Source organism: Acidisarcina polymorpha, from assembly GCF_003330725.1.
GTDB lineage: Bacteria > Acidobacteriota > Terriglobia > Terriglobales > Acidobacteriaceae > Acidisarcina > Acidisarcina polymorpha.
The window spans coordinates 4,835,927-4,950,230 of record NZ_CP030840.1; the positions used below are offsets into that span (position 1 = coordinate 4,835,927).

Annotated in this window: 105 protein-coding genes and 3 pseudogenes (2 of these 108 cut by a window edge); 50 read left to right on the forward strand and 58 right to left on the reverse strand. The window is 56.5% G+C overall.

Features of this window, described 5'->3' with window-relative positions; translation table 11 throughout:
- Positions 1-484: the 5' portion of an SDR family NAD(P)-dependent oxidoreductase gene (locus ACPOL_RS20435; RefSeq protein ID WP_114208691.1), read on the reverse strand. Its footprint begins 296 nt before the window's first position; 484 of the gene's 780 nt are visible here — the first part of the coding sequence; it begins with the start codon at positions 482-484; the stop codon falls past the left edge of the window.
- Between the two features lie 142 nt (positions 485-626).
- On the opposite strand from ACPOL_RS20435, the gene ACPOL_RS20440 reads away from it, so the two are divergent.
- Positions 627-1,517, forward strand: a complete 891-nt coding sequence (locus tag ACPOL_RS20440) for an AraC family transcriptional regulator (protein WP_114208692.1) — start codon at positions 627-629, stop codon at positions 1,515-1,517.
- 17 nt (positions 1,518-1,534) lie between these two features.
- On the opposite strand, the gene ACPOL_RS20445 is transcribed toward ACPOL_RS20440, so the two are convergent.
- Together ACPOL_RS20445 and ACPOL_RS20450 are read right to left on the reverse strand one after the other, a co-directional pair.
- Positions 1,535-1,834 (reverse strand): putative quinol monooxygenase, encoded by a 300-nt coding sequence (locus ACPOL_RS20445; protein ID WP_114208693.1) that lies wholly within the window; start codon positions 1,832-1,834, stop codon positions 1,535-1,537.
- Positions 1,835-1,915: 81 nt separating this feature from the next.
- On the reverse strand, positions 1,916-2,926 hold the full coding sequence (locus ACPOL_RS20450) for an NADP-dependent oxidoreductase (RefSeq protein WP_114208694.1): 1,011 nt from the start codon (positions 2,924-2,926) through the stop codon (positions 1,916-1,918).
- 107 nt (positions 2,927-3,033) lie between these two features.
- Here ACPOL_RS20450 and ACPOL_RS20455 point away from each other — a divergent pair, with 107 nt between their 5' ends.
- On the forward strand, positions 3,034-3,579 hold the full coding sequence (locus tag ACPOL_RS20455; RefSeq protein ID WP_114208695.1) for a TetR/AcrR family transcriptional regulator: 546 nt from the start codon (positions 3,034-3,036) through the stop codon (positions 3,577-3,579).
- Between the two features lie 193 nt (positions 3,580-3,772).
- Here ACPOL_RS20455 and ACPOL_RS20460 read toward each other — a convergent pair whose 3' ends face one another.
- From ACPOL_RS20460 to ACPOL_RS20500, 9 genes and pseudogenes are all read right to left on the reverse strand, one after another.
- Positions 3,773-4,714, reverse strand: coding sequence for an amidohydrolase family protein (locus ACPOL_RS20460; protein ID WP_114208696.1), 942 nt, complete (start codon positions 4,712-4,714; stop codon positions 3,773-3,775).
- A gap of 707 nt (positions 4,715-5,421) precedes the next feature.
- Positions 5,422-6,105 (reverse strand): substrate binding domain-containing protein, encoded by a 684-nt coding sequence (locus tag ACPOL_RS20470; RefSeq protein WP_236656917.1) that lies wholly within the window; start codon positions 6,103-6,105, stop codon positions 5,422-5,424.
- Positions 6,106-6,225: 120 nt separating this feature from the next.
- A pseudogene (locus ACPOL_RS36435) lies at positions 6,226-6,315 on the reverse strand (hypothetical protein); the annotation flags it as partial.
- A 22-nt stretch (positions 6,316-6,337) separates the two neighbouring features.
- A pseudogene (locus ACPOL_RS20475) lies at positions 6,338-7,402 on the reverse strand (SDR family oxidoreductase); the annotation flags it as partial.
- Positions 7,403-7,444: 42 nt separating this feature from the next.
- Entirely contained in the window at positions 7,445-8,578 is a 1,134-nt protein-coding gene (locus tag ACPOL_RS20480) for an alkene reductase (protein WP_114208699.1), read from the reverse strand.
- 65 nt (positions 8,579-8,643) lie between these two features.
- Positions 8,644-9,390: an SDR family NAD(P)-dependent oxidoreductase gene (locus tag ACPOL_RS20485; RefSeq protein WP_114208700.1), complete on the reverse strand. Its 747-nt coding sequence runs from the start codon at positions 9,388-9,390 to the stop codon at positions 8,644-8,646.
- Between the two features lie 11 nt (positions 9,391-9,401).
- Positions 9,402-10,550, reverse strand: coding sequence for an alkene reductase (locus ACPOL_RS20490; protein ID WP_114208701.1), 1,149 nt, complete (start codon positions 10,548-10,550; stop codon positions 9,402-9,404).
- Between the two features lie 35 nt (positions 10,551-10,585).
- Complete coding sequence (locus ACPOL_RS20495) at positions 10,586-10,987, reverse strand: nuclear transport factor 2 family protein (protein WP_114208702.1); 402 nt, start codon at positions 10,985-10,987, stop codon at positions 10,586-10,588.
- 61 nt (positions 10,988-11,048) lie between these two features.
- Positions 11,049-11,801 carry an SDR family oxidoreductase gene (locus ACPOL_RS20500; RefSeq protein WP_114208703.1) on the reverse strand — a complete coding sequence of 251 codons (753 nt, stop codon included), beginning with the start codon at positions 11,799-11,801 and terminating at the stop codon, positions 11,049-11,051.
- Positions 11,802-12,389: 588 nt separating this feature from the next.
- Here ACPOL_RS20500 and ACPOL_RS20505 point away from each other — a divergent pair.
- From ACPOL_RS20505 to ACPOL_RS20515, 3 genes are read left to right on the forward strand one after another with little or no spacing between them, the layout of a single operon-like run.
- A complete protein-coding gene (locus ACPOL_RS20505; protein ID WP_236656919.1) occupies positions 12,390-13,010 on the forward strand; it encodes a recombinase family protein in 621 nt (206 codons plus the stop codon).
- Positions 13,007-13,357 (forward strand): hypothetical protein, encoded by a 351-nt coding sequence (locus ACPOL_RS20510; RefSeq protein ID WP_114208705.1) that lies wholly within the window; start codon positions 13,007-13,009, stop codon positions 13,355-13,357. Before ACPOL_RS20505 ends, ACPOL_RS20510 begins: the two co-directional genes overlap by 4 nt.
- Positions 13,354-13,806, forward strand: a complete 453-nt coding sequence (locus ACPOL_RS20515) for an HNH endonuclease (protein WP_114208706.1) — start codon at positions 13,354-13,356, stop codon at positions 13,804-13,806. The genes ACPOL_RS20510 and ACPOL_RS20515 overlap by 4 nt, the downstream gene beginning before the upstream one ends.
- A gap of 122 nt (positions 13,807-13,928) precedes the next feature.
- Here the strand turns inward: ACPOL_RS20515 and ACPOL_RS20520 are convergent, their stop codons facing one another.
- Both ACPOL_RS20520 and ACPOL_RS20525 read right to left on the reverse strand, forming a co-directional pair.
- On the reverse strand, positions 13,929-14,837 hold the full coding sequence (locus ACPOL_RS20520; protein ID WP_236656920.1) for a response regulator: 909 nt from the start codon (positions 14,835-14,837) through the stop codon (positions 13,929-13,931).
- 59 nt (positions 14,838-14,896) lie between these two features.
- The gene (locus ACPOL_RS20525; protein ID WP_114208707.1) at positions 14,897-15,415 is read right to left on the reverse strand and encodes a general stress protein; all 519 of its coding nucleotides are present in this window, start codon (positions 15,413-15,415) and stop codon (positions 14,897-14,899) included.
- A 207-nt stretch (positions 15,416-15,622) separates the two neighbouring features.
- Between ACPOL_RS20525 and ACPOL_RS20530 the strand changes: the two genes are divergently transcribed.
- From ACPOL_RS20530 to ACPOL_RS20550, 5 genes are all read left to right on the forward strand, one after another.
- Positions 15,623-16,213 carry a hypothetical protein gene (locus ACPOL_RS20530; protein ID WP_114208708.1) on the forward strand — a complete coding sequence of 197 codons (591 nt, stop codon included), beginning with the start codon at positions 15,623-15,625 and terminating at the stop codon, positions 16,211-16,213.
- A 134-nt stretch (positions 16,214-16,347) separates the two neighbouring features.
- Positions 16,348-17,109, forward strand: a complete 762-nt coding sequence (locus ACPOL_RS20535; protein ID WP_114208709.1) for a Crp/Fnr family transcriptional regulator — start codon at positions 16,348-16,350, stop codon at positions 17,107-17,109.
- A gap of 408 nt (positions 17,110-17,517) precedes the next feature.
- Positions 17,518-18,282 carry an MlaE family ABC transporter permease gene (locus ACPOL_RS20540; RefSeq protein ID WP_236656921.1) on the forward strand — a complete coding sequence of 255 codons (765 nt, stop codon included), beginning with the start codon at positions 17,518-17,520 and terminating at the stop codon, positions 18,280-18,282.
- The gene (locus ACPOL_RS20545) at positions 18,279-19,058 is read left to right on the forward strand and encodes an ABC transporter ATP-binding protein (RefSeq protein ID WP_236656922.1); all 780 of its coding nucleotides are present in this window, start codon (positions 18,279-18,281) and stop codon (positions 19,056-19,058) included. Before ACPOL_RS20540 ends, ACPOL_RS20545 begins: the two co-directional genes overlap by 4 nt.
- Complete coding sequence (locus ACPOL_RS20550) at positions 19,055-20,440, forward strand: MlaD family protein (protein WP_161557470.1); 1,386 nt, start codon at positions 19,055-19,057, stop codon at positions 20,438-20,440. Before ACPOL_RS20545 ends, ACPOL_RS20550 begins: the two co-directional genes overlap by 4 nt.
- 329 nt (positions 20,441-20,769) lie before the next feature.
- Here ACPOL_RS20550 and ACPOL_RS34945 read toward each other — a convergent pair whose 3' ends face one another.
- Entirely contained in the window at positions 20,770-21,417 is a 648-nt protein-coding gene (locus ACPOL_RS34945; protein ID WP_114208711.1) for a VOC family protein, read from the reverse strand.
- 471 nt (positions 21,418-21,888) lie between these two features.
- Between ACPOL_RS34945 and ltrA (ACPOL_RS20560) the strand changes: the two genes are divergently transcribed.
- Positions 21,889-23,448 carry a group II intron reverse transcriptase/maturase gene (gene ltrA / locus ACPOL_RS20560; protein WP_236656923.1) on the forward strand — a complete coding sequence of 520 codons (1,560 nt, stop codon included), beginning with the start codon at positions 21,889-21,891 and terminating at the stop codon, positions 23,446-23,448.
- Between the two features lie 198 nt (positions 23,449-23,646).
- Here the strand turns inward: ltrA (ACPOL_RS20560) and ACPOL_RS20565 are convergent, their stop codons facing one another.
- The 3 genes from ACPOL_RS20565 to ACPOL_RS20575 all read right to left on the reverse strand — a co-directional run bounded on the left by ACPOL_RS20565 (position 23,647) and on the right by ACPOL_RS20575 (position 26,966).
- Positions 23,647-24,885, reverse strand: coding sequence for an ankyrin repeat domain-containing protein (locus tag ACPOL_RS20565; RefSeq protein ID WP_114208712.1), 1,239 nt, complete (start codon positions 24,883-24,885; stop codon positions 23,647-23,649).
- Positions 24,886-25,503: 618 nt separating this feature from the next.
- Entirely contained in the window at positions 25,504-26,421 is a 918-nt protein-coding gene (locus tag ACPOL_RS20570) for a hypothetical protein (protein WP_161557471.1), read from the reverse strand.
- Entirely contained in the window at positions 26,397-26,966 is a 570-nt protein-coding gene (locus ACPOL_RS20575) for a PadR family transcriptional regulator (RefSeq protein ID WP_161557472.1), read from the reverse strand. Before ACPOL_RS20575 ends, ACPOL_RS20570 begins: the two co-directional genes overlap by 25 nt.
- Positions 26,967-27,583: 617 nt before the next feature.
- Between ACPOL_RS20575 and ACPOL_RS20585 the strand changes: the two genes are divergently transcribed.
- The gene (locus ACPOL_RS20585) at positions 27,584-28,645 is read left to right on the forward strand and encodes an IS110 family RNA-guided transposase (protein WP_114205765.1); all 1,062 of its coding nucleotides are present in this window, start codon (positions 27,584-27,586) and stop codon (positions 28,643-28,645) included.
- 546 nt (positions 28,646-29,191) lie between these two features.
- On the opposite strand, the gene ACPOL_RS20590 is transcribed toward ACPOL_RS20585, so the two are convergent.
- Positions 29,192-29,410, reverse strand: a complete 219-nt coding sequence (locus tag ACPOL_RS20590) for a hypothetical protein (RefSeq protein WP_114208716.1) — start codon at positions 29,408-29,410, stop codon at positions 29,192-29,194.
- A 163-nt stretch (positions 29,411-29,573) separates the two neighbouring features.
- Between ACPOL_RS20590 and ACPOL_RS20595 the strand changes: the two genes are divergently transcribed.
- Positions 29,574-29,795 (forward strand): helix-turn-helix domain-containing protein, encoded by a 222-nt coding sequence (locus ACPOL_RS20595; protein ID WP_114208717.1) that lies wholly within the window; start codon positions 29,574-29,576, stop codon positions 29,793-29,795.
- 30 nt (positions 29,796-29,825) lie between these two features.
- Here ACPOL_RS20595 and ACPOL_RS20600 read toward each other — a convergent pair whose 3' ends face one another.
- Positions 29,826-30,071: a hypothetical protein gene (locus ACPOL_RS20600; RefSeq protein WP_236656924.1), complete on the reverse strand. Its 246-nt coding sequence runs from the start codon at positions 30,069-30,071 to the stop codon at positions 29,826-29,828.
- 121 nt (positions 30,072-30,192) lie between these two features.
- Here ACPOL_RS20600 and ACPOL_RS20605 point away from each other — a divergent pair, with 121 nt between their 5' ends.
- The 11 genes and pseudogenes from ACPOL_RS20605 to ACPOL_RS20650 all read left to right on the forward strand — a co-directional run bounded on the left by ACPOL_RS20605 (position 30,193) and on the right by ACPOL_RS20650 (position 42,830).
- Positions 30,193-30,420, forward strand: coding sequence for a hypothetical protein (locus tag ACPOL_RS20605; RefSeq protein WP_114208719.1), 228 nt, complete (start codon positions 30,193-30,195; stop codon positions 30,418-30,420).
- Positions 30,421-30,422: 2 nt separating this feature from the next.
- Positions 30,423-31,142 carry an SOS response-associated peptidase gene (locus tag ACPOL_RS20610; RefSeq protein ID WP_114208720.1) on the forward strand — a complete coding sequence of 240 codons (720 nt, stop codon included), beginning with the start codon at positions 30,423-30,425 and terminating at the stop codon, positions 31,140-31,142.
- A gap of 260 nt (positions 31,143-31,402) precedes the next feature.
- A complete protein-coding gene (locus ACPOL_RS20615) occupies positions 31,403-31,942 on the forward strand; it encodes a metallophosphoesterase family protein (RefSeq protein ID WP_114208721.1) in 540 nt (179 codons plus the stop codon).
- A 509-nt stretch (positions 31,943-32,451) separates the two neighbouring features.
- Positions 32,452-32,664, forward strand: coding sequence for a hypothetical protein (locus ACPOL_RS33215; RefSeq protein ID WP_150133078.1), 213 nt, complete (start codon positions 32,452-32,454; stop codon positions 32,662-32,664).
- A gap of 198 nt (positions 32,665-32,862) precedes the next feature.
- Complete coding sequence (locus tag ACPOL_RS20625) at positions 32,863-33,729, forward strand: GTPase-associated system all-helical protein GASH (protein ID WP_161557473.1); 867 nt, start codon at positions 32,863-32,865, stop codon at positions 33,727-33,729.
- 5 nt (positions 33,730-33,734) lie between these two features.
- Positions 33,735-34,610, forward strand: coding sequence for a TRAFAC clade GTPase domain-containing protein (locus ACPOL_RS20630; protein ID WP_114208724.1), 876 nt, complete (start codon positions 33,735-33,737; stop codon positions 34,608-34,610).
- Positions 34,603-35,487: a TRAFAC clade GTPase domain-containing protein gene (locus ACPOL_RS20635; RefSeq protein WP_114208725.1), complete on the forward strand. Its 885-nt coding sequence runs from the start codon at positions 34,603-34,605 to the stop codon at positions 35,485-35,487. The genes ACPOL_RS20630 and ACPOL_RS20635 overlap by 8 nt, the downstream gene beginning before the upstream one ends.
- Positions 35,484-35,747 (forward strand): annotated as a pseudogene (locus tag ACPOL_RS36440) (GAP1-N1 domain-containing protein); the annotation flags it as partial. The gene ACPOL_RS20635 and the pseudogene ACPOL_RS36440, both read left to right, overlap by 4 nt.
- Positions 35,748-35,885: 138 nt before the next feature.
- The gene (locus ACPOL_RS20640) at positions 35,886-37,469 is read left to right on the forward strand and encodes a hypothetical protein (RefSeq protein ID WP_150133079.1); all 1,584 of its coding nucleotides are present in this window, start codon (positions 35,886-35,888) and stop codon (positions 37,467-37,469) included.
- A gap of 382 nt (positions 37,470-37,851) precedes the next feature.
- Positions 37,852-42,348: an AAA domain-containing protein gene (locus ACPOL_RS20645; RefSeq protein ID WP_161557474.1), complete on the forward strand. Its 4,497-nt coding sequence runs from the start codon at positions 37,852-37,854 to the stop codon at positions 42,346-42,348.
- On the forward strand, positions 42,345-42,830 hold the full coding sequence (locus ACPOL_RS20650) for a hypothetical protein (RefSeq protein ID WP_114208728.1): 486 nt from the start codon (positions 42,345-42,347) through the stop codon (positions 42,828-42,830). The genes ACPOL_RS20645 and ACPOL_RS20650 overlap by 4 nt, the downstream gene beginning before the upstream one ends.
- Before the next feature lie 73 nt (positions 42,831-42,903).
- Here the strand turns inward: ACPOL_RS20650 and mobF are convergent, their stop codons facing one another.
- From mobF to ACPOL_RS20735, 17 genes are all read right to left on the reverse strand, one after another.
- On the reverse strand, positions 42,904-45,603 hold the full coding sequence (gene mobF / locus ACPOL_RS20655; protein WP_114208729.1) for a MobF family relaxase: 2,700 nt from the start codon (positions 45,601-45,603) through the stop codon (positions 42,904-42,906).
- Between the two features lie 3 nt (positions 45,604-45,606).
- On the reverse strand, positions 45,607-47,523 hold the full coding sequence (locus tag ACPOL_RS20660; protein WP_114208730.1) for a type IV secretion system DNA-binding domain-containing protein: 1,917 nt from the start codon (positions 47,521-47,523) through the stop codon (positions 45,607-45,609).
- A complete protein-coding gene (locus ACPOL_RS20665; RefSeq protein ID WP_114208731.1) occupies positions 47,520-47,912 on the reverse strand; it encodes a hypothetical protein in 393 nt (130 codons plus the stop codon). The genes ACPOL_RS20660 and ACPOL_RS20665 overlap by 4 nt, the downstream gene beginning before the upstream one ends.
- A gap of 201 nt (positions 47,913-48,113) precedes the next feature.
- Complete coding sequence (locus tag ACPOL_RS20670) at positions 48,114-48,428, reverse strand: hypothetical protein (RefSeq protein ID WP_114208732.1); 315 nt, start codon at positions 48,426-48,428, stop codon at positions 48,114-48,116.
- Complete coding sequence (locus ACPOL_RS20675; protein WP_114208733.1) at positions 48,415-49,404, reverse strand: DNA-primase RepB domain-containing protein; 990 nt, start codon at positions 49,402-49,404, stop codon at positions 48,415-48,417. The genes ACPOL_RS20670 and ACPOL_RS20675 overlap by 14 nt, the downstream gene beginning before the upstream one ends.
- Before the next feature lie 69 nt (positions 49,405-49,473).
- Positions 49,474-49,869, reverse strand: coding sequence for a single-stranded DNA-binding protein (locus tag ACPOL_RS20680; RefSeq protein WP_114208734.1), 396 nt, complete (start codon positions 49,867-49,869; stop codon positions 49,474-49,476).
- Positions 49,870-49,913: 44 nt separating this feature from the next.
- A complete protein-coding gene (locus ACPOL_RS33665; protein ID WP_114208735.1) occupies positions 49,914-50,339 on the reverse strand; it encodes a hypothetical protein in 426 nt (141 codons plus the stop codon).
- Positions 50,340-50,388: 49 nt separating this feature from the next.
- Positions 50,389-51,357: a TadA family conjugal transfer-associated ATPase gene (locus ACPOL_RS20690; protein ID WP_114208736.1), complete on the reverse strand. Its 969-nt coding sequence runs from the start codon at positions 51,355-51,357 to the stop codon at positions 50,389-50,391.
- Positions 51,354-52,160: a VirB8/TrbF family protein gene (locus ACPOL_RS20695; RefSeq protein WP_114208737.1), complete on the reverse strand. Its 807-nt coding sequence runs from the start codon at positions 52,158-52,160 to the stop codon at positions 51,354-51,356. The genes ACPOL_RS20690 and ACPOL_RS20695 overlap by 4 nt, the downstream gene beginning before the upstream one ends.
- A gap of 162 nt (positions 52,161-52,322) precedes the next feature.
- Entirely contained in the window at positions 52,323-53,246 is a 924-nt protein-coding gene (locus ACPOL_RS20700) for a hypothetical protein (RefSeq protein ID WP_114208738.1), read from the reverse strand.
- Positions 53,247-53,282: 36 nt separating this feature from the next.
- The gene (locus ACPOL_RS20705) at positions 53,283-54,059 is read right to left on the reverse strand and encodes a hypothetical protein (protein WP_236656926.1); all 777 of its coding nucleotides are present in this window, start codon (positions 54,057-54,059) and stop codon (positions 53,283-53,285) included.
- A 34-nt stretch (positions 54,060-54,093) separates the two neighbouring features.
- Positions 54,094-54,306, reverse strand: a complete 213-nt coding sequence (locus ACPOL_RS20710) for a hypothetical protein (RefSeq protein WP_114208740.1) — start codon at positions 54,304-54,306, stop codon at positions 54,094-54,096.
- A gap of 23 nt (positions 54,307-54,329) precedes the next feature.
- The gene (locus ACPOL_RS20715; protein ID WP_114208741.1) at positions 54,330-55,655 is read right to left on the reverse strand and encodes a TrbI/VirB10 family protein; all 1,326 of its coding nucleotides are present in this window, start codon (positions 55,653-55,655) and stop codon (positions 54,330-54,332) included.
- A 2-nt stretch (positions 55,656-55,657) separates the two neighbouring features.
- Positions 55,658-56,497, reverse strand: a complete 840-nt coding sequence (locus tag ACPOL_RS20720) for a TrbG/VirB9 family P-type conjugative transfer protein (RefSeq protein ID WP_114208742.1) — start codon at positions 56,495-56,497, stop codon at positions 55,658-55,660.
- A gap of 35 nt (positions 56,498-56,532) precedes the next feature.
- Entirely contained in the window at positions 56,533-58,902 is a 2,370-nt protein-coding gene (locus ACPOL_RS20725; protein WP_114208743.1) for a VirB4 family type IV secretion system protein, read from the reverse strand.
- Entirely contained in the window at positions 58,883-59,146 is a 264-nt protein-coding gene (locus ACPOL_RS20730; protein WP_114210949.1) for a VirB3 family type IV secretion system protein, read from the reverse strand. The genes ACPOL_RS20725 and ACPOL_RS20730 overlap by 20 nt, the downstream gene beginning before the upstream one ends.
- 14 nt (positions 59,147-59,160) lie before the next feature.
- Complete coding sequence (locus ACPOL_RS20735) at positions 59,161-59,442, reverse strand: hypothetical protein (RefSeq protein WP_414633385.1); 282 nt, start codon at positions 59,440-59,442, stop codon at positions 59,161-59,163.
- 394 nt (positions 59,443-59,836) lie between these two features.
- Between ACPOL_RS20735 and ACPOL_RS20740 the strand changes: the two genes are divergently transcribed.
- Positions 59,837-61,042 carry an AAA family ATPase gene (locus tag ACPOL_RS20740; protein ID WP_161557475.1) on the forward strand — a complete coding sequence of 402 codons (1,206 nt, stop codon included), beginning with the start codon at positions 59,837-59,839 and terminating at the stop codon, positions 61,040-61,042.
- 341 nt (positions 61,043-61,383) lie between these two features.
- Here the strand turns inward: ACPOL_RS20740 and ACPOL_RS20745 are convergent, their stop codons facing one another.
- Both ACPOL_RS20745 and ACPOL_RS20750 read right to left on the reverse strand, forming a co-directional pair.
- The gene (locus ACPOL_RS20745; RefSeq protein ID WP_114208746.1) at positions 61,384-62,307 is read right to left on the reverse strand and encodes an alpha/beta hydrolase family protein; all 924 of its coding nucleotides are present in this window, start codon (positions 62,305-62,307) and stop codon (positions 61,384-61,386) included.
- Positions 62,308-62,447: 140 nt separating this feature from the next.
- Positions 62,448-63,194, reverse strand: coding sequence for a TetR/AcrR family transcriptional regulator (locus ACPOL_RS20750; RefSeq protein ID WP_114208747.1), 747 nt, complete (start codon positions 63,192-63,194; stop codon positions 62,448-62,450).
- 56 nt (positions 63,195-63,250) lie between these two features.
- On the opposite strand from ACPOL_RS20750, the gene ACPOL_RS20755 reads away from it, so the two are divergent.
- Complete coding sequence (locus ACPOL_RS20755) at positions 63,251-64,060, forward strand: SDR family NAD(P)-dependent oxidoreductase (RefSeq protein ID WP_114208748.1); 810 nt, start codon at positions 63,251-63,253, stop codon at positions 64,058-64,060.
- Positions 64,061-64,339: 279 nt separating this feature from the next.
- On the opposite strand, the gene ACPOL_RS20760 is transcribed toward ACPOL_RS20755, so the two are convergent.
- Positions 64,340-65,311 carry an NADP-dependent oxidoreductase gene (locus tag ACPOL_RS20760; protein ID WP_201758915.1) on the reverse strand — a complete coding sequence of 324 codons (972 nt, stop codon included), beginning with the start codon at positions 65,309-65,311 and terminating at the stop codon, positions 64,340-64,342.
- A gap of 160 nt (positions 65,312-65,471) precedes the next feature.
- Here ACPOL_RS20760 and ACPOL_RS20765 point away from each other — a divergent pair, with 160 nt between their 5' ends.
- Positions 65,472-66,098, forward strand: a complete 627-nt coding sequence (locus ACPOL_RS20765) for a TetR/AcrR family transcriptional regulator (protein ID WP_114208749.1) — start codon at positions 65,472-65,474, stop codon at positions 66,096-66,098.
- A 181-nt stretch (positions 66,099-66,279) separates the two neighbouring features.
- Here ACPOL_RS20765 and ACPOL_RS20770 read toward each other — a convergent pair whose 3' ends face one another.
- The 3 genes from ACPOL_RS20770 to ACPOL_RS20780 form a co-directional block, all read right to left on the reverse strand.
- Positions 66,280-66,840: a DinB family protein gene (locus ACPOL_RS20770; protein WP_114208750.1), complete on the reverse strand. Its 561-nt coding sequence runs from the start codon at positions 66,838-66,840 to the stop codon at positions 66,280-66,282.
- 486 nt (positions 66,841-67,326) lie between these two features.
- Entirely contained in the window at positions 67,327-68,466 is a 1,140-nt protein-coding gene (locus tag ACPOL_RS20775) for a tyrosine-type recombinase/integrase (protein WP_114208751.1), read from the reverse strand.
- Between the two features lie 103 nt (positions 68,467-68,569).
- Positions 68,570-68,800, reverse strand: coding sequence for a helix-turn-helix domain-containing protein (locus ACPOL_RS20780; protein WP_114208752.1), 231 nt, complete (start codon positions 68,798-68,800; stop codon positions 68,570-68,572).
- A 231-nt stretch (positions 68,801-69,031) separates the two neighbouring features.
- On the opposite strand from ACPOL_RS20780, the gene ACPOL_RS20785 reads away from it, so the two are divergent.
- On the forward strand, positions 69,032-69,967 hold the full coding sequence (locus ACPOL_RS20785; RefSeq protein WP_161557476.1) for a LysR family transcriptional regulator: 936 nt from the start codon (positions 69,032-69,034) through the stop codon (positions 69,965-69,967).
- A 406-nt stretch (positions 69,968-70,373) separates the two neighbouring features.
- Here the strand turns inward: ACPOL_RS20785 and ACPOL_RS20790 are convergent, their stop codons facing one another.
- Entirely contained in the window at positions 70,374-71,009 is a 636-nt protein-coding gene (locus ACPOL_RS20790) for a response regulator (RefSeq protein ID WP_114208754.1), read from the reverse strand.
- Positions 71,002-73,146, reverse strand: a complete 2,145-nt coding sequence (locus ACPOL_RS20795; protein ID WP_114208755.1) for a GAF domain-containing sensor histidine kinase — start codon at positions 73,144-73,146, stop codon at positions 71,002-71,004. Before ACPOL_RS20795 ends, ACPOL_RS20790 begins: the two co-directional genes overlap by 8 nt.
- 933 nt (positions 73,147-74,079) lie before the next feature.
- Between ACPOL_RS20795 and ACPOL_RS20805 the strand changes: the two genes are divergently transcribed.
- The 9 genes from ACPOL_RS20805 (at position 74,080) to ACPOL_RS20845 (ending at position 82,215) form a co-directional block, all read left to right on the forward strand.
- Positions 74,080-76,260 carry an aldehyde dehydrogenase family protein gene (locus ACPOL_RS20805; RefSeq protein WP_161557477.1) on the forward strand — a complete coding sequence of 727 codons (2,181 nt, stop codon included), beginning with the start codon at positions 74,080-74,082 and terminating at the stop codon, positions 76,258-76,260.
- Between the two features lie 38 nt (positions 76,261-76,298).
- Positions 76,299-77,342: an alcohol dehydrogenase catalytic domain-containing protein gene (locus ACPOL_RS20810; RefSeq protein WP_114208757.1), complete on the forward strand. Its 1,044-nt coding sequence runs from the start codon at positions 76,299-76,301 to the stop codon at positions 77,340-77,342.
- Positions 77,343-77,353: 11 nt separating this feature from the next.
- Positions 77,354-78,172 carry an SDR family NAD(P)-dependent oxidoreductase gene (locus tag ACPOL_RS20815; RefSeq protein WP_114208758.1) on the forward strand — a complete coding sequence of 273 codons (819 nt, stop codon included), beginning with the start codon at positions 77,354-77,356 and terminating at the stop codon, positions 78,170-78,172.
- 43 nt (positions 78,173-78,215) lie between these two features.
- Positions 78,216-78,926 (forward strand): SDR family oxidoreductase, encoded by a 711-nt coding sequence (locus ACPOL_RS20820; protein WP_114210951.1) that lies wholly within the window; start codon positions 78,216-78,218, stop codon positions 78,924-78,926.
- Between the two features lie 17 nt (positions 78,927-78,943).
- Positions 78,944-79,630 carry an NADPH-dependent F420 reductase gene (locus ACPOL_RS20825; protein ID WP_114208759.1) on the forward strand — a complete coding sequence of 229 codons (687 nt, stop codon included), beginning with the start codon at positions 78,944-78,946 and terminating at the stop codon, positions 79,628-79,630.
- 108 nt (positions 79,631-79,738) lie between these two features.
- On the forward strand, positions 79,739-80,323 hold the full coding sequence (locus tag ACPOL_RS20830; RefSeq protein ID WP_114208760.1) for a TMEM175 family protein: 585 nt from the start codon (positions 79,739-79,741) through the stop codon (positions 80,321-80,323).
- Between the two features lie 283 nt (positions 80,324-80,606).
- Positions 80,607-81,185, forward strand: a complete 579-nt coding sequence (locus ACPOL_RS20835; protein WP_114208761.1) for a TetR/AcrR family transcriptional regulator — start codon at positions 80,607-80,609, stop codon at positions 81,183-81,185.
- A gap of 38 nt (positions 81,186-81,223) precedes the next feature.
- Entirely contained in the window at positions 81,224-81,649 is a 426-nt protein-coding gene (locus ACPOL_RS20840) for a hypothetical protein (RefSeq protein ID WP_114208762.1), read from the forward strand.
- Positions 81,646-82,215, forward strand: a complete 570-nt coding sequence (locus tag ACPOL_RS20845; RefSeq protein ID WP_114208763.1) for a DinB family protein — start codon at positions 81,646-81,648, stop codon at positions 82,213-82,215. The genes ACPOL_RS20840 and ACPOL_RS20845 overlap by 4 nt, the downstream gene beginning before the upstream one ends.
- A gap of 8 nt (positions 82,216-82,223) precedes the next feature.
- On the opposite strand, the gene ACPOL_RS20850 is transcribed toward ACPOL_RS20845, so the two are convergent.
- Positions 82,224-83,858: a DHA2 family efflux MFS transporter permease subunit gene (locus tag ACPOL_RS20850; RefSeq protein WP_338026688.1), complete on the reverse strand. Its 1,635-nt coding sequence runs from the start codon at positions 83,856-83,858 to the stop codon at positions 82,224-82,226.
- A gap of 102 nt (positions 83,859-83,960) precedes the next feature.
- Here ACPOL_RS20850 and ACPOL_RS20855 point away from each other — a divergent pair, with 102 nt between their 5' ends.
- The 6 genes from ACPOL_RS20855 to ltrA (ACPOL_RS20880) all read left to right on the forward strand — a co-directional run bounded on the left by ACPOL_RS20855 (position 83,961) and on the right by ltrA (ACPOL_RS20880) (position 91,038).
- A complete protein-coding gene (locus ACPOL_RS20855; protein WP_161557478.1) occupies positions 83,961-85,049 on the forward strand; it encodes an NmrA family NAD(P)-binding protein in 1,089 nt (362 codons plus the stop codon).
- A 24-nt stretch (positions 85,050-85,073) separates the two neighbouring features.
- Positions 85,074-86,207: an NmrA family NAD(P)-binding protein gene (locus tag ACPOL_RS20860; RefSeq protein ID WP_114208764.1), complete on the forward strand. Its 1,134-nt coding sequence runs from the start codon at positions 85,074-85,076 to the stop codon at positions 86,205-86,207.
- Between the two features lie 23 nt (positions 86,208-86,230).
- Positions 86,231-87,079 (forward strand): class I SAM-dependent methyltransferase, encoded by an 849-nt coding sequence (locus ACPOL_RS20865; RefSeq protein WP_114208765.1) that lies wholly within the window; start codon positions 86,231-86,233, stop codon positions 87,077-87,079.
- 264 nt (positions 87,080-87,343) lie between these two features.
- Complete coding sequence (locus ACPOL_RS20870; RefSeq protein ID WP_114208766.1) at positions 87,344-87,745, forward strand: hypothetical protein; 402 nt, start codon at positions 87,344-87,346, stop codon at positions 87,743-87,745.
- A 339-nt stretch (positions 87,746-88,084) separates the two neighbouring features.
- Positions 88,085-88,885 (forward strand): SDR family NAD(P)-dependent oxidoreductase, encoded by an 801-nt coding sequence (locus ACPOL_RS36445; RefSeq protein ID WP_114208767.1) that lies wholly within the window; start codon positions 88,085-88,087, stop codon positions 88,883-88,885.
- A 542-nt stretch (positions 88,886-89,427) separates the two neighbouring features.
- Positions 89,428-91,038 carry a group II intron reverse transcriptase/maturase gene (gene ltrA, locus ACPOL_RS20880; RefSeq protein ID WP_236656927.1) on the forward strand — a complete coding sequence of 537 codons (1,611 nt, stop codon included), beginning with the start codon at positions 89,428-89,430 and terminating at the stop codon, positions 91,036-91,038.
- Between the two features lie 102 nt (positions 91,039-91,140).
- Here ltrA (ACPOL_RS20880) and ACPOL_RS36800 read toward each other — a convergent pair whose 3' ends face one another.
- On the reverse strand, positions 91,141-91,566 hold the full coding sequence (locus ACPOL_RS36800; RefSeq protein WP_236656928.1) for a hypothetical protein: 426 nt from the start codon (positions 91,564-91,566) through the stop codon (positions 91,141-91,143).
- Positions 91,567-92,410: 844 nt separating this feature from the next.
- On the opposite strand from ACPOL_RS36800, the gene ACPOL_RS20890 reads away from it, so the two are divergent.
- From ACPOL_RS20890 to ACPOL_RS20915, 5 genes are all read left to right on the forward strand, one after another.
- Complete coding sequence (locus ACPOL_RS20890; RefSeq protein WP_414633386.1) at positions 92,411-92,698, forward strand: S41 family peptidase; 288 nt, start codon at positions 92,411-92,413, stop codon at positions 92,696-92,698.
- A 1,291-nt stretch (positions 92,699-93,989) separates the two neighbouring features.
- A complete protein-coding gene (locus ACPOL_RS20900) occupies positions 93,990-94,595 on the forward strand; it encodes a TetR/AcrR family transcriptional regulator (RefSeq protein ID WP_114208770.1) in 606 nt (201 codons plus the stop codon).
- Positions 94,592-95,404 carry an SDR family NAD(P)-dependent oxidoreductase gene (locus ACPOL_RS20905; RefSeq protein ID WP_114208771.1) on the forward strand — a complete coding sequence of 271 codons (813 nt, stop codon included), beginning with the start codon at positions 94,592-94,594 and terminating at the stop codon, positions 95,402-95,404. Before ACPOL_RS20900 ends, ACPOL_RS20905 begins: the two co-directional genes overlap by 4 nt.
- Positions 95,401-95,976, forward strand: a complete 576-nt coding sequence (locus ACPOL_RS20910; protein ID WP_114208772.1) for a DinB family protein — start codon at positions 95,401-95,403, stop codon at positions 95,974-95,976. Before ACPOL_RS20905 ends, ACPOL_RS20910 begins: the two co-directional genes overlap by 4 nt.
- A 2-nt stretch (positions 95,977-95,978) precedes the next feature.
- The gene (locus ACPOL_RS20915; protein ID WP_236656929.1) at positions 95,979-96,839 is read left to right on the forward strand and encodes a DHA2 family efflux MFS transporter permease subunit; all 861 of its coding nucleotides are present in this window, start codon (positions 95,979-95,981) and stop codon (positions 96,837-96,839) included.
- A 389-nt stretch (positions 96,840-97,228) separates the two neighbouring features.
- Here the strand turns inward: ACPOL_RS20915 and ACPOL_RS20920 are convergent, their stop codons facing one another.
- The 4 genes from ACPOL_RS20920 to ACPOL_RS20935 all read right to left on the reverse strand — a co-directional run bounded on the left by ACPOL_RS20920 (position 97,229) and on the right by ACPOL_RS20935 (position 104,659).
- Positions 97,229-98,635 carry a glycosyl hydrolase family 28-related protein gene (locus tag ACPOL_RS20920; RefSeq protein WP_114208773.1) on the reverse strand — a complete coding sequence of 469 codons (1,407 nt, stop codon included), beginning with the start codon at positions 98,633-98,635 and terminating at the stop codon, positions 97,229-97,231.
- A 250-nt stretch (positions 98,636-98,885) separates the two neighbouring features.
- Complete coding sequence (locus ACPOL_RS20925; protein ID WP_114208774.1) at positions 98,886-100,898, reverse strand: glycoside hydrolase family 125 protein; 2,013 nt, start codon at positions 100,896-100,898, stop codon at positions 98,886-98,888.
- A gap of 12 nt (positions 100,899-100,910) precedes the next feature.
- Entirely contained in the window at positions 100,911-102,125 is a 1,215-nt protein-coding gene (locus ACPOL_RS20930) for an alpha-galactosidase (RefSeq protein WP_201758917.1), read from the reverse strand.
- A 2-nt stretch (positions 102,126-102,127) separates the two neighbouring features.
- Positions 102,128-104,659, reverse strand: a complete 2,532-nt coding sequence (locus tag ACPOL_RS20935; protein WP_114208775.1) for a beta-glucosidase — start codon at positions 104,657-104,659, stop codon at positions 102,128-102,130.
- 285 nt (positions 104,660-104,944) lie between these two features.
- On the opposite strand from ACPOL_RS20935, the gene ACPOL_RS20940 reads away from it, so the two are divergent.
- On the forward strand, positions 104,945-105,889 hold the full coding sequence (locus ACPOL_RS20940; protein WP_150133082.1) for an AraC family transcriptional regulator: 945 nt from the start codon (positions 104,945-104,947) through the stop codon (positions 105,887-105,889).
- 283 nt (positions 105,890-106,172) lie between these two features.
- Here ACPOL_RS20940 and ACPOL_RS20945 read toward each other — a convergent pair whose 3' ends face one another.
- From ACPOL_RS20945 to ACPOL_RS20975, 7 genes are read right to left on the reverse strand one after another with little or no spacing between them, the layout of a single operon-like run.
- Positions 106,173-107,018 carry a sugar phosphate isomerase/epimerase family protein gene (locus tag ACPOL_RS20945; RefSeq protein ID WP_114208777.1) on the reverse strand — a complete coding sequence of 282 codons (846 nt, stop codon included), beginning with the start codon at positions 107,016-107,018 and terminating at the stop codon, positions 106,173-106,175.
- A complete protein-coding gene (locus tag ACPOL_RS20950) occupies positions 107,015-107,959 on the reverse strand; it encodes a PD40 domain-containing protein (protein WP_114208778.1) in 945 nt (314 codons plus the stop codon). Before ACPOL_RS20950 ends, ACPOL_RS20945 begins: the two co-directional genes overlap by 4 nt.
- The gene (locus ACPOL_RS20955) at positions 107,956-109,071 is read right to left on the reverse strand and encodes a Gfo/Idh/MocA family protein (RefSeq protein WP_114208779.1); all 1,116 of its coding nucleotides are present in this window, start codon (positions 109,069-109,071) and stop codon (positions 107,956-107,958) included. The genes ACPOL_RS20950 and ACPOL_RS20955 overlap by 4 nt, the downstream gene beginning before the upstream one ends.
- The gene (locus tag ACPOL_RS20960; RefSeq protein ID WP_114208780.1) at positions 109,068-109,949 is read right to left on the reverse strand and encodes a phosphogluconate dehydrogenase C-terminal domain-containing protein; all 882 of its coding nucleotides are present in this window, start codon (positions 109,947-109,949) and stop codon (positions 109,068-109,070) included. The genes ACPOL_RS20955 and ACPOL_RS20960 overlap by 4 nt, the downstream gene beginning before the upstream one ends.
- Before the next feature lie 26 nt (positions 109,950-109,975).
- A complete protein-coding gene (locus ACPOL_RS20965; RefSeq protein ID WP_114208781.1) occupies positions 109,976-110,788 on the reverse strand; it encodes a sugar phosphate isomerase/epimerase family protein in 813 nt (270 codons plus the stop codon).
- Positions 110,788-112,671, reverse strand: coding sequence for a D-apionate lactonase family protein (locus tag ACPOL_RS20970; protein WP_114208782.1), 1,884 nt, complete (start codon positions 112,669-112,671; stop codon positions 110,788-110,790). The genes ACPOL_RS20965 and ACPOL_RS20970 overlap by 1 nt, the downstream gene beginning before the upstream one ends.
- The gene (locus ACPOL_RS20975) at positions 112,668-113,693 is read right to left on the reverse strand and encodes a Gfo/Idh/MocA family protein (RefSeq protein ID WP_114208783.1); all 1,026 of its coding nucleotides are present in this window, start codon (positions 113,691-113,693) and stop codon (positions 112,668-112,670) included. Before ACPOL_RS20975 ends, ACPOL_RS20970 begins: the two co-directional genes overlap by 4 nt.
- A 582-nt stretch (positions 113,694-114,275) precedes the next feature.
- Between ACPOL_RS20975 and ACPOL_RS20980 the strand changes: the two genes are divergently transcribed.
- Positions 114,276-114,304, forward strand: the start of a protein-coding gene (locus ACPOL_RS20980) for a GH92 family glycosyl hydrolase (RefSeq protein WP_161557479.1). 2,140 nt of this gene lie beyond the right edge of the window; the window shows 29 of its 2,169 coding nt (coding positions 1-29); its start codon is at positions 114,276-114,278; its stop codon lies beyond the right edge, outside the window.

The window sequence follows — 114,304 nt, forward strand, 5'->3', positions numbered from 1 at the left end:
CGCTCTCCGGGATGATGATCCGCGTAAGCCCGGTCGAGATCATCACGATTCGGCCGCCATCGTTGATGAGCGGCAGCAGCTTCTGAGTCAGAAAAAAGACGCCTTTGAAGTTGACGTTGTAGAGCTGATCCAGTTCCGCCTCGGTTGTCTTCTCGAATGAGGCATGATGAGAGATGCCCGCGTTATTCACGAGAAAGTCGAAGCGTTCCGCGCCGAACTCTGCGAGTGCACTTCTAACTTGCTCAAGGAAGGGCTCGAAAGAACTTACTTCACCGACGTTTAACTTCAATGCGATGGCCTTGGCTCCCGCCTTGTTCACCTCCGCCACAGCCTTGTCGGCTTCTGCCTGATTGGAGTTGAAGGTGAAAATCGAGTGGACACCCCGTTTCGCAAGGTGAAGCACGGTGTTCCGGCCTAGCCCGCGGCTGCCTCCTGTGACGATTGCTATTTTTCCTGTTATAGACGAGCTTTGTTCTGTCGGCATTGTTTCCTCCTGTGCGCGTACTGGTAGTTAGATACATCTCACCGTGGCGAAGCACCTGCCCAAACCCTCCTACTTTCTGCCTAATCCTGCTTTTTTCTGCTAGAATGATCTAGTGAGGTGGCGAAGTAGAAACGGTAGAGAGATGCTGAGTTTGCTACGGGAAGCTGCGGCACGATACACCAAATCAGAGGGAGGACCGGGTCCCTTTGTGACGGCGGTCCCCGGGCTCACGCTTCTTCGTTCAAACCACGAAAAACGAACAAACTTTCATATCTGCAAGCCGGCGCTTTGCATCGTCGTACAGGGCGCCAAGTGGACCATGTTTGGAGAGACGCGCTTCGATTACCATGCGGGCCAGGCCCTGGTGGTAAGCGTTGAACTGCCTGCGTTCAGCACAATCGTCGAGGCAACTCCGACTAAACCTTATCTTGGTGTCATCATCGAGTTCGACCTTGCCATCATGCGCGAGGTGATGAAGAGCCTGGACTCGCTGCCGGACGTCCGCGAGGACGTTGCCCGAAGCGTCTTCGTAACAGAGTTCGACGGTCCACTGCTCGACTGTGCTGTACGGCTGGTTCGCTTGCTGGAGACGCAAAAAGCGATCCCCGTGTTGTACCCCTCTATCATGCGTGAAATCTGCTATTGGCTTTTGACCGGACCCCACGGAGCAGAGGTGATCAGCATGACGGTCGGAAAGACGCACGCCAAAAATGTGCTTCACGCGATCCATTTCCTTCGCGATCACTTTGCGGAGCCGGTCCGTATTGAGGACCTCGCCTCCCTCGCGCGGATGAGTCCGTCTGCTTTTCACCGTCAGTTCAAAGCCATCACGTCGATGACGCCGCTGCAGTATCAGAAGCAGCTTCGTTTGCTTGAGGCACGGAGGGTGATGATTGCGGATGAGTTGAATGTGGGAACTACAGCCGCTCAGGTCGGTTATGAGAGCCCGACTCAATTCATTCGCGAGTATGGACGTATGTTCGGAATGCCGCCTCGACGAGATATCGTCAGCCTGAAAGAAGCTGGTTCTTAGCTCCAGTCGTGCGTTGTCTAATCAGCGAGTGATCGTTCATTTGTGCTGTCATATTTTAGGACGTCGGTCTTTAGCCTTTTCGCCCATTTTTCCAGAAATGCTAATGTCTTCTGTGCTTTAAGATGTGTTGTCAAGGATCTCTGGTCAAGCCAGCGCTCCGCGATCAGCATGCGTCCCGTAAGCGCGCAGTCTAAAGCAATTGCGTAGAAAAGACAGCCATTGTCAGCTGTAGAGCTCGGGTTAAGTGCCTTAACATCGGCAAGAAGCTCATTCGCAACATCCGGATCCACGTGAATGTAACCCATCACTGTGATCATCAATCCTCCTTGTTACCGCTAGCGGAGTGGGGAGCAGTGGCCTCCCCTTCCGCAGGTACTCCATAAGCACGAAACCCGTCCTCACTCCACGGTGAGCACAATCTTGCCCCGGATGTGCCCTTCAGCGGCTCGCTCGTGCGCTTTATGAGCGTCCGCCAGCGTGAACTTGCTGTCTATGGCTACGCGAACCGTACCCGCATCGAGTAAGTGCGCGAATTCTGCGAGTTGCGGGCCGTTCGAGCGCACCTGGGTGCTCGAGACGGTGACCCCCAGCCTCTGGGCCTCTTCATGATCGGAGAAGCCCAGGAAGACGGGGAATAATGCGCCCCCGCGCTTGGGCGTGCGCAGGAAACGACCTGTAGTCGAACCGCCGAGGGTATCGACGACAAGATCAAGGTCATGTGCGACGTCTTCGGCAGCTCTCTTGGTGTAGTCGATGAATTCGTCCGCGCCGAGTTCGCGCAGGAAGGACTCCTGCGTGGACGATGCCACGGCAATGACGTGCGCACCCTTCCACTTTGCCAATTGCACGGCGAAGTGACCCACGCCGCCCGCAGCACCATTGATGAGTACCGTCTTCCCCCCGAGCGGCACAGGGCGGTGAAGTTCCGCTTGAAGGGGATTCGGATGATCATGTCCGACGTCGATCAGAAACTGCCAAGCTGTCAGTCCGGACATAGGCGCCCCCGCGGCATGCACGTGATCGATGTGAGCCGGCTTTAATGCCAGTTCCAGCGCGGGCGCAGCAATGTACTCGGCATATGCGCGGCTCTCCCCAAAGCTGGGGAAGCGAATCATCCCGAAGACTTCGTCTCCGACCTTTAATTCCTGTACATCCGGGGCGACCGCCTCTATGACACCCGAGACATCCGTCCCCGGGATGACAGGCAAGGGTACTTGTGGCCTCCAATCAGGAGGCAGGTCCTTATAACCCTCACGTAGGTACCAGTCAGGGGGATTGATGCCGATCGCGTGAACGCGAACGAGCACCTCTCCCGGCTTCACTTCAGGAACCGCCACGTCTTCGTACCGCAGCACCTCAGGACCACCAAACTTGTGTAGTTGAATAGCTTTCATAGTATTTGCGGGCATCGATCTCTCCTCCCACCCTAGAGTGAGGTATTCTTATCCGGAGCATCGCTCCGTCTCGTTCTCCTTCTAACATACGGAGCACTGCTCCGTATGTCAAACGAATCACTATGAGAGCTGACGCAAAAAAGAACTATGACCACCTCCTCTCGGTCGCGCGTGCCGCCGTACTCAAGGAGGGCGCTGGGGCCTCGCTGCGTGACATAGCGCGCAAAACGGGGGTCGGTCTCGGCACGCTCTATCGTCACTTTCCCACGCGGGAGGCACTGCTTGACGCACTACTCCGCGCGCGCTTCGACGAATTGACAGCTAGGGCAGGCAAACTCGAAAGTTCGAACTCGACCGGCGAAGCCCTCATCGAGTGGCTTCGTGAAACCGTCGCGGTCGCACAGGAATATCGCGGTGTCACAGCTCCGATGATGGCCGCCATCGAGGATCCGAACTCCGCGCTTCATGCTTCGTGCGTAGCCATGCGCGCGGCGGGCACGCGACTTCTTGCCCGTGCTCAAGCGGACGGTGCGGCGCGCAACGATATCGAGGGCGTCGACCTGTTCGCGCTTATCGGCGCGCTTGCCTGGATCGGTGACCAGCCAACGCTCACGCCTCGAGTCGATCATCTTTTCGGCGTTATCGCGAGCGCGATCCTGACAGAGTGAGTGAGCGTCCGATGCCGCAGCGGGAGCGCTATCGGGAGTACGAGCGAGTGGCTGCAGGAACAATCTCCGTCCTGTCTTCAGCACGTTCGAAGAACTCTTTTCATCACGATCCGGAAGCCAGACGGTAACTTATGGCTTGCCTTCGATTTCCGCCATTTAGTCACTTTGACCACTGAATAGAGCATTACTTCATTCACATGAGATTTTCTAGCCGGGGAATCAGCTTTGCTGCCCGAGTGTTGATTTGACCGACCTGATCGGGAGTCAGAAGAGTTGAATGGTCGAGGTTAGCGTCGAACGTCTTACTGACTTCCTCAGATGCATATGGATAGTCTGTGCCGAAGACGATCTGTCCGACAGGAACAGTTCCGATCAGGCTGGGAACGCCGCTCGGCGCGACCAGAGCCGTGTCGAAGTAGAAGCTCTTTATATCCGTCATGATGTCTTCGGGAGACCGGTCCTTTGCGAGAGATGCCCCGAGTTCTGCGAAACGGGTTGCGGCAAAGGGAAGATACCCGCCCCCGTGAGACAGGATGACTTTGGTGGATGCGAAGCGCTTACGGTGTCCTTTGAGGACCAGGTCCAGGGCGCAACGCGTGGTATCGGCTGGATAGTCCGCGAAAGGGCTTGGCGCGCCCGGCAGTACCGGCAGCTGAGGCGGTCGGGTTGGATGGACGAAGACGGTCGCTGAGCGCCGATCAAGCTCTTGCCAGACCGGATCGAAACGCGGATCCGACAGATAGACTCCGTCATAGTTGCTGTGCAGCGTGACGCCATCCACGTGTAGGACATCCAGCGATCTCTCAATCTCCGACAAAGCCGCGTCCACATCCGGAAGGGCCAGTGTGGTGAAGTACCCGAACCGGTCTGGACGTTGGTCCATCAATTGTGCACCATAGTCGTTAACCCGGCGCGCGATGTCGATTCGTGCAGCACCTTCCCAACCCTCGATGCCGGGCGCGGTCAGCGATAGAACCGAGACGGCAATCTCTTCGTCATCCATGAACTTGAGAAGCTGCTCCGGACTCCAGTCAGGCGCGCCCCAACCTGAGGGATCGCCGCCGTGGGATTTCAGCTCTTCCGCCCAGAAGGGTGGAATGAGATGGGTATGAACATCGATTCGCTGCTTTGTCATTCTGTTCTCCTTGTTTCGGGTCGAAGCTCAATATGTCGCGGTTCCTGCTCCACGTGTTTCGTACGGCTCAGTCCGAAGAGACCTTCTGAGGGATCCAAAGACAGGCACAATACAATTTGAAATGCCTGTCCGTGTGATGATGATTGAATTGCGGAAAGCTGCGAATCCAGTATTGCAGTACAGCAAAGTCATTTTGCAGCAAGGGTGACGGCCATAGTACCTTTCGAGGCCCTGACGAAGTGGCTGGACACTCACTTCTTAGAAAGTGAGAACGAACCGCTTATCAGAGCCAAATGTCAACTGGAAGTAAGTTGCAGTGGCGGCTTCCATGCCAGAGGCAATGCTGGGGTTCCGGTCGGTCGGACCTTATGTGTCAGCGGTTTGGAAAGATGCTGCTGCGAACGGACGAGCGAACCATTCATCTGCACTCTCAAGACACATCGTCGCCCATGTCTGCCTCATCGAATGGATGCCGCACTTTTCATCGAATTAGCGCGTTCGCGAACTGGCGATCACTACAGAAACGCTGTAGAAGGTCGTCTCATCGGCTTCCGCTTGATAGTGCCAAGTATCAAGATTAGCTTCGGGATTCCGATTCGGGATACATTGCAATTGGTCGCAGGCAGCTTTCAATCGAATGCATGCTGGCGTTTACTCCTTACAGCGGCGCACGGAAGCTGACACTGTGATCAGCTAAACCATCACACTTATTCGGGTCTTCCAAACAATCCCTCAAAGGGCGCCTCTTTGACGCGAGGATCCCGCTCTGTACCGAGGATCTCTGCCACAAAGTCCAGGAACACTTTGATCTTCGGCGCCAACGCAGCCGGACCGAAGTATAGAGCGGAGATGGTGGCAGGCCTCGGATGCCACATAGGCAATATTGGAACGAGCCGCTGACTAATTCCTGGTTGCCTCGCCATGTAAAGCGGCAGAACAGCAATGCCCAGACCTGTTAAGACCAGATCGCACATGACCACTGGATCATAAGTAGAGACACGAAAAGTTGGAGCAACTTCAACCACTTCAGCCGAGCCGTTGCTTAATTTCCAGGTCCCTGCACCGATGCAAGCATGTCCGAGCAATTCATTGGGGAGATCCGGTTTACCCGCACGCTGAACATATTCTGTTGCAGCGTACAGACCTCGCAGAGTACTAGGAAACTTTCGCATGCGCCTGGTGGAGTCTCGCGGCGGCACAATCTTGAAGAATACGTCCACGTCCTCTCTGGGCTCCCGCTCAAAGTCGTCCGTGTACGTTTCAATAGCAACGCGGATGTCTGGGTATCTTCGCAAGAAGTCCGGGAGCATCTGGACCAGCAGCCCGTTGGCCAAGACGATCGGACTACAGACCCTGAGGAGACCGCTGGGATTGACGCGCCGTTCTTGCAACGTTTCGCTCCCAATCTTGATCGTCCGAAGCGCCTGATTGCAACTCACCAGAAACTCTGTACCAGCGTCCGTTAGCAGAACGCCCTTGGGACTTCGCCTCAGGAGAAGCACCTCCAAGTGCTTCTCCAGTCTGGTTGTCGCCCGTGCGACGGTCGATGTCGGCAGGCGCAGCTCTCTGCCGGCGGCGCTGAACGTTCCCCTGCGCGCCACGACTCAGCTTAGGTAGTAATCCTTTTGCGCTCATTTGACCGAAGTAGCTTGTGAACATCTTTTCCGAGTCGATGCAATCCTGGAAGCCGGCCTGCCTGACCTTAACGGTGTTTGAAACGTTGTCGAAGTCCTGCTGAAACGCGAAGTCCCCGTATCCCCAGCTGACAACTTGATCGTAAGGGATCGGTTGCAGATTGTGCTTCCGCACAATGCTCTCCCACATCGGACCCTTGTCTGCCATGTAGGTGGCTAAAGAGAAAGGAACGGGATCAGCAACTTCGAGGTCAAACATCTTCGCGATGCGCGGCCACATGTGCTGCCAACGCATCGTGTCGCCGTTGGTTACGTTGAACGTCTGATTCTTGGCCGCCTCTGTATCGCCTGCCCACAACGTAGCTCGTGCAAGGATATCTGCGGACGTGACCTGATACATAGCGTGATAGACCTTCTCTGCTCCTGGAAAACGCAAAGGCAGGCCCATTTCTTTGCATATCGTAGCGTAAACGCCAATGACGGACAAAAGATTCATCGCGCTTCCGACAGACAAGCCGCAGATCGCACCTCCTGGCCGAATGATGGTGAAGTTCCAAGCCTTACCCTTCTGCCGGGAGCGCAGAAGGTCCTCCTGTTCGTAGTAGTAGTTGGGCGACATCAGACGCGGGTCATCCTCTCGTGCCGGTGTCTTGTATGGACCGAGGTCGGACCCATAGGCCTTGCCACCCTGAAAGATGGTGATGTGCTCAAGGGAGGGAACTTGCTCGTCGAGATATTCGAGAATGCCCTTCAAGAGCTCAACGTTGATCTTGCTTTTCTCGGCGGCGTCTTTTTTGTCTACGTAAGCGCCGAAGAAAAGATGAGTAGGGTTCGGGATCACCGAAAGCTTCGCCATGATGTCGGGGCGGTCGAGGAGGTCAACCGAGATGTGGCGGATGTTATCGTGACTCTCCGCCGAACGGCGAGACAGTCCGTACACAGTGTTTGCAGAATTGGCCGCGTAGTGCTCCAGCACGGCAGCCCCGGAGACCCCTTGTGCTCCGGTTACCAAGATCGACCGGTGCGCTATTTCAGTCCGTCGGACTTGTGTCATGAGGCCTCCTATGTGATCCCGATACCTAACGATCTGAAGAGTTCAACTTGCTTGCTGGCCCTGGTAGTAGGGGTAATCGGTGTATCCCTTGGAAGTGAAAGTGTAAAAGGTACTGCGGTCGTAGTCGTTTAGCGGAAGGCCTTGCTGTATCCTCATGGGCAAGTCTGGATTCGATAGAAAGTGACGTCCGAACGCCACCAGATCGGCATCGCCCTCTTCGACAATCCTTTCGGCCGTGTCGGCTTCGAAGCCACCCGCAGCAATAATCTTTCCAGTGAAGATCTTCCGGAGTTCTTGAGCCGCTACAGGAGCCTGACCCTCCTGGAGTACAACGTTCCCTTTGACCCGCGGTTCAACGATATGGAGGTAAGCCAGGCCGAACCGGTTGAGCGCACCAGCAAGATAATCAAACAGTGCCCGAGGGTTGCTGTCCGACATGTGGTTCCACGTCCCGCTGGGTCCGATCCGGACAGCAACGCGATCGCCGCCCCATACCGATGTCATGGCTTCAACCACCTGGAGCAGGAAGCGGCATCTATTTGGGACCGATCCTCCATAACCGTCCACGCGAGTGTTGCTGCCATCCTGTAGGAATTCATCCGGGAGATAACCGTTTGCGGCATGCAACTCGACTCCATCAAAGCCCGCAGCCATCGCGCAGGCTGCGGCCTTCCGGTAATCCTCTACCACTCCGGTGATCTCTGATAGTTCCAACGCCCGGTGCGGGGAGGGTTTAAACCAACCGGAGGCCGTTGAGACGCTAGGCTCAGAATCAAGCCAGTACGAAGCGTCGACCGAAGGAGCCACGGGCATAGCACCGTCCGTCATAGAAAGATTCGAGGAGCGGCCCGCGTGCCATAGTTGGGAGAACATGAAGCCGCCTTTGGCGTGCACCGCCTCGGTAATCTGTCTCCAGCCGGCAACGTGTTTGTCGGTATAGATTCCGGGTGCTCCGTACCACCCGCGGCTTGTAATCGAGATGTTCGTTCCTTCGGAGATGATGAGCCCACCGTCTGTCGCCCTCTGTTGGTAGTACTCCTTCATAAGCGCCCCTGGGATCTCGCCGGGCTCTTCCGAACGGGAACGAGTCAATGGAGCCATAACGACGCGATGCTTCAATGTAATGGCCCCAATCTGCACAGGCGTGAAGAGCTTCTGATTCGTTTGATTGCTCATGGTTTCTCCGGTTCTTGTGACAGGTATGACCAGCCAGTGCGTTGGTCCTGCTTTGAGCGCTCTGGTCAGCGAGCTAATTTGCCGCCATCAACGGCAAGAGAAGCGCCAGTGATGAAGGACGCATCTCCTGATGCCAAAAACACGATAGCCCTCGCAACTTCATCTGCAAGACCGAAGCGTTTCATCGGCACACGGGCTATTCCGTCTGCAAGGCTCTCAGCCGATGTATTCAACCGACTCAACATACCCGTTTCGATAGGCCCGGGTGCTACGACGTTGACCCTGACACCGCTCTCTGCTGCTTCCAAAGCGGCTGCTTTGGTCAGGCCTTCGACTGCGTGCTTGCTGGCGATGTAGAGCGATGCGCCGGGGCCACCAACTCGGCCAAAGGTTGAGGAAACATTCACAATGCTTCCTGTCTTCTGCTGAAGCATGACTCGTAGCTCGTGCTTCATGCTCAACAAAGTTCCCAGAACATTCGTCTCGAACACAGTGGCATAGCTTTCCACGGTCTGATCAACGATCGGCCCAGGCTTTCCTTCAGTTCCGGCGTTGTTGACCGCAATGTCCAAGCGGCCGAAATGTGCCACGGCTCCATCTACGAGAGCGCGAACTTCATTATCGTTCCTTACGTCCGTCTTGATGAACAGAGCGTCGGAGCCGAGTTCGCGAAGCTCGTTGGCTAAAGCGCTTCCTTCCTCATCATGCCGACCGGAAATAACAATCCCTACGCCAGTCCTTGCATAGATCAAGGCGGTCGCGCGTCCGATTACGGTAAGTGCCCCTGTGATCAGGACGACAACATCAGACATGTGACCCCTTTCTAAGGGAGAACGGCTTCACCAGACTTGGGAAGGATGGTGGGCGGCTCTTCTGGCAGGAACGGATAGTCGGTGTAGCCTTCTGGAGAGGACCCGTAGTAACCAGCCGGTCTTTGGTCATTGAGGACGGCACCTACCCTGATGCGTTCTACCAGGTCAGGATTTGCGATGTATTCCCGACCGAACGCCACAAGGATGCGATCATCGTGCGCCGCGAGTTCTCTCGCATGGACGGGATTTATACCCACATTGAGAATCATCGTGCCCGAGTAGATGGCTCTGAAGTGAACAATCACGGCATCCCCGGCTAGCGCGGCGAGAGGTGTAGCAGAAAGATCAGCCATCTGCCGCATGACAAATACATGAGACAGCTGGTACTCATTCAGTTTGGCGTACACATACTCTGCTGTCGCGAGGGTCGATGAATTGGCTACAAACAAGCCGAGTTCATTCGTCATGGGCCCAGTCTTAACGCCCACGCGTTCACTCGGCCACACCTCCAGAACCGCATCCAGAATGTCGAACAGCAGTCGTGCCCGGTTCGGTATGCTGCCGCCGTACCGGTCCGTTCGTTGATTCGTCGACACATTGAGGAACTGGTTGATCAAGTACAAGAAGCCGGCTTGAATCTGAACGCCGTCGAAACCTGCATCCTTCGCAATCCTTGAAGCATGTCTGTAATCTGCGATGGTTTGAACGATATCGGCGACCGTCATCGCCTGCGGAGTCTCCGTTCTGACCAGGCCGCCCGCTAGATGAACCTGCTGCTCAGGATTGATTGCAGAAGCTGACAGAGGAAGTCTTGCATCAGTGAAGAAGGAGGAATGCGAGATAGCCCCTTGATGCCAGAGCTGTGCAAAGATGCGTCCTCCTCGCTCTCGGACGGCCGCCGTGACTCTTGCCCAGGCTGCACCTTGAACCTCGTCATATATACCGGGTGCGCCGTGCCAGCCTTGGCCGGCTTCACTGACCCATGCCCCTTCACTGATGATGAGGCCGGCAGAAGCACGTTGAGCGTAGTATTCGCCCATGAGTGCGGTTGGGACGTGGCCAGGATTGGCGGCCCTCGTTCGAGTGAGCGGGGCCATGACGATTCTGTTAGGCAGCGCGAGATCACCCAGCAGGTATGGCTTCAGCAATGGGTTGTCCACATGGTCCTCCGTCGTGACGGTGCGACATGGGCTTGCTAGGAAGGAAAGCTGGAGCCGAACATGGGATTGCCGCTCTGAGACTGCAGCTTTGTCGCCTCATCCTGGATCACATCCCAGTGTTCCACCAGTACTCCATCTTTGATCGTCATAATGTCCGCCGTTATCCAGCTTGCTGGCAGGCCTATGCCGGAGAACCGCCCGTGCGTGATCACGGTGTCGCCATCTGCGACGACGAGCTGATTCTCGTAGCGGAGCGTTGGCGGTAGACTCTTGATCAGGTTGAAGAGGCCGTCCCGGCCGGCAGGAATATGAGCGCTGTGTTGGATGTAATTGGGTGACCAGAACCTTTCAGCTGCCTCATAGTCCCGTCTGTTGAAGAGCGTGTCAAAAGCTACGAGAGCAATGGCTTTATTCTTTTCCGAAAAAAGCAGGTCCATACTTTGCCTCACGTCCAAGTTCGTTTAGTGCAGTGTCACTGCTTGTCTTTGGTGTTATTGCTCAAGCCTGCGGCTGGAGCATCATGTCGTTGAATCGGTTTACAACAATGCCCTCGTTCGGCCCGGGATTGCTGCGGAGCGATAGAACGCTTTTCACAAGTGCTTCGTCTGTATCTACGGAAAGAGCTTCTATCGTTTCACGGATAAAGTCCGCAAGAGGCATCGCGCGAGGTTCTTCATTGCTGTTGAGCAGATCCGTCTGAACCCAGGGCGGCGCGATCTCGATGACACGCACGGAGCTCTTCTTCAGCATGTAGCGCTGTGACAAGACGTAGGAGTGGAGTGCAGCCTTGGTCGCGGAATAGACCGCCGTTAAAGCCAGAGGCACAAAGGCGAGAATCGAGGTGTTGTAAACAACCGTCGCATCTTCTTGTTGCTTGAGGTGCTCGATGAGCGCCGACGTCACACGAATCGGCCCCATGATGTTGGTCGTCACGGTAGATGTGAGCAACTCCTCGCTTACATGACCGGATGCATCATCAACCTCCATGATTCCGGCGTTGTTAATCAACACGTTGAGTTTAGGGTAGTCCTGGATCAACTTCGAAGTCACAGACGCGATGTTGGCAGGATCTTCTATGTCCAGCTCGACAGACTGCATACCCGGGTTGGCCGCTGTGGTCGCATCGAGGTGACCCTTACGGCGCCCCGAAATGATCACCTTGTTCCCCAGCTTGTGCAAGGCTTCGGCTAGACCACGTCCGATACCGGACCCGCCACCGGTGATGAAGATCGTATTTCCTATGATTTTCATGGTATGCCTTTCGTGGCCGCCCATGGCAACGGGGGCCGGTGAGTCGGTCGTGAGCCAATTACATAACGGTCTACCAGTCTGCGGGGAGAGGACCGTCTGTTGGTGCTAGGCCAGAACGTACGTCCCGTCGGGACGCTGGTCTCTCAGGAACACTTTTCTTTTGGGCCGTTTACTCCGCAGACCCTTAGAAGGACTGCTGAAAGGATCACACGAAAGGACCAGCGAAAGATGGTCACTCTAGCTCACACCCGCCTGGCGTCATCTTGTCGGACACGATGAGGAACGCCTCCTAGAATTTGGCCTCGGACGAAGACGTGTGACACTTGGCTCGTTTGCCAAGAATTTGTCAAAGGTGACCTGATCACCATCGACTTATCGCCAAGTGTGCCGCACCCATGCAGGAGTGGATTTACATAGCAACAAGCGACGCAATACTGCCGGAGCTATGCACCCCGCAGGACCCCTGCTGCAGACTGTGGCTTGGCACATGGCAGGGAACGTCAGTCAAGGGTATAGCCCAACACCACGTAGCGCGAGAGGGCCGAATCGCGTTGCACAAGAGTCTGTTTAGCTACTATGCTACAGGTCATGGTGAAGGCTAGAGAACCTAACGCAACACAAAAGCCCCGGCACCCTCCGAAGGGGCAGCTCGTCGGCTACGTGCGGGTTAGCACCTTCGACCAGAACGAAAATCGCCAGCTCGAAGGCGTACAGATTGATCGGGTGTTTCTGGATAAGGCTTCGGGAAAGGACGTGAACCGTCCGCAGCTCGAACTCATGCTCGGCTTCGTCCGTGAAGGCGACACCATTGTGTGCCACTCGATGGACCGGCTCGGCCGCAATCTGGACGATCTGCGGAGGATGGTTCTTGGCCTGACTGCGCGCGGCGTCCATGTCCGGTTCGTCAAAGAAAGCCTCATCTTCACCGGAGAAGATTCCCCGATGGCTAACCTGCTGCTGAGCGTGATGGGGGCCTTCGCACAGTTTGAGCGTGAGCTGATTCGCGAGAGGCAGCGGGAGGGAATCGAGCTGGCGAAGAAGGCCGGCGCATACCGGGGCCGGAAGCATTCGCTGACGATGGACCGGGCGGCGGAGTTGCGGCTACGTCTCAGTGAAGGTGAAAGCAAATCGTCTCTGGCGAGAGAGTTCGGGGTGGACCGGACGACGGTCTATCGTTATGCCAAGAATACGACCGGAGGTCGAGCATGATTCATCCTGGTCTGGCCGCACTAAAGCGTTGGGATAAGGAAGAGTACGCGGCGGGCTACCGCGCCCGCTTCTCGGAAATCCCGGACTCCGAAGGCGCGCATCTTTGCTGGCGGTGTGGATGGGAAGATGCTGACACGGAGACTATTGAGTCGGCTCGCCACAAACAGGCCTTAGCTGAGGGCATGGAAGACCATTTTGAAGACACTTGGGGCAATCTCTTCGACTCAGGGGAAGAGGCGAGAGCCAACGGTATTCCTTTCGATGAAGATCGGACGGAGCCTTGGAAAGAGGGTTGGATCGCGGTTGATATCAACCTCGGTCTGCTAGCAGAGCGTGAGCATGGATGAAGAAGGGAACTCAACGTGCCATGCATTGCCGCTGCGGGAATCCGAAGATTCTTGCAGTGGGCCTCTGTGCCACCTGCTATACGCTCAAGCGCCAGGATGAGGAGTATTTCGGTGGGCTGCGTGAGGCCGTGCTGAAGCGAGACGGCCACCGCTGCCGCGTGTGCGGCAAACCTGGAGGCCGGAAGCGAAGCCTTGCTGTTCATCACCGCATTGCCGGCAAGTCTGAGTTGGATTTGATGATTACGTTATGCCTGGCGCACCATGCCATGGTGACGCGCACCTTGGTTCTGCTCGAAGACTGGCCGAAATTGCTGCGCGTCCTCTGGCGTGAGCAGCATCCGGAAGCTCATGAACAAACGGCTCTCGATTTTCGAGTTCTTGGTCCTGCCGCCGAACAATCCGAACTCTTGGAGCCCCCTCGTTCAATCGTCTGGAACTATAAACGATAAGATGGGCCTTTATCAGGATCGGTAAAACAGGTCGCCGCTGGCTAGACAGGACTGAGCTGAACAGCACACATCGCAACGCCACATAGACACCATCTACGCCTCTTTTTTCTCTAATGGCATACTCATGGGGCTACAACACCTTTCGCATCTTCGCCTGAGTCTGAAGCAGCTTGCATCCAGACTGGAATGGGTAGACTTTCCATCTCGGCCGTAAAGCTTTTCATTGTCTGGCTAAGCTGTGAGTCAACTTCGTCTGCGATGGTCATGATGCCCTTCATCAAAACGCTAAAGTCCAGTACCCCTACGTTCTCCTGCAGAGTGTGAAAGATGTTGACCTGCAGGATGCGGCTCTCCTCAACCATCATGGATGCGGTGTAGCCCTGACGGCGACGGTCGATACCGTGCTGGACAGCCGATGTCGATACCAGTTCCTTCGTTCCGAGCGGCTTGTCCGCATGCAATCTACGTGTCAGGTCGCGAAATAAGTGTGGCAGGTGAGCACAACGCAACTTACGGTCAAGAGGGATCGCCGTGAGAACGGCCTCCGTTTCAACGGCTGCAAACCAATCATCGATGCAATCCGCTGCTGTTCTCTCCAGGACCGCCCCAAGCGATTCAACCCTGCGCTTATGGAGAGGACCCTTCGCAAGCCTTTGTTGGATCGCCTCGACAAGATCGCCCACTTTCATCGGCTTTACGAGGATCTCATCGGTTTGCATCAGGATAGCGTTCGCGGCAGCAGACATCTCTGGAAATGCACTCAGCAGCAGCGTCACTGCTTCCGGATTAGCATGTCGCATTGCACTGACAACGGTAAGGCCGTCGCCGGCTCCGGGCATGTGAAGATCACTCAGCAGAACATCGAACTTCGCCGAGCTGATGTGAAGCAGAGCCTCGTTGACATCCTTCGCGCAGACCACGTCGAAGCCGTGGCCCTCAAGAATCTTGCAAAGGCTGAAGCGAACCATCTCGTCGTCATCCACGACCAGAATTCTGGCGATCTTGACGTGTGCCCTTGGTGACTGTGTCACTTATCTCCTCCAGAGAGCCCTGCCTCTTGCGTAGCTAATATTGGCTGCGTGGGTGCTTGTCAAGCCTGGGAGGTATAGACGGCCTCGCCAAGAAGGCTGGTTCCATGTACCGTGTCGAAGACCTTTTCGCCGTGAATCGTATGGGAACAGTGTGTGGTCCCACCAATCACCTTCAAGGCCGCGGCAACAGCATCCGGTGAGCCATGTACGACGAGAACATAGCTGTTGTTCTTGAGCGCAGCCTCATAGTGGAGAATGTCTTCATGTGCGATACCGAGCGTTGCGAGTGCTGCACCCACTACGCTGACGCCTCCTCCGCCTGCTCCGTTGTCAAAGGCGGTGACAATCCACGAACCCAGAGGGCCGCTTACCAGCAGGAAACCTAAGCCAGGAATGGCGAAGGTCTCATCGCCAACATCGTAGTAATCGACATCGACATCGAGCCGATCTGCAGAGGTGTCCTTGGAGGCAATCGAAAGGGTTCCCGTATCGACGCCGGCAGCTCGCAAGTTGTACATAGCGCGTTGCACTTGCTCATGCGTTTCACAGATGCATACAACCGAATTTGCTTGATTCATGGATGTCCCTCTCTTCGTTGCATCGGCACGGCTTCGCGCTGGCCGTACATTCCTTCAGGTTCAGCTAGTGTCGGTTGATTCGCTGAGCAATTCGGCTCACCCAGTCGCTCTTGATCTGGATTCCAAACGAAGGACCGTGCAAAACTGCACAGCTTTTGCCTGCTTTATGCAGGAATATCGCTATACCACTTTTGTGGGAGGCCTCCCATGCTTGATCGAAACACTTCCGACTCGCCAACGACGATGAGCAGCCAACTCTACGTCTGCCCCAGCAACCCTCCTCAGGAATCTCAGACAGTAAACGTTCTCCTGGTTGAGCCCGCGATGTCTCCGCGGTCCGATCGGGAAGCGGTCCTCAGTGCTGGAGCTTATTGCGTTACGGCTGTGTGCGATGTACGGGGGATCTTTCTTCTGCGAGATGAAAAGCCAGTGGCCTTTGCGGTGATCAATGACACGCTTGGACCTTTCGGGCTAAGGGCGACTGCTGAATGCGTCCGTCGCCAATGGCCTCTTGCAAAGATCCTGATACTCGGGCGTGCGGCCCCAGCTTTGGAAGATCATCTCTACGACGAGGCAATCAGTCATCGGCACGAGGCGACAGCATTCCTGGATGTGCTTCAGATGCTGGTGGAAAATCGATGGAGCAAGAGCATGTCGGCGGACTACGCAAAGTACGGAAGAGCAGGCGCAACTCTCCAGGAAAGCGACCCGACGAAAAGTCTGGGTCAGGAACCCGCTCAGGCGAGAGATCGGCATGATGTACCAGGTGGACTGTACAGAATGAGTGCGACCGGCTAGCGTTCCCTGACTGATAAGGTCAGGGAACGGCAAAAACGTCAAGATTCTGTCGCATAGAGAACACAAGGAAGCTATCATCGCTGCATACAAGCCGCTCTTAGACAAGTGCTGCCTATGGGAAGGAGGCACCGATTATGAAGGACCCGGCAGCTCCTGTGCTTTTCAATGCAGCCACCTACCTCGCAAACGCTGGGCTGGGTCGCAGGATAGTGCACCTGAAAGCCAAAGATGTCTTCTTTGTTCAAGGGAGCACCTGCGAGTCCGTCTACTACCTGCAGAAGGGGCGAGCGAAACTAACGATCGTTTCTGCAGCTGGCAAGGAAGCGACGATCAGCCTTCTCTCGGAGGGTGACTTCATTGGTGAGGAATGCGTCGCTGGGGTAGCCGGGCCGCGCTTAGCGACCGCCACGGCCGTTACTGCCTGTACCGCAATGAAGACGGAGAGAAAAGAGATCATTCGCGCACTTCATGAGGAGCATGCATTTTCTGACTTCTTCGTATCCTTCTTACTGGCGAAAGCCATAAAGACGCAGGCCGATCTGGTTGACCAGCTCTTCAATTCAAGCGAAAAGCGCCTTGCACGCATCTTGCTGCTGATGGCTGAATTTGGCCAGCCGGGCGCTCAGGAGACGTTGATTCCGAAGATTTCTCAGGAAACCCTTGCGGATATGATCGGCACTACGCGATCTCGTGTCAGCTTCTTCATGAATCGGTTCCGGAAGCTTGGCTACATCCAATATAAGGACAGGATTCGAGTCCATAAATCCCTGCTCAACGTAATTCTGCACGACCAGCCATCAGGAGAAAACTCCCAGAAGGCCTCTCTTCTTGACAGTCGTCGTGACCAGTCAGACGCCGCGAAGCGTAGCCAGGAACTGGGCCGCCTTACTCTGTAAGACGAGCTTCCTATGAATGAGCGAGAGGCTATACAGCTAGGAAGGCAACGTCTTCCATACTGAAGGATTTGTAATCATGACCACAAGTGCATTCGGCGCATTTGTTGGCTGCTGCGCCTTTTTCGATCTCTGCCTGCTCGGCAGTAGTCAGATCCTGAGCGAAATTCCGCAGTCATTCCTGCTGTCGTCAACTCTAAGATCAAGCTCCGCAGGTGTACCGGATTGCTCATCAAATCGCGCGGCATTAGCCGAACATGGAAGACGATGACTTGAAAGCGAAGCCGTGCTCATGCATCCATGGGGAAGATGCTTCCTTCGATCGAGAGACGCCGTGTTCTGTGCCAACCTGAGTATCGTGCTGTTGGAAGTTCCGCTAGGGACTCGTTCCGACCGCGCATGGTTTTGTGCATGATCGCCCGCTTTTTTGAGCTTTTTGGCAAAATTACGCTGTTCGGGCTTGCCGCCATCCGCGATGTCTTCCGGCCCCCGTTTGAGTTGTTCTATTTCCTGCAGCAGCTCTACGAAATCGGTGTCGGTTCACTTTTGCTTATCCTCACCTCCGGCTTCGCGCTCGGCGTAGTTATGACGCTTCATACCCGCGGCACCCTTATCCAGTTCGGGGCAGAGTCCGAGATTCCGACGTTTCAGGCCATGTCTTTCCTCAATGAGATTGGCCCGCTCGTCGCCGCGCTCCTCATCGCCGGTCGAGTCGGGGCAGGCATCGGCGCACAACTCGCCAATATGCGGGCCACCGAGCAGATCGACGCAATCGAAACCCTTTCTATCGACTCCTTCAAGTTTCTCGTTGTCACTCGCATTGTCGCCTGCACCCTCATGCTGCCGATCCTTACTGTTTTCATGGACGCCGCCGGCATCCTCGGCGGCTTCGCATCAGAGCGGGTGGTCTCACACCTTAGCTTTCGACTTTACTTCAGCCGTGCCTTCGATGGCATCGCCATCGCTAACTTGATCCCACCCACACTCAAAACTGCCGTTTTTGGCTTCCTCATCGGCACCATCTCCTGCTTTTTCGGATACACCACCGATGAAGGTTCCGATGGTGTTCGCCGGGCCTCCACCAGCAGTGTCGTCGTTTCCTCACTGGCCGTCATCCTTGCCGATGTCATCCTGGTCAAGCTCATCTTCTTCATATTCCCGGACCAGGCGATATGAAAAAAGAGCACAAAGACCAGGTTCAGCCCGATCCGAATATGCCCGCGATTGCCTTCTCTCAGGTCCATAAGGGCTTCGACAGCCGCAAGGTGCTTGACGATATTTCCTTCTCCATCGTCACGGGTGAGACCATCTGCATCCTTGGCCGTAGCGGTACCGGGAAAAGCGTCGCCCTTCGCCTCATGATTGGTCTGATGAAGGCCGATAGTGGCACGGTGACGGTCATGGGAGAAGACGTGGCCACACTCGATGCCGTGGGCCTTTCTCATATGCGCCGCAGAATGGGTTTTCTGTTTCAGAGCGGAGCCCTTTTTGATTCTTTTTCCGTCCGCGACAATCTGGCGCTTCCGTTGCGGCGCTTGAATAAGGAGAAATCCGAAGGCGAGATCAAGGACGCCGTCGAGGAAGCGCTCCAACAAGTCGGACTTGAAGAAGAGGGCGAAAAGATGCCCTCCGCTCTTTCAGGGGGTATGCAGAAACGCGCCGGTCTCGCACGCGCTCTCGTTCTTCAGCCACAGATCCTGCTCATCGACGAACCCAGTAGCGGCCTTGATCGCATCACCGCCTGTGAGATCAACGACCTCCTGCTTAAAATCAAAACTGAGCGCCACACCACCATGGCGATCGTCACCCACGATATCTACGGCGCGCGACGCATCGGAGACAAGTTCGTCGTGCTTGATGAAACCAAACTGCTTGCCTTCGGCACGCCGAAAGAGCTTGACGAGCGGCATGACCATCGTCTGAATCAATTCATCTCGGAGGCCGGGCGGTGAATCAACGCAATCTATGGGTCGGCATTCTCGTCGCGGTCGCCATCGTCCTCTTCGGCACGGGTCTCTTCTTAATAGGGAGTCAGCATCGAGCCTTTCGCCACCACGTCGTTTTCTACAGCGATCTCGCCAATGTCGATGGCATCGGCAAGGGTGCCAAGGTGCGCGTCAACGGCATGGACGCAGGAGAAGTCGAAAATATCTCCATTCCCTCCCGGCCGTCGCAGAAGTTCCGTATCAAGCTCAAGCTGGATGAGCGTCTTCATGGCCTCATTCGCGAGGATTCCCTCGTATCCATAGAGACGGAGGGCCTCGTCGGTGACAAGTTCCTCCTCGTGCGCAGCGGCACAGATCAGTCCCCCGAGGCTCCTGCGAGCTTCACTCTGCCAAGCAAAGAGCCGTTTGAGATCGGCAAGATGCTCGATAAGGCCGACGGCCTTATCGCGCAAATGGGCGGCACCATCACGCAGGTCAATGGCACCATTGCCGACGTCCAGGGCCACCTCGATGGCGCTCTCGGCGCGGTCACCACCACGGTCAACAACACGAACGGCATCGTAACCGACATCCGCCACGGCAAAGGTACCGCTGGCGTCCTGCTCGAAGACCCCGCTACCGCGGCAAACGTCCGCCATATCGTCACCAACACCCAACAGGTGACCCAGAGCCTCCAAGCTACTGCGGAGCAGGTCAACGGTATCGTGCAAGACGTCCAGCAACGCCAACTCGTCGCGAAGATCGATGACACCATCAATAGTGCAAAGAGCGCTTCACAGCAACTCGATCAGGCTTCGCGTCACGTCAATACGACGCTGCAGACTGCGCTCGGTCCAGACCAGTACGGGAGAGACGGCGGCGTCAACTTGCGTCAGTCCCTCACTAACGTCAACGATGCCAGTGGCAATCTTGCCGACGATACAGAGGCCCTCAAGCATGAGTTCTTCTTCAGGGGTTTCTTTAAGAGTCGCGGCTATGACAATCTGGACCAGATTCCGGTTCAGCCCTACCGCAACCGGAAGATATTCCGCAAGCTCTCGGAAGACCGGCAGTGGATTGACGCCCCGGCCCTGTTCACAGAAAACCCGGACGGGACCGAGACCCTTTCCGCCGCCGGTCGCCTGCAGTTGGACAACGACGCCGCCCGCATTGACGGGCTGCACGACTCACCGCTCATCGTGGAAGGTTATGCTGACGCCGGTACCCCAGCGGATCAGCTCATTGGCTCACGCGAGCGCGCTGCGCTCGTTCGCACCTACCTGCAGCATCGTTTTCAGATCGCACCAAAAAATACCGGCATTATCGGTCTAAGTGCCACACCGCCTAGAGCCGCCGGTAAATCCACCTGGAACGGCATCTGCCTAGTCCACCTCAGCAAGTCCAAGTAGCCTGTGGCGTAGATCGCTGGCGTACGTAAATGTCCGTTTCGTCCGCACCCCACCCCCGAGTAGGGCACTTCTATCCGGCGTTAAGACGATCACTATACAGAATCAGTCTTATCAGACGTAACCTGTTTAGAATCATATAGTTATCTGACCGCCGATTGACCTGGGGTGAAGCGGCCTCTACCTACCGTCCAGTTGTAGAAAATCTTCGAACTTTCGCTCGACGAGTGCAATGGCCTGTTCTCGCCAGTCGAGATCGGCATTGGTAAACACAATGCGACTTGTCGGGAGTTATCTTCTGGGTTGACGCCCCGACCTGCATATCGGGCCGCCTAGTCGGCGGGTCCTGCAAAGAGAATCAGGTTGCCGTCCAGATCCGCAACAACAAAGGTTCTGCTGCCCCACGGTTCCTTCTTCAATGCTTGTTGAAATGGAACTTCTGCGCCCTTGAAGTCTAAGAACAACTGCTTGATTTCGCTCGCCGTGGCAACTGTGATTGAAGCGGAGAGCAAACCTTCCCGCTTGCGAACGTCACCAACAAAAACGGGTTCAAAAACTAGCCGCAAGTTCAATCGGGCGTTGTCGCGACTAAGCTGCCCATAGAATGGCGGATCGCCGTAGACGAATTCCACTTTGAAGCCAAGCTTCTCTGTGTAGAAGTCGCATGATCGTTGAAAATTCGCAACGAAGAGTTGCGCTTCGATGAAGGCGAAAATAGGAAGGGACGGTGTCTGCTTAGGTGTATCGCTCATGGGATCTGCTCCTGATATGAGCGCCTGCCACTTGTCGAATCCCTCTTGTCGCGCAACAAGCTCCTGGGCATCCGCGAGCTTGAAACCTGATTCCAGTATTTCCAAGTCTCCCATCGAACTGAATCGAGGCAGCGTGGACCTGATCTGAGCCGCGACGGGGTAATACCGTTCACGGTGCCAGCGCAGATACTGTTTGGCTTGCTTCTTAAGGTTGTCGATGTTCGGCATAGGCGCAACTTCGCTCGAAGATCGTAGGTAGGCGTTGCCTTTTCGATCTACCGTTGCGCCCTACGCAGCACTATTAGTTTCGCTTTGAAGCGCTTCGTTGTCAATCCATATACTCGTGGGCCGGAGTGAGAAGCGAAAGTCCCTTAAACGCATTTGTCGGAATTGATGACTCTCGGTTGAGCTAAATCGCCGATGTAGTGCGCCGGGATAAACCGGCATGAAGCAGGGAATGCAAGAGTCCTACGAGAAAGGAGTAGCGAACCGCTCGGCCCCGAGTTTTGCGTTGCGCACCGCGAGGTGCTCGGCGAAGCGTAAACAGGGGTACAGGTGGGCTGGGTATTGAGCTTCGAAAAGATGCAATCAGGACGCTGACGCTTTTGCATTGGCGGAAGGCAACACGGGAGGGAGCGATATCGCGAGTTCCTGACCGATCCTGCGTAGTCGTAGACCCCAGACACGCCTGGAAGCTTCATGCACGAGAACCGGGAGACCTCGGAGGCTCCTGCTGGCAACAGTAGCAGGACGGCGGGTAAAGGCTCAGGCCGTAAGGCCCGCATGAACGTCCCCGAGGAGTCGGACAGCGGCGTATTACCTATGAATCATTCGAACAAAATCGAGCAGTCGATGGCGGAGAGTGAGGAGGGAAGGCCGCTGATCAAGGAGAACATCCATCAGTCCAGCACGCGCCCGACACAGAGCGGGGCACGCGTGTCACAGGGGCTGGCGGGTGTGCGGAAAGCAGCAAGGGAACACAAGGAGAGGAAGTTCACCACTCTGCTTCACCACGTCACAGTCGATCTGCTAAGGGACAGCTTCGGTTCTCTGAAGCGCAAGGCTGCACCCGGCGTGGATGGGATGACGTGGCAGGAGTATGAAGCTGGGCTGGAGGGTCGGCTTGCCGATCTGCACAGCCGGGTGCATCGCGGCGCGTATCGGGCGCTTCCATCGAGAAGGGTTTACATCGAGAAAGGCGACGGACGGAAACGTCCGCTCGGGATCGCGGCAGTGGAGGACAAGATCGTCCAGCACGCAGTGGTCACCATCCTCAACCAGATTTATGAGGAGGACTTCCTCGGCTTCTCGTACGGTTTTCGTCCGGGACGCAGCCAGCATAAGGCGCTGGATGCGTTGTTTTATGCGCTCGTGAAGAGGAAGGTGAACTACGTACTTGATGCCGACATCCAGGGCTTCTTCGATAACCTCGACAAAGCGTGGATGATCAAGTTCGTCGAGCATCGCGTCGCCGACCGACGCATCCTGCGCCTGATCCAGAAATGGCTCAAGGCCGGGGTGATGGAGGACGGGAAATGGTCGGACACGGAGACAGGTACTCCGCAGGGGTCGGTGATCTCACCGCTCCTTGCCAACATCTATCTCCACTATGTGTTCGATCTCTGGGTGGACGTCTGGCGCAAGAAGTGTGCGCGAGGCGAGGTGATCGTTCTCCGCTATGCGGACGACATCGTCCTCGGCTTCCAGTGGGGTACGGACGCAGACCGTTTCCGCAAGAGCTTGGAAGAACGGCTGGGGAAGTTCAGACTGGAGCTGCACCCGGAAAAGACGCGCCGGATCGAATTCGGGCGGTATGCCGAACAGAACCGGAAACGAAGAGGAGAAGGCAAGCCGGAGACCTTCGACTTCCTTGGCTTCACGCATATCAGCGGGAAGAATGGGAACGGGTCTTATGCCGTGCGGCGCATGACGATCCGCAAGCGCATGCGAAAGAAGCTGCAAGAGATCAAGCAGCAACTCAGGATGCGCATGCATGATCCCGTGCCTGAGACCGGCGCGTGGCTCAGGTCAGTTGTACAGGGGTACTTCCACTACTACGCTGTGCCCGGAAATCTCGATAGCCTCGGGCTTTTCCGGGAACGCGTGCTCCGCTACTGGGGGCAAGCGCTGAAGCGCCGTAGTCAGAGACACCGGTACGCCTGGGCGCGTCGTCTCAAACTGGCCGCACAATGGCTTCCTACACCTCGCGTGATGCATCCTTGGCCCCTTGACCGCTTCGCCGCCACTCATCCGAGATAGGAGCCGCATGCGCTAAGGAGCGCTCGTGCGGATCTGTGCGGGGGGCGATCAGTAATGATCGTCCCTACCGCGACCGTTTCGAGCAAAGATCGATCTGGAAACGTGCATCGGCCTGAAGTCACCACTTGAGCGTCAAACGGTATACACAACCCAAGTCGACACCCACCGAGACTTCTTGGTGGATTCGAAGGGCGTTCGTCAGTCCGAATCTTTCGAGTTGGGATGATTTCTCAACAGCGCGACAGCTTGGTTGCCTGATTCCGGGAAGCGCTCGGCATATTCGAGCGCACTCCCCTCAAACACTTCGTCAAGGCGTTCGTAGTGACCGGGTATGCGGCAGCGCACGCTAAGGTCCGCTCCTTTTTCTAATAGCAGCCGCACAACTGCAAGACCGCGGTCGCCACCCTGCGTAGCAGCGTGGAATATCGGTGTTTGTCCTCCGATCCCATCCGCGTCTATCAAAGCAGTCTCATTGACGCCGGCACCGGAATCGATCAGTAATCGGGCGACATCAGCGTGCCCGAATTCCGCTGCGACGTGTAGCAACGTGGCGCCTTTCAAGGTCAGCATTCTCCCGCCGGTAGTCCCGATATCAAGGGACGGATACCTCTTCTGCAAGATTGACCGATCCTCATGAATCAGTTCGCTCACCATCTGGACATCACCACGAATGGCGGCGAGGACACCCAGCTCGTCGTACTTGGAGGTGCCTCCGGCATCTTGCAAAAGTTTGATCGATTCGTTCAGAGCATCCGAGCTTCGGACATAGGTCCCCAGGAGGCTGTCCAGGGCAGTTCCCGGATGTGCCTTGCCCATACGCTGCCATCGTGATGCTGTGCCACAATCGGGGTCCGCGCCATGCTGTAGAAGCCAGCTCAGGGATGTCGGATCGATGACCTCGCACGGGGCGTACAGGATGGGAAAACAATCGTGCCAGGCTGCATTCACATCCGCTCCGTGGCTCACGAGAAGCGCCATCATAGATGTTCGCGAACCACTGAGGCTCGCCCTCATCAGTGGCCCGTCTCCTCCCTCATGAACGTCGCATCCACTGCTGATCAGCCACTCCACGAGTTTCAGCCGTTCCTTCGTCGGTTCTCCATATCCGCGGCATTCGGCAGCCCAGCTCAACGGCCCATCGCCTCCATAGCCGATTGGCGCGATTCTCAGCTCCGGGTGTTTTGACAGCAACTTTCGAACTTCGGGCAGATCGTCGCCATCAATCGCTCCCTTCAGTGCGCCCGCCAGTGTTAGCGAAAGAACGTGGGCCTTCAGCTTTGGCCAACTCTGAAAGCCGTACAGGCATGCCGTTTCAAATAGCGCCGATGCGAGCGAAGGCGCCGAGCCGCTTCTGAGGAGATCCTTGGCTTGATCTCTCAGGTGACGGAGGTTGGGGTTTGCAGGAAGTGTGAGCGCGGGGGGACGGGAATCTGACATGCGAACTCCTTTCAAATGCCCGATGTTCGCTTTAGCGGGCTGAAAGAAGTTGCGCTAGGTCGGTCAAGCAAAGGTGGGCTTCTACCCTGTCCGCGAACCGGATGCGTCCTTCACGCTGGCTGAATGCTATACCTCCGTGGGCGTCGGTTCAAGCAAAGCCCCGCGTCGGGGATTTGACTCTACGGAATTCACTCGATCGGCGGATGAGTGCATCGGCCATCTCGTTAGCTCGAGTCCTCGGTTGCCGCTAAATCGCCGAGTCTCTTTGAGCCGCGGAGGGAAGGGTTGTCGCTTGTCTAGATAACTTAGTTGAAAAGCATGCCTTACAAAGTGCGCGTGCGATCTGGAGGAAGATATGCGCCTCCATCTCGAGCTTCGATGTTGAAGGTCTCAACCTTCAGTTCGAATTGATTGTGAACGAGCACGCGGTTGAAGAAAACCGTGGCATACGACGGCTAGGACCACGGAGCCGCGACGTAGTTCCAGCCGGAAATTCTCAAATGGTTTTTGTTTCATCCCTCCACCGTGTGACACATAGCGTGTCATGCATACTACGTATCAGAAGGTATTGAAGGTCACGCGATCAGTTTGGCTTTTTTTTGAGCTGGGCGGGTTTGGCTACTTGGATTTTTCTGCCAACAGAAAGATTTGCCTTCGGATGTGGTATCGCTGCGGAGCACCGCAATTCAATAGCGCAGCATCATCGCAGTCTCTTCCAAGCACGTCGACCGGATTATCCATTTTCGCCGACAGGATCCGTCCGGATGGCAAGGATAGCCTGATCGCAACCTCAAAGGTTTCCTTGCCGACCTCCGCCGAGTATTTGCCCTGAGCCGTTTTTTCGACCTCGACCCAATTGTTGGGATGATCGCCTACGGGAGCGACCATCCATCTTGCTGGAAACTGAATTTGCGCTTGCACGGGGGGAACGTGGCGAATGAGCAGTGTTGCTTCATGGGCGGTTTGATCCATCTCCGTTAGGGTGATATCGAAGTCGATAGAGTCCTGACCGAAAACTGTATAGGTTCCGTCAGCCCATGAGCTGGGTGTTCCGTGCTTTACATAGATGTGGTCTCCAGTTCGAAGGAGATTCTTTTGCCTCATCGCAAGCTGCACGTCGGCGTAGAAGGTGAGTAGGTCTGTGATCGGCCCGATCAAAATGGGTTGAACCTTGCTGAGGTCGGGCACGGACAGCGTGTACTCGGGCGAAAGCGACAGATCTTCTCGGAACTGCAGGCTGGTAGGTGTCAGCGGAACTGTCTGCCCATTGACGAGCAAACCGGTCCAAGCGAAATTTTCGACGAGAGGCCCTGAGGGCTTTCGCTCGACCCGTGCATTCGCTTGAGCCTCATAACGAATCGTTCTCATATGCCCCGCGTTGATGGCCTTCATCTGGTAGGAGATCGTCTCGCCCTCAACATAGTTTCGTGTAAGGGTTACGTCTCGGTCAGGGTTTATCGTCTGGCACTCGATGAGCCAGGGATCTAATAGAACCAGACCAGCTACGATGATCATTCTCCAACCGTTTGCAAGCATTTTGTCGTTCCTCCATAAACGCTGATGGCATGAGCCACCCATTGAGATTGCGCTTTGTAGCCGCGCCAGCCGCTCTCCAATGCCAATTGTCCTGATCTCGATAGAGAGCTTGACTCAGCTGTTACGTAGCTCGCGAGCAAGGGTATGTACGCGTTCAACTCTCGTTGGAATGAGCGAAGGAACCGGAGTGTGGCAGTTTCTCCGAGTACACCGTCCATAAAAGCAAACTTGAGCATGAGGGTATCCATGTGGCTGGTCACATCCGCTCGTTCAACAGGGCTTCTCAGCCATGCTTTCAGTGCCGCCACCCCTCCGGGAGTGATTTGCAGAGGCTTGCGTCGCCGCTTGCTCGGTCGGACGACCTGATCTTCGATAATCAACTGCCGCTCTTCCAGGCGTCGCAATGCTGGATAAATCGCGCCAGGGCTGTCACTGAATCTGCCCAGAGGCGTCTCGGTGAATATTTTCCGCAGATCGTACCCAGAGCTTGCTTTGCCGTGCAGCAGTCCGAGCAGAGCGTAACCAAGCAGTGTAATCGACTGCATAGTACGCATCGTACTATAAACCTACTGCGTTCTGCGTTGAAGAGCCATATTCCAGCTTATCTAGCAGAGTTGGCTGATCGCGAGACTGATGAAGCGAGGGATGACGAAACACCGTTGGGAGCCGCTTTTTGAAAGAACCTTCGTCGCTGGCAACGTTCCGTGTCTTAGCACCACAAAGTCTGTTCGCGTCAGCTGTGATCTCGATAAGTACAAAATCGCCAAAGCACTCATCGACAACGATCACGACGAACGCTTGCTTGCGAGTACGGCCCATTGCGCTGATCGATATGGCTGTAAAACCAGCGTCGCCCGGGCGGAAGGCAGGCCATGGAAATGACAGAGTATGGAAAGCATGGAAAGCCAAGAAGCCGGCTTCCCACCCTTGTATGTTGCGTTCAGAGGCGTGACGATAGGTTACGTTTCGGCGGAGAGGCCGTTCCCACCCGAGGCCAGCCTTGCTGAGCCTGATGCGAAGATCGGCCGCCGTCCCTCTCTTTTTATGCTGTGGAGAATCGGAGGCCTTTGGAGCCTGCATGTTCAAGGTCAGCAGAAAGAGGAAGCCCGTGGACGCGGACAGGGACGGCTGCTGAAGCCCATCCTAGTGCCGAAGGAGGTCTATGAGCAAGCAGATCGTTGCTCTTGGTAAGCCCGCAGTTTCAACCGAGAAATACCCAGATCGCCAAGTGAAGAAGTTGTTTTGCGGTATTGATATAGGCGCGGAAACTCTGGCGATTGCAGTGATGGAGGTGGACCATCCGTGGGTGCAACGCGAGTTTGCCAACACCGTTGCGGGACACAAGGCGCTGCTCAACTGGCTGGGAAAGATGAAGGCGCCGGTGCGGGTATCGCTGGAGGCCACCGGCATTTATTCGATGGACCTGGCCTTGGCCCTGGATGCGACCGAGTTTGTGGAGGTAGCGGTGCTGAACCCAAAAAGGGTTCACGACTTTGCGCGGACACTTCGCCGGTCCAAAACGGACTCAGCAGATGCTCAGGTGCTGGCAGAGTTCAGTCTGCGCATGCCCTTTGCAGCCTGGCAAAAGCCCAGTCAAAGCGCCCTCGCTCTGCGCGCCATCAGCCGGCATCTGGAGGCGTTGGTGGTCCAGCAAAGGCGGGAAGGTAATCGCCTGCACGCCGCCGAAAGATCGTTAGCCACGCCGCGCTGTGTGATCGCGGACCTGAAGCGTTCGCTGGCCGGAGTTGACCGGCGCATCGTGAAGCTGCGCCGTGAGGCCCTGACGTTGATCGCCGCTGATGCCCACTTGAGCCAGCGTTTCAGGCTGTTAACAAGCGTTCCGGGCATCGCGGCCGTCAGCGCGTTGCAGATCCTGGGCGAACTGGTCCTGCTGGCCCCAGACATGAAGGTGCGTCAATGGGTCGCGCGCAGCGGGCTCGATCCGGTACACCAAGACTCTGGCACTTCGGTGCATAAACCATCGCGCATCAGTCGCGCTGGCAGTCGCCACCTGCGCCGGGCGCTTTATATGCCGGCTCTGGCCGCAGTGCGTTGGGACCCACATCTAAAGGCGTTCTATGAAGCCTTGCTTGCGCGGCACAAACGCAAACTGCAGGCACTGATCGCGGTCGCTCGCAAACTGCTTCACGCCATCTACGGCATCTTCGGCAGCCAAACTCCCTACGACGGAAGCAAGCTCTTCCCGCATCTGCTGACCATATAAACGCTACAATCGCCTCATCAAGTGAAACGGAAGCGGGCTCTGCTGGGAAGCAACCATGCCGAGGGATAACTTGGTGGGCTCATCCCGACGATGAACCAACAGCCGAGCGGGGATATCCTCGCTCGGCCCAGACAGGCATCGGAGGGAAAGACCCACCATGCCTTGAAAATCCATTCCATCCCCACCGAAAATGCTTGCACTACAAGAGAGAATCTTCCCACACTCTTTGGAAATCCCTTCGGGATTCCCACATTCCCACGACCTCGACGACTGGATATATGTTTCCGTGTCCGCTCAACTCGAACCATAGCCAACGCAAGGGGCTTGTAACGGATGTCTCAGGTCCACAGCGTAACGGATGTTCCGGTACACTCACCCCTTAGCGAGGCTTGTCTTCCTTACTGCGCGCGTAGCGCGGGACTGGCAGGGGCCGGCGTTGCGGGCAGGAACAGGCCCGCTGAGGTGGGTGTCGCAGGACGCAGAGCGGCCGCAGACAGGGAGGAGCCGTCCTCCCTATTCAGTCATCAGTTTTGGGCTTTGAGGAAATCAGATTGCAACTGGATAAGAGGTGTAATCTTTCAAAATCTGCGGCTCGCCACCCTGGTCATGGATGCATTTCGCTTCGATTGAGACCTTGGTGTTGAGGCGGGCAGAGAAGGTGGTGTCATCGGTGAACTCGATGTGAACTTCTGGTCCGGAGCTGCCGTCTTCGTAGATGTGACAGGCGCGGATGACTTTACCGGCAAGTTCTTTGCATTCAATCATGGTTTTCGTGGAAGGGTTTACACACAATACGGTAACGCAAAACCTTAGTGGAATCGCTGTGATTTTGAGAGAATGTTGCGCCGATGGTCTGGCTACCAACGGTCGCAGAATATCACACTCATCGTGTGTAGACTCATAGTGGTCAAGCGCCAAGCATGAGGGAGTGCCTAAAGCTTCGGTTAAGACCATCTTCGGGACGGCTTTACGCTCCTTGCGAGAGGAACGCGGCTATTCCCAGGAGCATCTTGCAGAGCGAGCTGGTCTGCACCGAAACTACGTGGGCGGAGTTGAACGCGGGGAGCGAAACATAGCCCTGGAGAACATCGTGAAACTGGCGCAGGCGCTGTCAGTTCGAGCGAAGGATCTGTTCGACGCCCTGCCCTGAGTCGTCACGCCGTCCGAGTGGGGTTCGGCGCTACTCGGCAAGATCTTCGTCGTAAACGCCATCGAAGATCGGCTCTTTCTTACCCGGAAAGATACCCTCATGCTTCTTTATCAATTCATGCATGACCCGGAGTGTGATCCGCGCGGCGTAGCTGATCTCGCGGTCCAATTCGGTATCGACATCAGAAAAGTTGGGGTCGCTTCCGGCCTTCGCCGCCCATTTAGCGGTCCTGATCGCCACAATCAGCGCGGTTGCGATAAGAATGGACGGGCCCATCTTCGGCCAGTCGATTTTCCACTGGGTTCCCACCTGTTTCATTGCGTCAGTATAGGCGAAGATTAGGCGAATATGTCACAATGATGGAGCCGCGCGCTGTGCGCACCTGCTCGGAGATGTCATGGCTCGAAAAGGGATCTCGCGTGAAGACCCAATTGTCCAGGTTTTCTTTCCCTGTGACATTGGCACGCGATTGCTCGAAGAGTTTGCCGCCGCGCGCCCTGAGGACTACACGTTCCTTGAACCGAAGGACTTCAACGATCTGAGGAGCTCGGCTTTTGCTGGTATCCCCGAATGGGACGCTTTCGCGGACCACGTGCAACAATGCATCCGTTGCGGTGAGGTGTAGCCATGTGCGGACGATACGTGCGACGTACTGACAAGCAGAAGATAGCGGAATGGTTCAAGGCCAAGAACGACACGGCAAATCTGCCAATGCCAGACGCGGATTACAACATCGCGCCGACGACGCATCAGCCGATAATTCGTCAGAGCAAGGAAACGAACGAGCGCGAGATGGTCTTAGCCCGTTGGGGTTTGGTGCCGTTCTTCACAAAGGAGCTATCGGACATCAAGGGACTGACGACGATCAACGCACGGTCTGAGACCATCGCGACAGCGAAAACTTGGCGAGAGCCAATGAAAAAGCGGCGTTGCATCATCCCAGCAAGCGCGTTTTATGAGTGGCCGAAGGAGGGAAAGCCGCCTAAGCAGCCGTATGCTATCGAGGTTTCCAGCGGCAACCTGTTCGCGTTCGCAGGTTTGTGGGACGCATGGAAAGACAAAGACGGCCACTGGCTGCAATCGTTCGCGATTGTCACAACTGACGCTAACGAACTCATGTCCCGCATACATCCGCGTATGCCCGTCATCCTTCACGCACGAGATTATGACCGATGGCTAGACCGCGAAGAGACCGAACGGCTTCCATTGGATTTGCTCAAACCATATGAGTCTGAAGAGATGGAGATGTACGAAGCCAATCCGAAGGTCGGCAACTTCCGCAACAACGGGCCTGAGATGCTGCAAAAAGCTCTCGACGCGGCGGAGTCTGGAACGCTACCCATCTGATCGACAAGGGGTCTTGTGACGCGTGAAGACGAGGGTTGTAGGCGTCTTCAAGCAGAGGAAGGATTAAACGATGAAGGCGATCAGAAGGTCTGTGATTTTCCCGCCGACGAGGCCTAAGTATCTCTATAACGGAGGTTTACCGCTTTGTTTCCAGCCTGCTCCTCTGTGGCGGAGGATGATAAGCTGAGACGTGGCACGGCGCGGTCTCCAACGGGCTCTAGGAAGGTGAATCCGACGACGACACTCTGGGAGCAGAAGGAATGCCGGACACGATTTCGTTCTTACATCTTTCGGATATTCACTTTACCAAAGGCACCAGCAATGTCAGTTCCTTTGATATTGATCGGATTGTTCGGAACGAACTTGTCCGTGACGCCGCTAATTTACTTCCGGCGGTTCAGCCCCTGACAGGAATCATCGTTTCCGGTGACATAGCATTTGCTGGTAAACCGGACGAATTCAAGACCGGAATTGATTGGCTAGCAGAACTCTCTGCCAAGCTCAACTGCGATCCAAGTTTGGTCTGGTGCGTACCTGGCAACCATGATGTTGACCGCAATGTGATACGTGAACACACAGGTATCACTCCCATCCAAAACGAAATCCGCGTATCAACGGACCTTAACGCGTGCATGAAGAGGCACCTGACAGCGGCGATGCTGCAGTGCTTTTCGAGCCTCTCAGAGCCTATAACGACAGCATTGGTCAAAGATTTGAATGTGCATCAGTTCCAGCAAAGCCGTGGTGGGAATTCGATCTTGGCCTCAATGACGGATCAACACTTAGGCTACGAGGTCTAAACAGCTCAATCATCTCCGGCGACAACGACAAAGAACACACCTGCCTGCTTTGTCTTGGCCCCGCTCAGTACGAGTACATGCGCGAAGATGACGTGACCTACCTCACGATTTGCCATCATCCTCCTGATTGGCTCGTGGATGGAGCAGAAGCCCGGACAGCACTGAAGGCCTATTCGAAGGTCATTCTCACAGGGCATAAGCATTTCCACGAAGAAGAGGAAGTGAATGGGACTCTCTGGCTCAGTTCTGGGGCCGTACATCCTTCCCGAGCTGAACAAAAGTGGGAACCAACGTACTACTACCTCAGGTTTGAAGTAGAGGACACTGATTGTCAAAGGCTCCTAATAGTGGATGTCTTTCGGCGCATCTGGAACGACTCTTCGAAGATGTTCGTGCGTCCCGCGGGTCAGCAAGAAGATTTCAAGACATACAAGCTGCCTCTTTCGAAGAGGCAAAAAACAGGCGAGAGTGTAACACTAGTCACCCAACCTTCTACTGGAGGTGTCGAAGTGTCATTGAACAGGAAAAAACTTCTCTATGCGTTCGTGGCATTGCCGTACCACACCCGGCTTTCGATCATGGAACAACTGAAACTGATTGACGAAGACAATCGCGGACTTCCGGATAACGAACGGTTCGCATCCTGCTTTGATCGAGCAGAGAAACAAAACCGCCTGAACGATGTGTGGGACTTGGTTGAGTCAAGGCAAGCGACTTCTTAGGAGAATATTGTGCACGAATTATTTCCGAATTGGATGAACAAGGTATCACCGCAGATTGATGAGGCGCGTTTGACGGCGCGTTGGAACGCTGCAAAGAAGGTCGCCGACGAAGCGAATGAGGCGGGCATACTGGCACTTGCCGAACAAGCACTCAATCTCAGTTCCGCTGCAACTGAGACGGTACGCGTTTCAGCACGCTTGGCGGACACTACCTATGTCTCAGAAGATGATGCACTTGAGCTGTCCGCTCTGGCAGCGGGAGCTCTTGCGTCACTCATGACCACCAATTCCCGCAAGGGGGAGACAGCAGCGGCATCAGTTCGAGCGGGCCTGTTCGGCCGTTCGAGTAGTAAAGGGATGACCCAAGATCTCCGCCGTTTGGCGGACGCCGCAATCCAGCGAATCTCCGAAGAGGACCGTAAAGACGCAGTGGTACCAACTTGGGCAGGAAAGGCGATCACTGATGTTACCGGCAAGCAAGCGGTTGTCGTCGATTTGTCCACAACCCACACGTTGGTTCTTGATGCCGCGCAAGCAACGATCAATTCGGTGAAGGCACAATTCCAGAAGTTCACCGACGCTTTGTCTAAAATGAGCTCCCTGCAAAAAGAATCATCCGACCTCGCATATCTGCTTGTGTCGCAATACTCCTTCGTCGCAGGGAAAGTCATTTCATCTATGAGCGCAAGTGATGCTGCTTTTTGTTCGAGTAGAGACCTTTTCAACGCAACACAGTTCACATCGACGCTTCCCGCATTCGAGGCCTCGCTCGCGATGCTCTTGAGGCCAGCGAAGTTGTCTAAGAAGGCCGTTACGCTATCGCAGGCTGTTAGTGGTCTCGACGGGGAAATCCGCCAGGCAATCATAAGTAATTCGGTTGTCTTTCCTAAAATTCTCCCGCTTCATTTTGCCGTCCTCAAGTGCCAAGAAGTCTCAGGAGGGGAGACGTGGGCTCCGGCCTTCGAGACAGTTACAGGTTTGAAGAGTAGCCTCTCGCAGACCCCTGAAGAGCTTGCCGCTCAGTTTTATCTCGAATCGATATTGATCTGGCATCTGGAAGGCTAAGAACGATGATTAAGTTGCATCCGGGATTGGCACTGAAGGCGGATGATGTCTATCAGATTTGCCGTGGAGGCGACACGAAAATTGTCGCGCTCATGGGGACGATCGGTTGCGGGAAAACGACGTTGATAGCGGGGATTTTTCAAGCTTTTCTCGAGGGGAGTGTTGCCGGATATAGCTTCCGAAGGTCAGACACGCTGGTGGCTTTCGAAGAGAAGTGCTTTAACTCGCGCACATCTTCGGAGAGCTCAGTCGCTTCAATGCCCCGGACTTCGGGGCAGGTAGGTGCGGAGTTCTATCATTTGGAGGTCGTTCGAGATGCGGACCGATCCATCCACCGAATCTTGCTTCTGGATTTATCGGGTGAGGTATACGAAGGGGCGATGCACGTCGAAGACGATGCGGCCAAGCTCACAGTTCTTCGCGACGTAAGCCTCCTTGTTCAATTGATCGACGGCAAGAAGTTGTCCTCGGGCGCGACACGCGAAAAGGTCTATTCGGATGCAAAAGGGCTTCTGCGTCGTCTGTTCGAAGTGAACTCGATCACCGCTCAGACGCCGTTGCAGGTGGTTGTCTCAAAAGTAGATCAACTCGTGGGCGATGACACTTCGCAGCGAGCGCTTGAAGCTGTGCGCGCGACGGTCGCCAGCCGGTTTGCCAAAGAGAGTCAAAGACCACATTTTGAGATTCGTGAAATAGCAGCCAGCCCGGCGCAGGAGACGACGGTCCCGATGAGATTTGGTGTGAATGGCTTACTGAGCTCATGGCTTGCAGACGAGGAATCTGCCATGCCGGCTTTGCCCAAGCTCAAAGTGTCTGGTGACCGATTGCAGCATCGGCTCGGCGAAGTCTGGATGCCAGAAAGGTTCGAAGCAAGTGAGTAATTCCGCGGAAAAGGGCATACTGCTGGTGGGTCTACCAAAGGCTGGCAAGACCACATTCGTTGCTGCGTTGTGGCATGTCCTCAACTCCGAGGAGATCACGGATTCTCTGCGTCTGAGCGTTCTAGGCGGTGACGACACATATTTAAATCAGATTCGGGACGAGTGGCTGAACTACCAAGAAGTCATTCGGACTACACAGCAGAATGAAGCGATTCCGACGATGCATCTTGTCGACAAAAGCGGCCAGCTGAAGTGTGCGTTGAGCGTGCCAGATCTCTCAGGTGAGACCTATGTTAGCCAGTGGTTGGACCGGGAGTGGTCCGACAAATTCGCGGCTGCAGCAAGGGGCGCATCGGGAATACTTGTTTTTATTCATCCAAATCAGCCCTTGGAAGCTCCAGAGATTACAACAACGATGCGGATGCTTGCGCCGTTCCCGGAAGAAGAATCTTCCTCCGAAGACCCTGTGGATGAAGCAGTCTGGGACCCAGAAAGGGCAGCGGGAATCGTTCAGTTGGTTGAGGTGTTGCAGTTCTTGCAAAAAAATCTTCACCGACCCCTGAGGATCGCAGTGATGGTATCTGCTTGGGATCTCATTAAGGCGCGTTACGCGACGCCGCAGGAGTTCATTCGCACACGCACTCCGCTCTTGGAGCAATACATGCGGACGAACGGCGACACGCTGAATTTTACGGTCTTTGGGGTCAGCGCCCTGGGCGGAGACCTAGAAAGCAAAACGGACACTGATCGCTTGCAAAATGAGACAGCATGCGCATCAGATCGCATCGAAGTCGTTCCCTCCACGGCGGAAAACCTCCATGACATAACTCGTCCATTGCGGTGGGCTTTATCGTGGCCAGAAGGCGAGTCCGCATGAGGCTCGAACAGGCACTTTTCGGATACAAAGGTGGCCATCGGCGCATCTCTAGTTCGATTTCGTTTCAACCCGGAGATGAACGATTTCTCGTACGTATGACGGACCTGTCGGGCTCGCGGTCAGTGCCCGGATTCGAAAATTACGTGAGTGGGTATGCGCTTCCATCGAAGTCTGGATATGTGTTTGCAAAGACCTGGAATGCACCTGAGTGTGAGCGCCCGGGCTGTGTCTGGACGCACGTGATGTTGGTCGGGTCGGGAGATTGGCGTGGACTCACTCCTGCCGGTATATCCGAATCGTTCCATCGCCCCGCTGCTGAGAAGCTTGGATTCGATTCATATTCCAACTGTTTGGTAGTTGGAACTGAGCCTGGCGACGAGCGCTTACCGAAACTAGAAATGAGAGAAAACATCGTCCGTGCGCTTTACTCCGATGATCGTCCCATCATCATCTCTGAGTCCGAGGAGCGAACACAACTCAGTTTGTTTTTGATGAGTTTGGTGATGCAGCGTCCACTCGCGACGAGGCTGTCTCTCTCCTTCTGCACAGGAGCTCTGAGCTATCTAGAAGCTAACTCTGTCCCAATCCGCATTCAAGCCATGCCATCGCGAATTGCGCGGATGGTCAGGGACGAAGTTCATCTTCTTCATGGTGAGGAAGAGCCTCTTGTATCAGAGTGGGCAAAGTGGCTCGTGAAGGACCTAAAACGAAAAGACATCGTTCTCGAGGAGCTTTTCGCTCCCTTTGATAACACAAGCCAGACGTATGAAGAGCCGGAGTCGGTTGCGATCATTCGCAAGCTCTCCGAAGCCCGCGTTTTATTTCAATGCGCTCACGATGGGAGTCAGACAGCCGAAGATGTGTTGCGTGGAGTGACCACGCTTTTTCCTGATGGCGAGACACAAGTCCCGTTTAAAAACGCTCTTGTTGGGGAGCTTGCGAAGACCTCATCTCAGAGAAATTCTCTGGTTAGAGTTCTGTTTGATTCGGAGGAGATTGCTTTTGCACTACAGGAATCAAAATCTTCACTGCTTTCGGTCGCTTCGCTTCTTGCGAAGCAGGACCCAACGCTGGCTCTGAACCTATTGAATGATGTGCTCTTTCGGCCTTACAAGAATAAGGTCCAACAAGACTTGGTCCACTTTCTGCTATCCGAGATCCAACTCTTAGCGGCTGAGCCGACGCGCCCATTAGAGACGCAGGTGCTATTTGCCATTGCTCGTGAACAGAAGGAGCTGATCTCGCGCCCAGGGTTCTGGCTATTACAGCGGTCTTTTGACGAATCGATTGAGCTCGCGGAAACTCTGGCCGAAGACTTAGACGACGAGCTTGTCCTGGCAGGCTTACTCGCTGCTGGTAGATTCGATCTGCTTGTTCGGATACTCAGAATGAGAGGCGCGCAAGGTGCGAGAGAGGCACTTAGTTTAGCGAGGAGCTTAAAACTCAACGATTCGAGTGAGTACCAGAAAGTGCTAGCTTTGCGTGGCGAAGTGTTAGATTTCGCGCAAACACTTGCTTGGGGGGAAGCATATTCCATGCGACCTTTGAACGAAGCGCAGCTATTCATTCTTGCGAGTTCAAGTGTTGAGCCGCACCGCCTTGTTGCGCTGGCGCCCGATATCTCGATCTGGTTAAATGCGTTGAGCGCGCTCCCATCAGAACCGCAAAGGATGTTTGCAATCGCCGTATTCCTGGCCTGCGGAGAAGAATTTGCAGAAGGGTGGAGACTGCTGAGAAAGTCCTTTGATGTTATTCATCAATCGACAGGTTCGAAAACGATTCCATCTGAGTGGTGGGGGCTCGTCAAGTCGCGGCTCCCCACGCTAGCTGTTTGGGAAAAGTGGGATAAGTGTGAGCGATTACGCAGGGGGGCCGTGGACTCAATCCTTCGAGCAGGATTACCTGAGTCGATGGTTGAACAGGTTTCCCAAGATCGAACCCTGCAGCAGCGGCTCAGAGAGATCTATAGGAACCGCCGATAGATCGAGCGATTTGACAACCGCCAGATCTCGAGCAGTCCCTCAGGCGGGACCGGAGTGGTGATGGTTGAGCAATGCCGCACATGAGGCATTGCTGCGCTCAAATGTTGGTTATTTACGAGCCGCTATTGAAGTCCAAATCGTCTACTCTTTGGCTCCTCTACGAGCTTTAAGTGGAGCGAACGCAAAGTCTAGAAGGGCATTCCACGATAAGATTTCAACTGGACCCCGACATGGATTACAGCTAGGTCGTTTCGCGCTTCGGAACGCGATTTGAAGCACCAGAGGGTGCCCGATGCTCCGGCGTTGGGTTGGGAACGGGACCGAATAGAGGAGTAGTGTTGAGCGTGCTGTCGGCAAATTCGAGGGTGGTCAGAGTCTTCAATTGCAGCGCGAGCTGGGGGTGCGTATGACGCCTGAAGCGCCCCTGGTCCTTGACCTCCTTACATATATCGAACAAGTCGAAAAGCTCAAAGCAAAACCCGCCTTTACGGTGCCGACCGATTTCTTCCTCGCCAATCAGCACGACCTAAAGGGTCTGCCTGAATTGCAGTTCAATGTCCAAGACGCGGGCGGTGACATCTGGCTCCGCATTCCGCGTCTCCATGAAATCGCGCCGCCGCCGCCCGATGCAACGCTTGTTGCATGGGTCACTCTGCCCAAAGTGCCGACGAAGCTGCCTGACCTCAAAACCCAGATTGAAATTCACAATGGCAAGCAATTCGTCCGCACGGAGCGCTTGGAAGAGCGCCCCGAAGTCTCTGAGTTGTTCGCTTGGTATGTCGAAAACCAGTGGAAGCCCTGGGCCGCTGCGGAAGCGCCGAGGCGTCAGACCATCAAGCGCTACAACGAGATGTTTTCGTTGCAGCAGACGATTTCGACCGAAGGCTCTGAGACGCAACTGGAACTGGTTTGGGGTCTGGGTTATGCAGTCTGGAAGAAGGAGGGCGCGGGGCCCGCGCTCAAGCACCCGCTGATAACCCAGTCTTGCGAAATCACCCTGAACGAAAGCAATTTCGATCTGGAGATTCGCCCGCGCGAGGTTGACCCGCGCATTGAACTAGATACCTACACGGCAATGGAATTGCCGGGAGTGCGCCAACTTGAAATTTTCTGGAAGTCCTCCTTAGAGAACGGCGCGAACCGGCCCAATCCATTCGAGGCGTCCACCTATGAAGGCGCACTCAAGGCCGCTGTCGGTCATCTCGACCCCACGGGTGAATACGTCGTCCTCACCGACGATCCGACGCCGCCGGCAGCCGGCGACAAACTCAAAATTACCAATAGCTGGGTTGTCTTCGCACGGCGGCGCTCAAGCGGCATTTTTCTGGAAGATGTCGCCCGTCTTAAAAAGAGCGTCGAAAAGGCCACCAAGCTTCCGGCTGTCGTCCGAGATTTTGTGGAGCGTGGTGATCACGAAATCAAAGAACCGGTGATGCAAAGCTACCGGGGTCTGTCATCCAGCGAAGGCGACCATACCGCGTCTGAGCTGTATTTCCCGATGGCTTATAACGATGAGCAAGTCTCCATCGTGCAGAAATTGCAATACGGCAATGGCGTTGTCGTGCAAGGGCCACCGGGCACGGGCAAAACGCACACAATCGCGAACATCATTTCGCACTACCTCGCGCAAGGGTTGCGCGTCCTGGTCACGTCCAAGGGCGAGAGCGCCTTGAACGAAGTCATCGGGAAACTGCCGGAGCGCATTCGCCCGCTTTGCGTCGGCTTGCTATCGAACGAGAGTGACGGGATGCGGAAGTTTGAGCATTCCATCCAGACGATTGCGGCGAACATTTCCGGCATGAACGCGGCGCGGGCACACGCGGAAATCACCGCCCTGCAAGACAAGCTCAATCAACTTCACGGCAAAATCTCGAATGTCGACCGGCAGGTTGCGCACTACGCATCGCAGCACATGAGGAACTACACCTTCCAAGGCCGGGAAGTGACGCCGGAAGAAATGGCAAAGCTGGTGTTGGCCCAAGCCGACGATCACCAGTGGATGGATGACGATCTCCCGGAAGACGATGTGGCGATACTCTTTAGCGAGGCGGACGTAAATGCCTTGCGGCAGGCGCGTATTAAAGTCGGCAAAGATATTGTTTATCTCAACTGCTCGGTTCCGCCCGTGGACGCCTTTCCGGGCTGGGCAGTTTTGAGCGAACTGCACCGCGATCTTTCGCGGTCGAAATCAATCGAAGCCGATATTGCTTTGGGCTCGGTCATACCGCTCAAGGATGCAACATTCGAGACATTCGAGGCCGGTAAGGGCTTGATGGAGTTTCTTGACCGCCGTCAGGCGCTGCAAAAGAAACTCGCGCAGTCGAGCACTCCCATTCTCGAAGCTATCTCAACGCATCTCGGCAATATGCGGGCCGATGATCTGCTGCTGTCGGCCCTACTGCAATCCTGCGCCGATGTCCGCGCTTTGGAGACGCGGCGTAAGGATTTGCTCACCAAGGCGGTCTCAGTGCCGCAGGATGCCGAAGCGAACCTGGACTTTTTGGAGGCAGTTCAACGGTTGCGCACCGGCAAGAGTGCCTTTGCGTTGCCGTTTGGCAAGGGTGAAGCCCGCAAGCTCGTGGCGGCGGTGACTGTCGTCGGCTCTGCGCCGTCCACATCCGCCGATTGGGAGTTGGTCGAAGAAGCGCTGCGATGGCGGGCGGATGCGAAGAAGACAATCGCCAAGTGGAATTCGGTAGCCGCTGAATTCGGGATTGAAGCCCAGACGGGTGCACTCGATCTTGCCTGCCGGTCGATGACACAACTGCAAGAGTTCGTCCAAGACACACACGCGCTTGCGTTTGACTACGACGCCAAGCTCCGGGATGAAACGGAAAAGGTCTTTGACACCCGGTCGGCGGAAACGCTGCTTGAAAAAGGCGAGGGCACTGTTGTTGCGATCCGCGAATCCCTTCATGCGCATGTCGATAAGGGTCGTTTGTCCTATGCCATGAATCGGTTGGGCGAGGTAGTGGGCAAGCTCACCGGCCGCAACGGCCAAGTCGTCGATGCGTTGCGGTCATTCCTGACGGAAGTCATTGGCAAGCAAGAGCAGGAAGATTCCACACTGCACAACCTCTGGCTTTCCCTGCAGACCGAATTGACCCGGGTGAATAGCTTGCGGCCCGGGCTTGATGACATTCTGCGCGTATCGGCCCTGATTGAAGCTGGCGGCGCAAAGAAGTGGGCGCATCGTATTCGCACCGAACCTGCCGAGAGTGACAACGATCCGGTCGTTTTGGCGACGTGGCGCGAGGCTTGGAATTGGCGTTGCGCCGTCATGTTCCTAGAGAAGATCGACGGTCACGCGAAGCTGCGCGAACTGTTCGGCCATCGCAAGATAATGACGACGATTTTGGCGAGAACCTATCAAGACCTGGTCGCCGAAAAGACTTGGCTCGGGGTCTACAACAATTCGCCAACGGCGATTCAGCAAGCTTTGCAAGCCTATTTGAATTCCATTCAGGCGATGGGAGCGGGGACAGGTGTCCGTGCCGTTCGCCATCGCCGCAGTGCCCGCGAGGCAATGAAGCTGGCTTATAAGGCGGTACCTTGCTGGGTGTTGCCGGAATGGCGCATTTCGGAAACACTGCCGCCCGACCTTGGCTTGTTTGACCTGGTTATCATTGACGAAGCCTCTCAGTCGGATATCTGGGCTTTGCCCGCGCTATTGCGCGGTGAAAAGCTCCTGGTCGTTGGCGACCATAAGCAAGTCTCGCCGTCTGCCATCGGCGTCCCGGAAGAGAAGATCAAAGAGCTTCGCGACCGCTTCCTTACCAATCAGCCCTTCGGTTCTGAGATGACACCGGACAAGTCGATATATGACTTGGCGCGCGTTGTCTTCGCGGGTAGCTCGGTCATGCTGCGCGAACACTTCCGCTGCGTCCCGGCCATCATCGAATACTCGAACCGCGAATTCTATGAAGGCGACATCAAGCCCCTCCGTTTGCCAAAGGCAAACGAACGTCTCGACCCGCCTTTGATCGACGTGTTTGTCAAAGGTGGATATCGCCAGACGGATGTGAACCAGGCGGAAGCCAAGGCCATCGTCGATGAAATCGACTTAATCTTGGCCGACCCTGACCTTGCTGGTCGGTCTATCGGTGTTGTCACGCTGCTTGGCACCGCGCAGGCCGCGCATATTCAAGCGCTCGTTGGCGACCGTATCTCGCCGGTCGATGTCATTAGCCGTCAAATCGCGGTCGGGCCGCCGCCTGTCTTCCAAGGGCGTGAGCGGGACATCATGCTTGTCTCAATGGTCTTAGGTCCGAATGAGCGCGGCGCGGCCAATCGCGCCGATATGAAGCAGCGCTACAACGTAGCGATGTCTAGGGCACGTGACCGCATGTATCTGTTCCGCTCCGTCGAAAGCAACGCTTTCGGGGAAGACACCTTAAACGGTCGTCTAATCCGGCATTTCAAAGAACCGTTCCGGATTGACGGGCGAAGCTCCCAGCTTCTCCGCGATCGCTGCGAGTCCGGCTTTGAGTTCGATATGTTCGACGAACTAGTGAAACGCGGCTACCGCGTCGAGCCGCAGGTTCGCTGCGGTGCTTTTAAGATTGATTTTGTTGTCGAAGGGCGGGAGGGTCGTCGCTTGGCTATCGAGTGCGACGGCGACCGTTTCCACGGGCCCGGCCAATGGTCGGACGACATGGCCCGTCAACGCGTCTTGGAGCGGGCGGGCTGGACATTCTGGCGTTGCTTCGCCTCAAGCTGGGCGCGTCGCCGAGATGAAGTGGTCGGCGATCTTTTGCAAACCCTCGACTCCTTGGGCATTGAACCGTTGGGCTCCGAAGCGGTCGATAACACTGTGTGGGTTCACTACAAGGAAGTCGACCCGTTCCAAATTGAGGAGCCACTTGCAGAAACGCTATGAGCCGTCCTCTGATTCAAAAACGCATTGATGAACTCGAAGCGATGTTCGACGCCGAAAAAGGCGATCCCGACGCATTGCGGCTGTTAGAAAACGAACTGGCCTTCCGCTCTGTGCCCCGCGCGACAACGCTCTTAAATAAGGTGAAGCGCGTCCTCGCCGGTGGCACGGTTGCTGAAGCAAAGCAAGATGAATTATTCGCGCACAGACCACCGGTCGCCGTGCAAGTTCCTCTGATGCCAATCAAACCAACATCCTCGCCGAAGCCGGTCATTTCCATGACCATTGACGAAGCGCTCAAGGTTTTGAAGGTCACCGCCAGCACCGGTTGGGAAGCGGTCGAGCAAAGCCGCCGGGACGCAGTTGAACGTGCCCGACCGGACAGGCTGACGTCACTCAGTGAAACAAAGCGCCGTACGTTGCGAGAAGACGCCCGAAGCGCAAACGCGGCATACCTCGTAATGCTGCAAGCCAGAAAAGCCTAAACGCGATTACTGTCCGCGAGCCTCGCGGCCAAGAACATGGGAGCAAAGGACGTGCTACCGAAAACGTCTCCCATCAGATGCCAAAGCCAGTTCCCACTTCGATCGCCGATGTCTTGGATACTGCATTGGTGAGATTAGTGGCAAGCTTCGACGCATCATTGGTGAAAATTTGAGCATCCTGAGCTGCGCGCGAGACGGACACGTAGGCAAAGCGGGTATTGATGAGCTCTGGGTGGCTACGGGTGTCGATATTCACCAAAACTCGGTCGGCTGTCAGCCCTTGTGAGCTGTGTGATGTGACGGCATAGCCGTGGTCGATGTGTCGCATTTGGTTGGCGTCGAAGCTGATGGATTTACCGTTGTCCATCTTCACCGAAAGTTGATTGCCTTTGTCGATATGCTGCACCGTGCCAAGGTCTCGGTTGGCAACGCCTAACTCTTTGGAAGGCGCAGTAAAGCCCAGTCGATCGCCTACAGCGAACTCCCGCTCCAACTCGCGGTAGACGTTTACCCCATAGAGCCGTGCGGGGTTGTAGGTGACGGTGGCTCCATCTTCTTTCAGGACGGTCAGCAGGTTGTTTTTGGATTGGGTAGCGATCACCTTTGTATAGCTTTGTCGCCCGATTCCGATGTCTTGGCTGCCACGCGGATAGTACAGAACGTCATCTACGGCGTAGCGAGCAGCCCAGGTTCTATCCGCACCGGTCATGTCCGAACGAGGGGCGAGTACGCGCATGGCATAACCCTCTGAAGCGACTGCTCCGAGGGCTTGCAATTCGGAACGCACCGCCTGATTGATCTGACGGCGCGAGGCATTATCGGGGGAAACAACGATGGTGTTTTCCGGGCTGGCGGCGTAGCTCCGCGCAATCGCCGCGATGCGCTGTTGCGGGTCGGCAATCTCGGTAACTCGGCCCTGCTGTTCCAGGAGCGCCACCCCCTCGGCGATTTCGCCACGCGACAAATGCTCGACCGCCCTCAACAACTCAGGGGCCTCTCGTTGACGCACGATCTGGTCAAGCTGGGCCGTCTTCATTCCGGCCTTCACCAACTGCTCGAAAGGCTTGCCGGCTTCGACGCCCTGATGCTGTCGTGTATCTCCGATGAGCAACACGCGGTCGCCGGATTCCAGCTTGGTGAGGAAGTCGCGCACTTGCTTGGTGCTGGCGAGACTGGATTCATCGACCATGTACAGATGGCGGTCGGCGGTAGCCTGGCGGGCGCGAACTAGGAAGCCCTGTAAGGTATCGGCGGAGATCCCGGCCTCGCGGAGTTGGTTCGCGGCGCGGGAAGTCGGGGCGAAGCCTTCGACGACATAGCCGCGCGTTTCGGCCGCTTCGCGGACGGATTTTAAGAGGGTCGTTTTCCCGACACCGGCCCTTCCCTCCAGCCCTTGTACAACGTCGCGCGAGGTCAAAATCTCTTCAGCAGCAGCCCGCTGTCCGGCGTTCAAATGCTGCTGCTTTTCTGTGTGGGCGACAGCGGCCTGGATAGACATGATCTGTTCGGCGCGCCCGTGTCCTTGCTGCATCTGGCGCAAAATTTCTTTCTCGGTGCGTATCGTCTCTGCCGTCGTGAACTGCCGCCCGGTCTCATGTTTTTCTCCGGGCACAAGCTGGAACTCGCCGGAGGCAATGCGCGTCTCGAAGTTAGCGCGTACTTCGGTATAGGTGACTTCGCTCATCCCGCGGCGCAAAGCGTCGCGGAAGAGGTCGCGCTCATCGGTGACGGCTTCGCGCTCGAAGCTGCGCTCGCGGGCAAAGGTGACCGCTTCGCGGGCGACTTTCTGCACGGTTTCGTGAGTGCGTTCGGCGGTGTGAATGCGCGCGCGCTCCTGGGCCTCAGCCACGACATGATCGGGCTGGTTACCGTACTCGGCGGCAAGGTGCCGATGGGCGGCAAGCACCTCGGCGGGTGTCTGCATAAGTTTTTCGCTGCGGCTGGCGTGTGCCGCGATATCCGCCGCTTCATAGCCGTGAAGGCCGTGTTTTTCCATGCGCTCACGTATCTGATCGCGGCGTGCGCTAGAGGCGTCGAGATACTCCAAGGTGTATCCCTTGATCTCAGGTGCTCCGCTTCTACCGGCTTCGATTTCATAGCCAAGATTCCGAAGTCGATACGTCAACTCTGATTGATATACGGCAGTGGCGAACTGCTGAGAATCGAAGTAGCCGTGCTCTTGGAGCGCTCGGGTTTGCCCGTTCTCGCGCTGAGTGACATTGAAGATGACAGCGTGGGTGTGGAGCTGCGGCGCGGCATAGCCGTCAACGGGACGGGCGGTGTCGTGCTCGAACTTGGCAACGACGAACTGCCCGGTGGTTTCGGCTGGGTGGTTTCCGCCAAGCCGCGCCTGGGTATAGCGTTCCAACTCCGTCAACGCGATGGTGACGGCCTCGGAGTGCGCTGTTCGTATCCGTTCATCGCCGCCTACCAGGGCGGTCAGCGACACCGACTTGGGAGGCGAAAACGTAGCATCCCAACCTGCGCGATGTTGTACGGAGTTGACGGTCTTTCCATCAGCGTTCGCGTACTCAAAGGACTGCCGGTGCATGACAAGCTGCTCGGCAGTGTACGGATGTTGCCCTTCGGATAGACGTTGAAACTCTTCCGCGCCTACCGCGCCGGACAGGCCAAACTTCTCCGCAAGTTGTCCTTGCCACTGGCCCTGCACCTGCTCTCTCTGACTCCAATAGTTCTGGTCAGGCGAGGTGAATTCGCGCTTGTGGTAGTCCTGTAATTTAGAGGCCGAAAGCGCCTTGGAGATTTGCAGCATGGCCTAGTCTCCGAGGGAGAATCCGGCCTGTACGGATTCTGCGGCTTCTTCGATCGCATCGGTTTGGGACGGCTTCTTCGTGAGCGTCTTCGGGTCGAAGGTAAGATCGTCGTCGTCCAATGGACGCGGCACGAACGCCGGCTGGGTTGCGGGGATGTCGTGATAGGCAAATGAGAATCTGGCCACCGTGTTTCCCAGCTTCAGGAATGCGTGCCTGTCGGGGAGCCCGGAAATTTCCGAGTCCAGTACCAAAGGCTCGACCTGGCGCTCCACGCTGAAGTTGTTGCCAGCCCGCAGGCCGGTGGAGTGCGTCTCCCGCAGCCGCTCAATCTCGACCTTGCCGATGGCGTTCGACACCCATTCGGCAGCCTTGGGCTCCGTGATTTTCAGGAATATCTTGGTCGCTGGCTGCGACAGCATCACCTCGGCCAGATGCCCGTAGATCATCTCAAGCTGGGCCTTACCTTGAAAGCCAAGGATCAGGGGGTTCTTTGCCTTTCTGTTCTCGGTGATCGCAGTGTGCAGCTGCGGGAGACGCTGCAAACTGGCCAACTCGTCCAGCACGAACCAGACCGGATGCTGGCTCTCTTTGGGCTCGTTCAGGAGACGAAGCACAAGCAGGTCGATCCATAGACTATGCAGGGGACGGAGCGCCTCCCGCTCGCTCGGTTTGGACGTAATGAATATCCATCCCTTGCGATGCTCCGACCATTCGGTCGCGGTCCAATGGCTTGTTGCTTTCTCTTTCCGTGGGAGCATTCGCAAGCTGTCGGCGATTAGGCCAAGGGAAGCCAGGACGCCGTTGCGCTGCTGCTGCGCACCCTTCGCAATCATCATGGCCATCTCGGTATTCTGCACCCGCCGGTCGATTTCTTCGGGGTTCGCCATCCACTCCACCAACTCCTGCGGCGTTGGGCCAAAGGTCAGAAGATGTGCGAAGATTTTCTGCGGTGTCTCGGTGAAAAACTCGCCTTTCTTGTCCGTGGTCGGTTGATATAGCGACGCGGCTATGGCCCTGGCTTCGGCGCGGCGGCGCAGCTCTTCGGATGGTCCCCAGTAGGGGCAGCGCGCGTCGAGCGGATTCAAAATAATGTCGCCACGGTCGGCATCGTAAAACCGCTGCACGAACTCGCAAGCCGGGTCATAGACGATGGCAGAATGGCCGCGTTCCTTGATCTGTGCGAGAAGCTGCATGACCAGCCGGGACTTTCCCGCGCCGGTATCGCCCATGATTTCGATGTGCTGCCCTTCGGCGCGTAGGGGGATGCGCATGAGCTCTTTGGACTCGGTAGTTTTGAACCCGATGCCATCGCCCTTGACGACCTTATTGAAGCCGTTTGGAGAGACCAGGACGGGGCCTTTTAGCAGTCGTCCATACTTCATCTCTTTGAGCCGTCGAACGTCTTTGCGGACGGCGAATGGGAGTTGGAGAAGAAAGACGGCAAGCCCTGACCACAGCGGTATGCCGAAGATGCCTAAGACAGAAGCACCGTCATAAACGAAGCGGCGAAGGTAGTCATGAAGAGGGCGGTTCATGTAGGCAACCTTCGGTCCCCGATAGAGAAAAACGACGCCGGAGGCATGGGCCGCTGGGGAGAGCGCCAAGGGTATCGGCTTGCCGATTAGCTGCGGCGTAGAACCTGGTTGCACATCGGCTTCCGCGACAGGCCGGGTGTGGCGCTGGCGGTCTGCCACCGTAACAAGCTGGTACTCGCTGCGCTGGCGCATGGTGCCAACGAAACCCGTTTCGGCATAGCAGGAGAGGTAATAGCGTTGCAGCGGAGTCATGACAAAAGCGAGGTGGAGGTAAACGCAGACGACGGTCACCATGAGCGCAACAAACACGGCTCCGAAGCTGTAGACGGGATAGTGCGGCGGACGAACGATGGTTTCTTTGCGGCCCCATTGTGTGTTGGTCATGGCTGTTCTGTTGTCCCTTCCGCATAGCTGGCGAGCATGTCTGCAGCCGCTTTGCGCTTATTGGTTTTCACGTACCGGAGCATTTCTTTGAACTGCTCCGGCGTCATCTTTTCGCCGCGCAGCAACGGCTCAAGGGTGTTGATGAGCAGGAGACGTAAGGCTTGCACTTCGGCAAACAACGCCGCCCCATCGCCGTGTTGCTGTGCGTTCGCGGCATCCAACAAAACCTCCCGCGCCCATTCGCGGAGGTTCTTTCCGCAGCTTGCGGCAACCCGCAATAATGCTCGTTCTTCAGTGCGGGTAAACCGCGTGGCAATGCTCTGGGTGCGGGTTTCCCGTCCCTTGAGCCGCTGCAGGCGGCCTTCGATTTCAGAGGTCTGTGAAAGCATCGCTGACCCTTCTGAGGCCAGCTTCGGGTGCGGTTCCCAATGGAACCGCCCGAATTTGGCCTCGGCGGCAAGCCGGCTGTTTTCTGCACGTTTCCCGTTGGAACCAAATTGGTTCCCAACGCAACCCTTTCAGGGATGGATTGTCAACATTCTTCCGGTGCGCAGCACCGTAGTGCCTTTGCCCCGGAATGAAATGGAGGATCAAGCGCCTTTCGCCTGGGTTACGGGAGCTGCAACCGGTGCTGGAAGAGACTTCTGAGCGACCGGCTCACATGCCTCGGCAGCGGGAACCTTCCTGATCCGCAACGTCGCAGCGACCTTCCGGGCTTCCGGGGTCTTGAGGAAGTCCTGGAAATCACGGTCTTTGCTGAAGACATAGGCAAGAGCTTGCTCGACAACATCGTCAGCGCAGGCGCGGATGAAGGCGGCGTACTGATCGACCTGAGTAGCGGTTGTGTCAGTGAGCCGGATGGATGCGCTGATCTGACGGGTTTGGACGACTTCAAGCAGTGGCATTATCGTTCTCCTTTGGGTGATGAGTTGAAGCAAACTTGGAGCGCGCAATCATTCGCTGCGCTGTGGTCGCGATCTCCCGCGCTCTGGAGGCACAAAGCGAGGCCGGCAACTCGGCAGAATGGCGATCTTCCAGGACGGCGATTACGTCTTCGATTGCCGCGCCTTCCATCAGCAAAAAACGAGCGGATGCGACGTCGATAGTGCGCTGGGCGTAGTAGAGAGGATTGGGTTTATCCGAGCGGCGGGAAGCGAGCATGAGCGTTAGCTTGCCGACATCCTCACCGAGCGAGAGCTCGCGCACTGCCCATGCCCAATCCTGTTCGGAGTGTGTGTTCTTCCCTATCGGGGACATCCGCTCAGAACCACAAAGCGGGCGCACGGAATTCAGCAACGTATCGTCCAGTCCAAAGTCTGCGGGACCGTAGACGGAGTCACTGGGATAATCGACAGTGACAAGGTGAGCAGGATCGTACTTGCGATTCTGGAATCCCGGCAAACGGAGAACGCGGTTGCGGTCGGTGCAAGCGGAGTCACCGCCGAAGGCGATAACAAGCAACTTCATCATGTTTTCCTGTTGGTCGAAGTCGAATCCCTCGACCCTCCATAGAACTTGATACTTGTCCGGCGATGTGGAGAGGATGACGGTCGGAACCGGCACGGCCGCCGACTCCATGAGCGCGGTGACTCTGGTGTCGCCGTCTAAGTCGATGTCGAGGTACAGATGACGAACTACTGCGATGCAATCCTTCGTCCTCTTGCGGCTCCCGGTGCGAAGCGGATTGGCAGCGACATAGACGTTCGCGCCATTGTGGTTCTCGTAACGCAGCCATGCGAGATAACGCGGTGCGATGGCCTGCTCCAAGGTCACGATGCGTTGCGTCGTCGATGCTGGGTTCTCTCTGCGGAGCAGGAGAGCAATCGTCTCTCCCGGGAGGAAGCATCGGGTCAGGAATTCGTGTGCGGTCTGCGTGTTCATGGCGGGTGTCTCACAGGGGTGGAAGCCCGGCGTTTACCGGGCTCCCGAGTTGATGGAAGAAAAAGCGGCTTATGCGGCCGCTTCCTCCGGGTTGTGGTCTGCTGCTTCCTGATCCTCCGGGCTGGCCTTCTCCGCCCGGTCCAGCTTGAGAATCGAGTTCACCCGAATCTCCCAGATGGTCTTCTTCTGGGCTGGCTTCTTGCCGACCTTCTTGGCCTCGTACTCCCGGCTGCGCAGCTCGCCTTCCACCTGCAGATGAGCGCCCTTCTTCAACGTGCCGGCGAACTCACTGAGCTTGCTGAAGACAACGCAACGGTGCCACTCGGTGTGCGAGATGTACTGGCCGTCCTTCTTGTAGGAGCTCTTGGTTGCCAGCGAGAGGGTTGTGAAGCTGCGGTTGTCGTTGGTGCGAACTTCTGCGTCGTTGCCGAGGAAGCCGATGAGGGTGACTTTGTTCGAGTACATGGTGTGTCTCCGTTTTGTTGAATTTCCCGATCTTGCTCGGGTCACTAATAAGCGAAGTGGGCCCGGCTCCCAAGTGCCAAGGAGTGCTTTCTTGGCGGGGCCCGGAAGAAGTTTGTGCGGCGCATTTGCCGCGCGTTTACAAACTTGTTCTGGGAGGAACCGAGACCCTGAAAGGGTGGCGAAGCCAAAGCAGAACGACGCCGAGCCGCAGGGCGCCGGTTAAGCCCCGAAGCAGTGACCGTGCAAAAGGCGGGATACGAGACGGCAGACTCCCACTGGACCGAAGTCACTCTCTCGCTTCTCGGCTGCGGAAGCTCGCCCAAAACGCTGCGAACTTCGCTGGCTAGAGCGCCTGGAAAGGACGGCCTTTCGCCATTGCCGTTGCGGTCTTCGCGGCTCAGGGACGGCGCGCTGAAGGCGTTTAGAGACAGGTTGGGCTTTGCCGCCGGGATGGGAGCATAAGGGTGCATCGGTAGGACCTCGGGTACGGGTTGGGTTCTCTAGCGTTTGGACTGGCGGTCAGGCTGCGGAGGCGCGGTAGACCTCCTCGGTCTGGAAGGTCTGGTCTGCATGGCTGTAGCCGGTGACTGTAATCAACTCGCGCACGCGACGCCGGCCTGTATGGTCGCGCTCACAATAGAGCACGAAGTCGATTGCTTCTGCCGTCTCAGACCGCATGAAGGCGTGGTTGAGATTCGGCCTGGCACTGAGAGCGAGATTGGAGAGACGATTGAGGGCGTCCCATGCTGACTTTGCATGGATCGTAGAGAGGGTTCCGCCGTGGCCCGTGTTCATCGCCTGGAGCAGGTCGTAGCCGCATTCGTTGCGAATTTCTCCCATGATGATGCGATCTGGACGATGCCGGAGAGCCGCTGCCAATAGCTCGCTTGGCGTGATGGCAACTTGCCCCGGAATCTCCTCCACTGCCTCCCAACGAACAGCGTTCTTATGGGCGACCTTCAACTCTGCCGGTTGCTCGATAATGAGCAGCCGTTCGGTCTCCGGGATATGGTCAAGGAATGCCTTCATCAAGGTCGTCTTGCCCGAACCCGTTCCGCCGCTGATGATGCCATTCTTTTTCTTGCCGATCAGCTCCACCACCGTGTTCCGGACTTGCTGGGGCATACTACCTGATTCGATCAGCTCATCGGACGTATACCAGCGGTTGAACTTGCGAATGGTTAGCGTTGGCCCATTGATGGACGATGGCGCACCCACAACGGCGACACGAGAGCCGTCCGGCAGACGGGTATTCAAGATCGGATTCTGGGCCGTCAAGTCCTGGCCCAGAATTCGTGCCACACGCTCAATAGCCGCCTGTAGCCGGTCGTTCGTGTACGGCTCGGACAGCGGAATGTGCTGCACGACGCCATCGCGGTCCGCATACACGCCGGTAGTGCCGTTAATCATCAGGTCCGAGATGGAAGGATCGAGCAATAGCTCGCGCAGTTCTTCGGGAAAGAACGGCAGAATGAGGTGGTAGCTCATCGCGCTCCCTCCGTGACTGGCGGCGTCGCTATAGCTGGCGGGGCAGCGTTGACTCCGACTGCAATGGGATCGACTGACATCCGGTTTTCGTGGAACTCCGTAATGGTCAATCCGAGCGGGTTGATCGTCTCGAATTGTGGGAATATCCGTGCCTGATCGCTCACCTGCCTGGGGTTCAGATAGTAGGTGACGCTGAGCAGCCAGTGTTCTGTTCTTGGCTCTCGCGAGTTCCGCTGCGAGTAGAGCTTGTCGATGGTGACAAGTGCCGTTCCTCGGGCGATCGTGGTGCCTTGGACTGTCTCCTCGGACATGGTTGTGATTGTGACGTTCTTGACCTCGACATCGCTCTGCTCAACCTGTCCTCCGACCACCTGTGAGACAAAGTGATTCTGGTTGTCCGCCGTCATCAACTGCGATGCCAAGCTCGCGGACAGAAAGTAATAATTGAGCGGGTACTTCTTCCCGATTGTGTCCCGGTTGAGCGTATAGCGATAGTTCGCCCAATCCGTCAGATACGTTCGCACTTCGCCCTCGCGGGGGCTGTAGTTGAGGTCGGTATAGGCGATGGCCTGGGCGCGTCCCATCTCGTCGATGCGGATGTAGCGGTTTGCAATGGGACGGTGTGCGAGAGAGAAGATCAAGCCCATTGCTCCAAGCAGCAGGACTGACTCAGTTCCGATGACGAATCGGCTAAGTTTCCGCTCGGCATAATGTGAGGCATACACCTCGTTGCCGATCTGGTCGGTGAGGAGGACTTGCTCCGGGGTAAGCCGGGCTTCAATGGGTAGAGTGGCGCTGGACATGGGGAGCACGATTCCTTTCGGTGACGGCATGAAAAACAACTGACGCGTAGATGAGGCCGGCAATCAAACAGCCAAGCAAGACTGCCAGGAAGACGAGGAGTATCGGTTTTCCCAAGCCGAGGCGTCGTATCGAGAGATATTGGAGAAATGTCCAGAGCATAGTTACCCCGCAGCGACCGCGACAGCAGCCATGGATACAACCTTACTAACAGCACCACCCATGCTCCCGGCCATGCCAGCGGCACCGCCGAAGATAGCTTGAGTCATGCTCGGAATGAACAGCATGTTGATGATGAACGCGACGAAAACCATTGTGCAGGGGATTAGATTGGCAAGCCAGATCTCCATCGAATAGTTGCCATTGAAGGTCTGCTGGATAAAGGCATTAAGGAACCCGCCCCACACAAAGATGAAAGCTGCTGCAACTGCCCGGATCATGGCGAAGCCGATGAGTACATCAAGGAAGCTGAAGAACTTCGCGCGAAACGTCCTTGTCATGAGCAAAGGAACAAAGATTGGACCGAATAAGGCCGTGACTCCATAGAGGATGAAGGCGCTGCAGTTAATGAGAAACAAGATGGCTGATGCCAGTCCCAATAGCGCCTGCACAAAGAAGTAGCAGAGGATCTGAATCGGTGCTGTGATCCCCGGCATGGCGGTATTGTCGCCGGCAGTTTTCAGCAGTTGGAGCAACGAGTCGAGCGAGCTTTGGTCAAACGCTGCAACCATTGCCTGTGCGATGTAAGAAAAGAAGTGGTTGATACCGAAGCTCGCGCCAGGGAACGGATTGACCCAGTAGGTCTCCAAGAGACAGCAGATGATGAGCTGGAGCAAGAATTTGGTCAGATCGCCCGCTTGAATCGGATGATGGTGCAAGCGGAACGTCATGGTGGAGGTCTGCCAGTTGATGACCATGCTGACAAGTATGAAGAATGATATGCAGGCCAACTCCGTCATTCCAAGCTGAGTGAGAGCCCCGCCATTTTGTGTTGTGAGATTCGTCAGATTGTTGGTGAACTGATACAGCCAATCGACGCCGGAACTCGTACTTGGAAGGGCCTGCGCTAACAACACAATGGAAGCCATGTCGGGTGCTCTCTCTCAGGTTCGGATGCTTAGGGTTTAGGGGATGTAAGTCTGCCAGGTATGGCCTTCGTTGGCCGCACTGGTGTCATTCATCGCACGTTGCTGTTGGACCATGGCGGCAGAGTTTAAGTCCTGGGCGGCGGCGTTGCGCTGCTGCATGTTTGCGACGGTCATCTGCGAAGCAAGACAGGTCTGCATCGTTCCCTGTGATTGCATCTCAGACAGCTTTTGAGCCTCCGCTGCGTTCAGGAGGTTTAGCTGCTGAACCTCGCTGTTCGTCGCAGACGTTCCGTCGAACTGGTTCTGCAGAAGCGTTGTGTTAGCTGTTTGGTTTTGGCTGCGATTCGCCCGATACTGTCCAACTGCCGTAAGGCAGTCTGGTGAGACCGAATCCGCCATTTCGATCATCGCCAACTGCGAGAGCTGGGTGCTGCTCCCAACCGTTTGCCCTTTCAGGAAGGTACTGGTGCTGCTGTTCACGGGGACGGTCGCGGTCTTCCAGGCCGTGATCGAACCGCTCGGCGAGTTGGTATTGAGTGCGATGCTCATGCCGGCTGTCTCGCCGAACATGTTCGCCACGTTGACGTTCTTGAGCTGAGTGAGCGTTGTCTGCCACTGCTGCTTGAGCGAAAAGTGCGTGACGTTGTTCTTCAGCATGTTGTATTGCGATTCCAGCGTGGTGAGCTGGGACACGAGACTGGCGTAGCTAGTCGGATCGAAGACGATGTCGCCGATTCCGAAGAGCGCGAAGCTCGGCGTAGCCGTAGCTAAGAGCAGTCCGCCTGCAAGCAGGTACTTTCTGTGCTTTTTCATGTTGAACTTCATAGAGGCTCCTGAAGGGTTGGGGTTAGTTGCACTCAGAGAGGGTGGGGTTCATCCGCTCCGGAAGCGTTTTGAAGCTGGCGACGGCTTCGGTGAAGCGGTCCGGAAAGTCACTGTAGAACCGGACAGCCTCTAGCGCATCGCTGAAGCTCACCGTCCGCACGGCAGCGGTGGCGCCTAAGCTGACTGGCACGGCGAGGGCCAGCGAAATCAGGATTTTGAGAATACGGGACTGCATGTATGCCTCCAGAGCCGCAATAATCACAGGGTGGGATCTACGCGATGCTCTGCGTAGGACGGAATCAGGATGTCGCGGCCGATATATACGCGGGCGCGAGAGCCCTCTTTGAGCGTGATGATCGGCAACCGGTTAAGGAAGTGGTTGAGCACTTGTTCGCCCTCAGTGGCGGCCTGCTCCGAGATTCCGTTCCGACTCTGAGTGGACGAAGACAGGACGCTCCCGCTGTTGCCGATCTGCGCGAGTCCTCCCAGACCGCCTACTGCAGCGGCTGCGGCGAACGCCTGGAGATAGCCATGATCCACATTCGTTGCCAAGCCGGTCGTTCCTAGAGGGTCAAGGCCGATGTACTTGTCGAAGTCGAGAGAGAAACCATCCGGGCACACTGCACGGTGGAAGGTGACGAACATCTTCCTCTGTTGGGCATTGCCCACGCTCTGTACGTTCCCAATCAGCCGCGTTCCTTGCGGCATAAGAAGTTGCTGGTGGTCGTGGGAGTAGTAGTCCGTGGTGAGCATGATGAGGATGGGACCAGTCAAGCCGCCGTCGATGTGATTGGTCACGACGCCTTCAAGGACTGTTCCCTCAAACACGCGATAGAGCCTTCCTTGGTAGCTGTCGAAGTCGTAACCAGCCATCGGGTCGCTCTTGCCGTTGGTCTTCGGCTGTGGCTCTGCGGCGGCTTGGACGCTCGGCTGCTTTCTACCATCCCCTCCATTGGAGGGGATGGCCGCAAGGGTCTCCGTGGAGGCATTTGGTGTCATCTCCTCGCGTTCGCCCAAAACAGCGGTAGGCTGTACTGGGATTCCGGTCGGTGCCGCAGCGTGGGCGAAGTCGATTGCCACGGTATCGCTGCTGAGAGCGTCTTGATGCAACTTCTCTCGCACCAAAGCCTTCTGCTTGGCCTCAGCCTGTGCCTGAGAGACATTGGACGTCTGCTTAGGCGCGTTAGGACTATCGCCATAGATGGCGTTGCGCTGCGCGGCAGTCATGGGAGCGGTCCCGGCGGATTCAGGGCCGGGTACGGCCTGTTCAGCCTGGAGCTGCTGCTGTAAGGCAGCAAGCTCCTGTTGGTGCTGACGGTCATCGGCATCTCGCTGCGCCTGCATGTGCTGCTGCGTCTCGAAGCTGCTAACCTGCTGCGGGTTGGCTGACGCAGGGCGCATGGGCATCGCACTGACTGGCGCGGACTTCTTGTTGCCACTTACGAGGCTGGAAAGGTTTGCAATGCCGATCAGGGCTACGATGGCGATGAGGCCGACGATAACCGGAGTGCTCTTCTTCAATGGAGAAGGGGCCTCTGGCTGCTGCGGCACGGTGGCTGGCTGGTTCTGATTTGTCTCGGGCATGATTACTCCTTCCCGTCGATGCGGTGGAAGTCCACCCTTTGCTTGCCGATGGTGAGATACCCGTTATCAAGTTGCTTGGGAACGGTATAGAGGCCGGCGTTGTAATCAAAGTTGATGAGCGAGCCCTTCTTGTCCTTCAACTCATACAGCGCCGGAGTCTCCTGGAAATGACCGCGCAGGTAAGTGAACTTGTCGTCATGCCAAATCTGCTGAAGTCCAAGCTCCTTGCCCTTCTTGTCGTCCCAGGTAAAGTCAAAGTGCAGGCTGCCTGGATACTGGCTCCGGTACGTCTCGGCCTTGGCCTCTTCCGCCTTCAGCTCTGCTGTTTGCGCAGCTTTTGCGGAGACGGCTTCCTGCTTGGCCTTCTCCAACTCGGCCGCGGGAACGAAGACTGGCAGGTCCGTGAGCCTATCCTTCGCAACCTTGTCTCCGGGAATGATGAACACTTTGGAATCGAAGTGAGCGTCGGCGTCACTGGAGATCTCCTGAAGCTGCAACGTGTATTCGTTGCCGTGGTCGGAGACGATGTGGATGTCCGTGCTCGTGTTCGCCAGCTTCGGCTTGATGCTGATGAAGCGGCTGGCCACATGGCCGCCGTCGAAAACCCAGTCCACCGTGTCTCCACCGAAGACGGTAGCGATCTTCTCCTCGGCGGGTAGGAGGATGAGCGTCGATTGCAGCAGACCCGCACGGATCACCGGTGGCGTCTCGGCCTCCGTGACGGTGACAGAACGCGGAGCGTTCGACTGGAGATGGTGCGGCTCCGAGGTCGTGACCGCATTTGCGGTGGCCGTTGCGAGAGTGAGTCCAAAGGTTACGAAGACGAGGAAGAGGGGCTTCACAGGTGATGTCCTTTCAGTTGGGAGCGTGGATAGGGTTAGACAGTCTCGCCGAGGGCGAAGCGGGAGATGCCCTCGGAGAGTCCGTATTTGTCGATTAGCTTGGTCCGGCGCACCCGGTCCTTCGGCTTGGTTGAAAAGGTGGCGTAGCTGCGGCTGTCGAGATTGAGGGTGACAACCTTGGTCAGCCCGTCGCGCCGCATGTAAAGTCCTTCGCGATCCTGCAAGCTCTCGAAGAGAGCGAGCTGTTGCTCGTTCATCTTGAAAAGTTCGGCATACCGCTTCCTGTTGAAGGTGGCGTCTTTCAGGAAGAGAAACGAAGTGCAGGAGTTCACGATGCTGTCCGCATTCGCTCCAAGATCGTCGGCGGACTGGCCGATCATGGTCACGCCGCCGAGGTTCTTGCGAACGGTCTTGATGGAAGCGAGCGCACCATCCAAGAGCTGCTTGTTCTTCATCGAAGAGAAGATCTCTTCGATGAGAATGTGCTTCGGTACTCCGAGATTGGCCGGGTTGTAGAGCACATCATTGATTCGGCGTAGCAGCCACACCATCAGCGGCTCGATCAGGTCGGCGTACTGTTCCTTGTTAACGCCCTGGAAGTCGAAGCATTGGAGCCGAGAGAGTGAGAGGCTGTCTTCCACGTTGTCGAAGACGGCATTATAGATGCCCTTGCCAACCCACTTGGACAAATACCGGTCGAGCTTCTTCGGGAGGAAAAGATTGGAGAGGCGGCGATTCGCGGCATCGAGCAGGTACATATCCTGCACCGCCTTATGGATCACGTCGTCATCCTCCGGCTCAAGTTCCGCTCCGCCATTGGCGAGCAGGAGCTTGACGAACGAGTACAAGAATTTGATGTTGCTCTCGGTCGGCTCCAAGGCGAACGGGTTTACCCGTGGACCGTCCTTGCCAACGCGATCGACACGACCGCCATACAGTTCAACGACGCTTTCGTAGCTGCCGCCGATGTCGAAGATGTAAGTGAATCCGCCATATTTCTGCTCAAGCGAGATGATCTGATTTCCGTGCACCGACTTCCCGGTCCCTGTCGGACCAATGATGAGCATGACCCGTACGCCGTCCACATACACGTCCTGAAAGAACGGCGTCCTCGTGCGCGTCTCGAAGATGTTGAGGTACTCCGAATCGAGGTCTTCCGAGTGAGGATGTCCGATATGGGGAGCGAACACAGAGGAGAGGCGAGCGTGATGATCCTCTGCAAGCCACAGTGGAAAGACACTGAACTTTCGATTGCCGGGAAACATGGCGTAGAAGGCAGAGAGATTGCCAAGCGTCTCCTCCATCACCTGCGCACGCGCATCCACAAACACTCGATGCACAGTGGGAACGATGTCACGGAGCTGCTCTGGGCTTGTGGCCGCAAGAAGCAAACGAAGCGAAAACTCGCCCTGGGCTTTCTTGTCGAGAGAACGGATGACGTCGCTGAGGTCATCGACGTTATTGTTCGCGGCCTTCGCTCCGGCTCCCGTATCCAGCGAAGCGCTATCGCGCCCGCTCATCACCCGCTGCATAACGCCAACTTTGAAGAAGGAAATGAACTTCTCCTGGGCGTCGATCTCGCTGCGGGCTGCTGAAGTTGACTTCACCCGCCATGTCGAACACAGCACGCTATCGCAGTCGATAGTTAGCAGTCCGGAGAACATGCAAGGCCGGGATGCTTCGGGGGTCGTCTTGAGCGAGAACATTTGGACGTGCCGCTTGCCTACCTGCACATGATCGCTATGCCAGGCGACCGGACTCTTGACGATCTGGCGGTCAACACTGGTGTCTTCTCGGAGCTGATCGCGATCCGCCCACTCTTCAAGATTGAAGAGATAGCTAAAGAACTGGAAGGCTTCGGCCTTACCCAGCAGGTTGAGGCCGAGAGAACTTCCGAGGTGTCCTTCCAGCAATGTCGCTGTCTTCTCAAGGTCAGACAGCATACGGGAGGTATCGACCGCGTTCTCCTGCGGCTTGCGCTCGAAGGCTTTGGCCTTCGACGGCTCCAGCGTCAGGCACCAGTGGAGGTCGATGCGTCGAAAACCTGCCGTCTTGTCGAGATGGGTCAGACGGTCGCTGGCGAACGTCTCAGTCACCTCGTTCGCATACTGCTTCTCTCGGGGAAGATCGAAGCCGGACATGACACGGGTGTACTGATAGAGGCACGATCCCTCCGGCAGTCCGCGCAAAGCGCCTTCCACCTGACGAACGCGGGCCTCAAGTTCCAGGTCGGTCAGGGCTTCTTCATCCAAGCCAGTCAGAGAAAAGAGGCATCCGTAGCCGCCGCCCTTCAGGGCGAAGATGTTTGGCCCCACGAAGCGGGAGATGGGCACGATGCTGCAGGCCGCTCCCGCCTTCGCAAACCACGGGGTATGTTTTTGTTGTTCAGCGTTTGCGCGGGTCATAGTAGCTCTTCTGGTTGAGGCTCAGGCCCCAGAGTTGGAACATCTTTGGGTGTTTGCGGACGATCAGCCATGCGCCGCCCGCCAGTGTTGGAAAGCTAAGAATTGCCACTATTCGGAAACCGACGAGGAAAACCGTCACGCAGACAAACACGATGGCCATCCATGCCGAGAGGTCAAGCCCTAGCTTGGCTCTCGGCCTGTTCAACGCCTGATTGATCGGTAACGGTTCCCCCCGCTTGGTCATATGCATGGCAGCTCCTACATCGACTGCCCGGTGAGAGACCCAATCCAGCCCGCGCCCCATCCGAGAACGCCAGCACCAAACAGCGCACCGAAGAGACCCGGAATAGCGTCCTGAAAGCGACCGCTCATCATCCGAATGCCGGCGAAGATCAAACCGCCAAAACAGATGACAGCGCCGGCATAGACGGCAAACGTTTTGAATGTCCCCATGAGCGTCTGAGCGCCGGAGAAGTCCATCGTCCCCTGTGCGTGTGCGGCACTCGCAAAAGAGAGCGCGATTAGGGTTGGTGCCAACATACGCGCGGCGTTGGCAATCTTTTGTTTAGTGAAGCGTTGCGCCCACCTGTTGGCGAGCCGGGACTTAAGCTGAACTGTCGTCTTCATTAGCACCTCGATCAACCGTGGAATCGGTTGGGATATGCGTAACGTAGAGGCTCATCGTTTAGCGAGTCCAATAACTTTCGATAGCTCACTTATTCATAAAACGAATTAGAGGGTAAATTTTGCGGGTCCGATTCGGGCGACACTGGCCGTCGCCGCTCAGGTTCTGCGCGCAATTTCAAGCCATTCTGCGGCGATTCTTCAGAAAGAGTTGCGCTCTTATTTCGACATGGAGGGAGATACTGCAGGCGGAGTCGGGAAACTTCAGCAACATTGCGTAACGCACTCTTGCGTGATACAAAAGTGCGTGATGAATAATCCTTTCGAATTCGGTCGGGAACTGGGAACCGAAGAACTCGTAGATCGCGCAGACGAGGTTGCCGCGGTCGTTCAGACCATCCGCCAAGGCTCAAAGCTGTTCCTCGTTGGGCCAAGACGTTTCGGGAAGACCTCAATCCTCAAGACATCGGAAGATCGTCTGAGCACGACTGATGCCGTCGTTCTGCGGTTCGACGCAGAGAGCTACCCTGCGTTGGACACCTTCGTGACGAGCCTTATTTCAACCGCGGCAAAAGCTCTGAAGGGGCCTGTCGAACGGGTTGGAGAGCAAGTCCGCGGCTTCTTTTCCCGGCTTCGACCCGAACTGAGTTTCAACATTACCCAGGATGCTTGGAGCGCCAAGTTGGGAATGAATGTTGCATCAACCCAAGAGGCCCATCTGACCCTACTGGTTGAAGCCCTGAATGGCCTGGAAGCTCTCGCGGCGGCTCAGCCAAAGGGTCGACCGGTTGGCCTCATTGTCGATGAGTTTCAGAAAGTCATCGAGATGGGCGGCACCCAGGCCGAATCGCAAATTCGCGCGGCCATTCAGCGACACAAGCGGGTCGGGTATGTGTTCGCGGGCTCGAAGACGCGGATGCTCACCGCAATGACGATGGACGCGGCGAGACCCTTCTACCGGCTGGGTGCGGTTCGCTTCATTGGACCGGTGCCCAAAGCCGATTTTGTCGCATTTCTCCGTTCCAAGTTCGAAGAAAGTGGCTACCGCATCGAAGACGACGCTGCGCTTCAGGCCATTCTCGACTTGTCGGAAGAAGTGCCATACAACGTGCAGATGTTAGCGCACGCCTGTTGGGACCAACTGCGCACGCGGCCCAAGCAGACAGCCGTTCTCACCTCGATTCTCGTCCATGAGGCAATGAGCCTCATCGTGAGGCAATACGACCCTTTCTACACACAAATCTGGTCATCTCTCACCGCCGTTCAGCAGAAGACCTTGCTGGCAGTGATTCAAGAGGCTGGTGCTCGACTTCAATCTCAGAAGGTGGCGCTATCGGTGGGCAAAGGAGCCTCAACGGTACAGCGCGCTCTCGAAGCTCTCACCGACAAGGAAATCCTTCGTGAAGAGGAACACGAAGGCGGCGTCAGAATGAGATTTGAAGATCCATTCCTATCGCAGTGGATACGCGCATTCCCGGCGCGGGTCACAGGTTTCATCGTCCCCCAAACCCGATAAGGGACCTCCCAGCCAGTGGGACAAGGCGATCTTGGGGGACTGCGAAGGCAAACGACTCGTTGGTAGCAGACCGGGAACCGGTCTTTCAGAAGCACCTACCAAAATGACGAGAAGAGCGTTTCACAGGATCTATGTTGCGGGGACGGCACAAACCAGGTTCGATGGCTGCTGTAAACGCTCCATTTCCGCCGCAATCTGAGGGACAAACTCTTGTGACTGCTGGATGATTTTGCTTGGCAATTTTCCTGTTTAGAGGGTATCGCCGAGTGAACCCGCAGAGCTTAGCTGTTCAAATTGGCGTGAACGGCGTTTCTCGTTCACAGAAGACGGGGGCGTCCGGGTCACTTTGTCTCGATGCTGCCTTCCAGTGTGGCATCGGTTGTCAGTGCTGCAACCGTCTCGGCCCAGGCGGGTTCTCCGGGGTGGAGCGCGCTGCGGAGGAAGGCTGTTGAAAGGCGCTGGATCGCGGAGACCCGCTGGGGTCGTTCGTCCGTCGTCTCGCGCACCTCGTATCCGGGGATGCCGCCAAGCGAATGTTCGCCACCAAAGGCCGTGAACAACGCCTTGGGGGATGGGCTCAGATCGTAGGCGTCGCGCCACCAGTCGGCGCCGCGTGTCGAAAGCCTGCTCATGTCATGGTCGCCCACGACGAGCAGGGTTGGTGCCGTCATGGTCGAGAAATCTGGATACATGAACGGAAAGGTGCGAGCTGCATGTTCGGTCAGGTCGTTGCCGCTGCCGGGCGCCGCGAGCAGCACGCCCGCCTTGATGCGAGCGTCCTGCCTGTTGACCACCGATTCGTCGTCAGGATCTGGATGGGTGACACCGAGCAAGGTGCCGGCGGTCTGCCCACCCCAAGAATGACCGGCAACCGCGATGCGCGAGCGGTCGAGCCGTCCCCGGATCATCGGTGCCTCGCTCTCGATGCGATCGAGTCCGTCGAGCACGGCCGCCAAGTCTTCCTCACGGAAGCGCCAGAGCTGCGGGCGGCGAGGATCGTCCGGCGCGAGGCCCAGCGTTCGCGAATCCAGGTGCGTCGGTTGGATCACGACAAAGCCATGCGCCGCCCAATAGTCAGTGAGGGGGCCGTAGGCGTGAAGCGACTGACCGTTGCCGTGCGAGAAAATGATGACGGACAGCGCGTCGCCCGTGATTGGTGCGGACACTCTAACGTGCAGGTCAACGCCCCTGCGCGGTGACGGCAAGACAACGGGAGCGATGGAAACGACAGCGGATGGGCCGACTGCGGCGAGCGAACTGGACATCAGACGGGTACCTCCAAACTAGCAAGCGGATCGATGATCTATTAAAGATTAATCGGATCGTTATTCCGCTCCATCTCGAACCGCGCTACAGGAACGGGAGCCGGAATAATTTCTCTTGTGTTTCAGAATGTTTGCAGCAGTCATGCGTCGTCCTTTCGGCGTTCCGGTTCAGACGGGTGGGTTTCGGTGCGAGGGAAAAGGTGCTCAACCACTTTGGGCAGGTAGCGGTTGACGAAATTCTTTGCTGTTGCACCCTTGAAGAACTGCATCGCCTTCTCTTCAATCACCATGTTGGCAAGCCCGTGAAGGGCTGCAATGCCGCATAGCATCTCTGCCGAATCCTCGAAACTGCCCGGTTGCGGAACAGCGTTGGAACGGTAGGCGAGGACCGCATGTCCAAGGCGGATACCTGGCTCCTTGCTGGCCTTTGAGAGCCGTGGATCACTACGATCAACCAGATCGTTGCGAAACATCAGGCGGAAGTGCCCCGGGTAATCGATGGCGAATTTGATGAAGGCCAGTCCCACCGCGCGTACATCGGCAACGATGTCGTTCGAATGGCCAGCACCGTCGATATACCTTCCCGCTCGTTCGTAGGCCAGAATCGCCACCTCCGTCAGAAGTCCTTTCGCTCCGCCGAAGTGATGCGCGGGCGCCGCAGGCGACACACCGGCCCTCTGTGCGGCTGCACGTAGAGAAAAACCCTCGATGCCACCCTGCGCAATCATCTCGTCAGCAGCCTGGATGAGTGCCACGCGTAGATCGCCGTGATGGTAGCTGTCTCGTGCTTTGCAAATGATAGCAGGTTTATCTTGACGCTGTTTAGATAAGGGGTTAGTGTTGTGTAGAGTGGTCGAAGGGGTTGCCGAAGGATTGGTGCGGCTCATAACTAAACACTGTACAGATAAACGCCGAGGAAATACATTTCCGGCTGGAGGAATGCATGAGTAAGGTTTGGTTCATCACAGGAGCATCGCGCGGTTTTGGGCGTGTCTGGGCTGAGGCCGCATTGGAGCGCGGCGACAAGGTTGTCGCGACGGCTCGCAAACTGGAGAGCCTCGGGGATCTGAAGGAGCGATTTGGCGATAGCGTCCTGCCGTTAGAGCTGGATGTAACAAACGCCGTGCGTGTGCCCGTCGTGGTGCGCGAGGCCTTCGAGCACTTCGGGCGCGTCGATGTCCTGCTTAACAACGCCGGATACAGCCTGATTGCCACGACGGAGGAGGCAACTGACGAACAGATTGCAAACCTGTTCGACGCAAACTACACTGGCGTAGTGCGCGTTCTGCGCGCGGCTTTGCCCCTCATGCGGCAGCAGGGAGGCGGTCACATCCTCGGTGTGACAAGCAGCGTGGGTGTGGTCCCCGCACCGTTCATCGGTGTCTACTCCGCCACGAAAGCGGCTGCTGAAGCTTTGCACGAAGCTCTGGCCAAAGAGGTTGCGCAGTTCGGGATCAAGGTCACGATGATCGAACCTGGAGCGTATGCCACGGAGTTTGGAAAGAGCGCTACGCGAGCGAACACGCTGGAGGTCTATGACACTCTCCGCAAGGACTTCATCGGCACCCTGATGAAGTTAGAGCGCGGCAATCCCAAAGCTACGGGAGAGGCCATCCTGAAAGTTGTGGATGCGCCGGAACCGCCGCTGCGCCTCATCCTTGGAAGCACTGCGCTTCCAGAGATACGTTCGACGTATGCTGACCGACTCGCCACCTGGGATGCATGGAAGGCTGTTTCGGACTCCGCACAGTAAGGATCGACGCCTCTCGGCATCTCTCCCCTGGGAGCACGGGCAGCAATGCCGTGCTCCCGAACCAGCGCTGGAGTGTGACTCCCTTGAAGTCGCATTGTGTTGAGTGAATGACCGGGTGTCGAGGCGTACAGGTGTGAACGGGGCCAATTTCCGAGACCAGCGTTTCTCGTTATCTAGCCTGAACAAGGAGCATAAAGCCCCGTCACTACGAGTACGGTACGGGAAATCCTGGAGGTCGGCGGCCCTCAAGTGCGGAACATGAAGGCCGCCATCGCTGCATCATAGTGTGGATGAGGCTTGGTCCGGCAGAAGTACAAGCTTGCCGTGAGCTCGCCCGCTGAGGCTTTCTTCGACCGCTTCGCGCCAATCATCCAGGCTGAAGGTGCGAGTAACCGGGATTGTGAAACGTCCTTCGGCCGCAAGACGTGCGTAGTGACCGAGGACGTCATACCGAACGACCAGGTCGGGTTCGCTTCCTGACGTCCGCACCCCGAAATCTTTAGCGTCTGGATCGCCTATGCTCATCACCCGTTGTGGATCTCCCCCGACGAGCCTGATGAGATCGGGCAGCGCGCCCGAGGCCATCGCGGTTTGTAGAACCATGTCGATGGGGGCTCCAGCGGCAAGCTCGCGAACACGATCCACCATGCCAGCGCGGTACGATGTCACCTTCGCGCCGAGGTCCCGCAAACGGCTTGCAAAGGTATCGCCGGCGGTTGCGATTACCTGTGCGCCTCGCAGGATCGCGATCTGGACGGCCGCGAAACCTACCATCGTTCCTCCGCCGTTGATCAGGATGGTCTGATCCCTCTTCAGCCCGAGAAGATCGAGCGTGCGGGTCGCAGTCTCAATAGCCATAGGCAAAGCGGCGGCCGCGATCAAGCTGAGGCCATCAGGTACCGGCTCCCAGACCGCAAGGATCGCAAAGTTTGCTGCACCGGCGCTTGGCTGACTCATGAAGTCTGGCACGCCGAAGACTAGGTCGCCCACACTGACGTTCGACACGCCGTCGCCTAACGCATCAACTGCCCCTGACACATCCAGGCCGATGCCGCGTGGGAGCGAACTTGCCATGAAGCCCTGACACAGGGCCCAATCTGCAGGGTTGAGTCCGCAGGCGTGAACTCGCACGCGAATCTGACCGGCGCCTGGGCTGGGAATAGTAGAGTCTTCCAGTTGCAGTACCTCCAACGGTGCTCCGTAGCTATGCAGGCGAAGTGCTTTCATCGTGCGGGCATCTAGATTTGACATGATGTTTCTCCTCATTTTGGGCTGTCACGCAGCTGTTTGGGGTTGTTGAGAACAGGTGCAGGCTGCTGGACGTCAGGTAGAATCGTCAGTGACTGACAACGATTCACTTGCTGATTGATAGTACACGTATCGTCAGTCACTGACAATAAAGGAGCCCGCCATGCCGAGAAACAGCAGTGAAGTGCGTCGGCGTCTCCAACTGGCGGCTTTGGAACTGTTCCAGGAAGCTGGATATGAGGCAACTACGGCTGCACAGATCGCTGGGAGGGCCGGTGTTACGGAACGCACGTTCTTCCGTCACTTCTCCGACAAGCGAGAAGTGCTCTTTGATGGGGAGGCTTTGCTGAGCGAGGCTCTAACTAGGACGATCCGGAGCACGGCGCCTGAACTTGGCCCGTGGGATACGTTGTTTCACGCTTTCCAATCCGTGGAGCAGTTATTCATCGACAACCGCGCCTTTTCAGAGCCCCGCCTGCGTGTCATTGCCGCTAGTCCAGCACTTCAGGAGCGCGCGCACGCGAAAGAAAGATCTTTGACTCTAGCCCTTGCATCGGCATTGCTTGAGCGTGGCGTTGACAACTCGCTCGCAGTTTTGGCGGCACAGATGGGAATGGCGGCACTCGCTCATGCCTTTATGTCCTGGATTGCTGGCTCAGGCTCTTTACACCAACATCTCGTGCTTGCCTTTGACCAAGTACGCGATCTATCTTCATCAGGTTTACAAGGGGCTCAAAGTGCGCCAGCAGCGACCAAGTCCCGGAAGCGGCGTGAGGCATCGTGCGACTAGCGGTATCCGCTTCGTCTCACCTCCGCGTTATGCGAAGAGTCCTGCAAAGTCGGCTTCTTGTCACCAACCATTGACTGACGAGAAGCGCGTTTTCCGGGAGTAGTGTCACCAAAGCCCAATTTCCAACTCTATTGGAAACTGGGCAAACTTTGTAGAGAGCGAATACCTGACTTCTCGAGCTTTACTGCTTGGGCCGTGACTCCGGCGGCACAAGACCTGCAAGGCGGTAGTACACAACGAGCTGACCATAGTGTTCACCGCTATGCTCGATGATGCCGTAGGCAATGTCGATAACGCGCGATTTCTGCCCAGGCATATAGACAACTTCCGTCGACATGCCTTTCTCGCCTTGCGCCTGAATCGCGGTTGCGCCGTCGGCGAAGGATTTCTTGACGAAGGCAACGATATCGGCCTTGGACTTGTATTGCGCGCGCTTCGGACTTCCTTGATCCGCGAGAGGCTTTCCTGTCAGAGAATCCGTGAAGTAGTAGCATGAGCCCGCCGCGTGCAACAACTGCTCGGCGAAACTCCGTTCCGCAGGTGTCGGCTTGAAGTCATATTTGTCCTCGGGAAAATCTTCGGCCAGCGCGGTAAGCTTGCGGCCAATCTCATTCCAGGAATCGAGCACGACCTTTACCTCCAGTTCGGCAGGTTTGGCTGCGTCTTTTCTCGACGCGTCCTGAGCGTGGGCGGCAAATGCGAATGCCATCAGGACTAAAGCGAGAAACGGTAGTTTTTTCATCTTTTCCTCCCCATTTGCGTTCCGCTCATCATAGCGTTCCGGCTCTCCAGTCGATCACTCTTTCACGTTCCACTGGGCCATTTTCTCCCAAACCCCTGCCGCTTACCCGGTGTGGGAGGCTCCCGCGAAGTCGGCTTCTCGTCAGCAATGACGGAGCGGCGAAATTCCCCCCGATTCCCCGGCTTCATCGTCTCCGAAATCCGGTAAAAGTGGGAAAGGTGGTATGTTGAACCGAGTAGAGGGCGTTGGTCTTCAACCCGTTTTCAACCCGGAATACTAAATCGCTCAACGTACTTTCAACTACTTAGGACTCTTTACAGCTACCGGTCACGCCGCCTAACTCGTTGATAATACGTTAGTTGGTAAACTCATAACCCAAAGGTCGCTGGTTCAAATCCAGCCCCCGCAACCAATCCTTTCAACAACTTACAAGGATTGAGCCCTTCGGACAAACTCCCAAAAACTCCCAATAAGAAAAATCAGGCTTCAGGCGCTCATCCTGGCAGGGGTGAGTACCATCTGTACGACCTTCCCATTGGCCTCCCTTTTGGAAGCCGGCATGGCCTGTCCGTAGACGTTCATGGTCGTCTGGATCGAGGCATGTCGCATCAACTCTTGCTGCACCTTCATCGGAGCTCCGGTCTCGTCCAGCCACGAACGGTACGTGTGGCGGAACGTATGCCAGCCGAGCGCGCCCAGTCCCAACTTGTTCCCGAGCGGGCGGAGATGCCGCTTCTGGATCTCGGTGGGGTAGAAGGGCCGGCTGGTCATAGGATTTGCAAAGACCCAACCCTCTTCGGTCGGATAAGCCTTCGCACTCCAGGCCAGCATGACTGCGATGAGCGATTCATGCAGTGGTACATAGTCGTGGGAGTATTCGGTCTTCACGTCGTCGACCCGCCCGTTCACGATGCTGCGCTGAACGAGCAGTTGCCGCCGCTCGAAGTCGAAGTCGTCCCACTTCAAGCCCGCAATCTCGCTCACGCGCAGACCGAGGCACTGGGCAATGATGACCATCGTCTTGTAGGGCTCTTTGAGCGTCTGCAGGACGGCTTGGAACGATTCCACAGTGAGGATCATGGGACGCTGGCGGCGACGTGTGCAGTTCTTGACGCGCACCAGAGCGATGGGATTGCGCTGCTCGTTGAAGAGTTCCCAGCGAGCGGCACACTGATACATCAGGTGCATCAAGCTGCGAATGTGGGCCTTCGATTTGGGAGCCATATCGAGGTTCTTCAACCAATCTTCGACCGCCATCGGCCGAATCTTTGCAAGCAGATAATCCCCCCAACGTGGTTTCAGATGCCGTTCGATGTTGCTCCTATACGACTTGCCAGTGGAGTAGCGTTCCGGCAACTCCTCTTGAATGTATCGGTCGCACACACCGCCGAACGTCACCACGGCCATCCTCTGTTGTGGGGTTTCTGAGTTGAGTTTAAGGAGAAGGGCCTCAACCGCCTTCCGGGCTTGCGCTTCGGTCTTGTACTTGTCCACCGAACCGATGGTGCAGGTCTTGCGTGTCCTGTCCCCATCCGAGGTTGACTCGTAGTACCGAAACTCCCAGGCGTCCGATCCCTTCGCCCGCTTCTTTGTGACGAGACTGCCAAACTGATAACAAGCGCGCATCTCAGGTTTCCCTTCGACCCGCAGCACTTCTAGCTACTCTGAGGATAGCTGATGCGGAGGGCTGATTTGTCGAAATAAGCGGTGGAAAGCCGCGGTGCACGGCTCACGCGGAGAGGCGGTTATCGATCCAGTTAGAGAGGCTTGATGGCCGGAACCGCCAGAGCTTTCCGACTTGAACGCCTGCAATCTGCCCTCGCTGCGCCATGCGTTGCAAGGTACGCGGGTGTACTCCCAGGACAGCTGCGGCTTCGTGGCTGTCCAGTAAAAGTTCCACTTCTTTGCCAGCAATGACGCTCACCGGCACTGCTCGACTGACGGGTTTCTTGTCGGTCATCTCGGGGCTCCTGACTTCGCCCTTAGAATCCGTGACCGACTTGATTGCTGTCCAATAACAATCCGGGAGCCTATTATTCCGTGACGGAATACACCGGGCTCATTGCCTCACCAGGCTCGGTTGCCAACCGTTAACGAAAAGGTTCTTAATACACCAGAGACGGATTCGGGTGCAAGCCCGTTTGACCCGATGACCGGCGCTTCTCAGAGCTTTCGCATGAGGTCCTGGGCCATGAGTCAAATCGAAATCCATCATCTCAGAGGCGCTGTAGCCATAGCCGACGAACTCAGCTTTTCGCGTGCAGCATCTCGTTTGAAAATTACACAACCGGCTCTAACGAAGCAGATTCAAGTCCTGGAATCAATCCTCGGCACGATCTTGTTCTTGAGGAGCAATCAGAGGGTCGAGATCACAGACCCCGGTAAGATTTTTGTGGAGAACGCTCGGACAAGCCTCCTCAGTTTGGATCGTGCGGTCTTCCTTACTCGGGCCGCGGCTAAGGGTGCCGAAAGCGTGCTTAATTTCGGCAGTTCGCCGTACGTTGATCCTTTCCTGATCGCGACCATGCTTTCTCTGCGTCTTCCGTTGTTTTCCACCTTTCACGTTCACGCATATAGCAATCTGTCGCCTCAACTGACAATGCAAGTCATGACAGGCGAATTGGATATCGCCCTTGTTGCGGCCGGCGTTCCCAATCGTCAGCTTAATTCGCTTGAGGTGTCCAATCAACCTCTCTACACTTTGTTCGGTAGGGACGAACCTGCCGCCAAGAAGCAAGCTGTCAGCTTGGCTGACTTCGACGATCGGGTATGGGTTCTCTTCGGCAGACATGTACACCCGGTGCTCTATGAGGAGATTCTTTCGCAAAGCTTTCTATTGGGAATAAGGCCCCGTGACATCCAACACGTCACCTCTGCGGAAGAGGCTGCGCGTTTTGTCACACAGGACCGCGGTATCGCATTCCTTACTCGGACCGGTGCTTGGCGTGTGGCGCATCACGGTCTAACCATGCGACCCATGACCGACCAAGAGCTCCGCGTCCGCACGACGCTCATAACGCGGGGTGATAACAACAGCCGCCTGCTGAGTGATTTCGTGAGGTCGGCGATGAAAAAATTAAAGTCCAATGGGATTGCTCGCCAGAGAGAACTCCCGCTTACTGGCTAGGATGCGAGATGAGGATCATTGACGTCGATGATCCTGTCGTTTAAGGGTCCTTCGTGGCCACACTTTGAGCAGCGAAAAATCCCTCTTGTATCTGGGGTGCCATCCGAATCCTCGCGACGTGAGGCGTGTCCACATGCCGAACAAACGTGCACATGAATGAGTTCCACCTCGGGATCGCCATTCTGATTCATCGCATTAATCCGTTTGATAGTCAGCAACAAGTGCCACACCAAGAATCTCGCCGGTTCTCGTGGCGTGCATCGGATAAACAGCGATAACTATCTACGGACAAGTGAGGACGTGTCTGGTCTTGTATGTCGCAGAATCAAGGGTCCTGCCGTCCAAGTGAGCGCTTGCGGGTTTATTGGCAGACAGAGAAGCCGCGCGAGGAGCAAGCTCTTTACGCTTACAAATTGAGAAATCCGCGCTGCGCAGCCGAGACGACGGCTTCTGTGCGACTGCTCGCTCCCAACTTTCCAACGATGTTGTCGACGTGGGTTCTCGTGGTTGCTTCTGAGATGTTCAGCCGTGCGGCGATCTCTTTATTGCGAAGCCCCTGCGCCATCTCAAGCAGAACCTCACGCTCACGGGGCGTTAGTTCCACGCGTTTACCCTGTTCTACAAGTTGAATTGCAAGCTTGGCCGGGATGAATAGTCTGCCGCTTCTTACGGCGCTGATAGCGTTGACGAGTTCTTGATCGTCAACCGAATCCTTTATCAGGTAGCCGCGGGCACCAGCATCGAGTGCACGATGGATGTTTTCATCCCCCGCATAGGTGGTCAACACGAGGATCAGAGCCCTCGGCCACTCCTTGCAGATGCGTTCGATAGCTTCGACACCATCAATTCGACCTCCGAGACGAAGGTCCATCAGCACGACTTCGGGCTGAAGCTCGCGATATCGGAGAATCGCGTCTTCAGCGCTGGATGCCTCTCCGATTAGCTGGAGGCTTGGCTCGGTAGCGATGATCGCGGCAATGCCTCGCCGGACGATTGCGTGATCGTCTACTGAAAGAATCCGAATCTTCTTGACGTCACCCATGTACAGGAACCTCTACCGAAACTTGACTTCCTTGCCCAGGCTTACTCTGGATATCGAAGCTGCCACCCAGGGCGGCGGCGCGCTCCCGCATACCCGCCAAACCCCAATGTCCAGCGGTCCGCACGGCATTTTCGACGTCAAAACCAAGACCGTCGTCGCTGACAACCGCCCGGATCTGATTGCCTAGCCTGTGGATCTCAATAGAGATACGACTAGCACTTGCGTGTTGCACCGCGTTACGGAAGGCCTCGCGGACGATACGGAAAAGATTTTCTGTTCTTTCTTCAGTCATGTCAGACAAATCGTTGAGGCAGCTGAAATGCATCTTGACCTGAGGATGTCGTTCGCACTCGGCCGATAAGACGCTGGCGATCATCTCATTCAGGCTTGCTCCTTTTGTTTGTTCACCGCGCATGTCGCCCACGGCGCGACGAGCTTCATGCATGGCACCCACGCTCTCGTTCAATGCCATATCGATGTGTGACGCCAGCGCTTGTGAGGCCAACACGTCATCAGAGGAACGGAGTTGCTTGACTACCGCGCGAAGTTGCATAGTGACTCCAGCGAAGCCTTGCAGCAGGGTGTCATGCATTTCGCGCGCGATCCGATTACGTTCTGCAGTCGTCGCTCGACTCTTCTCGTGGGAGACAGCTTGCTCGCGAGCATGTCGTTCCATCTGCCGGAGCTTCATGATTAGAGCCGCATGATTGCTTAGAGCAGCGAGGACCTCTTGCTGCTCCTCTGTGAACGATGTGTGGCCCGTCAAGCCCAAATCGATAACACCCAGTGCTTGTTCACCCGCTATGACAGGAATCGCAACTGTTGCTTTGCGCCAGTGAGTGAGATTCGAGTTGATTACGCCCCGCCGCGAGATCGCGCGCACCTCGTCATCAGCTCTCTCACAATTGGCATAAATCATCCTAAGATCCGCGAGACAAGAGCGAAGAGTCGACGTACTGTATGCATCGAATGCGGCTTGGTGGGGTTCCCAATGCACTACCCCATCCTGAAACCAGAACTCGCTGCGAAGCGTGTTGGCACTAGCGTCGTAAATGTATAGGTGCCCTTCCTTTGCTCCTGCGGAGTCCGCAATACGAAGAACGACCTCCGACAAGCTCTGATCGAAGTCAGCGGATTGAGCAACGGCGTGTACGCTGTCTTTCAAGGCGGCGTTGGCCTTGACCAGCTCCGCTACCCGCTGCTGCGCCGCCTTCTCTTGCTCGCGCGCAATCGCCGCCTGCTCTACTTGCGCCGAAATGCGTTGAAATTCCAACGCAAGACCCACCTGCGTGGAAAGCGCGCTAATGGTTTCTTGAACGATTGAACTTGGCGCGGTCGACTTAATATAGGCGAGACCGAGATAACCCTTCACTTCCCCGCCAACCTTGTAAGGAAAGTCATACAGCATCTGATTGCCGGCTTCTTGCTGGAAACGGGTTATCATCGGAAGAACATCGGTCAGAATTTCGCCAACCCTTCGCCAGCGCGGTTTTCCGGCGGCTATTTCCGAGAAGTATCCCTGCCTGTCTTCTGCACTTGCACGCCTGATCTCCTCATTCGACTCCGGCGCAATCACATCTTCAGCTGTAGCAGTCACGCCATCTTTGTTGACCATCACAAATTCAAATTCAGTTCCGCGATTCCGCCTCAAGATTGCTCCGGCCGACGCTCCTGAAACCTTAACGGCTTGGCCAAGAAAGCTTCGAAGCAATCCCTCCGGACTCTGCTCTCTCGTGAGTTCGTCCATGCAGTTGCGGAGCGCCTCATTAGCTTTCGCAAGCTCCTCCGCTCGCTGCTGCGCAGGCTTCTCTTGCTCGTGAAGACTCGCTTGTTTCTCCGACTCGATGGAGAGTCGGTGTAGTTCCAAGGCCAAGGTAGCCTGCTGTGAAAGGCCATTTACGATCTCTGCTGCGGCTCTAACAGCTTCGATCAGCGCGGCATCGACATCAGCGGCATTCGCGAGACGGGCAACGCTGCGCCGTAACAGCTCATAGGCTTTGGCCAACTCATTATGTGCCTTTTCCAACTCAGGAATTCGCTCTTCGGCTTCGACTGCTCGCCGCTCTGCCTCAGCAGGATTGAGGAGAAGATTGCTATCGGAGCTGTTGACCGCGCCCTGGAGTATCGATGCGGGCATATACCTGCCTCCCAAAGAGTCCCACGAATCATTTTCGCACTAAGGCGCGTTTGGCGTCGTCCTCACTTTTACGTAGGAAATCTCTAGCGATCTGCGTACGCGAAGGCTGAAGAAAAGCGGAGGCTTCCGCTGCGATGTAGAGCGAACCTGTGGGGCATGACTGACATTCAAGTGGACAGCGGTAAGACTCAATCGAACCCACCCTCGAATTGGTGCAGGGTGTTCACTGCTGAAGCTGAGTCACTGCTTCGACTCGGGTTCAGCCTAACGAACAATGAAGGCTACGCGCTGAGCGCAGTTATCTTGGGGCTGGAAACGGTCCGCTCGCGCTTTGCTGATCGGGCATCTTCCAAGGTGAATCAATTGTCATTTGCAGGATTCGCTACTATCTCGGCGTCCTTGGGCATGCTCGCGTGTCTACCGAAGCGCAGCGCGGTGCAGGGCGGTCAAGCAGTCTCTGAAATGCTGCTCAATTTACCTGCTTGCTCCAGACTCGTGTTTTGTCTACGTATTCTCGAAGGGCTTTCTTTAGAAGCCACTTCGATGCTGGTTGGACAGTCTGAGGACGATTGCAAAGAGCACATCAGCACGGCTCTTCGGAGTCGATGGCAGAGCGCATCTCCTCAATTCTACGTAGCGAGAAGCAACGCTTTTGCCGATGCGTCGCAGACCTCAGAGCGGCACACTGAAATTGCTGAGGAATCAGTCACCCGACCACAGCCGGCTAGAAGGATGCAGTACCACCTTTACAGGCAAGATGCCAGTCAAGACCTTTAGCGTTCATCAATCGAGATCTAGATACGTTGCGGATTGCACATATCGGACGTTTAGAGGCATCTGCAATGTACCAGAAAACAGACCTCGATCTAAATTGTCCGGCCTTATGCGAAGGGGCCGATTCGAAACCATAACGCAGATCAACCCGGAGGAGAAATGATGGTCTCGCCTATAACAACCCAGAGCGCTCAGACGCACGCCTTGCCTAACGAAGCCCCGGTGGTGGCCAAGTCGCGCGCCGGAGTCGCGAAAATCGGAAAGGGTAAGCTTTTTATCAACGGCCAGTTCGTCGACGCCGAGGGCGGCAAAACTCGGCCCAATGTGGATCCCTCAACAGAATCGGTAACCACTACGGTAGCCGACGCGTCTGCGGAAGACGTCAAGAAGGCTATCCATGCTGCCAGAGAAGCGTTCGATAGTGGCCCGTGGGGCAGCATGAATCCGTTCGACCGCGGGCTCATATTGCAGCGCGTCGCGACGCTGATGCTCGAACGGGCTGAAGACTTCGCCACTCGTGAGACGGTGGATGTGGGCAAGCCGATCACCCCCACGAAATCCTTCGATGTCCCTCAAGGTGCCGCCTCGTTTGCCTACTACGGATCGCTTGCGGGGCAACTGGATGGCGCTACACGTCCGGGCAACGGCGCAAGCATGGTCTATACCAGACGAGAGCCGCTTGGGGTCGTTGGAGCCATCAGCCCGTTCAACTTTCCTCTGAACCTCTCTATCAACAAGATCGCACCGGCGCTTGCAGCGGGCAATACGATCGTTCACAAGCCCGCTGCGGAGACGCCGCTTTCTGCTCTCCTGCTTGCAGAGGTCTTGCAAGATGCCGGCCTACCGAAAGGCGTTTACAACCTCGTCACAGGCAGCGGATCCGTGGCCGGAGCGGAGGTGATCGCCAACCCCGGGGTGGACAAGATCGCCTTCACCGGTTCTACCCAGGTGGGAAAGCAGACTCAGGAGATCGCGTCTAAAACCCTTAAGCATGTAACGCTGGAACTAGGCGGGAAAAACGCTCTTCTGATTTTTGCCGACGCTGTCAATGGGCCCTCCGCCGACCTCGATGCGCTAGTCGAGACCGTATTCCAGGCCGGCTACTTCAATTGTGGCCAGTTTTGCATGGGATGCTCTCGCGTCATTGTCGAGCGGAGTGTCCATGACCAGTTGGTTGAGGCTCTCTCACAGAGGATAAAAGGCGCGAAAGTTGGCGACCCTTTCGACGCGTCCACAGAAGTCGGTCCGTTGGCGCACAAGGCTCAATACGACAAGGTCCTCGAATACGTGGGCATTGCGCAATCCGAAGGTGCAAAGATCGCAGTTGGAGGCAATCCGCTTCGGGTGAAAGAAACCGGTGGGAAGGGTTTCTTCCACGAGTTGACGTTGTTCACCGGAGTCAGGCCAACGATGCGCGTCGCCCAAGAAGAGATATTTGGGCCAGCTCTGAGTGTGCTTACTTTCGACACGGAAGCGGAGGCGCTCAGGATCGCGAACGGGCTTCCCTATGGCCTTTCGGCCGGTGTAGCAACGCATGATCTGAACCGCGCACACCGTGTCGCGGCTGGGCTGCAAGCGGGCATCGTCTGGGTCAACACCTGGGGCCAGTTCACCGCGACGACTTCCTTCGGAGGCTACAAGCAGTCAGGATACGGTCGCGAGATCGGTCCCGAAGGCATTGAAGAGTACCTCCAGAGCAAGACGGTCTACGTGCAGATGAACGGGTTAGGGATTAGAGCCGCCTACCATAACAGAATTCAAAAACCATCAGGAGCAGCTATGCCGAAGACCTTGCAGGATACGATCCTACCGGACACGTTCTTCTCAAATCGTTTGAGCCTACCCGGCAACGACACTCTTAACGCGGATGACAAATTTGCCATTCTTGACGTGAGCTTTCGTTTTGAATGGTGCTTTGACTCGCAGCATATGGATGAACTGGCCGCCATACTCACCGACGACGTGATCCTCGATCACTTCTGGGGCTATCGAGAAGGAAAGCCGGCAGTGATGGAGTTGCTGAGGGCCAACGTCCCCGCTACGCGAGGAATCCGTCATCAGAGCACCAATGCCGTAATCGTTCCGGATGGCGACGGTTCGGTCAGCGTCATTAGCTACCTGTTCGCTGTCCTTGTCGCAAATGGCAACGGGCTTCCGGCGATTGCAGGTCATGCGCTGGTGACAGACGTGATTCGGAAAGATGGCGATCGTTGGAAGATCGCACGCCGCACATTCGAACAGATGCGTACTCCCGAGGGCTACTTGCCTGCGGAGACGGAGGAGCTTTGGCAGGCGACGGCGGCGGATCGAGGCCCGGTGCTTGAGAAAAGCACCCTCTAGTGTCTAAGAAGCCAAATCCCCTATAACGAGAGGTTGAGATGTCAGCAAATGGATCTAGTCGTACCAAAATGAAGGGTCAGTGGCTCTCTGCGGCAAGAGCCCCGCTCGAATGGAAGGACCTGGATGTACCGACGATCGGACCGGATGAGGTGCTCATCAAGGTCCATGCCTGTGGAGTTTGCGGTTCCGATATCCATCTGCTCGAAGGAGATTTTGGACCGTTCGCACGGACTCCACTGGTTCCTGGACACGAAGTGGCCGGCGTCGTCAATGCGGTAGGTAGCGCCGTGGTCCACCTAAAGGTCAATGATCGCGTAGGTCTGGGTTGGACCCAGCACTCGTGTGGAGTGTGCCCACAATGCACCGCGGGCAACACCTCCATCTGCAGTCGCCAACAGGTGACCGGCATTCAGGTCAACGGAGGCTATGCCGAGTACGTGAAAGCGACAGCACGAGATGTAATCAAGATTCCCGACAACATCACCCTGGAAGAAGCCGCTCCGCTAATGTGCGCCGGTATAACCACCTATTCCCCGCTTCGACTGCTGAACGTTCGGCCTGGGCAGCGAGTCGTGACGCTGGGACTCGGCGGTTTGGGCCATGTCGCCGTGCAGTTTGCTAAAGCGCTCGGCGCGGAGTCAATCGGAGTTGCACGCGGACAGGACAAGGTCGAACTTGCCATGAACAAGCTGGGCGCGGACCTGGCGATCGACTCATCGAAGACAAACTGGGTCGAAGAGGTGAATCGTTTGGGAGGCGCAAACGTCGTCCTTAATACCGCCAATAACGCGCAACTGATGGGGGAAGCCGTTCACGCGCTCGCGCCGGATGGAACGCTGGTTCTGCTTGCCGTTGATCCAAACCCGTTGACATTGCCATCCTCGGGCGAGTTCATTCAGAGTCGCCGGCGGCTCATGGGGTCAAGCACCGGCTCTATCAGCGATGCGGTCGAGATGTTCGAGCTTGCGTCGCGGCGCGGTATCCGACCAATGATCGAGACCTATCCAATGGCCAATGCCGCCGCGGTTGTAGAGCGCGTAAAAGCTGGTAAGCCAAGATTCCGCGCCGTACTCAGCACATAGTAGGGGAAACTATGACAACAAAGCAGCGACAGAGTGTAGCTCTCGTCACGGGGGCTACGGACGGTCTTGGGCGGGGGCTCGCAAGAGCTTTCGCCCAGGCAGGTTGGAATGTTCTTGTACACGGGCGGAACGCGCATCGTGGACGGCAAGTTGTTGACGAGCTCACGTCGCTCGGCGCGGCGGCTAGCTTTTACCAAGCCGATTTTGCTTCCTTCGATCAGGTGCGCTCGTTGGCAGACGAGATTTGCGCGAGCTACAGAAGACTCGACGTGCTGGTCAACAATGCGGGACTTGGGATTGAGGACGCTCGGCAAGAGAGCCGCGACGGGCTAGAGATGCTATTGCAGGTTGACTACCTGTCTCCGTACCTCCTGACCCGGAGACTGTTGCCGTTGCTTTCTCAATCCGGCCCTACTCGAATCGTCAACGTGTCATCGGCGGGGCAGTCGCCGTTGAACTTCAAAGACCTTATGCTGGAACACTCGTGGAGCGGTCAGCAATCTTATTGCCAGGCAAAGCTGGCGCAGATCATGATGACGTTCGACCTTGCGGAGGAGTACAGCGCAGATCAGGTCACAATCAACGCACTGCATCCCGCCTCGATGATGCCTACCAAAATCGTTGTGGGGCGATTCTCACCTATGAGTACCTTAGAGTCGGGCGTCGAGAATGTCTTCCGGCTCGCAACCGACGATCGTTTCCTTGGTGTGAGTGGGAAATATTTCAATGAGTTGCGAGAGGCACGGGCGAACGCTCAGGCTTACGACGCACATACCAGAGCTGAACTGAAAAGAGTCAGTGAGCAGCTACTCGGCGACTGCCTCGACTAAGCAGGCAGGAACTATCGACAAATCTATGTGGGAGGACAATGGAATGGGCGTGAGAAGAGTTGTCGTCGTCGGCGGCACTTCGGGGATCGGACTTGCAACGGCACAGCAGCTCGCCGCAGAGGGAGCGGACGTGCTCGCGTTGGGGCGAAACGAGAAACAAATCGACGAAGTGAAGGAAGCGCATCCCGAGGTCAGATTCGCATTGGCCGATGCGGCGTCCCAGGAAGCCATGGCGAGTTGCTATGCAGCGTTTGGTCCCTTCAGCGGCCTTGTGCTGTGCGTGAGCGGTGCCAAGGGTGCTGGCTTTTTCAAGGATCTGGAAGCGGACGATGTACTGAGCGGCTTTCAGCAGAAGTTCATCCCGCAGTTCCGCGCCGCTCAGGCCGCTTTGCCGTTCTTAAAGCAGGATGGGTCCATCACATTCGTTTCCGCGATCTCTGCTCGTGCGGCTAACCCCGGAACGGCCGGTCTCGCCGCTATCAATGGCGCTATTGAAGCAATGATCAAGCCGCTTGCTCGCGAATTAAAGCCTCTTCGCGCAAATGCCGTTTCGCCCGGAGTCGTCGAGACACCATGGTGGAGCAAAGTGCCAGACGCGGTGCGGGAGCAATTGCTGCAACAAAGCGCCGCGGCCTCACTGGTCGGGAAGAATGCGCAGGCGGAAGAACTTGCCCATGCCATTGTGTTCCTGATCGGAAACGGGTTTGTCACCGGAACAGTTCTGGAAGTCGACGGCGGTCTGCGACTTTCCTAAAATTCGTGGAGTCAGCTATGAGGATTGGACTCATTGGAAGCGGAAACATGGGTCGGGCGCTCGGCGTTAGGCTGGCTCAGAGCGGGCATGAGAACTTCTTTGGTGCGCGAAGCTCAGTTCAAGCAGAAGACGCGGCAAAGCTTGCCGCCAATAACAGCAAACACGGATCGGTCGATCAAGCTGCTGGTTTTGGAGACGTGCTGATTTGGACCCCTCGAGAGGTGGACGCGACCAGAGTGCTTGACGACGGCTCAATTCTGCGCGGCAAGGTCATTGTCGACGTAGATAACCGGAATTATGCGACGGACGTGCGGACCGGTGCGTGGTTCGAAGTGAGTCTCGCTGAACGGCTTCAGAATAGTCTTCCAGATGCACAGGTGGTCAAAGCGTTCAACACGATCGCCATGGAAACGTTTGATCGCTCGGCGGAGAGCCTCCGCTCGCAAGGTGCTCAAACCTTCATTGCGGGACGACAAGCTGAAGCAAAACGGATTGTTGCCGAGATCGCGAGCACATTGGGGTTTGAGGCAATCGATCTCGGGAGCAGCCCGGCAGCCTTGCGGGCCATAGAGGCTTTGGGAGATATCATCCGGCTGCTCATGATCGAAGAGGGACAGGGCGGCGACGCGCACATAAAGGTGATCAAACTAGTGGGACCAACTCTCGGAACCATCGGAACTCGGGAGCACTCTAAGTACGAGTGAACAGTGATTGGGGAAGGGGCGAGATCAGCCGATCCCACCCTCTTAGCCAGAAAGCGAGCTCTTGCGATAAGGCTAACGAGCTTTCCATCAGAAGAAGGGTCCAATTTCATGAACAAGAATAGGGTTGAAGCCTTCAGTGATGGCGTCTTCGCAATCGCGGCCACTTTAGTTATCGTTGAGATTCGCCTCCCCATGTCCGGAGACGTCTGGACGTCGTTGTGGGCGCAACGGGCACAGCTGTTGGCCTTTGGACTCAGTTTTCTGATCGTCACCATGTACTGGATTGCGCATCACGTCTTCTTTGACTTCATCGCTCGAACCGATCGCACGCTTCTCTGGTTGAACAATCTCGGACTTACGCTCATCTCATTCTTGCCCTTCCCGACGATGGTTTTGGGAACACATCCGCTCGACCCCGCTGCCATTTGTCTGTACGGTTCGACGCTCATTCTCGTCAATCTCTTCAACCTGCTTCTGTGGCGTCACGTCGCCGCTCACGACCATCTCCACAAACCCGAGTTGACTCCAGAACTAGCTGGCCGGGTGTCACGAATCCACATGGCACCAGTCGCGCTCTACGCTTTGGCCATCCTACTTGCATTTCGAACACCGCAGCTCAGTCTATTATGCGTAGGTGCAGTACCGGTGTTCTTCATCCTCGCCTCTCCCAAGTTGGATAAACACAAGCTCTGATCGAACTGGAAGTTGAAGCATGGCGGCGATCGACGCTCTCCGTCCACATTCCATGTAGAACAGCGACGCGTGGAAGGGCCGGATCAACAGACCCGATTTAGAATGACAAAGCCTCGCTTTTACGTGACGGCAAGTCGGAGATGTGCGACCAGTCATTTCGTTTTTGTCATAGAGTGCATGTATACTCTAAGTCAGATTGAGCAACGCGTAGGTGCAAGCCGAGCAACCGGGTGCAAGCCGACCAACGTGACTGCCGTACTCTAGGGCGGGGAGGGAGACGCCTATGCCGAGACGTTCTGCTTCTGACAAAGCTAAGACACACGAGAAAATTTTGACTCACGCCTCGCGTGAGTTCCGTGCGCGCGGGAGTTCCGTGGGCATCGCCGACGTGATGAAGGAGATCGGGCTGACTCAGGGTGGCTTTTATCGACACTTTGGAAGCAAGGATGAACTGTTTGTCGACGCAATCGCTTTGAGCTTTCGAGAACTTGGAGACAGGCTTGAGCGAGTAGCGGAATCCGTACCGTCTGAGAAGGCTGCCGAAGCGATCATCGACGCGTATCTAAGCATGGATCACGTGCGTCATCCGGAAACCTGGTGCGCGTTGGCGTCTCTGGCACCCGATATCGGCCGTATGCCTGTCTCCGTCAGAAAGCGCATCGATAACGCGACGATGTGGTACATGGAGCGCATGTCCAAGTACATGAAGGGTGCCGACGCTCAAGAAAAGCGTCACAACTTCATTCTGCTGTTCTCTGGGATGGCCGGGTCGGTTTCGCTCATTCGTTCCCTGGGTGATTCGGGAATGAAAGAACAAGCGCTGACGCTCGCAAGATCGCATTACGTGCGCGTTTTCGGATAGCGATGTCAAAGGATGTTGTTCAGAATAGGAGAGAGATCATGAGAAGCGTTACCATTCGTATGATTGCGCTTGTTGCGCTGACCGCCCCCTTGATAGCGTTCGCCCAGCAGAGTCCTGTCGCTCAGGCTGTCCAATCCACCCCATTAACGAAAGTGCTTGCCATTGGGCATCTCGTTTCGCCACCTTCGGGTAACAGCTTCAGCTCAACGATGGATTCGGAAGTTCGGGACACGGTGCGGCTTTACTTAGCGGGCAAGATCGATCAGTGGTACGTACGGAAGGACCAAAACGGCGTGGTCTTTGTCCTCAACACAACTTCCTTGGAGGACGCACATCGCCTTTTGGACGGCCTTCCCCTGGTCAAGGCCAATCTCATGCAATTCGACTTGATTCCGCTCGGCCCGCTTTCGCCGTTGGGGCTGCTCTTGAAGGACACGCCCTCGCCTGCGGCGCAAACTGAATGAACACCTGCTCGACCGTTCAGGGACCTTGGTATGCAACGCCGGACGAGATCGCAGAATTGTCAGAGAACCTGAAGCGTGCTCACTTGTCGCTTCTGAGTGCTTTAGAGGGGTTCCCGTCTGCCGATTGGGAGCGCGTTGGGACGGATGGCGGCTGGTCAGCAGGTCAGATCGTTGAACATATTTTCCTTGCGCAACGAGTGCTCTGCGAGCAGGTCCACTCACATTTGCATGATCAGGTTCGTCCTGGGCTGCCGGCCATGATGGAGCAGCAGCGGACAAGGCTTTTTCGATATCTACCGGACGGGGGGAAAGCGGAGGCTGGTAAGCGATCCACCGCCTTCGAGGGCCTGACGCAAGGTGGAGTAGCTGGCGAGATTTCCGCAGCAGAAGAACAGTTCTCAGACCTGCTCGGAACGGCTGCTGCCTCTCCCATCAAAGCCATCGGATGGAACAGCCCCTTCTTTGGTGAGCTCAGCGCTCTTTTGTGGCTGCACTACCCGGCACTTCATACGACACGGCACGTTGCTCAGTTGTCGCGACTGCGTGCGTCTTTAGAAGATCGGTAAACCTGCGTTTAGTGACCGGGGGAGGCATCTGGGTCGATCTTAAAGTTACGGGTGTAGAGCGCCAGAGGTGCAAGCACTAGCGTGAGCACGCCAATTGCGTAAAAGCAATCCATGTAGGCCAGAATTTGAACTTGAGCATTGAACATGCGCCCAACCATTGCTGTGGCTTTGTGAGCTGCGTCCACAGGGGATAATCCATGCTGTTGAAGATAGAGCGTAAGACTCTGTACGGTCTCCTGTAAGAGTGTGGAAGACGCCGGCAGGTTCTCGCCTAGACGGGCTTGGTGAAAATTACTGCGCCTTTCTGCCAGAGTGGTGGCAAACGCAATGCCGAAGCTTCCGCCCCAGTTGCGGAAAAAGTTCGTGAGGCTCGAAGCCTTGTTGTTCTGGTCAGGTCGAAGCTCGGAATAGGCGATTACGGTAAGGGGAACAAAGAAGAAAGCGTAGCCGAACCCCTGAAGGGCTCTCGCGAAGGCCCAGTGTCCATAGTCGGTGTCGAGGTTTAGGTGGCTGTAGTAGAGAAACGAATATCCAGCGAATGATATTGCAAGGAACATCAGATACTTAGGGCGAACAATGCCCTTCTGTACGAGAACGGCTCCAACAGGCGCCAACAGGGTGATGACACCTGCGCCTGGTCCCAGGACCAGTCCGGCGTCTATCGCTCGATACCCATAGAGACTCTGAAGTATCTGGGGGATAAGCGTTGTGGATGCAAATAGGCCAACGCTGAACAGAAAGAAGAAGACGTTAGAAATCGCGAAGTTCCGGTTGCCAAGAAGTCGAAAGTCGATCACGGGGTCCTTTTCATTCAACTCCCAAATGACTGCCGTGACGAGGCACGTCAACGCAATCACCAACATCGAGCAGATGAACGTGGACCCAAACCAGTCATCGAGTTGGCCGCGGTCGAGCAATACCTCTAACGCGGCAGAGCCTATCGCGATGAGCGCGATTCCTGTCGCATCGATGTTGAGCTTGCCTTCAGGTGTCCTAGCCGTCTTCCTCTCTTCCGCGAACGAATCCGGATCACGGACAAAGCGATTCGTCATGAACAGTGAAAGCAATCCGACAGGGATATTGATGAAGAAACACCAACGCCAGTTGAAGTTGTCGGTAATCCATCCCCCAACTACGGGGCCGACCGCTGGCGCTGTGACGATAGCGACGGTGTAAAGAGCGAATGCCGACGCCCGCTTTGCGGGTGGAAAAGTGTCGACTAGAATCGCTTGCTCTACCGGAGCGAGTCCGCCACCGCCAATGCCCTGCAGGATGCGGGCAATAAGCATGATAGGCAGCGTTGGTGCGGTGCCGCAGAGGAGTGAACTCAAGGTGAATAGAACGACGCAGCCCATGTAGTAGTTCTTGCGGCCAAATACTCTGCTGAGCCATGCGGACATCGGTAGCACAACAGCGTTTGCTACGAGGTACGTCGTCAGGATCCAGGTGGCTTCGTCGAACGAACGCCCGAGACCTCCTGCGATATGCGGCAAGGCAACATTCGCAATCGATGTGTCGAGCAGTTCCATAAATGTTGCGATCGTCACGGTGATGGCCACAACCCAAGGATTCACCCCCTTCGATATCGACATTCGCGTATTACCGCCGGTCGTCTCCATGCTGGCGCCGTACCTCGTCTTCAATTTGCTAGTTTTTCCTTGCATCATTTAGAGTTCGTACATAATCTAAAAGACTCAGAAATCGGGCGCGACGAATATGCGTTGAATTGGAAAAGGCGAGACAAGATGATAAGGCCGAAGATTTTAGTAACCGGCTCCACGGGCAAAACGGGCTTTCCAACGGTTGCAGAACTGTGCCGTCTGGGGCATTACGTGCGGGCAGTCGCGCATCGCGAGGACGACAGAAGCGCGGCCCTCCGTCAGTTGGGCGCGGAGATTGTCTTAGCTGACCTCTACGACTCGAAGCAGATGGCTTTGGCGATGGCCGGCGTATCCGCGGCATCCTTCTGTCCGCCCGTGCAGCCGTACATGATCGAGGCCGCCAACGTGTTCGCTGTTGCTGCCCATGATGCAGGCGTCCAGCATATTGTTCAGATGAGCCAGTGGCTCGCTCACCCTCGTCATCCGTCGATACACTCGCGCCAACTCTGGCTCGTTGAGGAAATCTTGAGAATGCTGCCAGGCTCCACGTATACACTCGTCAATCCGGGCGTGTTCGCCGACCCTATCCTGCAACTGTTACCCGCTGCAATTCACTTCGGCATGATGCCGAACATCTTCGTCGGTCTGATCAACCCGCCCGCCTCCAACGAAGACATGGGCCGATGCGTCGCTCATGCGCTGGCGAAGCCTGAGCTGCACGCTGGCATGCGTTATCGCCCAACGGGTCCAGATCTGCTCAGCATGCAGGACATCGCAGACACTTTCAGTCGCGTCCTGAGCCGCTCCGTCAAGCTGCGTGACATGCCAGCCGAGACATTTCTGAAGGCCGGTCGAGCTGCCGGAGCTCCCGATTTTGAGGTGAGCAATGTGTATCACTACATTCACGAGTCGCCGCTACATGTGTTTGACACTCACGGGCCTACCGCGGATGTGCAGTGCCTTACGGGGCGGGCACCTGAAGCCTTCGAAACCATCACACGCCGCTACGCAGCCATGCCGTATGCGCGCAACACATTCTTAAACAAGCTCAAGGCATTCGCGTCGATGGCAAAGCTGGTCGTCACACCCTCCCTCAATCTTGCGAGGCACGAAAGTGCGATGGAGTACCCCATGCCGCGCACACCGGAACAGTCGGGCGCGTCCCGGATATGGCATCAGCAGCACGACGACAACAAAGGAAAATACAGCTTCAGAGAAACCACAACGCCTTAGCGGAAGGACCGCTGGAAGGAATATATGACCAAGCCAAAGATTCTTGTAACGGGCGCGACGGGCAAGACCGGGTATGCCCTTGTAGAACAACTCAGAGCGCACGACTGGCCGGTGCGAGCGGTCGCGAGCCGAATCGATGGGCGCAGTGAAGCTTTGCAAAAGCTCGGGGCTGAGGTTGTTGTGGCCGACATGTACGACCCCGAGCAGATGTACCAGGCAGTGTGTGGTACGCAGCGGGCATACTACCTCCCGCTGATGCGGCCATACATGATCCAGGCGGCAAATGCTTTTGCCGTGGCGGCACGCGATGCAGGTCTTGAACACGTCGTTCAGATGAGCCAGTGGACATCCAGCTCGAATCATCCCACGCCGATGACGCGCCAGACATGGCTCATCGACCGTGTCTTTAGATTGATTCCACGCGTCGCGCACACGATCTTCAATCCGGGAATGTTTGCGGACAATTTCCTGCGAACAATCGACTTCGCAGCACTGCTCGGCGTTTACCCGGTGTTGATGGGCACAAGCAAAAGCGCGCCAATTTCAAACGATGACATGGCTCGTTGCGCCGCCACGCTGCTCATGCAAGGGCCTGAGAAGCATGCCGGCCGTAGCTACCATCCCACCGGGTCGCAGCTGCTCGACGGTCGTGAGATGGCCGGAATCGTCGCGGGGGTCGTTGGACATAAGGTGGTCGCAGTGGACCTGCCGCTCGTTATGTTCCGCAAGGTTGCAAGGATGCAGCGCATTGATCCCTACCAGATCGCTCTGCTGGTGCGCTATGTCGAGGACAACAAACAAGGCACGTTTTCGTTTGAGGGCGGCGTGACGGACGTTATGCGCGAGCTGACGGGCAAACCCGCTGAGACGTTTGCTATAACTGCGGCCAGGTATGCGAGCGAGCCTTTTGCAAAGCAAACGATCGGGAACCGGCTCCGAGCATTGTGGAACTTTGCAATTACGCCGTTCTACCCGGCTTACGACCTCGACGGATACCTTCGCAAGTTACACGTTCCGGTGCCTGCACAAACGCTGCACTGCATGCAGGACCCGCAGTGGCGCGATGCGCACGCCGCCCAGATGCAGACGTCGATAGATAGATCGCGGAACGTCGTGGAAGTTCCGAATGAAACTTTGCCCCACTTCACACGCGCCTAGGCGCTCAAACGAAGGAGAGACCGATGCAGGAAGCTAACTTGGAAGCAAGTCGGGATCAGTTCGCAGCATTCAAAGCCAACCAGAAGGAAGTGTGGGCTGGATTTGGTGTCAACGAAGGTTTTACAACGGTCCCCGCCGGTGAGCTTGTGGCATTTGCCGGGGTGAAGCGTGGCGAGCGTGTTTTGGACGTGGGTTGCGGAACAGGTGTAGTGGCCGTCACCGCTGCGCGTGCTGGCGCACACGTGACAGGTTTGGACCTGACGCCCGTGTTGCTGGACCGTGCGAGGGAAAACGCAAGCATCGCCGGAGTCGAGGTGGAATTCGTCGAAGGCGATGCTGAGCGTCTACCTTTTCCCGATACCAGCTTCGACGTCGTCCTAAGCCAGCTTGGACACATGTTCGCTCCCCGACCCGACATTGCGCTTGCGGAAATGTTGCGTGTTCTAAAGCCCGGTGGACGTATTGCGTTCACCACCTGGCCCCCCGAACATGTGACCGGGCAGCTCTTTATGATGATGGCGGCTCAAATGCCCGCTCCACCGGAAGGTTCTCCTAGGCCTAGTCCCCCAGTCCTCTGGGGTGATCCTAACGTTATCCGGCAGCGACTCGGCCAGAGCGTTAGCGACTTGCGCTTCAGCCGGGGAGCGATGATCGCGCCCGCACTCAGCCCCAGGCATGTGCAGATGGGTGTGGAGGCGAGTTTTGGTCCGCTAAAGACCATGCTCGCAAAGCTCGACATTGCCGCGCCGGAACGTGCTGCCCAAATTCGTGAACAAATTGTTGAGCTAGTGCGACAGAACATGGAAGGAAACATCCTTCGGCAGCACTTCCTCATGACGGCGGCAATCAAGAGGGCGGAGCCCGATGCATGACCCGGTAATGTTTATTCTTCAGGCACTCGTCAGCTTTGCTAGTGCCGTTGCGCTGGTGGTGCGCCACCCCGCCTCATTCCAGGTTCCGGATTATGACTTTCTCCGTGCTTTCAAATAGTCCCACGGTAAGCTTGCCGACGATCGTGACCGCTGGTCACGATTAGAGGAACGGATGAGAATCCGACCCTGTCAAGCTATCGCGACGCAAACTACACGTCGAGATAGCTTGACAAGGAAGAGAGCTACCAAGACCGAGACACACATATGACTCAGATAGAGGTAATAGCAGGTTCATTCTTTGCCGTGTTCCTCGTGGCGCTAGTGGTCCGGGACTTGGCGCGCGTCAATGTGGGTGTTGCAGCCCTGGTCTCGGCTTACTGCGTCGTGACCGGTTCGCTTGCCTACCGTGGAGCGCTCCTGTCGACGGCGGAAAGACTGCCTCCCGCCGCGCTCATTGACGGACAATTCCTGATGCTGCTGCTGGTTGCGTCGACATTGGCGCCTGGAATGAAGGCTTGGCGAAAGATCCCTGTCGAGCGGTTCTTTGCCTGGCACTCGATCCGAATGCCTATGGGCGTTCTCAATGCCTATGGGCGTTCTCATGGTCGTACTGGCTTTTTCCGGTCGGCTCGCTCCGCAGTTTGGATGGGGCGCAGGGGTCGGTGAAGTCGTCGTCGGACTATGGGCCGCGGTATACGTCTTCGTTCCGCGATCCCGCAGCGGTCGTTCCGTTGTGGCGTGGTGTGCGCTCGGCCTGCTCGATGTCCTCGTTGGGATGACGACTGCTGTATTGACCTTTCGATCGCCCTTTCAGCAATTTTCGCATGCCCATCAGATGACTGTGATGAGCGCGATACCCATGGTGCTAGTTCCGAGTTTCTCAATGGCCGTGCTTACGATATCCACGCTTCTAATCTTTGTTCGGTGTGAGGAACTTGGTGATGGCCAAGTCCACGGATAACAAACTTCAGTGGATGCGAGCCGTTGTTGAACTTGAGGTATGGAATGAAGAGCAGCGTTCACGAGAAGATAGTGCTCGTACTGAATGCTTCCTCCGCTACTGGGCTAGCACAAAGCTTGTACCTGCGCCGCAAGGGTTACAGGACGATAGGATTGCTCGAAGGTTCGCCCCGGGCCGGTGTGGACCTACCTTTCGAACCCATCCTTACCTCCGTATCGGAAGAAGATAGCCTGCAAACTATCCAGAAGATAATGTCATCCCTTCGCCGACTTGACGCAGTTATTTCTTGGCCGCCGCCATTCCTGCTCGCTGCGTCGGACGAACTCCAAGACGACGAAATAGGAAGATTTCTCTCCGCCCATCTTATTCGAATCCTGAAGATGGAAACGTTGCTCTTGCAGCATATGCGAGCCGCCGGAGGCGGAAAACTTATCAACATCGTTTCAGCTCCCGCACAGAGAGCATTATCCTGTCTCGGGCTTTACCAAGCTACGCAGGCTGCGATACGCGCGTGGTCCGAAGCAACGTCAAGAGAACTCGCGAGCGTCGGCGTTTTCATCTCTGTTGTCGAATGCGGAAGAATTCACGGAGCTAGTGCGAAACTGACGTTACCAGCGCGACCACTCAAGAGGCGAGATCATGACAGACTCGCGACTATGGAGGGCTTGGTCGCCGGAGACCGGCATTGGGTCGGCGATGAGATTCTGGTTGAGAAGGTAGAGCGCATCCTTCAAGAGAGTAAACCGAAGGCTTACTATGCTGCGGACCGAACGGTTGGTTTACGGAGTTTCATCGGACGCTTGCTGCGGTTATTTCTGGGGACAGGTGCACGAGGAGGAACTTGACTCCTGCCGCGCGGCCGACGAGCGGAGGTCGGCCCCGCGGGATGAGGGTACGGGTGCGACTTGAAGTCGTCTGAATGATTGTTCAACACGGGAGGATTCGTGGAGCTGAACCTGCGGTTCCGTCCGCAGTAGCCTATCGGCATCGGCGTAGCTGGCAACGGCTGGGTCGAAAGCTGCCGAGACAAGGGCCCTCTATCTTTCGAGAGAGAGGGAATCCCGTGAGGGCGTCGCTCACACTGCCAGCGTCACGGCGGTGGGAGGGCCGGGCTGAGTGATATGTCCAACGCATGTGAACTGCCGCAGGCATCGTCAACATCAAGGAGCCAAAGACGCTGATAGGCTCCAGCCAAAAGGCACGCAGCCGGTTGCTCCACCCCTAACATGGAGCACGCGGACATAAAGGCTGCCGGTGTGCAGGCAGGGACTACATCATTCGTGTCGTTCAAGCGGAACAAGGTAAGCCCGATGCTCCGCCCTTCGGGGCAGGCGTTGCCGTAAGGCAAGCTGATGGAGCAGCGGGTAGAGGATGCTGGAGAAAGCGAATGCCGCTCTGTAACGGCGCGGATAGGAGTTGCGATATCACTCCGCTGCGAAAGCAGGCAGACTTCCAGCCGGTCGTGGTTGACGAAAGAACTTACAGAATCTTCGTAGGAGGACATGCAAATGAACGTGGCGCAATCCATGTGTGCGGCCTCCGGCCCTGCGTCGCAATGGGAACAGATCGACTGGTCCCGTTGCGAGCAGACGGCCAGGAGACTGCAGGCGCGTATCGTCAAGGCACACAGGGAGGCCGTCACGGTAAGGTGAAAGCCCTGCAGTGGCTGCTGACCCACTCGTTCTGCGGCCGGGCGTTGGCCGTGAAGCGGGTGACGCACAACAAGGGCAAGAACACGCCGGGAGTCGACGGAGCAGTCTGGCGATCTCCGGCATCCAGATACAAGGCCATCGATACGCTGCGGCGGCGCGGGTACTCTCCGCAGCCACTGCGGCGGGTCTACATCCCGAAGGCCAATGGAAAGCTGAGGCCGCTGGGCATACTCACGATGAAGGACCGCGCCATGCAGGCGCTCTACCTGCTGGCGCTGCTCCCAGTCTCGGAAACGACCGCCGATCTCAACTCCTATGGTTTTCGACCGGAACGGTCGACCGCCGATGCCATCGAGCAGGGCTTCAATGCTGTGGGTATGAGAAACAGTGCCCGATGGGTGCTGGAAGGCGACATCCGCGGCTGTTTCGATAATATCAGCCACGAATGGATGCTCGATCACATCCCTGTAGATAAAGAGGTTCTGCGGAAATGGTTGAAGGCGGGCTTCATGGAAAATCGAACGCTGTTCCCCACAGAGGCAGGAACACCGCAGGGCGGGATCATCTCGCCGACGCTGGCGAACCTGACGCTGGACGGGCTGGAGCGGCTTCTGAAGGAGACCTTCCGCAAGCGGAAGATCGACGGGAAGCTGCACAACCTGAAGGTTAACTTCGTACGCTATGCCGATGACTTCATCATCACTGGAAGCTCGAAGGAGCTGCTGGAGGATGAAGTCAAGCCACTGGTCGAGCGGTTCCTGCTCGACCGTGGTCTGCAGCTCTCTCCTGAGAAGACCTGCATCACGCATATCGAAGACGGCTTCGACTTCCTTGGGCAGAATCTGCGTCGGCATGGCGGCAAGGTCCTCACCACACCTTCGAAGAAGAACATGCACGCGTTCTGCGAGAAGGTACGCGGGGTCATTCGTAGGAACGACTCCGCGAAGCAGGTGCACCTGATAGGACGGCTCAACCCTGTTATCCGGGGCTGGGCGAACTATCACCGTCATATCGTCGCAAGTGGGGCGTTCAGAAAAGCGGAGATGGTCCTCTGGCAATCGCTCTGGCGATGGGCGAAGCGCCGCCACCTGAAGAAATCCGCTGCCTGGATCGCTGAGCGGTACTGGCATCGGCTGGGCGCGGGGAGACGGTACTTCGCCGTGATGGCCGGTTCGAACGCGCGGCCTGGCCGCGCAATGGTGGCTTACCTGATCGACCCAAGGAAGATACCGATCGAACGGCACATCAAGGTGAGGTCGAATGCAAACCCGTTCGATCCACGCTGGCGCGATTACTTCGTATCTCGAAAGCGAGCGAAGCGCGTCCGGTCATCGCCTGCGTGGTGAAGCCGGCTTCGCTCACGCGAGGCTTACGCACGGCTTGAGCCGGATGATGGGAAACCATCAAGTCCGGTTCTTAGGGGACGGAGCGGCAGCAATGCCGCTTCCTTACCCGACGAGAAACCGAAGCAAGCGAGAAGTCCTAGCGACTAGTCCGTCATCGGAAGTAACCGGTTCACAGTGTGCCTGATCGATCTTGACTGTCCCTACCTTTGTACGTCGATGCGGCGTTTTATCTGCCTGGACAATCGTTTCTCCCCGGTCTTGCCAGAATGCGCTTACCACGATAATCTCATAGGCAGGCGGTATGACATAAGCCACAAAGAAGCGAGTCGGCAACGCATCGTCGAAGCGGCCTCCCAGCGCTTTCGCCTGAATGGGGCAGAAGCTGTTCGGACCGCGGATGTCATGCAAATGACAGGCATGACCGTTGGTGGCTTCTACAAGCATTTCGAGAGCAAAGACGACCTGCTCGAAACCGACGTCTTCCTCCGCGCAGCTGGCGAGCGGAGGCGGCCACGCAAATGAGTGCACAGGGCGAAATTCGCCGGGAGTTTCCCGTATCGCTGATTAGAACGCTTGTCATCGCACGGAGGAGAACTGCTTGATTCATTCGGACGACCCTTTACAATCCAGGTGTCCACCTGATGGCGGAAGTCAAAAGATTTTCAGGATCAGAAATGAGAGAACTCGCTCTATCTGTCGCTTCGTTTGTCCTACCTGTCTCAGTTCTCTGTGCCTTGATGGCCTCTTCCGCTGTAGACGCCTTGAAGTGCCTGAACATCAAGGGCACTCCTAAGCAATATGTCGCAAACTTTCTTGTGGTGAGAGCGTGTTTGTCTCAGACATGGTGTCGCCCTCTTCGCGTGACGAGTCCCGTATCGAACGTGGCTCCCAAAGATCACAGCCGGCAACCTCTGACTTCCTCTCCTGGGACCTAATCAGCGTGTCGGCGCCCTTCGGGCAATTGTATCTCTCTAACGCTCGCTCAGTAGCGCAGCGATACCCTCGACAGACGCCGGCCCGGAGTGCAGTTACTGTTCATCGCTGTCGTCGCTCCGAGCACAATCACCCTACTCTTGCCTTCCTCCGTTTGCGCCGCACTCGCGGCTTTAACATCCTATCAGCCCCTCCGACCTGCACTTATGGCGGCACTCTCTGAAGAGAAGCTTCAGCCCCAACAAAGGGTGGTAAGGTCATCGCTTATGTTTCGCCATGTTCTATCCTTCCGGACATTCTCAGTCCATTCCGGTGGTGGTCGCAATGAGTTTTACTAGCCTCAACAAAGGAGCAGCTTCAGTGTTGACACTCACAGCTAGAAAGATCTATCGGGCTATAACTCTCATCTGTTTAGTTCACGCATTGGCCGCGTGGAGTTATCTCAGCAAAGGAAGATTTCGTAATGCCGTTTAAGGATAATAAAAGAGCGGTCTTGGTGGGCGAAACGAGCGCGGGTTCTAGTGGACAACCGATCACATTTCACTTTAATGCTGATCAGAGTGTTGCAGTTTCCGCGAAGACGGTCTATTTCCCTAATGGCTCACTGTTCGAGAGAGTTGGTATAACCCCGGATGTTGAAGCTTCTCCGAGTCTGGAAGATTTGAAAGCAGGTCGTGACACCATCTTGGACCGAGCGATTGCTTTAGCTAGAACGGCCAAACCATGAGAATCGCCCCGTGTCTGCCATGTCTAATTGGCCTGTATAGTTCTGATCGCGCCAGCGGAAGCCAAAGTGCAGATCCAAATCGATACCTCGAACGCGCACGCAGTTGAGTTGTTCAGGTTCACGTGGCAGTCTCCAACAAGGTGATCGCGAACCGTCGTAGCTCCTACTGTCAACAGTCTGTACACGATCCGCTGACTGATGCTGGTGATAGGCATATCGTCGAAGAACTTGCGTACGCCCGGAAGACGAGCATCGCCAGTACCGAAGTCGATAATGGTTCCGTCTCGGATGACGCTATCCCAACGGTTACCGTACCCGGACGAGAGAGTTTTAGAGACCGGTCCAGATACGGTGGATTGTCGCCTTCTTCGGTTGTGTTTGCTTAAACGTTTAACGGCGAACCTACTCGGCTTCGGTCAGCAAGTCGGGCTGATTCTCTTGCGGAATGCCGATGTGGATTCAGAAGGCACCCCCCACCACCTGCGTCGGTGAGGAAGATGCGCAGCAGGCAATCCTGACAGCATTGGACGGTAAGCAGTGTTTCGTTGTTCCTGACCGACTCTCGGCCGTCTCGCTCCTCTTGTCCCAGTGCACTACTCGTGTCCGGGATGTTGACCTCTGGCTGTGGGCGTATTGCGGCCACAGCTTTACAGTCTCGGTACAAGTCGTGGACCAATCGGCCGCGCCCGCACAGTTCCAACTTCGACTCTCTACCCGAATTCAGGCGTATCCACTTCTGAATGTCGGTTGCGAGTTCCTCTTTTCGCACGATTTCTGGATGCAAACGCCCAGAATAACTGCAGGCTGGGGCAGGTAAACATCCCGGTAACGGTTGAGTCATCATTCAGATCGCTTGGCCGCCAAACGCACTCGCACTCTTCGCACCAATGAACTACAGCAAGCGAGCTCGCATTTTCGATGTCGGACAAGGTAAATACTCCTAAGGTCTGGCATTTCGCCTGACGAAGATCGGGCTCGTAACCCGATTCGAGGCAAACGTCCTTCCGAAGAAACGGGCTTCGGCACCCTCGTTCACTGGTTCATATCGTGACGCACGGGCACAATCCTGACAGCGGTAAACCTAAATTACCCCTTCGTCGCTTTCTGATCGATTCACTGTCTGTATCAGCCCTGGTCGCAGTAGAAAAGTCGTGTCCTGGATGCTGGCTCCAACTGCGCTGTACTGCGGCCTCAGCGTCCCTGCTTCTGCACGTCGATGCAGCATTCTATCTAGCTGGATCATTGTTTCTCCCGCTTGCCAGAATGCGATTACCACGATAATCTCATAGGCATGAGGTATGACCTAAGCCACAAAGAAGCGAGCCGGCAACGCATCGTCGAAGCGGCCTCCCAGCGCTTTCGCCTGAATGGGGCAGAAGCTGTTCGGATCGCGGATGTCATGCAAATGACAGGCATGACCGTTGGTGGCTTCTACAAGCATTTCGAGAGCAAAGACGACCTGCTCGAAACCGCAGTTTCGGCAGCGCTTGAAACCGTTTCGGCGCGAATCACAACTCAGGTTGCGGGGCTCGGTCGATCGGAAGCTTTGCGAGCAGTGATCTCTTTTTACCTGAGTGAAGAGCATGTCAAGCATCCCGAGCTGGGGTGTGCGCTCGCGGCGTTGGGTACGGAGGTAGCCCACTTTCCGCCAAGGGTTCGCCGCGAGGTCAGCAAAGCACTCGACGCATACGCGGACCGACTCGCGTTCCTTATGCCCGGCGACACACCTGCTGCTCAAAGAGGTGCCTTCCTGATTCTGTTTCCTTCAATGGCCGGTTGCGTGATGACCGCACGCGCTCACAAAGGTTCGAGCACAAGAGCAGAGATCCTCGCGGGTGCCCGTTCGTTCTTCATATCAGCTTTCTGCTCTCCCGCAACGAAAGGACCCTCCCAGTGAATACAGCAAGGTTGCAGAAGCGTTACGGACCGTGGGCAGTGATCACCGGCAGTTCGGACGGAATCGGGAAGGCATTCGCTAAGCAACTCGCCGCAGCGAAGTTGAACGTAGTTCTCATCGCACGTAGGGCGGCAGTGCTCGAACAGGTGGCCGAAGACCTTAGAAAGGAATACAGTGTCGACGTTCGCGTGGTCGGCGCCGATCTTTCCAAAGCAGAAGGCCTCCTCGCAGTCGATGAGCAGACGCGGGATCTAGACGTAGGGCTTTTTGTCGCTTCTGCAGGCTTTGGAACTTCTGGTCCCGTTCTTCAAGCAGACCTGGACGTCGAACACGAGATGCTCGAAGTGAACTGCTTCGCGCTGCTGCACGGTTGCGTAGTGTTCGGCAATCGACTCCGTCAGCGTCGAGCGCCCGGCGGTCTGATACTCATGTCCTCGCTTGTCGGTTGGCAGGGGACACCTCTGTCGGCGAACTACGCAGCGACCAAGGCCTATGTTCAATCGTTAGCTGAATCGTTGCGCATCGAATTGAAACCTGCGGGAATCGATGTGCTCGCGTCAGCGCCCGGACCAGTGCATAGCGGATTTGCTGCGCGCGCCGACATGGTGATGAGCGCGGCTGTCACGCCCGAGGCTGTCGCGAAAGCAACTTTAGCTGCACTGGGAAGACGAGCGACGGTGATCCCCGGCGCCTTGAGCAAAGTACTTACTTGGTCTTTGCTGCCTCTTCCGCGGGCCATACGCGCTCAGATCATGGGCAAAGTTATGGGCGGTATGACGAAGCATCAACAGCCTCAGGCGGCCAAGTGAATTCCGCCGCTTATAACCCGCCGACCGTTCGCCACGCTCTGCTGAGTTGGGGGTTGAAGCGGCTCTCCCGAAAGCGCGAGAAGATGTTCGCGGAGTTCGAAGGGTGGAACCCTGATTGGCTTTCTTACAAGCCTTCTGAGCACGGCTGGTCTGTGCTCCAAGTGCTGGACCATCTTGCTCGATCAGAGGGCGCGGTTCGTATCCTTGGCGAGCAACAGACGGAGAGAGCGGATAGCCGAATACATCTGGTGGAACGTCTTCGCTTACTGCGATTCAAGCTTCTCCTGCGCCTCCCTGTGAAGATCAGCGTTCCGAGAAGTCTAGCCATTGTCTCTCCCGAGACGCCTGAATCTCTGGAAGCTGTAACGGCTTTCTGGCGAAATGAACACGCCCTGCTTGAGGAGTTCGTCGCTATTGCGTGCCCTGCAAGCTTAGGGACTTCGGTTCTGCGACATCCCGCTGTCGGAAGGGTGAGCCTTAGCGGCGTGTCCGGCTTCCTCCTGGCTCATTTGGCTCACCACCAATATCAACTCTGGAGAGTTCGCTTCATTGTGTCGGAGGTCTTCCTGTAGCGATGAGCACCGTGTGGATAACAGTGGAGCCGGAGATGAAGGCGGTGTCTGCGTCCGAATCTGCACTGAACCCGTGGCTGATCGCGGTCACAGTGACGTTGGCGACCTTCATGGAGTTGCTGGATACATCGATCGCCAACGTGTCCCTGCCCAACATAGCCGGCGGGCTCGGCCGGTCATTTGACGAGGTCACGTGGATTCTAACTACCTACCTCGTTGCGAACGCCGTCGTTCTCCCCATGTCCGCCTGGTTGTCAAGGGTGTTCGGACGAAAGACCTACTACATGGCATGCGTGGCGCTCTTCACGCTTGCCTCGTTCTTCTGCGGCGTCGCACCCAGCTTGCCGATTCTGCTGGTGGCGCGAATTTTCCAAGGCATTGGTGGTGGGGGTTTGGCTCCCGTCGAGCAGGCGATACTCGTCGACACCTTTCCGCCGAAGCAACGCGCTGCCGCCTTCGCGCTCTACACCATCGCCATCGTCACTGCTCCTGCCATCGGGCCCGTGCTGGGCGGCTGGATCACCGACAACTTCAGCTGGCGCTGGGTCTTCTTCATCAACGTTCCGGTCGGTCTGCTGTCGTTACTTCTCACGAGCAGGCTGGTGCACGACCCTCCCAGCTTTGCGAAGGAGCGGCGGACAGTGCGCGACGCTAGTGGGCGGCTGCAGGTAGATGGCTTAGGAATCGCCCTCATCGGCATCGGGTCGGCGGCGCTGGAATTGCTGCTGGACCGCGGCCAAATCGAGGATTGGTTCGGCTCAAGGCTGATCGTCTGGATGAGCGTTATCGCTGTGGTCTGCCTCGGTTCAGCAGTGTTCTGGGAACTGAACCATCGTGATCGGTTATCGATTTCCGTCTGCTGAACAACCGTAATTTCACGGTTGCGAACCTTTTCTACTTCCTCTTCGGCTTCGGCCTGTTCTCATCAACGACGATCATCCCGCAGATGCTTGAATCTTTGTATGGGTACCGCTCGCTCGGCCTTGAGGAGAAATGCTGCGCTTCCTGGCCGTACTGGGAATCTGGGCAGTCTTGCTTTGCTGTGGCCGCCGTCGGTCTCTGCGGTGCTGCAGTAATACCGGAAAGAACGCTCTTCACTTCTCGCGAGCGAGCACCGTCTCACTCAGCAATAGTCCGTAGTGTTCACCCAGCAATTCTATTGCTCGCCGCTCATTTACTTGCCAAGCGACCCGTCAGAACTGCGCTCACTTGAAGACCAGCGCACAGTCATTCGCGAATTAGCGGCGACCCATCAGTTGGCCGTATCGGGGCGGTAAGGCTCGTTATTCGAGATGATCGCTCTGTCACCGATCTCGTTTTTAATACTCACGCCAAAATACCCGTTGTTGCCGAGGATGATCGCATTCTTCGCCTCCGGGCCGATATGGATGCTCGTCTGCTGAGGGCGCGGATCGTTTCCCGTATAAGAATGACCTGGCTGACGCTTGGGAGAAACTGCGTCGAAGGTCGAATTCTCGATCTGCACTTTACCGCGTTCGACTTCAATTGCCGCACCATCGGACGCGAGATCGTTGGAGAAATAGCAACTGGAAAAGGAGACAAAACCGTCGCCACCCAATATCGCGTTGTGATCGACCGGACCCCAGAAGCCGCTATTGACGAAGCGCACGTTGCCTGCTGCCCCCGGCGAGATGATTACCTGGGTGCTCTTACCCACCTTATGGCTATTGAATTCGGCATTGGTGATCAGCAGACCCTGCGGTTGGACGGCGTCGACCTGCAGGGCGGTCGCGGTCGCGTCTGCGCCAATTCCCAAGAATTGGCCGTTGGTGGTGCCGTTTTCTGTCCTGATAAAGCGATAGCCGATCTTCGCCGGAAAGACGAAGGTGTTGGTCACATACTCCCAGTCGCTACGACCGAAGACGAAAGCCTCCAGGTTTTGCTGCATATAAGTGAAGACCTTATTCCAATCGCCATGGAAGGCGGCGCTGGCCCAGAAATGCGAATGGAACTGGACATTTTCCAGGCGGCCAATGTCACCGGTCCAATCGACAAATATGCCACGGCGCAGCACGCATCCGTACACGCTCATAATACGGTGCCGACCGTTTTCGCCCGGTCCTGTGCGGATGCCATTGTAGCTGTTGATCAGCGTCAGGTTCTCAACGGTAGTGTCGAAGACAACCTCTTTCGGATTCCCCGGATTGGCACGCATATAGATCGTCCACGGATACGGTTGAATGTCATCGACAGTCTGCTCGGGATAGTAGATCGTGAGTCCTGCGACAGATGTTGAACTGCGCATTTCGATGAATGCTGGCGCATCTTCTTTACTGCGGCCCTCGGTCGGCTCAAGGATCGAGCCAGTCTGCGGCTCCCACGACTGCGGGGCCTCATTCATCCCTTTAAGGTGGACGCCCATCTTCAGATCCAGATGCCCGCGGCATAACCAACGGCCCACTGGGACAAGCACGACTCCACCCCGCTTGCTGGCGGCGTCTATGGCTCGCTGGATTGCCAGTGTGTTGTCGGTCACTCCGTCAGGAACGGCACCAAAGCTGCGGATGTTAAAGGCTACATCCTGTCTTTTCCCGGTCTCGGCATGCGTAAGAAAAGCCCCCGAGAACACGGCAAGTAGCCCCGCGAACATCACCTGGGCACTAGCCACGCGGAGAAATCGACCACCGTGTTGTCCCATCAAGCCACTCTCCTCAAAGGCGAGACATTCGCGAAAAAATATTCCCTCAAGCCGGGCAATGCTCCGCGGCCGATGAGAGTCTGGGCAATCGGGTGGCCGAAACCGCCATGCGTCTCAAAGGGTCTAATTGCACCGATCAGAAGGCCGGGAAGAAAAATGGTGCGTCTGTACATAGAACCTCGCATTCCAGTTGCGGCCTATTGCTTTTCGCGTAAGAGTATAGAGGTTCGCGCTTCCGCGCACACCTGTGTCATTTCTTGTCGGTGCAGTAAGCCGCGCAGATCGCATGTCCCACATATCCAGCGGCGGTGGCAAAGGCACGCCCGTCGTGATCGACGACACCGGACGTCGGATCGATACCCTCCGATATGATGCCGGCGTCCCAGTTAGTGCCGCGAATTACATTGAGCGCCTGCTCGCGCCCATGCTTTAGCAACAAGTGGTCGGCGACGCTCCATGACGTTGTGAAAGGTAAACGGTAGCTCCCTGGAAGCCCAAACGGCTTTCCTGTATAGGAGTATTCATAATTGCGGGAGTGTAGCCACTCATAGGTGCGGACGAACGTAGGATTGTCCTCGCTGACAAAGCCGAGCGTAGGTAATTTAAGCAAAGAGCCGGGAGGCACGTCGGCCAGAATTGGGTTGATAACAGGTTTTTTGCCATCGGTCGCCGAGACGAAGATCTTGTCATTGGAGCCGGGAGCAACGGCTTGGCAGCGGTCCATGATGGCATCATGCAGTTTTGCGGCGCGCGCATCAGCGTCGCTGGCGGCAGCGCTATCGGCCAGCCTTCTGTACATGCGCGCAAGCTCCTGAAAAACGTGCCAGACCAGGACGTTGTTATAGGTATTGAAGGGTTGTTTGCGATATTGGTCTTGAGCATCTTGCAGCGTTGAATAAAGCTCGGTCACAGGATCGTAGCGAGAGAGAATCCGGTCTTGGAGCACATGCAGCGCATCCCGATGTGCGACGAGGAAGGTCGTGTCTCCGGTCGCCTCGACATATTGCGCAAGCGCATGGAGTGGCGCTACTACTTCGTCCAATTCCAGCCCATCCTCAAGCACAACTCCGTCGATGAAGCGTGAATGTGTGCCGGCGTTGCGCAACTGCGTAGTGATGGCATATTCAAGCGCCTCGCGCGCGAGGTCGCGGTCGATCTCCATCAGACCGGGAAAGCTCCATAGCATCGCGTCGCGATCCCAGTAGGCGGCCGACACATAGTAACGCGGACTCCGTGAAGTAACGCCGATGAGCTGCTCAGTATCGAGTGTGCGTCCCCAGGCGTAGAGTGCGGTGAAGAGCAGGTTCCGGTTCATGAGCAGATCGAGCGTGGGTTGACCCGTGGTTCGCGAACGCTGCCGACACCAGGCCGCCGTCTCCTCGATGACGGCATCCGCGCCCTCGCGGTCGATCGTCTCGGCTAACGCCTGCGCGGACTGCGACGCGCTATACTCCTCGACGCCCACGCCAATCACGAAGTTGGCCTCTTCGGTCGCCCCAGGTTGTAAGGTGACTGGATGAGTTGCGTCTAGTTCAGGATCAGGAGTAATCGGGGACGCTGTGACCTTCCCAGTCGATCGCGGATAAACTACCGACCAGGCGAATCGCGTATCGGAGTCGGCGAAGGAAAAGTACTGCCCCGGAAATTCCCCGCTCTCGACCCACGGGACTGAGGCAACCGAGCGGATGCCATGAAGTTCGACGGGCGTGTAGGTGACGCGGTTCAGTGCGCCCCACGAGGCATGGAGCGCCATCGTGATCGGTACCGACCGTGGTCCGCGATTCTGCACGGCCATCTTGATCAACGCGGCGCGTGATCCCGGCGGAGCGCAATAGGTAATCGTCATCTCCAGCCCGTCACGGATTAGAGTGGCAATAGGAATCCAGTTCTCGATGAGCTGCCATGAAGGGTTCTCGAAGGCGACCGGTTTGCCGTCGACCATGAAGTACGGTTGCGCCGCTGCCGCGCCGCGCTCGCCGACGACCTCAAGTAGTCCGCGGTCTCGCATCGAGAGGACATTAAAGCTCTCGATCGAGCCATCGTTGGCGCGGATCGTAGGCAGCGCGATCCACTCGTTGCCGGTGGGGACGACGTCGCCGGGCTTTGTCTGGATCGCTGCGCGGGTAGATTGCGCAAATGCCCCGCCGGCAGCTCCGATTGCTATAGCTGCCGCGGTGAATACTGATCCCAGGAGCCGGAGAGCAGGGAACAGCGTGCCTTCACGTTCAACGCGAATAAAAAAAGTGTAAATGATCTCTTTCATCTTCCCCGATTCTTATGGCTGAGAAGGTCCAATCCGAAGCATGACGACACCGTGTGACGGAACCATGGCCGAATACTCGCCGCGATGGCCACCCATATCCCGATGCATCCACAAATCTCGCACGGTCAGCGTCTCATTCGATGTTTTGCGGATGTCAGTCCATAGCACTGCGATTGTCTTCGGCGAAGGACCCCGATTGAAGAGCACGACAGCTGTGTCATGGTTCGCAAGAGGCCGTGCCCAAACCTCTCCGTCGCCTCGCTTCGCAACACGGTCACCTTCAATTCCTGCCGGGTCCTGGTCAACTGCGATTACTTCCTTATTGAGGAAAATATCTTTGAGTTTCGGGGAAAGTGATCGCAGATCGGCGCCGACAAACAACGGTGAAGCGAGAATTGACCACAGACTGAAGTTGGCTCGCGATTCTTCCACCGGTACACCCCTCACACCCGCTACCAGTATGTCTGCGTCATTCCAGTGGCCGGGTGCTGCATATTGCTTGAGAGTCGGTTGTGCATCAAGAATCAGCGTCCACCCGCGCGGATAGCCGCCAGGTTTGTCTTTGGTGTCGTGTCCGCAGTCCCAGCACTGCTTGCTATCGCCGGTCGTCCTCCACATGTTTGCGACATCGGCGCCCCATAGCCACGGGTGGTTGTCGCCCCACTCGCACATGCTGAAGGTGATGGGCCGTCCCGTGTCGCGAAGAGCGCGACTCATTTTCGTGTAGACCTCTTGCGCCTTCAGGCCGGCGGTATTGCACCAGTCTTCCTTTACGAAATCGACGCCCCACGATGCAAAGGTCGCCGCGTCCTGCGCTTCGTGATCGTGGCTGCCGGGTGCGCCGGAGTCGCAGTCCTTTATCCCCGCATCCGTATAAATTCCGAACTTCAGTCCCTTGGAGTGGATATAGTCGGCGAGCGCTTTGATCCCTGACGGGAACTTCGCTGGATCGGCGACCAGTTCTCCCCGCGGGCCGCGCTGCTTGCCCTTCCAGCCGGCATCGACGACGAGATACACATAGCCCGCATCTTTCATGCCGCTCGTTACCATGGCATCGGCCATCGATCGGACCAGCTTTTCATCGACTTTCAGCTCAAATGTAATCCACGAGTTCCACCCCATCGGCGGAGTGCGGGCGAGGCTATTTTCTAGCGCATTTCCGGAAGTGCCGGCGAGTGAGCAGGTCAGCGCAAGAGCAGCCAAGTGCAGGAGAGGTTTTCGAGCCATGGTCAAGGCGCAGTCACAGTAAGGTCTGCAGTGAGTTGTGTGTTTTCAGAGGAGTCGCCCACATAGACTTTGAAGACGCCGGGATCGACGATCCAATCATGCGCCTGTTCGTCCCAGTAGGAGAGAGCACGCTTGTTGATGATGAGGTCGACGTGTTTGGATTGGCCGGAATCGAGGCGTACTTTTTCAAATCCCTTCAGCTCTTTCGCCGGACGCTTTACCTTGGCCGACGGATCACCGATGTAGAGTTGGGCCACATCCGCCGCGGGGCGAGCGCCAATGTTTGCGATGTCGAAAGAGACATGGAAATTGCCGACCGCACCGGCATCCGGGGAAATGCTCAGGTTGCTAAACCTGAAATCGCTGTAGGTGAGACCGAAGCCAAATGGGTAGAGCGGCTTTTTTCCATTTGTAGTGAAGTATCGATAGCCAAGAAAGACGCCTTCTTCGTAGCGAATATGAGGTGTGACGCCTGGCGCGACGGGTGCAGCGTAATAGTGGTCATGCACCGGGTTCTCTTCCCACGAGCCGACAAAAGTGAATGGAAGCTTGCCTTCGGGTGAGCGTTCGCCGGAGAGGATCTCGGCGACGGCTGTGCCGCCCTCCTGGCCGGGATACCAGAGCTGCAGAAACGCTGGCACATGGCCAAGCCATGCGCGAGTATCCACCTCGCCGCCCGCAACCAAAGCAACGATGGTATTTTTGTTGGCGGTCGCGATGGTGTCGATCAGCGCGTCTTGGGCGAACGGTAACCTATACGTGCGGTCGAATCCCTCGCTCTCTAGTGAGGAGTCGTAACCGACAGCGACAAGTACGGCGTCGGCCTGGGCAGCAATAACCCGCGCATTGGGCGAAATGAGGTCGTTTACAGCGCGAATGCCTAGGCTAATGCGGGGAGCATCGGCGCCTGGGAGATAGTCGAGCTGTACAGCGATGGGAACGTCCTTCTTGAGATCTAGCTCCGTCCATAATGGAGACTGCGACTCATGTCCAGGCTGCTGGATGAGAAGCTTGCCATCGACCAGCAAGCGATAGCTGTCGGATGCAACCGCAGCCGTCGCGAAAATGTATGCGCCGGTTGATTGAGGTGTAAAGGTTGCCTTATATCGGATGCTCTGCTTCTCCGACACGGCGGCTGTCCATTCGTTTGGACGCCAATTGGCAACATTGCCGGCATAGCTCACCGACCCCGGCATCCCAGAGAAGTCGCGATTGGAAAATGTGTCGATCTCTACCGTGTCATGCTCCGCCGCGCCGTCCAGCGGCCGATCGAACTTGGTGGCGTTGTACAGGTCTTGAACGGCGATGACGCCGGGCGAGTAAAGCACCTTCAGCCCTCGCAAACTGCTTAGGCCTCGCAAAATGCTTTCCGCGTCGAATGGAGTAACGTAGGAGCTGCCCCCCCCCCCAGTATTCGCCGGCCATGCTGCGGGGCCTATGACGGCAAGCGTATGGATCTTTGTGAAGTCGAGCGGAAGCAAAGTGCCTTCATTCTTTAGGAGAATTATGCTTTCTCGCGCCTCTTGAAGAGCAATGGCACGAGATTCGGGGTTGTCGCGGGGAATCGAGAGATCGAGCTGCGGTCGGTCTCCGAAGCCAAAGCGGAGGGAGATGCGGAGGATGCGTCGCACCTTGTCATCGATCGTCGCCATGGAAACGACACCAGATCGAATCGCAGGAAGCAGCGTAGTGCGATTCATGTAGTCGGGGTTGGGCATCTCCAGGTCAAGTCCGGCATTGGCCGCAGCTACGCCGTCGTAGGTCGCAGCCCAATCCGACATGAGCACACCATCGAACCCCCAGTCTTTCTTGAGCACCTCCAAGTTCAGCCATTTGTTCTGAGTGGCGTGCTCGCCGTCGATCAGGTTGTAGGAATCCATCACGGCCCCCACGCGGGCCTCGCGGACCGCAGCCTCGAATGCGGGAAGATAGATCTCGCGCAAGGTACGCTCATCCGCGTCGGAGCTGACGTCATGCCTGCTGTATTCCTGGTTGTTGAGCGCATAATGCTTTACGGTCGCTACTACACCGCGGCTTTGGATCCCCTCGATGTAACCCACGACCGTTCTCGACGCGAGGTAGGGATCTTCGCCGAAGTACTCGAAGTTTCGTCCGCACATTGGCGCACGATAGATGTTCACTCCTGGGCCGAGAAGATAGGAGACGCCCTGAGCGCGAGCATCGTTGCCCAGCGCTTCGCCTATGCTGAAAGCGAGCGCAGGGTCCCATGATGCCGCAAGTGCGATACCTGCCGTGTATGCAGTCGACGGGCCGTCGGGATGCGCGCCGACCGGCCCGTCGGACAGCCGTAGCCGAGGAAAACCCAGTTTGGGCTCAGCGTAAATGTACGTTCCCGCATCGCCGCCGATCAGCTGGATCTTTTCATCCAGCGTGAGCTTGGCGAGCAGGGAATCGATTTTCCGCTCCATCACAGCATCGTCGCTTGGAGGGGCGGAGGATTGCGCCAGACTTTGTGTTAACAAAAGGAACGGGACGTAAATCAGAAGGCCGGCGATCTTGCGTGTTCCGCGCAAATAACCTCCCTTATAAGGTGACCAGACAAAAAGCAACAAGTTGTACAGGGCCGCAATTCTTCAGTACCTTGTTGTGAAGAAAAGGTTAGTTTGGTGATTTGTCCTCTTTCTGTGACGAACAGAGTGGTTGTTCTAAGAAAAAGATCATTCTCCCGGGAACCTCTCGGATCAACAATTTTGTCGAATTCCGCTATAGAATCATTGTTTCCCTTTGTTATACTGATTGAGTCAAAAAACACGACTCGAGTGAATACTCCAGAACTCACCGCAGAAGAGAACGATTTTTTGGTATCCACTTCGCAGGTCAACGCCGAAGGCGTTCATGTCTGGCAATTTGATCCGACTTGTCCGGTTGATGTCGTCCGGCATAAGCTCAGCGGCCGGTACCCTTTCCGCATGAACCGACATGAGTACTACGAGATCGTCTTTCTACGCTCCGGGTCGGTGATGTGGCAGGTGCAGGATTCGATGGTCGGCGAGAATGAAGGCGACCTCTTCATCATGACCAATCCGAAATATCATCGAGTCACCGAGCATTCCAGCTCCGAAATTCAGGCCGAGTCGCTGTTTTTTCACCCTGAACTAGTGAAGTCCGCGTGGGGCAGCGATTTTCGGGCACTGGAGGACTTCTTCTCACGCGACCGGTCGCTTCCACACGTCTTTCCTGCCGAATGCGGTCTTCCGCAAGAGATTCATCACCTGATACAACAGATTTCAACGAAGCTTCCTGCCACCGATCTGCGGGCCCGTTTAACGGTAAGGGCCTACCTGAAGATGATCCTCGTGCTGCTGATGACCCACGCCGGGATGCCGGAAAGGTCTTCGGTTACGGGGTCGGACCGCAGAAGGGTGGCCTTCGACTCCTTTAAGCCCCTCTTTCAACTTCTTGAGAAGAGATACAGCGAGCCGGTCAGCCCAAATGATGCCGCGAGGGTGATGCACATGAGTCCATCCAATTTCCGACGCACCTTCAAACAGGTCACCGGTCAGTCATTTGTCTCCTATCTGAATAACTTCCGCGTCGCCAAGGCGCAGGAACTACTGGCCAGTAGCGATATGCCGATCTCCGAAGTTGGCCTGGAGACGGGTTTCTGCGACCAGAGCTATTTCGGCATGATTTTCCGCCGGCTGACACAGGCCACCCCCAGGCAATACCGTAGGCAAATCCAGCAGGTGCGAAGGCATAAGGATTATGACCGGGCGACGTCTTCCTATTTTTATAACGCCTAGTTTGTCGGGGCCTGGCGCGGTTTTCATCAGAAAACATGAAACATGTGCCTTCCTCATAGCATTTGAGGCTCGGATGCATTCGTCTTGCGGTTTAGAGTCTTGTAAAATGATCGGACTTCTGGCGAAGATGTTTCTGGCAATGAGATGTTCCAGCAGCCGCGCATCGTGATTGACTTCGCCACAAGAAGAGAAATAATTTGCCCAGGCAGAAGGGGCAGAACACTCTTTTGCTGCACACAGGCTTGATCGCTGGGATTGGTGAGATTCCTATGAGAGTAGCCAGCTACCAACGGCCCGCGACGCCGCGAAGATACTTTACGCCCTCGAAGGCGATTGCTTCGGGTGTGGGCGCAAGGTCTCGCCAGATCGCGGTTGCGGCCGCTATTTCCGGAAGCAGATAGCCAAAACTCTCGATCACCAATGCACCTTCGTAGCCAGTCTCGCGCAGGGTCTTCACGATGCCGGGAAAATCCGTGTGTCCGCTGCCCGGAATGCCACGGTCGTTCTCGCTGATGTGAACATGCTTCAGTCTGCCCTTTGCGAGGGCAAAAGCAGCCGGCACATTCTTTTCTTCGATATTGGTGTGAAAGGTGTCGAAGAGGATGCCAACGCGTGGATGATCGATCGCCGCGCAAAAGCGAACGGCCTCTTCGGCGGTGGTCAGAAAGAATGTCTCGAACCGGTTGAGCGGCTCGATCGCAAGAGCGATTCCATTTTCATCGAGCGTGGCTGCTAGGTTCTGAAAACACTCGATCGCGAGCTTCCACTCTTCGTCGGTTCTGCGCCGCCCGCTGAGGTATCCTACAGGCGCATAGAGCGGACCTGCAATGAGCTTCGATCCAAGATCGGCGGTCGCTTTCACGCAGGCTTTCAAGTGCGCGAGGGTCTTAGAGCGTACGCCTACGTCTTCGTGAATGGGGTTCAGGCCCGGCGGCAGAATCGCGCAAACTGTGCTGTCGAGCCCGTTTTCATTGAGCGCCCGGTTAAGCTGCGCGATCGGCACCGCCATCGGCTCAAACATCGGCACTTCGAAGAGATCGAAGCCGGCCGCGCGCAATCGAGGCAGCAGGTCGATCTGCTCCTGATCGATGCGCGCGGACCATAACAACCCGTTTACGCCGATTTTCATCTTTCGTGTGCCTTCGGATGCCAGACGGCCCGGCTGCCGTCGATCGCGCACTGGTAGCGTAGTGTCTCCAGCACATGTGGCTCCCTGCCATCGGCGCGCATCACCCATACGGGACGCTTATCCCCCCGCCGCTCCTCGTGTACTTGCCGGGCAATCGTCGCATCGTTCCAGAAGTTTTGATCTGTAAGACGGAAGGATATCCATTGCTGATCAGGAGACCAGGCAGGCGAGGTCGCGAACATGCCGAAATTAGTGAGCTGGTGGATGTCGCCGGTGGCGACATCCAGCGAAAATATCTCCAACACCTCGCCTAATGAATCGGAGTATAGGATGCGTTTGCCATCAGGGGAGAAGGTCGGTGTCACCGCGCCAATATGGTTCTGATGGGATGTGAGCTGCCGTACTTCAGCTGTTTTCAGATCTAAGACGAAAACGCAATAGCCGGTCTCGACCCAGTTAGTGAAGGTGATCGCCGCCCCGTTGGCAGAGATATGGGGATCGCGTCCCGGCGCGACAACCTGAACCTCGCGCTTCTGTGTATCGATTACCTCGAAGCGCGCATTGGTGCCCGAGATGCCGAAGGCGATGAGGTCGTCCTCGCGGGACCAACTCGGAAGGTAAACCGCCGAAGGAGGGGAGACATGCGTGAGTTGCTCGACGTCGCTCCCGTCGGCCTTGGCGATGAATAGGTTGTAAGCTCCGTCACGGTCGGAGGTGAAGAGAAATCTCTCGCCATCAGGCGACCACATGGGATAGCGCTGGTGGGAATTTGGGCTGCGGGTGAGATTTGTTGCGTCGCCAGAGTAAGGATCAAAGCGAAACACCTCGGTGTTGCCTGTACGCAAACTGGTCATGAGGAATTCATGGCCTCGCAGTTCGCCCCCGAAGAGTGCCGGCGTGACGACCGCGGTAGGTGAGGGGGGGACAACACCTGTGGTCATGCTTGCCCCTTCTCGAAACGAGGGAGGGATACGATTTTACCCCCGAGCATGGCCGATTCATGGGCGCAGATACCGGCGCACGTCCAGTTCACCGACTTATACACATCGGGGAACGACGGCCGGTTCTCGACGATGCTGCTAACGAACTCATGCACCAGATGGGGATGCGAGCCGCCATGGCCGCCGCCCTGAGTGAATGAGAGATGCGCATGGTCACTATCGTATACGCCCTTGGTGGTGAACCGCTGGATCGGTTTCGGCAGTAAATGCGCGAAATCGCCCACATCCACGCGCTCGGGCTGCTCACCGGTATGGACGATCATCTTCTCGCCTTCCACGAGCGTCCACTCGAACGACGCAAGTTCTCCATAGACATCGAAGCTCTCGATGTACTCACGCGCGGTCTGGAATAAAGAACGCGTCACCTCAAAGGCGAGGGGTTGGTTGCGAACCTGGAAATGCGCCGTCTCAACTGCAAAGGGCGACCCATATTTGTCGGTGAGATTCTTGGCGATTCGGCCCGAGCCCAGGCATGAAACGTAGTCTGCCTCGCTTTTTACGATAGCCAGGCAAGGGCTGACGGCGTGCGTAGCATAATGCATAGGCGGTAGGCCCTCCCAGTAGCCGGGCCATCCCGCCATTTCCTGCTGGTGGCTGCCCCGCATGAACTGGATGCGTCCGAGTTTTCCCGAGTCCCTCAATTCGCGGGCATAAAGGAATTCACGAGTATAGATGGCGGTCTCCATCATCATGTAGGCTTTGCCGGACGCTTCAGCCGCAGCGACGATATCGCGGCATTCGTCAACCGTCGTCGCCGCAGGCACTGTGCAGGCGACATGCTTCCCGGCGCGCAGCGCGGCGATGCTTTGCTGAGCATGCAGGTGGATGGGAGAATTGATATGCACAGCGTCGACCGCGTAGTCGGCGAGGAGCTCGTCGAACGAGGTGTAGCGCCTGGCGACCCCATAGGTCTCGCCCACTTCGTCCAGCGTTGGCTGGGTGCGCTGACAGATCGCGTACATCTCGGTCTGGGGGTGATGCTGATAGATCGGAATGAACTCTTTTCCGAATCCCAGGCCTACGATGGCCACATTGAGCTTCTGTTTCTTCACGCGATGCTCCCGGTTGTGGAGGGCGCTCCCTTTGCGGAATGTCCCTCCGGATGCAGCATCACATGGATCGCGCGATGCAGCGATTCAGGCTCGAATATGTGTCTCCAGTCGGGTTGAATAATCTGTTCCATGCCCCACTGGATGGCGATCTTGGCTGCGTCGGAGAAGGGTGAAGGCTCGGCTCCGAAGACAATGGCCATGGCAATCTGGGCGTGGCCGGCCATAAAGGCCTCCGCCGCCTCGCGGGGGACGCCGCGTTCGATGGCCGCATCCATGGAGGCTTTCATCAGCGTGGCCGCGGTGGCCACCACGATTTCCGACATTGCGGGCTCTAGTAGAGCGAACTCTTTAGGTGTGACGCGATGGGCTGTGCGCACCGGCGCGAACATCGCTCTGGAGACTTCGATCCCTTGGTGGAAGAATTCTTCGGATCCCTCGATGAGCGCGACCAAGATGTCCTGGGTAGCGATTCCGCCGAAGAAATCGCGGCGACCGGTGTGTGGTTCCTGCTCGGCAAATAATGGCGGATGGCACGGATGGGCGATCATTTGTGTTATGTCGGCGCGCGAGGGAATCTCGCCAACATAGGCTGCGGCGGCGTCCAATGCGATCAGCACCGCCCCGGACTTCATCTGAGGTACGATGGCGTGGGAAATCGAGCCGATCAGTTCGTCGGGCACGGCGAGTACGATGAAGTCCGCCTCTCGTACTGCGTCATCTAGCGTCGTCACGTGTTTGCCTGCGCCTTCGATCGCGGCCGCCTTTCCCGAATCTCTCTCGCATAAAAGCAACCGAAAGCCTGAGGCGGCTTCGATCTTATCCGCTGCCCTAGCTCCCATTTTGCCTCCGGCACCCACAATCGCGACCGTTTTGCTCATTTTCTCTCCTCAGCGAACTCGAGAATTCAATTCAGAATGTAGCGACGAAGATACGAAATGCTCTCCACCGCCCAACGATGCTCCAATGCGACGGTCTCAGAGATGCTGCTCTGTTCTGGAGGCCATAATTCTAAAATTGCGTTAGCGTTCACTCGCATCGCGCGCAAGGATGCGATCAGGCTGGGAACGTCGAGCTGACCTGCACCAGCGGGGCGCCCCTCTACTATGAAGCCCATTCGGTGCTGCATTCGGCTGATTTGATAGTCCTTGATGTGCAGACTCGCGATGTAGGGCGCTAAATTCTCGATCACGCAAGCCGGCCCTTCGGGAATGGCAAGCGAGTTGACGGTGTCGAGGGTCACGCCAACCCACGCGCTGTCCACTCGTTGGAGCATCTTGGCCAGAAGAACGGACGGGATGCACGAATTTTCGATGGCTAGTCGAACCCTGGCTCGTTCCAAATTCAACAGGACGCGCTGGACGCAGTCCTCCACCGCATCGATGCCGATCTGGACGGAGTTGGCTTCGTCGATGCTCCATCGGAGGGTTGCGGAGCCAACCTGTTTAGCCAAATCGATCTGTCGGGCCAAGTACTCGGGATCGAGCCCTTGCGTCCCAATTTCGATTTCAATGTGGCGCGCCGAGGCGCACCGCATCAATTGGTGAAGCTCGTCAGTGGGGAGCCCGTCGATAGGAAGATTGGGGCCATATTGCACCACTCCTACTTCCAACGCAGACGCAAGACTCAGGAGATCCAAAGCATTCAGCGGCTTTTCGGGCTGATAGCCGGGGGCGCCGATGGACCAGGCAAAGGTATACGTACCGATTCCCAGCTTCATCACCCCTTCTCCTGCGATCTGCCCTCGAGGGTGACGATGCCTCGGGGAGGAATCACGACGTCTGCTGCGCCGCCCGCCGCCATGAGAGGTCTGAGCGATAGGGCGCGCCAACGTGCCGGCTCCGTCAGGGCTTCGAGGCAATTGCTTTCGTCGAGGCACCGAGTGTGCAACCACTGGCAAACAGCCTCGGCTTGCACAGTAACGGATTGTTCATCATTGTCGAAGTTGGTCAGTAGGACGCGAATGCGCTCGCCCGCACGGACCGCGATTCCTTCGACTCGCAAAGGATGGCTTGAGCGGGTAAACAGCGACTCTCCGCCTCGAAATTCAATCAAATCCGACAATACATGGTAGACCGGGGAAATCGCCCCGCATCCCAGTCCGGAAGAGGCGATGTATGCGTTGCTATTATGGACCGGCATTAGTCCACAAAGTCCTACATCCGTGAAGTAAGCCACGCTGTCAGTCTCGCCCTCGGCGAGATGCTTAAAACTGGCAAGCGTCCAAGCTGCCTCAAACAACGACATTTGAAGAGCGCCTGCGCGAAAACCTTCATCGCTGGGACAAACTGACGAAAGGCAGGAGACGGCCAGCGGTGATCCCTGGGCCAAACGTCGCGCCTCGGTGGCCAATGATGCCTGGGCAGAGAGACTTTCCACTAGAGAATCGTTATCTGAGGCGTGTACGCGGGGATCGATGGAAAACCACACGCCGTGTCCCTGTCGTGCGATGGACCGATTTCGGTTGATCTCCACGAATCCTTTGCTGCTACCCCAATAGACTTCGGCGCCGACGGGCAGCGCCGGCGTGAGAGGATCGAACTTGGAATCTGCATCGATCAGCCATCGGCAGACTGCCGCTCCGCCGAGAGACTGCTCCAGGAGGCGTCGATCCTTCAGCCAGGACCCGTCCCGGTAAACTGTGCGGATCTCCAATGGGATTTTCAATGCCTTAGCCAAGGCGCTCGCGTCTGAAATGCGGATCTCCCGGCGAGGATCTATGAAATCATGTTCGATGCTTATGTATTCAGGATGCAGTGCACGCAACAATCCCAGCCGATCTAGAATTGCCTCCGGCAAATAGGAGAAGCCCAATCCGATTTTCGGCAAACGAGAGCCTCGGAGACCGGAGATACGAAAGACATTCGACTCGGGCGTGTTCGAATGCGGTCGCACGTGTGAGGCTAGGCTCAGGCACGCAGATTGCTGGATTCTAGACCCCTCGTCGACACGATACGGGTTGGGAAGACGCAGCGGTCGCGAATAAATCTTGAACGAAGCGTCACTCCAGTTGCGCTGGTCTTCTGCTTCAAAGAGATCGCCTGAGAGTGAAAGTTGAATAGGCGGGAATTCGTCGAGCCGGTAAGAGATCTCCCGCGCGTCGGTGAAAAGTGGCCATGGAGCGATCTCCTGGGGAAGTACCAGCTGCTGGATCGTGCCATTTTCCGCCGTAACGGAAAGAGTCCTTCCGCAAAATTCGGTTGTGGATTGGAGCACGCAGATGCCAATTCGGCTTGCCCAAAAAGTGGAGAAGGCGGTGCCATCAAAAGCGTAGCGGATAGTCCCGTCCTCCGAACCCTCGGCGCGAAGCGTCCAGCGGAAATCGACATCCTCAAGGTGGCTTTGGCACTCGCAGGAGAGAAAGAAGCTTTGGACATTGCTTTCAACGTCCAAGGATGAAATTGTTCGTGGTAACGTTTCCCAATTCTTTCCGCGAACAAGCACGCAAAGCCGCTGCACCACTTCGGTGTGATCGAGCGCGATTCTACGCAGATCGCCGTCCTGAAAATCCATCGACCATGGGCCCGCCCGAAGAGGAATCTTGGCGAGACGTTGGGCTTCGCCCTCGTAGTGAATCGCTTTGCGCCCGACGGTTGCGTTCATACCAGCCGCACACTCTGGCCGGTGCGGGCTGATTCATAAGAGGCGTCCACCAGCCTAACGCTTTTTATATTGTCTTCGCCGGTCGTTTCGGCGGTTCCTTCACCTTTCAAAGCGCAGAGCAGATTTGCCTGGCATGGGACGATACTCGAGTGAACAATATCGTAGGCCGGATCTGCCCAGCCATATCTTGGAGGAGGGACCCGCCGAGAATGTGTGCCTCTTGAGGTTGTTATACGGACTTGGAAATCGAGCGACAGTTCAATGGATCCGCGGCTGCCTTCGACGAAGATGCAGGTCTCAGGAAATCTGTCCCGTTCGAGATGGTTGCCGGCGTAGGCCAACTCGCAGACCACTGTGCATCCGTTCGCGGTTTCGAGCACAACAGTCGCGACATCTTCTCCTACGATGTCGGCATGAACGCGGGCGGTCTGGCAGTAGAGGCGGCCCATTTCTCCGAAGAGAAACCGGGCCACATCGAGAATGTGACTACCGAGATCGGCGAGTATGAACTGCTCGGCGCTGCGCAGAAAAGGCTGATTTTCGAAGACCGGAAAACCAGAAACCATGTCGATTCGCGCGCGGAAAGGTAGACCGATTTCGCCGCCATCCAGTAGCCGTTTCACCTCGCGGATCGGCGTCTGCCATCTCCAGTTTTCGTTGATCAGGAGCGGAACCCCCGCTTCGGCGCAGCTCTTGACCATATCTTCGGCTTCATCGACCGAGGTTGCCATCGGCTTCTGACAGACGACAGGCAACCTTCGGGACGAGGCCATCCTCGTGAATAGCGCATGGGTTTCGACACCAGTGATGATGTCCACGAAGTCAAGGCTCTCCTTGTCAAGCATTTCCCTGGCGTCTGAATACCAGTGGGGGATCTGAAACCGCGCGGCGATTGCTTCGGCCTTTGCTGCTGTCCGGTTGTAGATGGCCACGCAATTCGTGCCTCCAATTTCGCGCCAGCCGGCCAATTGAAAAGTTGTCCAAAATCCAGCACCAAAGGCCGCAAAATTTAAACTTGGCATGTCCGCTCCTGACTACGCTGTGCCTTCGATGCCCGTGTCGGGCTATTAGAATTCTGCGCGCCAGTGATATCAAAGGAACAGCTTATTGGCTGGCGCTCCCCAAACTCTGTGACCATGAACGCATCTTTTCTAGCAAAACGATCACATGAGATCGATTTTTGGACGTTCCCGGGCTGAAGCAGCGGTCTAGTAATAGGACGAGTCTCTTCAGAAATCAGAAGGCCCTACAATCAGGCAGTTGCAGTGAGTCCTGACAAAAGGGGATCAGCGGCTAGACCTAGCCAGCCCTTCTCTTCCATCTGATCTGAGTGAGAGAAAATAGTCAGATTCTCACATCTGGCATCGTCGGTTTTCGATAGTTTCGCCTAAGTGAAACCTCGGAAGTTTTGGTCCAACTCGCGGCGTTGGCGTCTTGCCCAAGCTCGAATAGACGCTATGCAGCTTAAAGATGGCGTAAGCCGGCGCCATTTTTTAGGTTCGCTGGCGGCCTCGGCGGCGTTGGTCACGCCAACAAATCGGTCATTCACCAGAGCCGCCGATAAACAAAGTTTAGACGGGCCGCGGGCCGCGCCGAAGGCAAGTGTGGATTCAGTAGACCCGCACATTGGCGG

Coding starts and splice junctions, on each gene's coding strand:
- ACPOL_RS20525 (WP_114208707.1), bottom strand. CDS start 15,415: ATGAATCAAGCAAATTCGGTTGTATGCATCTGTGAAACGCATGAGCAA.
- ACPOL_RS20950 (WP_114208778.1), bottom strand. CDS start 107,959: ATGACCACAGGTGTTGTCCCCCCCTCACCTACCGCGGTCGTCACGCCG.
- ACPOL_RS20700 (WP_114208738.1), bottom strand. CDS start 53,246: ATGGCTTCCATTGTGTTGTTAGCGCAGGCCCTTCCAAGTACGAGTTCC.
- ACPOL_RS20855 (WP_161557478.1), top strand. CDS start 83,961: ATGATAAGGCCGAAGATTTTAGTAACCGGCTCCACGGGCAAAACGGGC.
- ACPOL_RS20735 (WP_414633385.1), bottom strand. CDS start 59,442: ATGTTGGCACCAACCCTAATCGCGCTCTCTTTTGCGAGTGCCGCACAC.
- ACPOL_RS20455 (WP_114208695.1), top strand. CDS start 3,034: ATGAGAGCTGACGCAAAAAAGAACTATGACCACCTCCTCTCGGTCGCG.
- ACPOL_RS20480 (WP_114208699.1), bottom strand. CDS start 8,578: ATGAGCAATCAAACGAATCAGAAGCTCTTCACGCCTGTGCAGATTGGG.
- ACPOL_RS20515 (WP_114208706.1), top strand. CDS start 13,354: ATGAAGAAGGGAACTCAACGTGCCATGCATTGCCGCTGCGGGAATCCG.
- ACPOL_RS20740 (WP_161557475.1), top strand. CDS start 59,837: ATGAATAATCCTTTCGAATTCGGTCGGGAACTGGGAACCGAAGAACTC.
- ACPOL_RS20805 (WP_161557477.1), top strand. CDS start 74,080: ATGATGGTCTCGCCTATAACAACCCAGAGCGCTCAGACGCACGCCTTG.
- ACPOL_RS34945 (WP_114208711.1), bottom strand. CDS start 21,417: ATGCCGAACATCGACAACCTTAAGAAGCAAGCCAAACAGTATCTGCGC.
- ACPOL_RS20540 (WP_236656921.1), top strand. CDS start 17,518: ATGATCGCCCGCTTTTTTGAGCTTTTTGGCAAAATTACGCTGTTCGGG.
- ACPOL_RS20785 (WP_161557476.1), top strand. CDS start 69,032: ATGAGTCAAATCGAAATCCATCATCTCAGAGGCGCTGTAGCCATAGCC.
- ACPOL_RS20575 (WP_161557472.1), bottom strand. CDS start 26,966: ATGCAGTCGATTACACTGCTTGGTTACGCTCTGCTCGGACTGCTGCAC.
- ACPOL_RS20835 (WP_114208761.1), top strand. CDS start 80,607: ATGCCGAGACGTTCTGCTTCTGACAAAGCTAAGACACACGAGAAAATT.
- ACPOL_RS20695 (WP_114208737.1), bottom strand. CDS start 52,160: ATGTCCAGCGCCACTCTACCCATTGAAGCCCGGCTTACCCCGGAGCAA.
- ACPOL_RS20495 (WP_114208702.1), bottom strand. CDS start 10,987: ATGGACCTGCTTTTTTCGGAAAAGAATAAAGCCATTGCTCTCGTAGCT.
- ACPOL_RS20825 (WP_114208759.1), top strand. CDS start 78,944: ATGAGGATTGGACTCATTGGAAGCGGAAACATGGGTCGGGCGCTCGGC.
- ACPOL_RS20860 (WP_114208764.1), top strand. CDS start 85,074: ATGACCAAGCCAAAGATTCTTGTAACGGGCGCGACGGGCAAGACCGGG.
- ACPOL_RS20920 (WP_114208773.1), bottom strand. CDS start 98,635: ATGGGACAACACGGTGGTCGATTTCTCCGCGTGGCTAGTGCCCAGGTG.
- ACPOL_RS20755 (WP_114208748.1), top strand. CDS start 63,251: ATGAGTAAGGTTTGGTTCATCACAGGAGCATCGCGCGGTTTTGGGCGT.
- ACPOL_RS20900 (WP_114208770.1), top strand. CDS start 93,990: ATGAGGTATGACCTAAGCCACAAAGAAGCGAGCCGGCAACGCATCGTC.
- ACPOL_RS20820 (WP_114210951.1), top strand. CDS start 78,216: ATGGGCGTGAGAAGAGTTGTCGTCGTCGGCGGCACTTCGGGGATCGGA.
- ACPOL_RS20830 (WP_114208760.1), top strand. CDS start 79,739: ATGAACAAGAATAGGGTTGAAGCCTTCAGTGATGGCGTCTTCGCAATC.
- ACPOL_RS20640 (WP_150133079.1), top strand. CDS start 35,886: ATGAGAGAAAACATCGTCCGTGCGCTTTACTCCGATGATCGTCCCATC.
- ACPOL_RS20485 (WP_114208700.1), bottom strand. CDS start 9,390: ATGTCTGATGTTGTCGTCCTGATCACAGGGGCACTTACCGTAATCGGA.
- ACPOL_RS20715 (WP_114208741.1), bottom strand. CDS start 55,655: ATGCCCGAGACAAATCAGAACCAGCCAGCCACCGTGCCGCAGCAGCCA.
- ACPOL_RS20680 (WP_114208734.1), bottom strand. CDS start 49,869: ATGTACTCGAACAAAGTCACCCTCATCGGCTTCCTCGGCAACGACGCA.
- ACPOL_RS20585 (WP_114205765.1), top strand. CDS start 27,584: ATGAGCAAGCAGATCGTTGCTCTTGGTAAGCCCGCAGTTTCAACCGAG.
- ACPOL_RS20500 (WP_114208703.1), bottom strand. CDS start 11,801: ATGAAAATCATAGGAAATACGATCTTCATCACCGGTGGCGGGTCCGGT.
- ACPOL_RS20790 (WP_114208754.1), bottom strand. CDS start 71,009: ATGGGTGACGTCAAGAAGATTCGGATTCTTTCAGTAGACGATCACGCA.
- ACPOL_RS20450 (WP_114208694.1), bottom strand. CDS start 2,926: ATGCCCGCAAATACTATGAAAGCTATTCAACTACACAAGTTTGGTGGT.
- ACPOL_RS20765 (WP_114208749.1), top strand. CDS start 65,472: ATGCCGAGAAACAGCAGTGAAGTGCGTCGGCGTCTCCAACTGGCGGCT.
- ACPOL_RS20660 (WP_114208730.1), bottom strand. CDS start 47,523: ATGACCAACACACAATGGGGCCGCAAAGAAACCATCGTTCGTCCGCCG.
- ACPOL_RS20915 (WP_236656929.1), top strand. CDS start 95,979: ATGAGCACCGTGTGGATAACAGTGGAGCCGGAGATGAAGGCGGTGTCT.
- ACPOL_RS20775 (WP_114208751.1), bottom strand. CDS start 68,466: ATGCGCGCTTGTTATCAGTTTGGCAGTCTCGTCACAAAGAAGCGGGCG.
- ACPOL_RS20590 (WP_114208716.1), bottom strand. CDS start 29,410: ATGATTGAATGCAAAGAACTTGCCGGTAAAGTCATCCGCGCCTGTCAC.
- ACPOL_RS20600 (WP_236656924.1), bottom strand. CDS start 30,071: ATGGGCCCGTCCATTCTTATCGCAACCGCGCTGATTGTGGCGATCAGG.
- ACPOL_RS20675 (WP_114208733.1), bottom strand. CDS start 49,404: ATGAACACGCAGACCGCACACGAATTCCTGACCCGATGCTTCCTCCCG.
- ACPOL_RS20570 (WP_161557471.1), bottom strand. CDS start 26,421: ATGCTTGCAAACGGTTGGAGAATGATCATCGTAGCTGGTCTGGTTCTA.
- ltrA (WP_236656923.1), top strand. CDS start 21,889: ATGCACGAGAACCGGGAGACCTCGGAGGCTCCTGCTGGCAACAGTAGC.
- ACPOL_RS20810 (WP_114208757.1), top strand. CDS start 76,299: ATGTCAGCAAATGGATCTAGTCGTACCAAAATGAAGGGTCAGTGGCTC.
- ACPOL_RS20530 (WP_114208708.1), top strand. CDS start 15,623: ATGCTTGATCGAAACACTTCCGACTCGCCAACGACGATGAGCAGCCAA.
- ACPOL_RS20795 (WP_114208755.1), bottom strand. CDS start 73,146: ATGCCCGCATCGATACTCCAGGGCGCGGTCAACAGCTCCGATAGCAAT.
- ACPOL_RS20975 (WP_114208783.1), bottom strand. CDS start 113,693: ATGCCAAGTTTAAATTTTGCGGCCTTTGGTGCTGGATTTTGGACAACT.
- ACPOL_RS20565 (WP_114208712.1), bottom strand. CDS start 24,885: ATGTCAGATTCCCGTCCCCCCGCGCTCACACTTCCTGCAAACCCCAAC.
- ACPOL_RS20705 (WP_236656926.1), bottom strand. CDS start 54,059: ATGAAAAAGCACAGAAAGTACCTGCTTGCAGGCGGACTGCTCTTAGCT.
- ACPOL_RS33665 (WP_114208735.1), bottom strand. CDS start 50,339: ATGCACCCTTATGCTCCCATCCCGGCGGCAAAGCCCAACCTGTCTCTA.
- ACPOL_RS20605 (WP_114208719.1), top strand. CDS start 30,193: ATGGCTCGAAAAGGGATCTCGCGTGAAGACCCAATTGTCCAGGTTTTC.
- ACPOL_RS20445 (WP_114208693.1), bottom strand. CDS start 1,834: ATGATCACAGTGATGGGTTACATTCACGTGGATCCGGATGTTGCGAAT.
- ACPOL_RS20630 (WP_114208724.1), top strand. CDS start 33,735: ATGATTAAGTTGCATCCGGGATTGGCACTGAAGGCGGATGATGTCTAT.
- ACPOL_RS20460 (WP_114208696.1), bottom strand. CDS start 4,714: ATGACAAAGCAGCGAATCGATGTTCATACCCATCTCATTCCACCCTTC.
- ACPOL_RS20440 (WP_114208692.1), top strand. CDS start 627: ATGCTGAGTTTGCTACGGGAAGCTGCGGCACGATACACCAAATCAGAG.
- ACPOL_RS20845 (WP_114208763.1), top strand. CDS start 81,646: ATGAACACCTGCTCGACCGTTCAGGGACCTTGGTATGCAACGCCGGAC.
- ACPOL_RS20745 (WP_114208746.1), bottom strand. CDS start 62,307: ATGTCCAGTTCGCTCGCCGCAGTCGGCCCATCCGCTGTCGTTTCCATC.
- ACPOL_RS20510 (WP_114208705.1), top strand. CDS start 13,007: ATGATTCATCCTGGTCTGGCCGCACTAAAGCGTTGGGATAAGGAAGAG.
- ACPOL_RS20725 (WP_114208743.1), bottom strand. CDS start 58,902: ATGACCCGCGCAAACGCTGAACAACAAAAACATACCCCGTGGTTTGCG.
- ACPOL_RS20960 (WP_114208780.1), bottom strand. CDS start 109,949: ATGAGCAAAACGGTCGCGATTGTGGGTGCCGGAGGCAAAATGGGAGCT.
- ACPOL_RS20730 (WP_114210949.1), bottom strand. CDS start 59,146: ATGACCAAGCGGGGGGAACCGTTACCGATCAATCAGGCGTTGAACAGG.
- ACPOL_RS20870 (WP_114208766.1), top strand. CDS start 87,344: ATGACTCAGATAGAGGTAATAGCAGGTTCATTCTTTGCCGTGTTCCTC.
- ACPOL_RS20760 (WP_201758915.1), bottom strand. CDS start 65,311: ATGTCAAATCTAGATGCCCGCACGATGAAAGCACTTCGCCTGCATAGC.
- ACPOL_RS20665 (WP_114208731.1), bottom strand. CDS start 47,912: ATGCTTTCACAGACCTCTGAAATCGAAGGCCGCCTGCAGCGGCTCAAG.
- ACPOL_RS20545 (WP_236656922.1), top strand. CDS start 18,279: ATGAAAAAAGAGCACAAAGACCAGGTTCAGCCCGATCCGAATATGCCC.
- ACPOL_RS20505 (WP_236656919.1), top strand. CDS start 12,390: ATGGTGAAGGCTAGAGAACCTAACGCAACACAAAAGCCCCGGCACCCT.
- ACPOL_RS20945 (WP_114208777.1), bottom strand. CDS start 107,018: ATGAAAATCGGCGTAAACGGGTTGTTATGGTCCGCGCGCATCGATCAG.
- ACPOL_RS20965 (WP_114208781.1), bottom strand. CDS start 110,788: ATGAAGCTGGGAATCGGTACGTATACCTTTGCCTGGTCCATCGGCGCC.
- ACPOL_RS20840 (WP_114208762.1), top strand. CDS start 81,224: ATGAGAAGCGTTACCATTCGTATGATTGCGCTTGTTGCGCTGACCGCC.
- ACPOL_RS36445 (WP_114208767.1), top strand. CDS start 88,085: ATGAAGAGCAGCGTTCACGAGAAGATAGTGCTCGTACTGAATGCTTCC.
- mobF (WP_114208729.1), bottom strand. CDS start 45,603: ATGCTGCAAATCTCCAAGGCGCTTTCGGCCTCTAAATTACAGGACTAC.
- ACPOL_RS20925 (WP_114208774.1), bottom strand. CDS start 100,898: ATGAAAGAGATCATTTACACTTTTTTTATTCGCGTTGAACGTGAAGGC.
- ACPOL_RS20650 (WP_114208728.1), top strand. CDS start 42,345: ATGAGCCGTCCTCTGATTCAAAAACGCATTGATGAACTCGAAGCGATG.
- ACPOL_RS20535 (WP_114208709.1), top strand. CDS start 16,348: ATGAAGGACCCGGCAGCTCCTGTGCTTTTCAATGCAGCCACCTACCTC.
- ACPOL_RS20610 (WP_114208720.1), top strand. CDS start 30,423: ATGTGCGGACGATACGTGCGACGTACTGACAAGCAGAAGATAGCGGAA.
- ACPOL_RS20930 (WP_201758917.1), bottom strand. CDS start 102,125: ATGGCTCGAAAACCTCTCCTGCACTTGGCTGCTCTTGCGCTGACCTGC.
- ACPOL_RS20815 (WP_114208758.1), top strand. CDS start 77,354: ATGACAACAAAGCAGCGACAGAGTGTAGCTCTCGTCACGGGGGCTACG.
- ACPOL_RS20770 (WP_114208750.1), bottom strand. CDS start 66,840: ATGAAAAAACTACCGTTTCTCGCTTTAGTCCTGATGGCATTCGCATTT.
- ltrA (WP_236656927.1), top strand. CDS start 89,428: ATGCCGCTCTGTAACGGCGCGGATAGGAGTTGCGATATCACTCCGCTG.
- ACPOL_RS20750 (WP_114208747.1), bottom strand. CDS start 63,194: ATGAGCCGCACCAATCCTTCGGCAACCCCTTCGACCACTCTACACAAC.
- ACPOL_RS20690 (WP_114208736.1), bottom strand. CDS start 51,357: ATGAGCTACCACCTCATTCTGCCGTTCTTTCCCGAAGAACTGCGCGAG.
- ACPOL_RS20865 (WP_114208765.1), top strand. CDS start 86,231: ATGCAGGAAGCTAACTTGGAAGCAAGTCGGGATCAGTTCGCAGCATTC.
- ACPOL_RS20615 (WP_114208721.1), top strand. CDS start 31,403: ATGCCGGACACGATTTCGTTCTTACATCTTTCGGATATTCACTTTACC.
- ACPOL_RS20670 (WP_114208732.1), bottom strand. CDS start 48,428: ATGCCACTGCTTGAAGTCGTCCAAACCCGTCAGATCAGCGCATCCATC.
- ACPOL_RS20970 (WP_114208782.1), bottom strand. CDS start 112,671: ATGAACGCAACCGTCGGGCGCAAAGCGATTCACTACGAGGGCGAAGCC.
- ACPOL_RS20780 (WP_114208752.1), bottom strand. CDS start 68,800: ATGACCGACAAGAAACCCGTCAGTCGAGCAGTGCCGGTGAGCGTCATT.
- ACPOL_RS20710 (WP_114208740.1), bottom strand. CDS start 54,306: ATGCAGTCCCGTATTCTCAAAATCCTGATTTCGCTGGCCCTCGCCGTG.